Origin of the sequence: Streptomyces sp. NPDC088810, from assembly GCF_044750305.1 — a bacterium.
Taxonomy (GTDB): Bacteria; Actinomycetota; Actinomycetes; order Streptomycetales; family Streptomycetaceae; genus Streptomyces.
Map to the genome: position 1 here is coordinate 125,438 of NZ_JBIVJQ010000004.1, position 114,392 is coordinate 239,829.

Annotated in this window: 101 protein-coding genes (2 of these 101 running past the window's edge); 42 read left to right on the plus strand and 59 right to left on the minus strand. The window is 71.5% G+C overall.

Annotated elements, in window-relative coordinates:
• The 6 genes from ACIP4Y_RS15155 to ACIP4Y_RS15180 all read right to left on the minus strand — a co-directional run.
• A protein-coding gene (locus ACIP4Y_RS15155) for an AI-2E family transporter (protein ID WP_401392818.1) crosses the window boundary here: on the minus strand, positions 1-479 show its 5' end (the start). The gene continues 859 nt to the left of window position 1, outside the view; 479 of the gene's 1,338 nt are visible here — the first part of the coding sequence; its start codon is at positions 477-479; its stop codon lies beyond the left edge, outside the window.
• 151 nt (positions 480-630) lie between these two features.
• On the minus strand, positions 631-1,350 hold the full coding sequence (locus tag ACIP4Y_RS15160) for a transglycosylase SLT domain-containing protein (protein ID WP_358639266.1): 720 nt from the start codon (positions 1,348-1,350) through the stop codon (positions 631-633).
• A gap of 380 nt (positions 1,351-1,730) precedes the next feature.
• Positions 1,731-3,056: a PhoH family protein gene (locus ACIP4Y_RS15165; RefSeq protein ID WP_401392821.1), complete on the minus strand. Its 1,326-nt coding sequence runs from the start codon at positions 3,054-3,056 to the stop codon at positions 1,731-1,733.
• A gap of 348 nt (positions 3,057-3,404) precedes the next feature.
• Positions 3,405-4,178: an isoprenyl transferase gene (locus tag ACIP4Y_RS15170; RefSeq protein WP_030346048.1), complete on the minus strand. Its 774-nt coding sequence runs from the start codon at positions 4,176-4,178 to the stop codon at positions 3,405-3,407.
• Between the two features lie 742 nt (positions 4,179-4,920).
• A complete protein-coding gene (locus tag ACIP4Y_RS15175) occupies positions 4,921-5,742 on the minus strand; it encodes a class I SAM-dependent methyltransferase (protein ID WP_401392824.1) in 822 nt (273 codons plus the stop codon).
• A gap of 613 nt (positions 5,743-6,355) precedes the next feature.
• Positions 6,356-7,261 (minus strand): LLM class flavin-dependent oxidoreductase, encoded by a 906-nt coding sequence (locus tag ACIP4Y_RS15180; protein ID WP_401392827.1) that lies wholly within the window; start codon positions 7,259-7,261, stop codon positions 6,356-6,358.
• A gap of 56 nt (positions 7,262-7,317) precedes the next feature.
• Here ACIP4Y_RS15180 and ACIP4Y_RS15185 point away from each other — a divergent pair, with 56 nt between their 5' ends.
• A complete protein-coding gene (locus tag ACIP4Y_RS15185) occupies positions 7,318-7,692 on the plus strand; it encodes a DUF192 domain-containing protein (RefSeq protein WP_401392830.1) in 375 nt (124 codons plus the stop codon).
• Positions 7,693-7,714: 22 nt separating this feature from the next.
• Here the strand turns inward: ACIP4Y_RS15185 and ACIP4Y_RS15190 are convergent, their stop codons facing one another.
• From ACIP4Y_RS15190 to ACIP4Y_RS15270, 17 genes are all read right to left on the minus strand, one after another.
• Complete coding sequence (locus tag ACIP4Y_RS15190; RefSeq protein ID WP_401392833.1) at positions 7,715-8,236, minus strand: hypothetical protein; 522 nt, start codon at positions 8,234-8,236, stop codon at positions 7,715-7,717.
• Between the two features lie 59 nt (positions 8,237-8,295).
• Positions 8,296-10,539, minus strand: a complete 2,244-nt coding sequence (locus ACIP4Y_RS15195; protein ID WP_401392835.1) for a hypothetical protein — start codon at positions 10,537-10,539, stop codon at positions 8,296-8,298.
• Positions 10,540-10,552: 13 nt separating this feature from the next.
• Positions 10,553-11,047 (minus strand): hypothetical protein, encoded by a 495-nt coding sequence (locus ACIP4Y_RS15200; protein ID WP_401392838.1) that lies wholly within the window; start codon positions 11,045-11,047, stop codon positions 10,553-10,555.
• Positions 11,048-11,260: 213 nt separating this feature from the next.
• Positions 11,261-11,884 (minus strand): OmpA family protein, encoded by a 624-nt coding sequence (locus tag ACIP4Y_RS15205; protein ID WP_401392840.1) that lies wholly within the window; start codon positions 11,882-11,884, stop codon positions 11,261-11,263.
• A 7-nt stretch (positions 11,885-11,891) separates the two neighbouring features.
• Entirely contained in the window at positions 11,892-12,473 is a 582-nt protein-coding gene (locus ACIP4Y_RS15210) for a hypothetical protein (RefSeq protein WP_401393903.1), read from the minus strand.
• Positions 12,474-12,507: 34 nt separating this feature from the next.
• Positions 12,508-13,101, minus strand: coding sequence for a pilus assembly protein TadG-related protein (locus ACIP4Y_RS15215; protein WP_401393906.1), 594 nt, complete (start codon positions 13,099-13,101; stop codon positions 12,508-12,510).
• A complete protein-coding gene (locus ACIP4Y_RS15220) occupies positions 13,101-13,331 on the minus strand; it encodes a hypothetical protein (protein ID WP_030346030.1) in 231 nt (76 codons plus the stop codon). Before ACIP4Y_RS15220 ends, ACIP4Y_RS15215 begins: the two co-directional genes overlap by 1 nt.
• Positions 13,332-13,456: 125 nt before the next feature.
• Positions 13,457-14,260 (minus strand): response regulator, encoded by an 804-nt coding sequence (locus tag ACIP4Y_RS15225; protein WP_401392843.1) that lies wholly within the window; start codon positions 14,258-14,260, stop codon positions 13,457-13,459.
• 17 nt (positions 14,261-14,277) lie between these two features.
• Positions 14,278-15,681: a sensor histidine kinase gene (locus ACIP4Y_RS15230; RefSeq protein WP_401393910.1), complete on the minus strand. Its 1,404-nt coding sequence runs from the start codon at positions 15,679-15,681 to the stop codon at positions 14,278-14,280.
• Positions 15,682-15,696: 15 nt separating this feature from the next.
• Positions 15,697-16,584, minus strand: a complete 888-nt coding sequence (locus tag ACIP4Y_RS15235) for a DUF5936 domain-containing protein (protein WP_401392845.1) — start codon at positions 16,582-16,584, stop codon at positions 15,697-15,699.
• 13 nt (positions 16,585-16,597) lie between these two features.
• On the minus strand, positions 16,598-17,542 hold the full coding sequence (locus tag ACIP4Y_RS15240; protein WP_401392848.1) for a type II secretion system F family protein: 945 nt from the start codon (positions 17,540-17,542) through the stop codon (positions 16,598-16,600).
• 11 nt (positions 17,543-17,553) lie between these two features.
• Positions 17,554-18,891, minus strand: a complete 1,338-nt coding sequence (locus ACIP4Y_RS15245; protein WP_358639290.1) for a CpaF family protein — start codon at positions 18,889-18,891, stop codon at positions 17,554-17,556.
• The gene (locus ACIP4Y_RS15250; RefSeq protein ID WP_358639293.1) at positions 18,888-19,250 is read right to left on the minus strand and encodes a TadE/TadG family type IV pilus assembly protein; all 363 of its coding nucleotides are present in this window, start codon (positions 19,248-19,250) and stop codon (positions 18,888-18,890) included. Before ACIP4Y_RS15250 ends, ACIP4Y_RS15245 begins: the two co-directional genes overlap by 4 nt.
• A 1-nt stretch (position 19,251) precedes the next feature.
• Positions 19,252-19,632 (minus strand): pilus assembly protein, encoded by a 381-nt coding sequence (locus tag ACIP4Y_RS15255; RefSeq protein ID WP_358639297.1) that lies wholly within the window; start codon positions 19,630-19,632, stop codon positions 19,252-19,254.
• An 8-nt stretch (positions 19,633-19,640) separates the two neighbouring features.
• On the minus strand, positions 19,641-20,879 hold the full coding sequence (locus ACIP4Y_RS15260; protein ID WP_401392853.1) for a CpaE family protein: 1,239 nt from the start codon (positions 20,877-20,879) through the stop codon (positions 19,641-19,643).
• Between the two features lie 9 nt (positions 20,880-20,888).
• Entirely contained in the window at positions 20,889-21,593 is a 705-nt protein-coding gene (gene cpaB / locus ACIP4Y_RS15265) for a Flp pilus assembly protein CpaB (RefSeq protein ID WP_361481395.1), read from the minus strand.
• 58 nt (positions 21,594-21,651) lie between these two features.
• Complete coding sequence (locus ACIP4Y_RS15270; protein WP_401392857.1) at positions 21,652-22,473, minus strand: hypothetical protein; 822 nt, start codon at positions 22,471-22,473, stop codon at positions 21,652-21,654.
• Positions 22,474-22,800: 327 nt separating this feature from the next.
• On the opposite strand from ACIP4Y_RS15270, the gene ACIP4Y_RS15275 reads away from it, so the two are divergent.
• The 6 genes from ACIP4Y_RS15275 (at position 22,801) to ACIP4Y_RS15300 (ending at position 34,033) form a co-directional block, all read left to right on the plus strand.
• A complete protein-coding gene (locus tag ACIP4Y_RS15275; RefSeq protein WP_401392860.1) occupies positions 22,801-24,516 on the plus strand; it encodes a chitinase in 1,716 nt (571 codons plus the stop codon).
• A gap of 134 nt (positions 24,517-24,650) precedes the next feature.
• Positions 24,651-25,133, plus strand: a complete 483-nt coding sequence (locus tag ACIP4Y_RS15280) for a hypothetical protein (RefSeq protein ID WP_401392863.1) — start codon at positions 24,651-24,653, stop codon at positions 25,131-25,133.
• Positions 25,130-25,720 carry a hypothetical protein gene (locus tag ACIP4Y_RS15285; RefSeq protein ID WP_401392866.1) on the plus strand — a complete coding sequence of 197 codons (591 nt, stop codon included), beginning with the start codon at positions 25,130-25,132 and terminating at the stop codon, positions 25,718-25,720. Before ACIP4Y_RS15280 ends, ACIP4Y_RS15285 begins: the two co-directional genes overlap by 4 nt.
• Entirely contained in the window at positions 25,720-30,462 is a 4,743-nt protein-coding gene (locus tag ACIP4Y_RS15290; protein WP_401392869.1) for a putative T7SS-secreted protein, read from the plus strand. Before ACIP4Y_RS15285 ends, ACIP4Y_RS15290 begins: the two co-directional genes overlap by 1 nt.
• Positions 30,463-31,795: 1,333 nt before the next feature.
• Complete coding sequence (locus ACIP4Y_RS15295) at positions 31,796-32,350, plus strand: lamin tail domain-containing protein (RefSeq protein ID WP_401392872.1); 555 nt, start codon at positions 31,796-31,798, stop codon at positions 32,348-32,350.
• 336 nt (positions 32,351-32,686) lie between these two features.
• Positions 32,687-34,033, plus strand: a complete 1,347-nt coding sequence (locus ACIP4Y_RS15300; RefSeq protein WP_401392875.1) for a M14 family metallopeptidase — start codon at positions 32,687-32,689, stop codon at positions 34,031-34,033.
• 3 nt (positions 34,034-34,036) lie between these two features.
• On the opposite strand, the gene ACIP4Y_RS15305 is transcribed toward ACIP4Y_RS15300, so the two are convergent.
• The 5 genes from ACIP4Y_RS15305 to ACIP4Y_RS15325 all read right to left on the minus strand — a co-directional run bounded on the left by ACIP4Y_RS15305 (position 34,037) and on the right by ACIP4Y_RS15325 (position 38,588).
• A complete protein-coding gene (locus ACIP4Y_RS15305) occupies positions 34,037-34,633 on the minus strand; it encodes a hypothetical protein (protein WP_401392878.1) in 597 nt (198 codons plus the stop codon).
• A gap of 37 nt (positions 34,634-34,670) precedes the next feature.
• Complete coding sequence (locus ACIP4Y_RS15310; protein ID WP_401392881.1) at positions 34,671-36,149, minus strand: GntP family permease; 1,479 nt, start codon at positions 36,147-36,149, stop codon at positions 34,671-34,673.
• 116 nt (positions 36,150-36,265) lie between these two features.
• Positions 36,266-36,676: a RidA family protein gene (locus ACIP4Y_RS15315; RefSeq protein ID WP_358643207.1), complete on the minus strand. Its 411-nt coding sequence runs from the start codon at positions 36,674-36,676 to the stop codon at positions 36,266-36,268.
• On the minus strand, positions 36,673-37,437 hold the full coding sequence (locus ACIP4Y_RS15320; protein ID WP_358643209.1) for an IclR family transcriptional regulator: 765 nt from the start codon (positions 37,435-37,437) through the stop codon (positions 36,673-36,675). The genes ACIP4Y_RS15315 and ACIP4Y_RS15320 overlap by 4 nt, the downstream gene beginning before the upstream one ends.
• Positions 37,434-38,588: a sugar kinase gene (locus tag ACIP4Y_RS15325; protein ID WP_401393913.1), complete on the minus strand. Its 1,155-nt coding sequence runs from the start codon at positions 38,586-38,588 to the stop codon at positions 37,434-37,436. The genes ACIP4Y_RS15320 and ACIP4Y_RS15325 overlap by 4 nt, the downstream gene beginning before the upstream one ends.
• Positions 38,589-38,787: 199 nt before the next feature.
• On the opposite strand from ACIP4Y_RS15325, the gene ACIP4Y_RS15330 reads away from it, so the two are divergent.
• On the plus strand, positions 38,788-40,092 hold the full coding sequence (locus ACIP4Y_RS15330; protein ID WP_401392886.1) for an alanine racemase: 1,305 nt from the start codon (positions 38,788-38,790) through the stop codon (positions 40,090-40,092).
• Between the two features lie 9 nt (positions 40,093-40,101).
• Positions 40,102-41,712, plus strand: a complete 1,611-nt coding sequence (locus ACIP4Y_RS15335; protein WP_401392889.1) for an amidohydrolase family protein — start codon at positions 40,102-40,104, stop codon at positions 41,710-41,712.
• 7 nt (positions 41,713-41,719) lie between these two features.
• Here ACIP4Y_RS15335 and ACIP4Y_RS15340 read toward each other — a convergent pair whose 3' ends face one another.
• The 3 genes from ACIP4Y_RS15340 to ACIP4Y_RS15350 form a co-directional block, all read right to left on the minus strand.
• Entirely contained in the window at positions 41,720-42,571 is an 852-nt protein-coding gene (locus tag ACIP4Y_RS15340) for a serine protease (protein ID WP_401392891.1), read from the minus strand.
• Between the two features lie 140 nt (positions 42,572-42,711).
• Positions 42,712-43,329, minus strand: a complete 618-nt coding sequence (locus ACIP4Y_RS15345) for a DUF1707 domain-containing protein (protein ID WP_401392894.1) — start codon at positions 43,327-43,329, stop codon at positions 42,712-42,714.
• A 449-nt stretch (positions 43,330-43,778) separates the two neighbouring features.
• Entirely contained in the window at positions 43,779-44,471 is a 693-nt protein-coding gene (locus ACIP4Y_RS15350) for a hypothetical protein (RefSeq protein ID WP_401392897.1), read from the minus strand.
• Positions 44,472-44,597: 126 nt separating this feature from the next.
• On the opposite strand from ACIP4Y_RS15350, the gene ACIP4Y_RS15355 reads away from it, so the two are divergent.
• Together ACIP4Y_RS15355 and ACIP4Y_RS15360 are read left to right on the plus strand one after the other, a co-directional pair.
• A complete protein-coding gene (locus ACIP4Y_RS15355; RefSeq protein ID WP_358643221.1) occupies positions 44,598-45,809 on the plus strand; it encodes a pyridoxal phosphate-dependent aminotransferase in 1,212 nt (403 codons plus the stop codon).
• 87 nt (positions 45,810-45,896) lie between these two features.
• The gene (locus tag ACIP4Y_RS15360) at positions 45,897-46,307 is read left to right on the plus strand and encodes a hypothetical protein (protein ID WP_401392900.1); all 411 of its coding nucleotides are present in this window, start codon (positions 45,897-45,899) and stop codon (positions 46,305-46,307) included.
• Positions 46,308-46,400: 93 nt separating this feature from the next.
• Here ACIP4Y_RS15360 and ACIP4Y_RS15365 read toward each other — a convergent pair whose 3' ends face one another.
• The gene (locus ACIP4Y_RS15365) at positions 46,401-46,577 is read right to left on the minus strand and encodes a hypothetical protein (protein WP_401392903.1); all 177 of its coding nucleotides are present in this window, start codon (positions 46,575-46,577) and stop codon (positions 46,401-46,403) included.
• Positions 46,578-46,790: 213 nt separating this feature from the next.
• A complete protein-coding gene (locus tag ACIP4Y_RS15370; RefSeq protein WP_401392906.1) occupies positions 46,791-48,614 on the minus strand; it encodes a phosphoenolpyruvate carboxykinase (GTP) in 1,824 nt (607 codons plus the stop codon).
• Between the two features lie 290 nt (positions 48,615-48,904).
• Here ACIP4Y_RS15370 and ACIP4Y_RS15375 point away from each other — a divergent pair, with 290 nt between their 5' ends.
• From ACIP4Y_RS15375 to ACIP4Y_RS15390, 4 genes are all read left to right on the plus strand, one after another.
• Positions 48,905-49,618 carry a hemolysin III family protein gene (locus ACIP4Y_RS15375; protein WP_358643229.1) on the plus strand — a complete coding sequence of 238 codons (714 nt, stop codon included), beginning with the start codon at positions 48,905-48,907 and terminating at the stop codon, positions 49,616-49,618.
• A gap of 97 nt (positions 49,619-49,715) precedes the next feature.
• Complete coding sequence (locus ACIP4Y_RS15380; protein WP_401392909.1) at positions 49,716-50,357, plus strand: TetR/AcrR family transcriptional regulator; 642 nt, start codon at positions 49,716-49,718, stop codon at positions 50,355-50,357.
• A 33-nt stretch (positions 50,358-50,390) separates the two neighbouring features.
• Positions 50,391-51,113, plus strand: a complete 723-nt coding sequence (locus tag ACIP4Y_RS15385; protein WP_401392912.1) for a Mut7-C RNAse domain-containing protein — start codon at positions 50,391-50,393, stop codon at positions 51,111-51,113.
• A gap of 48 nt (positions 51,114-51,161) precedes the next feature.
• Positions 51,162-51,491, plus strand: coding sequence for a hypothetical protein (locus ACIP4Y_RS15390; RefSeq protein ID WP_401392915.1), 330 nt, complete (start codon positions 51,162-51,164; stop codon positions 51,489-51,491).
• On the opposite strand, the gene ACIP4Y_RS15395 is transcribed toward ACIP4Y_RS15390, so the two are convergent.
• Both ACIP4Y_RS15395 and ACIP4Y_RS15400 read right to left on the minus strand, forming a co-directional pair.
• Positions 51,478-53,904 carry a galactose oxidase-like domain-containing protein gene (locus ACIP4Y_RS15395; protein ID WP_401393916.1) on the minus strand — a complete coding sequence of 809 codons (2,427 nt, stop codon included), beginning with the start codon at positions 53,902-53,904 and terminating at the stop codon, positions 51,478-51,480. The genes ACIP4Y_RS15390 and ACIP4Y_RS15395 overlap by 14 nt on opposite strands.
• Before the next feature lie 51 nt (positions 53,905-53,955).
• The gene (locus ACIP4Y_RS15400) at positions 53,956-55,386 is read right to left on the minus strand and encodes an ArnT family glycosyltransferase (protein ID WP_401392918.1); all 1,431 of its coding nucleotides are present in this window, start codon (positions 55,384-55,386) and stop codon (positions 53,956-53,958) included.
• A gap of 514 nt (positions 55,387-55,900) precedes the next feature.
• On the opposite strand from ACIP4Y_RS15400, the gene ACIP4Y_RS15405 reads away from it, so the two are divergent.
• Positions 55,901-57,127, plus strand: a complete 1,227-nt coding sequence (locus ACIP4Y_RS15405; RefSeq protein ID WP_401393919.1) for a glycosyltransferase — start codon at positions 55,901-55,903, stop codon at positions 57,125-57,127.
• A gap of 433 nt (positions 57,128-57,560) precedes the next feature.
• Here ACIP4Y_RS15405 and ACIP4Y_RS15410 read toward each other — a convergent pair whose 3' ends face one another.
• A complete protein-coding gene (locus ACIP4Y_RS15410) occupies positions 57,561-59,594 on the minus strand; it encodes a thioredoxin domain-containing protein (RefSeq protein WP_401392921.1) in 2,034 nt (677 codons plus the stop codon).
• A 520-nt stretch (positions 59,595-60,114) separates the two neighbouring features.
• Here ACIP4Y_RS15410 and ACIP4Y_RS15415 point away from each other — a divergent pair.
• Positions 60,115-63,321 (plus strand): tetratricopeptide repeat protein, encoded by a 3,207-nt coding sequence (locus tag ACIP4Y_RS15415; protein ID WP_401392924.1) that lies wholly within the window; start codon positions 60,115-60,117, stop codon positions 63,319-63,321.
• A gap of 9 nt (positions 63,322-63,330) precedes the next feature.
• On the opposite strand, the gene ACIP4Y_RS15420 is transcribed toward ACIP4Y_RS15415, so the two are convergent.
• On the minus strand, positions 63,331-63,579 hold the full coding sequence (locus tag ACIP4Y_RS15420; RefSeq protein WP_401392927.1) for a hypothetical protein: 249 nt from the start codon (positions 63,577-63,579) through the stop codon (positions 63,331-63,333).
• Complete coding sequence (gene mca / locus ACIP4Y_RS15425) at positions 63,572-64,453, minus strand: mycothiol conjugate amidase Mca (protein ID WP_189301806.1); 882 nt, start codon at positions 64,451-64,453, stop codon at positions 63,572-63,574. The genes ACIP4Y_RS15420 and mca overlap by 8 nt, the downstream gene beginning before the upstream one ends.
• A gap of 159 nt (positions 64,454-64,612) precedes the next feature.
• Between mca and ACIP4Y_RS15430 the strand changes: the two genes are divergently transcribed.
• On the plus strand, positions 64,613-65,011 hold the full coding sequence (locus ACIP4Y_RS15430) for a DUF4307 domain-containing protein (protein WP_401392930.1): 399 nt from the start codon (positions 64,613-64,615) through the stop codon (positions 65,009-65,011).
• A 189-nt stretch (positions 65,012-65,200) separates the two neighbouring features.
• Positions 65,201-65,698, plus strand: a complete 498-nt coding sequence (gene greA, locus ACIP4Y_RS15435) for a transcription elongation factor GreA (RefSeq protein WP_401392933.1) — start codon at positions 65,201-65,203, stop codon at positions 65,696-65,698.
• Positions 65,699-65,796: 98 nt separating this feature from the next.
• Here greA and ACIP4Y_RS15440 read toward each other — a convergent pair whose 3' ends face one another.
• The 3 genes from ACIP4Y_RS15440 to ilvA form a co-directional block, all read right to left on the minus strand.
• Complete coding sequence (locus tag ACIP4Y_RS15440; RefSeq protein WP_401392936.1) at positions 65,797-66,654, minus strand: ABC transporter permease; 858 nt, start codon at positions 66,652-66,654, stop codon at positions 65,797-65,799.
• On the minus strand, positions 66,651-67,658 hold the full coding sequence (locus ACIP4Y_RS15445; protein ID WP_401392939.1) for an ATP-binding cassette domain-containing protein: 1,008 nt from the start codon (positions 67,656-67,658) through the stop codon (positions 66,651-66,653). The genes ACIP4Y_RS15440 and ACIP4Y_RS15445 overlap by 4 nt, the downstream gene beginning before the upstream one ends.
• Before the next feature lie 120 nt (positions 67,659-67,778).
• Positions 67,779-69,008: a threonine ammonia-lyase gene (gene ilvA / locus ACIP4Y_RS15450; protein WP_401392942.1), complete on the minus strand. Its 1,230-nt coding sequence runs from the start codon at positions 69,006-69,008 to the stop codon at positions 67,779-67,781.
• A gap of 163 nt (positions 69,009-69,171) precedes the next feature.
• Between ilvA and ACIP4Y_RS15455 the strand changes: the two genes are divergently transcribed.
• The 3 genes from ACIP4Y_RS15455 (at position 69,172) to ACIP4Y_RS15465 (ending at position 70,639) form a co-directional block, all read left to right on the plus strand.
• Positions 69,172-69,678 carry a MarR family transcriptional regulator gene (locus ACIP4Y_RS15455; protein ID WP_358643336.1) on the plus strand — a complete coding sequence of 169 codons (507 nt, stop codon included), beginning with the start codon at positions 69,172-69,174 and terminating at the stop codon, positions 69,676-69,678.
• A gap of 102 nt (positions 69,679-69,780) precedes the next feature.
• The gene (locus tag ACIP4Y_RS15460; protein ID WP_401392945.1) at positions 69,781-70,284 is read left to right on the plus strand and encodes a sigma factor-like helix-turn-helix DNA-binding protein; all 504 of its coding nucleotides are present in this window, start codon (positions 69,781-69,783) and stop codon (positions 70,282-70,284) included.
• A gap of 106 nt (positions 70,285-70,390) precedes the next feature.
• A complete protein-coding gene (locus ACIP4Y_RS15465; RefSeq protein ID WP_401392948.1) occupies positions 70,391-70,639 on the plus strand; it encodes a hypothetical protein in 249 nt (82 codons plus the stop codon).
• Positions 70,640-70,648: 9 nt separating this feature from the next.
• On the opposite strand, the gene ACIP4Y_RS15470 is transcribed toward ACIP4Y_RS15465, so the two are convergent.
• Positions 70,649-71,803, minus strand: coding sequence for a cystathionine gamma-synthase (locus ACIP4Y_RS15470; RefSeq protein WP_358643268.1), 1,155 nt, complete (start codon positions 71,801-71,803; stop codon positions 70,649-70,651).
• A gap of 222 nt (positions 71,804-72,025) precedes the next feature.
• On the opposite strand from ACIP4Y_RS15470, the gene ACIP4Y_RS15475 reads away from it, so the two are divergent.
• The 3 genes from ACIP4Y_RS15475 to ACIP4Y_RS15485 all read left to right on the plus strand — a co-directional run bounded on the left by ACIP4Y_RS15475 (position 72,026) and on the right by ACIP4Y_RS15485 (position 76,199).
• Positions 72,026-73,144, plus strand: coding sequence for a hypothetical protein (locus ACIP4Y_RS15475; RefSeq protein ID WP_401392952.1), 1,119 nt, complete (start codon positions 72,026-72,028; stop codon positions 73,142-73,144).
• A 209-nt stretch (positions 73,145-73,353) separates the two neighbouring features.
• The gene (locus ACIP4Y_RS15480) at positions 73,354-74,985 is read left to right on the plus strand and encodes a M48 family metalloprotease (RefSeq protein WP_401392959.1); all 1,632 of its coding nucleotides are present in this window, start codon (positions 73,354-73,356) and stop codon (positions 74,983-74,985) included.
• Between the two features lie 95 nt (positions 74,986-75,080).
• Positions 75,081-76,199, plus strand: coding sequence for a hypothetical protein (locus ACIP4Y_RS15485; RefSeq protein WP_401392962.1), 1,119 nt, complete (start codon positions 75,081-75,083; stop codon positions 76,197-76,199).
• A 146-nt stretch (positions 76,200-76,345) separates the two neighbouring features.
• Here the strand turns inward: ACIP4Y_RS15485 and ACIP4Y_RS15490 are convergent, their stop codons facing one another.
• Positions 76,346-76,699, minus strand: coding sequence for a MerR family transcriptional regulator (locus ACIP4Y_RS15490; RefSeq protein WP_401392965.1), 354 nt, complete (start codon positions 76,697-76,699; stop codon positions 76,346-76,348).
• A 104-nt stretch (positions 76,700-76,803) separates the two neighbouring features.
• On the opposite strand from ACIP4Y_RS15490, the gene ACIP4Y_RS15495 reads away from it, so the two are divergent.
• The gene (locus ACIP4Y_RS15495) at positions 76,804-77,595 is read left to right on the plus strand and encodes an amidohydrolase family protein (protein WP_401392968.1); all 792 of its coding nucleotides are present in this window, start codon (positions 76,804-76,806) and stop codon (positions 77,593-77,595) included.
• Positions 77,596-77,676: 81 nt separating this feature from the next.
• A complete protein-coding gene (locus tag ACIP4Y_RS15500) occupies positions 77,677-78,402 on the plus strand; it encodes a Type 1 glutamine amidotransferase-like domain-containing protein (protein ID WP_401392971.1) in 726 nt (241 codons plus the stop codon).
• Positions 78,403-78,545: 143 nt separating this feature from the next.
• Here ACIP4Y_RS15500 and ACIP4Y_RS15505 read toward each other — a convergent pair whose 3' ends face one another.
• Positions 78,546-79,586, minus strand: coding sequence for an NAD(P)-dependent alcohol dehydrogenase (locus ACIP4Y_RS15505; protein ID WP_401392974.1), 1,041 nt, complete (start codon positions 79,584-79,586; stop codon positions 78,546-78,548).
• 172 nt (positions 79,587-79,758) lie between these two features.
• Between ACIP4Y_RS15505 and ACIP4Y_RS15510 the strand changes: the two genes are divergently transcribed.
• Complete coding sequence (locus ACIP4Y_RS15510; protein WP_401392977.1) at positions 79,759-80,667, plus strand: helix-turn-helix domain-containing protein; 909 nt, start codon at positions 79,759-79,761, stop codon at positions 80,665-80,667.
• Between the two features lie 54 nt (positions 80,668-80,721).
• Here ACIP4Y_RS15510 and ACIP4Y_RS15515 read toward each other — a convergent pair whose 3' ends face one another.
• From ACIP4Y_RS15515 to ACIP4Y_RS15535, 5 genes are all read right to left on the minus strand, one after another.
• Positions 80,722-84,027 (minus strand): S8 family peptidase, encoded by a 3,306-nt coding sequence (locus tag ACIP4Y_RS15515; RefSeq protein ID WP_401392980.1) that lies wholly within the window; start codon positions 84,025-84,027, stop codon positions 80,722-80,724.
• 242 nt (positions 84,028-84,269) lie between these two features.
• A complete protein-coding gene (locus ACIP4Y_RS15520; protein WP_401392983.1) occupies positions 84,270-84,953 on the minus strand; it encodes an ABC transporter ATP-binding protein in 684 nt (227 codons plus the stop codon).
• Between the two features lie 58 nt (positions 84,954-85,011).
• Entirely contained in the window at positions 85,012-86,448 is a 1,437-nt protein-coding gene (locus tag ACIP4Y_RS15525) for an ABC transporter permease (protein WP_401392986.1), read from the minus strand.
• A gap of 157 nt (positions 86,449-86,605) precedes the next feature.
• Positions 86,606-87,856, minus strand: coding sequence for an Ig-like domain-containing protein (locus tag ACIP4Y_RS15530; protein WP_401392989.1), 1,251 nt, complete (start codon positions 87,854-87,856; stop codon positions 86,606-86,608).
• Positions 87,857-88,083: 227 nt separating this feature from the next.
• On the minus strand, positions 88,084-88,428 hold the full coding sequence (locus tag ACIP4Y_RS15535; protein WP_401392991.1) for a hypothetical protein: 345 nt from the start codon (positions 88,426-88,428) through the stop codon (positions 88,084-88,086).
• A gap of 109 nt (positions 88,429-88,537) precedes the next feature.
• Between ACIP4Y_RS15535 and ACIP4Y_RS15540 the strand changes: the two genes are divergently transcribed.
• Together ACIP4Y_RS15540 and ACIP4Y_RS15545 are read left to right on the plus strand one after the other, a co-directional pair.
• On the plus strand, positions 88,538-88,867 hold the full coding sequence (locus ACIP4Y_RS15540) for an LAETG motif-containing sortase-dependent surface protein (RefSeq protein ID WP_401392994.1): 330 nt from the start codon (positions 88,538-88,540) through the stop codon (positions 88,865-88,867).
• Positions 88,868-88,909: 42 nt separating this feature from the next.
• Complete coding sequence (locus ACIP4Y_RS15545; RefSeq protein ID WP_401392997.1) at positions 88,910-89,704, plus strand: hypothetical protein; 795 nt, start codon at positions 88,910-88,912, stop codon at positions 89,702-89,704.
• 53 nt (positions 89,705-89,757) lie between these two features.
• On the opposite strand, the gene hutH is transcribed toward ACIP4Y_RS15545, so the two are convergent.
• The 3 genes from hutH to ACIP4Y_RS15560 all read right to left on the minus strand — a co-directional run bounded on the left by hutH (position 89,758) and on the right by ACIP4Y_RS15560 (position 93,485).
• Positions 89,758-91,296 carry a histidine ammonia-lyase gene (hutH, locus tag ACIP4Y_RS15550; protein ID WP_401393923.1) on the minus strand — a complete coding sequence of 513 codons (1,539 nt, stop codon included), beginning with the start codon at positions 91,294-91,296 and terminating at the stop codon, positions 89,758-89,760.
• Between the two features lie 88 nt (positions 91,297-91,384).
• A complete protein-coding gene (locus ACIP4Y_RS15555; RefSeq protein ID WP_401393000.1) occupies positions 91,385-92,527 on the minus strand; it encodes a diguanylate cyclase domain-containing protein in 1,143 nt (380 codons plus the stop codon).
• Positions 92,528-92,690: 163 nt separating this feature from the next.
• Positions 92,691-93,485 (minus strand): enoyl-CoA hydratase-related protein, encoded by a 795-nt coding sequence (locus tag ACIP4Y_RS15560; RefSeq protein WP_358643302.1) that lies wholly within the window; start codon positions 93,483-93,485, stop codon positions 92,691-92,693.
• Positions 93,486-93,679: 194 nt separating this feature from the next.
• Between ACIP4Y_RS15560 and ACIP4Y_RS15565 the strand changes: the two genes are divergently transcribed.
• Positions 93,680-94,300: a hypothetical protein gene (locus ACIP4Y_RS15565; protein ID WP_401393004.1), complete on the plus strand. Its 621-nt coding sequence runs from the start codon at positions 93,680-93,682 to the stop codon at positions 94,298-94,300.
• A gap of 10 nt (positions 94,301-94,310) precedes the next feature.
• Here the strand turns inward: ACIP4Y_RS15565 and ACIP4Y_RS15570 are convergent, their stop codons facing one another.
• Together ACIP4Y_RS15570 and ACIP4Y_RS15575 are read right to left on the minus strand one after the other, a co-directional pair.
• On the minus strand, positions 94,311-95,423 hold the full coding sequence (locus ACIP4Y_RS15570; protein WP_358643306.1) for an adenylate/guanylate cyclase domain-containing protein: 1,113 nt from the start codon (positions 95,421-95,423) through the stop codon (positions 94,311-94,313).
• 596 nt (positions 95,424-96,019) lie between these two features.
• Positions 96,020-96,880: a biotin--[acetyl-CoA-carboxylase] ligase gene (locus tag ACIP4Y_RS15575; RefSeq protein ID WP_358643308.1), complete on the minus strand. Its 861-nt coding sequence runs from the start codon at positions 96,878-96,880 to the stop codon at positions 96,020-96,022.
• Between the two features lie 110 nt (positions 96,881-96,990).
• Here ACIP4Y_RS15575 and ACIP4Y_RS15580 point away from each other — a divergent pair, with 110 nt between their 5' ends.
• The 4 genes from ACIP4Y_RS15580 (at position 96,991) to ACIP4Y_RS15595 (ending at position 99,690) form a co-directional block, all read left to right on the plus strand.
• A complete protein-coding gene (locus tag ACIP4Y_RS15580; RefSeq protein ID WP_401393008.1) occupies positions 96,991-98,586 on the plus strand; it encodes an acyl-CoA carboxylase subunit beta in 1,596 nt (531 codons plus the stop codon).
• 36 nt (positions 98,587-98,622) lie between these two features.
• Positions 98,623-98,832: an acyl-CoA carboxylase epsilon subunit gene (locus ACIP4Y_RS15585; RefSeq protein ID WP_401393011.1), complete on the plus strand. Its 210-nt coding sequence runs from the start codon at positions 98,623-98,625 to the stop codon at positions 98,830-98,832.
• 79 nt (positions 98,833-98,911) lie between these two features.
• Complete coding sequence (mmpB, locus tag ACIP4Y_RS15590; RefSeq protein WP_401393014.1) at positions 98,912-99,040, plus strand: morphogenic membrane protein MmpB; 129 nt, start codon at positions 98,912-98,914, stop codon at positions 99,038-99,040.
• A gap of 32 nt (positions 99,041-99,072) precedes the next feature.
• Positions 99,073-99,690 carry a Maf family protein gene (locus ACIP4Y_RS15595; RefSeq protein WP_401393017.1) on the plus strand — a complete coding sequence of 206 codons (618 nt, stop codon included), beginning with the start codon at positions 99,073-99,075 and terminating at the stop codon, positions 99,688-99,690.
• Here the strand turns inward: ACIP4Y_RS15595 and ACIP4Y_RS15600 are convergent.
• Positions 99,662-100,234 carry a hypothetical protein gene (locus ACIP4Y_RS15600; protein ID WP_401393020.1) on the minus strand — a complete coding sequence of 191 codons (573 nt, stop codon included), beginning with the start codon at positions 100,232-100,234 and terminating at the stop codon, positions 99,662-99,664. The genes ACIP4Y_RS15595 and ACIP4Y_RS15600 overlap by 29 nt on opposite strands.
• 379 nt (positions 100,235-100,613) lie before the next feature.
• Here ACIP4Y_RS15600 and ACIP4Y_RS15605 point away from each other — a divergent pair, with 379 nt between their 5' ends.
• Positions 100,614-102,386: an acetyl/propionyl/methylcrotonyl-CoA carboxylase subunit alpha gene (locus tag ACIP4Y_RS15605; protein ID WP_401393023.1), complete on the plus strand. Its 1,773-nt coding sequence runs from the start codon at positions 100,614-100,616 to the stop codon at positions 102,384-102,386.
• Between the two features lie 325 nt (positions 102,387-102,711).
• Here ACIP4Y_RS15605 and ACIP4Y_RS15610 read toward each other — a convergent pair whose 3' ends face one another.
• Positions 102,712-103,656, minus strand: coding sequence for a DeoR/GlpR family DNA-binding transcription regulator (locus ACIP4Y_RS15610; protein ID WP_401393026.1), 945 nt, complete (start codon positions 103,654-103,656; stop codon positions 102,712-102,714).
• A gap of 166 nt (positions 103,657-103,822) precedes the next feature.
• Positions 103,823-105,271 (minus strand): NAD(P)H-quinone dehydrogenase, encoded by a 1,449-nt coding sequence (locus ACIP4Y_RS15615; RefSeq protein WP_401393029.1) that lies wholly within the window; start codon positions 105,269-105,271, stop codon positions 103,823-103,825.
• Positions 105,272-105,367: 96 nt separating this feature from the next.
• Between ACIP4Y_RS15615 and ACIP4Y_RS15620 the strand changes: the two genes are divergently transcribed.
• The 3 genes from ACIP4Y_RS15620 (at position 105,368) to ACIP4Y_RS15630 (ending at position 109,111) form a co-directional block, all read left to right on the plus strand.
• A complete protein-coding gene (locus ACIP4Y_RS15620) occupies positions 105,368-105,805 on the plus strand; it encodes a gamma-glutamylcyclotransferase (RefSeq protein WP_030345780.1) in 438 nt (145 codons plus the stop codon).
• Positions 105,806-105,940: 135 nt separating this feature from the next.
• On the plus strand, positions 105,941-106,765 hold the full coding sequence (locus ACIP4Y_RS15625) for a purine-nucleoside phosphorylase (RefSeq protein ID WP_401393032.1): 825 nt from the start codon (positions 105,941-105,943) through the stop codon (positions 106,763-106,765).
• 714 nt (positions 106,766-107,479) lie between these two features.
• Entirely contained in the window at positions 107,480-109,111 is a 1,632-nt protein-coding gene (locus ACIP4Y_RS15630; protein WP_401393035.1) for a phospho-sugar mutase, read from the plus strand.
• A 49-nt stretch (positions 109,112-109,160) separates the two neighbouring features.
• On the opposite strand, the gene ACIP4Y_RS15635 is transcribed toward ACIP4Y_RS15630, so the two are convergent.
• Both ACIP4Y_RS15635 and ACIP4Y_RS15640 read right to left on the minus strand, forming a co-directional pair.
• Positions 109,161-110,810, minus strand: coding sequence for a hypothetical protein (locus tag ACIP4Y_RS15635; protein ID WP_401393038.1), 1,650 nt, complete (start codon positions 110,808-110,810; stop codon positions 109,161-109,163).
• 124 nt (positions 110,811-110,934) lie between these two features.
• Complete coding sequence (locus tag ACIP4Y_RS15640) at positions 110,935-111,636, minus strand: PH domain-containing protein (protein WP_401393041.1); 702 nt, start codon at positions 111,634-111,636, stop codon at positions 110,935-110,937.
• Positions 111,637-111,771: 135 nt separating this feature from the next.
• On the opposite strand from ACIP4Y_RS15640, the gene deoC reads away from it, so the two are divergent.
• The 3 genes in view from deoC to ACIP4Y_RS15655 are tightly spaced (at most 6 nt apart) and all read left to right on the plus strand, a layout consistent with a single transcriptional unit that may run on beyond the window.
• Positions 111,772-112,731 carry a deoxyribose-phosphate aldolase gene (deoC, locus tag ACIP4Y_RS15645; protein WP_401393926.1) on the plus strand — a complete coding sequence of 320 codons (960 nt, stop codon included), beginning with the start codon at positions 111,772-111,774 and terminating at the stop codon, positions 112,729-112,731.
• Between the two features lie 6 nt (positions 112,732-112,737).
• On the plus strand, positions 112,738-114,168 hold the full coding sequence (locus tag ACIP4Y_RS15650) for an aldehyde dehydrogenase family protein (RefSeq protein WP_401393044.1): 1,431 nt from the start codon (positions 112,738-112,740) through the stop codon (positions 114,166-114,168).
• On the plus strand, positions 114,161-114,392 hold the start of the coding sequence (locus ACIP4Y_RS15655; RefSeq protein ID WP_358642158.1) for an aldehyde dehydrogenase family protein. The gene runs 653 nt beyond the window's last position; 232 of the gene's 885 nt are visible here — the first part of the coding sequence; its start codon is at positions 114,161-114,163; its stop codon lies beyond the right edge, outside the window. The genes ACIP4Y_RS15650 and ACIP4Y_RS15655 overlap by 8 nt, the downstream gene beginning before the upstream one ends.

Genomic DNA, 114,392 nt, shown 5'->3' on the forward strand with positions numbered 1-114,392 from the left:
AACCAGCCCATCAGGCCGATGACGACGAAGCCGGAGATGGCGGTGAGCGCGGTGGCCGGGCCGCGCGGCACCCCCCGCCGGGTGAGCCGGGCGACCGTCGGCTGGAGCAGCGCGGTGACCAGCAGCGCGATGACGAAGGCGAACACCACCAGCTGCACGGCGCTGATGACCCGCATCAGCACCCAGACGGTGCCGGCCAGCACCAGCAACCGCCAGCCGGCCTCGGCGGCGACCCGGACACCCCAGGGCACGGCCTCGGCCGGGTCGGGGCGACGGCCGGAGGGCGGCGCGGGCCGGCGGACGGGCGGGGCCGCGTCGACGGGGGTGTCGGCGGGTGCCGGTTCACCGTGCTCGGCGTGCTCGGGATGGTCGGGGTCGGTGTGGTCCTTCTCCACCTCGGCGCGGCGCTCGTCGAGGCGCTCGCTCATCTCGGTGAGACCGGCTCCCAGCCGGCCGAGCCACCCTGGCACTCGCGACATGATCCGTCCTCTTCCCCCGCGTCCCCGGGTGCTCGCCACCACTCCCCCCGGGAGCCGTTCGGATACGACCGTACAGGGCGAAAGCCCCTCCCCTGAGGACGGGGAGGGGCTGCGCGAGGTTGAGAGGGGCCGACCGGATCCGGCGGGACTCCTAGTACCAGTGGTTGGCCTGCCAGAAGGACCAGGCCTCGCACGGGCTGCCGTAGCGGCTGTTCATGTAGTTGAGGCCCCACTTGATCTGCGTGGCCGGGTTGGTCTGCCAGTCGGCGCCGGCGGAGGCCATCTTGGAGCCGGGCAGGGCCTGGAAGAGACCGTAGGCACCGGAGGAGGCGTTCACCGCGTGGTAGTTCCAGCTGGACTCGTGGTCCACGATGTTGCTGAAGCACTGGAACTGGCCGCCGCCCACCATCTGACGCGCCATCGCCTGGATCTGCGCCACGGTGTAGTTGCCCTGGACCGGGAAGCTGGAGGAATCGCGGACGTCGGTGCCACGGCTGGCCGCGGCCTTCGCCTCGGCGCGCTCCTTGGCCTCCTTGGCGGCCTCCTTCTCGGCGGCCTCCTTCTTGGCGATCGCGGTCTCGGCGGCCGCCTTGCGGGCGGCTTCCTCGGCGTCCTTCTTGGCGCTCACGTCCGCGGCGATGGCCTGGGCATCGGCCTGCTGCGTCAGGGAGTCGGCCTGCACCTGCACCTGCTGACCCGCGGGTATGTCCGCAAGGAGCGTGGTGTCGGCTGCCGTAGCCTCGGCGTCGTTGGTCTGCGCGGTGCTGCCCGAGGCAACGCCGACGACGCTTCCGACAGCGGTGACCGCGGTGGCCGAGGCCACTGCGAATCCCCGGACCGAAATCCGGCTCACACGGTTTCCTTCCAGCATCGCCCGCTTCGGTGACCCTGGCGGACGCAATCGTGCCCCTGACACTGGCCTCCCAACTGCGGGGTCACGGGAGGCGCGGGCCCGGTGGGCAACTCCCCCGAAGGGAGCGCCGCGTGGTGCGCGGGCGGCATACGACGAACTCTATGGAGTTGGTGATGCTTGGGTGGTGCTGTACCGCTGGGGGTACAGGTGTGTCGTATGCGGGGCCTGACAGGAGTGAGACTCTGCCGTAACCCGACGGCGCGTGGCAATTCCGTGTTGCGTGTGAAAGCTCACATCCCGTTTGTCCCCGGGGATTTCAGGAAAGCCCCACGCACGAAGGCGCCGCCCGGCTAGGCTCTTGCCTTTGCCGGACGGCGCCCTTCGCCGTCAGCTCTCTGTCAGATGTGGCCGTCCTCCAGCATTTCGGTCACAAGGGCGGCAATCTGGGACCTCTCGGACCGCGTCAGCGTGACGTGCGCGAAGAGGGGGTGTCCCTTCAGCTTCTCCACGACGGCGACCACCCCGTCGTAGCGGCCCACGCGCAGATTGTCCCGCTGTGCCACGTCATGGGTCAGAACGACCCGCGAGTTGGCGCCGATCCGCGACAGAACGGTCAGCAGCACGTTCTTCTCGAGGGACTGCGCCTCGTCCACGATCACGAACGCGTCGTGCAGCGAGCGCCCGCGGATGTGGGTGAGCGGGAGCACCTCCAGCATCCCGCGCGCGGTGACCTCCTCGATGACCTCGCGGCTGGTGACCGCGGAGAGGGTGTCGAAGACGGCCTGCGCCCACGGGCTCATCTTCTCCGCCTCGGTGCCCGGCAGATAGCCCAGTTCCTGCCCGCCGACCGCGTACAGCGGCCGGAAGACCATCACCTTCTGGTGCTGGCGGCGCTCCAGGACCGCCTCCAGGCCCGCGCACAGTGCCAGCGCCGACTTGCCGGTGCCGGCCCGGCCGCCCATCGAGACGATGCCGATGTCCGGGTCGAGCAGCAGGTCGAGCGCGATGCGCTGCTCGGCGCTGCGGCCCTTGATGCCGAACGCCTCCCGGTCGCCGCGCACCAGCCGGACGTTGCCCTCGGCGGTGACCCGGCCGAGCGCCTTGCCGCGCTCGGACTGGAGGGTCAGCCCGGTGTGCACGGGGAGACCGGCCGCCTCCGGGACGTACACGTGTCCTTCCTCGAAGAGGATGTCCACCTGCTCGCCCGGCAGGGTGAGTTCGGTCATCCCGGTCCAGCCGGAGTTCTCCGTGATGGCGAGTTCGGCCCGGTACTCCTCGGCGAGGAGGCCGACCGAGGACGCCTTGATCCTGAGCGGCAGGTCCTTCGACACGACGGTGACGTCGAACCCCTCGGCCTGCAGGTTGCGGGCCACCGCGAGGATGCGGGAGTCGTTGTCCCCCAGGCGGTAGCCGGTGGGCAGCACGCTGGGGTCCGAGTGGTTGAGCTCGACACGGATCGTGCCGCCGAGGTCCCCGATCGGGATGGGGGCGTCGAGACGGCCGTACCGGACCCGGTAGTCGTCGAGCAGGCGCAGGGCCTGCCGGGCGAAGTAGCCGAGTTCGGGATGGTGCCGCTTGGCCTCCAGTTCCGTGACCACCACGATGGGGAGCACGACCTCGTGCTCGTCGAAGCGGGTCAGGGCGTTCGGGTCGGCCAGCAGGACGCTGGTGTCGAGAACATACGTGCGCCGGTCTGGCAGATGGCGCTTTGTGCTGGTCACCACGGAAGGACGTACCCCCTCGGATGAGGTCGGGGAGCGACGAAGTGATCCTGGACCGGTGTCTGGCCCCCGCGCACGACGGGCCGCGAACCGGCCCCTCGCGGCTGCTTCCGTGCTGTGACCGCACAGTCGGGCTGGTGCAAAGGGCCTCCCGGGCGGACGGCCCCGTGCCGCCCGCTGAGATCCGACGCCCGTGGATCGGGTGTCGACCTGCTTGGCTTATGCCCTCGAACATGCGCCGCCATGCAAATGCGGCCAACAGCGCGCCGGTGAACTCCTCGTTACATCCCCGCCGAGCGGGGTAAACGCAACGCCCCGTCACCGGGCGGCGACGGGGCGGGGCGGGGCGGGTCAGCCGCCGTAGCGGCGGTGACGTGCGGCGTAGTCGCGCAGCGCCCGCAGGAAGTCGACCTTCCGGAACGCCGGCCAGAACACCTCGCAGAAGTAGTACTCCGAGTGGGCGGTCTGCCAGAGCATGAATCCGGACAACCGCTGTTCGCCGCTGGTGCGGATCACCAGGTCCGGGTCGGGCTGTGCCCCGGTGTAGAGGTGACGGCCGATCATGTCGATGTCGACGGACTCGGCGAGGTCCTCCATCGGCACGCCCTTGTCGTGCGCGTCGAGCAGCATGGAGCGCACGGCGTCGGCGATCTCCTGCCGGCCGCCGTATCCGATGGCCACGTTGACGGTTATCCCGTCGATGTGGGCGGTGGCCTCCTGGGCCTCCTTCAGTGCCGTCTGCATCTGCGCGGGCAGCAGGTCGAGCGTGCCGACGTGGTGCACCCGCCAGCGGCCGTCCGCGGCGAGGGTGCGTACGACGTCCTCGATGATGCCGAGCAGGGGGACGAGCTCCTCCTGCGGCCGGTCGAAGTTGTCGGTGGACAGCAGCCACAGGGTGACGACCTCGACGTCGGTCTCGCTGCACCAGCCGAGGAACTCCTCGATCTTCTCGGCACCGGCCCGGTGCCCGTGGACGGTGCTGGAGCCGGACGCCTTCGCCCAGCGGCGGTTGCCGTCCATGATGACGCCGATGTGCTTGGGCACCTGAGCGTGGTCCAGGTGGCCTTCCACCCGGCGTGCGTAGAGCCTGACGAGCAGGCCGCGCAGCTTGTCGCGCAGGTTCACGTGACCCTCCGGGGGTTGGGCGCGGGGTAGGGGTGCCGGAGCCGTTGAGCCTACCGCTGTTCGGGACTTGGTTCCGGCACGGGGTTTTCGCGGGGCGCAGGCGGCGCCCGGGTCGCGGCGGGCCGGGCCGGGTCGTCCGGGCTGGTCGGGACCGGTGCCGGCGGGTGCCTGCCGTCGCATCCACACGGCCGGGCGGCGGGCCGGCCGTTCCCCTCGCGCCACAAAAAACGGGCCGGTCCGTGGGGGGGAGACGGACCGGCCCGAGGGGGGGTTTCCACCATAACCCTTCGTAAGGGATGGTGGGTGCATCGGCGTGCCACAACTACTCTCCGGAATCATCCGGCAACGCCCCGGTGGTCGCGGAACGGTATATTCAGGGGTGTTTGGCGGCCCCTTCACAGCGGAATCCCAGGAAATTTGCTCGGATAGCAATGGATTCGCAAGGATTAGGCCGTCTTGGGGGTACATCGGCGAGTTGCCCCGGGTCCCTCCGACGGGCGACGCCGTCAGCGAACGGTGGACTTGACGGTTCCGCTACGCCACCCGGGGAAGATCATCGGTTTCACGGCACCGCGCAGCCCCCTCCACTGCGCGGTACCGACCGCGCAGCTTTGCTCACGCGAATTACCTTGGTCTGAACTTACGTGACCGGTGGGGCTCATGTGAAACCGCGGTGGATAACAATGTGGAAACCAAGCGAGAACTCGCGGCGAACTTCCGTCGAACTCGGGTCACCGACCGGTCAACCGCCGGGCCGGCGTCCCGGCTTGCCTTCCGGCTTGCGTTCCGGCTTGCGTACGTCGAAGAGGTGCCGGGCGCTGTGCGCGACGAACGGCCCCTCCCTCCCGATCCGCTCGTGCAGCGCCCGCAGGTGCGGCTCGTACGCCTCGACCGTGAAACCCGGGACCATCCAGACCACCTTGCGCAGGAAGTGGACGACAGCGGCGATGTCGTGGAACTCCATCCGCAGCCGCTCCGCCCGCAGCCCGGCCACCTCCAGGCCAGCCGCCTCGGCGTCGGCCCGCTCCCGCTCCGGATCGCGGGCGCCGCGCACCTCCTGCGGTTGCGGCCCGAGGAAGTACTCGACCAGCTCGAAGACGCTTGCCGGCCCCACGTGCTGGGCGAAGTAGGTGCCGCCGGGCCGCAGCACCCGGGCGATCTCGGCCCAGTGCGGGCGCACCGGGTGCCGGCTGAGCACCAGGTCGAACGCCTCGTCCGCGAACGGCAGCGGCGCGTCGTCCGGGGCGGCGACCACCACGACCCCGCGGGGCCGCAGCAGCGCCGTGGCCTTCGCCACGTTCGCCGGCCATCCCTCGGTCGCCGCCACGAGCACCGGCCGGGCCGGTTCCGCCCGGCCCAGCGCGAAGTCCAGCACCTCCCCGCCGCCGGTCTGGATGTCGAGCACGGCCTCGGCGCCGGTCAGCCGCCGGGCCGCGGACCGGGCGTACCCCCATGACGGGCGCGCCTCGGTGGCCCGCCCCTCGAACCACGAGAAGTCCCACCCCTCGGTCGGCACGGCGGCGCCCTCGGCCACGAGGTCCTCGAAGGTACGGTGCGCGGTCATACGGCCATGCTCCCAGCCGAGCCGCGGCGGGTCCTGCTGTTTTTCCGCGGGGGACGGCCGACGGGGGCCATCGGCCGGGGCGGTCGGCGCGGGGAGCTGAACAGGGCGTAGGCCGTCCGGACGGTCGGGGCGTGAGGAGGCGGGCGTCCAGGCGGCCGGCGTCAGGCGGCGCCGGGCCTTCCGGCCGGCGGACCCGTGCGGCGCCCGGGCCGGTGTGTGCAGCACCGCCCACGGGCCCAGCAGGAGTCCGCTGAAGCGGACGAGCGGCCGGAGCGGGCGGTCAGCGGGCCCTCGCGGTGGGCCCAGCGGACGGCTGTCGCACCGCCGGCCCCCGGGACCCGCTCCACTCCGCGCCACCGGTCGTCGGACAGGGGCCTGCATCCGGGCACCGCTGCACAGCAGGCACGGTCCGAGGGTGGTGTACAGCCGGTGCCCGGGGTGGCGGCGGGCCGGGACCTGGCCCGGGGCGTTGAACCTCGGCGTGCGCGAGGCCCGTGCCGGCAGCTGTCCCGCCGGGACGGTGGTCTCCCGGCTCCGGTTGCGGCCCGGCGACGACACCGCCCCCCTCCCGCAGACGCACGAGGCCCGACCAGCCGGTGGACACCGTCCCCGCTCAGGGCACCAGGGGCCGGACCTCCTGCGCGGCGAAGCGTACGAAGCCCTCCGGGTCGGGCTCGTCCGCCGTCGGCTGCAGCACGACGGTGTCGGCGCCGGCCTCGGTCAGCTGCCGTACCGCCTCGGCCACCGCGCCCGCGTCCCCGGCGACACCCACGTCCGCCGACTCCAGCCCCTCGGTCGCGAGTTCGGCGCGCAGCCGGGCCTCGGCACCGGCCCCCGTGGCGGCCAGGAGATAGACGACGACCCGGTGCGGGCCGCCGCGGCCGGCCGCCCGGCGTCCCTCCTCCACGAGCTTGCGGGCCCGCCGTACGCCGTCCACCGAGGTGGCGGCGGTGAGAAGGGTGCCGTCGGCCTTCTCTCCGGAGAGCCGGAGCGTACGCGGTCCGGTGCCGCCCGCGAGGATGTCGACCGGGTGCTCCGGGGGCCAGTCGAGGGCGACGTCGTCCAACTGGACGTACCGCCCACGCACGGTGAGGCGCTCCCCGCGCAGCAGCGCGCGCAGGGCGTCGAGGTGCTCGCCGAGCAGGCCGAGCGGGGAGGCGGCCCGGGCGCCGACCTGTCCCATCCAGTCCTGCACCCCGTGGCCCAGGGTCAGGATGGCCCGGCCGGGGAACATGCGCTCCAGCGACGCGGCCTCCATGGCGGTGACGGCGACGTTCCTGAGCGGCACGGGCAGCAGGCCGATACCGACCCGCACCCGCTCGGTCCAGGCGAGCGCGGCGGCGGCCGTGGACACCCCGCCCTCCAGGAAGCAGTCCTCCCACAGCCACAGCTCTTCGAGCCCCGCGGCGTCCGCTTCCCGGGCGACGGCCCGCAGCCGCTCGGGAGGAAGCTGGGGACGGAATACGACACCGAGTCCTGTCATGACGCCCTTCCTAGTGGGGAGGACGGCAAAGGACAACGCATTTACTCGTCCGGCGAGTTGACGGCCACGGACACGGAAGCGGAGGGCAGGGCATGGGGCGCTGGCGGGACGGACGGGGACGGTTGATCGTGCACACGGACTCCGGGGCGGCGCTCGGCGCCCCCGTCCCCCTGGAGATCTCGGCCTCCTACCGGGCGCGTACCAAGGGCCTCCTCGGCCGGGACTCGATCGACGGCGCGATGCTGCTGTCACCGGCGAGCGGGGTGCACACGTTCGGCATGCGGATCCCGATCGACGTCGCGTACCTGGACCGCCGCCTGACCGTCCTCGCCGTCCACACCATGCCCCCGGGCCGCCTTGGCCTGCCGCGCCTACGGGCACGGCACGTACTGGAGGCGGAGGCGGGGGCGATGGCGGGGTGGGGGCTGCGGGCGGGGGTTCGAGTCACTGTGGAGGTCGGTGGTTGAGAAGCCGGACCCGACAAAGCCGTCAGTTTTCGGTGAAAGATTTACCGTTCTTACAGATGCCCGTATTCTCGACGGCTCTTGTGTACGCGGCGATGAGTTGCCTCATGGCGTCAGCGTCCTGATGGCCAGAGGACTGCATCTGGATTGCAGTGAAAATATTGCTGCCTGGGAGCTTTTTATGCCTACACTGCCGCGCCTTTCCGAACGCCTCCCAGCCGGAGTAGAGGAACCTTCCGCCCTCCGCTTCGCGATCGAGCCGGGAGTCTGCCTGCCCTCCCACAAAATATGCCGTACTGCTGCTCGTCAACCACATCTGCTTGAACTCCACTGCCGAACGGGAGTCGACGCGGACCTGGCAGACCAACGACAGAGAGTCCGGTACATCCTTCTTGATGGCCAACCTCCGGCCAGAGGGCATGAAGGGTGCCAACTCATTGCGGTCGACCGGAATCCCACAAAAGGAGTTCGGGACTGCGTACTCACGCTTTTCCTTGTGGCCGCTACATCCGGAAAGAGCGAACACAAGCGCGGCAGACGCGGCCACGGCGGCAGCACAATGCATTGCCGACCGAAATCGGAAGGCGTTCAATGGCTCCCCCTCGTTCATCCCGGAATGTCCGCGGTGCTGCCCGGCGTCTGGCCGTGAACAATAGCCCACGCATTCTGGTAGCCTTGGTGTGCTGAATTCCCTGCGTACGTCACAAGGTCCGGATTCAAGCCATAGCGCTTCACTGCCTGCTCTGCCGCGTGTTGTGCGTATGCGGCGTTGCGGTGCAAGCCATGATCCCAGACCTTTCCTGCGTCGTCCTGAGCGTCGTCCGCCGCGGAACCCTCGACGTCCTGGAACAGCCACTGCAGGGCCGCGCCCGTCGCGGTGCCGGCCGCTCCGCCGGCGACCGCGCCGGCCGCGGGAGAACCGATGAATGACGTGCCTACGCCGACGACCGTACCGACACCACCGGAGACCAGGTTCTGGTACTGGGCGACAGCGTGGTCGAAGGAATCGTCCTTCCCCTTCGCCACGCTTCCGATGGCCTCCATGCGGGCTTGGCTCAGAACACCGGAGACCTCACCGCTCCTCTCCGCGACGGTCTGGACGAGAAGCCTCTGATCGCTGGTGAAACGGTGGTCGGCGGGCAGGTCGGGGTTCAAGTGGTACTGCAACAGATTCGACATGTAGGCCTTCTGGCCAACTTCGACGGCAGCGTATCCCTCCGGATTCTGCCCCACAGCAAACAGGAACTTGTTCACCTCCCGGCCATCGAGATGGGCGGCAGAGCCGTCGATGGGGTAGAGCAGATCCTTGTGCGGCAAGTCGCTGTTGGCCCGGTTGATGTCCGGCAGATATTCGGAAGCGATCTGACCCATGCTGTCCGACATGTAGCCACGGTCGGTGAGAAGTTCCTGTTTGTCCGCCGTGGCGGACACGATCTCCTCGAACAACTTGGTCTGGGCGCCGGTGTGGGCCGGGGTATCGGCCGTGGGCAGCTCACCCGCCGGGTGCCCCGTGGTCGCAGCCTCCAGGGCCTGGGCCAGGTAGTTCTGGCCGGCGATGCTCTGGACATCGTTGGTGTCATGGATGTCCATCGGCCAGTTCCGCTGCTTGAAGAGGTAGTCGAAGTTGGAGACGGCCTTCTTGTGGTCGCCGTCCTGCGGGATGAAGTCGTCGTTGAAGAAGTCCGTCGCGGCCGTTGGGTTGTTCGCCAGGCCTTTCAGATATCCGTTGAGCGGGTCCCAGCCACCGTCGGTGCCCTGGTAGTTGAGCCGGGGGCAGATGTTCGCCTGCCAGGCAACGTTTTCTCCGTCATGCGTGTAGAACCGCTCGGTCTTCATCAGCGCGCGGCCGTAATCGGTCATGAACCGATCGTCGAAGTCGCCGTTGCGCATCAGGTTGCTCATCACCTGGAAGCCCAGCACGTCGCCGTGGGTACCGACGGCCTTGTTGCCCGAGGTGATGACCTGCTGCTTCCACGCCTCCATGCCCGCGCTGTCCGACTGGCTCGCGGTGGCCAGGGTCAGGCTCAGGTTCTTCTGCAGCTCGGCGTACTTGTATCCGCGGTCGTAGGCCATGTGCGCACCCTCGCGGTCGTCGTTCAGACCGAGCCAGAACATCTCCGTCCCCTGGGCGCCCAGCCGCTCGGCGAACTCCTCGGCGAACAAAGGGTCATCGTGGTACTGCTTCAGGCCGGCGTTGATCGCGTCGAAGTCCTTGGCAGTCAGCTTCCGCGGATCCTTCTGCGCCAGCTTCGCCAGCCTGTCTGCCTCCTCCACAGCTTTCACCGCCTGGTCACGGTTTTCGTAGACGGCGCCGGAGAAGCCGTACCTGCTCTCGTCGACGAGTGCCATGAGGACGTCGGTCGCGGTGCTGTCGCTCTTCGCGGCGTTGTCGAGAATCGTCTGCACCTCGTCGCGCAGGTCGGTCTCGTCCGTGACGCTGTGATCGGAGATCTTGGTCCCGTGTCCTGCGCGGTCGGGATGAACGGCCATCGTGACGGTGAACCCGCCGTCGCCGGACGGCATCACGGTGAGGTTCTTCTTGCGGCCGTTGTCGATGGCTCGGTGCAGTTGCTCCTGGTAGTGCTTCAGCTCGTTCCGCGTGTCCTGAAGGATCTTGTGGATGGAGGAAGCCTCCTTGGTGGCGTCCTCGAACTCGCCGGCGGTCTTGCCGATGAACTCCTTGGAGACGCCGGCGTTGACGCCGTGCCAGTCCGCCTTGACCGCCTTGGCGTGCAGTCCGTCCTTCGCCTGCTTCTGCAGCTCCGTCAGGTTGCGAACGAGCAGGCCCCAGTCGTCGACCGCGTCGTCGAGCTGCGTGAAGTTGGCTTGGTAGAGGTCTTCGAACTTCACTCGGCGGCCCCGCTCAGTCCTTCTTCTTGGGGTGGTAGACCGGGTTCTTCCTGCCCTGCTCTCCCGCGCGGTCGTCGAACCCGGCGTCCAGGGTGTCGATGCTGCTCATCTGTCGTCCGATGTAGCCGTCGTCGCCGGAGTGGATCTTCTTGGTGACGTGCATGTGGTTGGAGATCTGAGCGCACGCGTCCAGCAACGACCTGAGCTGGTCGTCCCAGCGCTGTGCGACGTGCTTCAGCCCCTTGCCCAGGGTGAACCCCTGCTTCGCGAGGTCACCGGCGGCGGACTCGCTCGTCGGCTGTGCCACCCGGGCCTTGTTCCACAGCTGGTCGTAGAGGGAGTGAGCCTCTTTGCCGATCGCCGCGAGATCGCCGTTGCTGACCTTGAGGTCTCCGTAGGTGCTCGTGCCGCCTCCACCGACCGGGTCGGCCAGGTGGTTGAGCTGCATACGTGTGGCCCCGTCCGCCTTCGCGTCGGCTTTGAGCTGTTCCCACTCGTCCCACGCCATGTCAGGGCATCTCCCCCGTAGTCGCTGTCTCCTTGCGGCCGACTCCCGTGAACCGGCCCATGCGACACAGCCGCCTGCCGACCAGCGGGTCGGCGCGAGGCCGATCAGCACGATAGCCGCGGACTCGACGTGTCACGGCGACCTCACGCCGTTGCGGAGCACGGTTGGCCGGAAGGCGCCCCTGATCTGTCGAACGATACGGAGGTGGTGCGGTCACTGCTGGGTGCGCGGGAACGTCACCTCCACGCGGCGGTTCTTTCGCCGGCCCTGCTCGGTGGAGTTGTCGGCGATCGGGTACTGCTCGCCGTAACCGCGGACGTCGAAGGTGATGGCCGGGCTGTTCAGGTCCTGGTCGAGTACGGCCTGTACGGCGTTGGCGCGTGCCTTGGAGAGGGTGTCGCCGTGGGCGGAGGAGCCGAGGTTGTCGGTGAAGCCGAAGACGCGGACCTGGGTCGCGTTCTGCTTCCTGATCTCCTCGGCGATGGTGGCGATGCGGGACTTGGCCTCCGCACTGATCTTCGCACTGTCCTTGCCGAACAGCACCTCGGCCTGCAATGCGAAGGTGACGTCGGCGTTGGTGTCCTCGCGGCGCTCGTCCCCGCTCTGGTCCTCCACGACCGACTTGATGTCCAGCACCTTGGCCGCGGCCAGCGTGGCCCCCTCCGGAAGCTTCAGATCCGGATCCGTGGGGTCGACCTTCACCGGGGCGGTGGCGGAGGGTTCGGTACCGGGGGGTTCACTGGGCCCGGTGTCGTCGGCGACAGCGGTGGCGGCGGGCAGCTGAACGGTGATCAGCAGCACGGCACAGGTCAGCACGAGCCGGGGTGTGGTGGTCACTTGGGCCTCACCCGGAGATCTCGATGGGGGCGCTGGCGAAGGTGGGCAACTGGAAGCTGACTTCCGCCGTGCCGGCCGGCGGTGCAGGGAACTGCATGAAGACGGGAACCGAGTCCCCCGCCTTGACGGACTGGACGCCGATCGTGGTCAAAGGACGCCCGTCGGTGTCCCGCAGTACGTAGTAGCGTTTCCTCGCTTTCGAGTCCACAAGCGTCGCGCCACCGAAGGACTGCCCGTTCTTCATGATCTCTGTCTCGTTGCCGGTCAACTGCGACGACAGAACGGCGTCCTTGCTGCCGTCGTTCTTGAGCTGTGCGTTGATGGTGACGAACCCGCCTGAATCGCGTCGGGCAGACATGACCTTCAGCGTCAGCCCGTCAGGGCCGCGCAGCTCGGCCAGCGGTTGCGCGGACTGTCCCTCCTGGGGGCTCGCTTGAGAACCACCGCTCTTGGAGGCGGATGCAGAAGCGTCCGATTTCTTGTCATCGGTACCGCCACCACCACAGCCGGCGACACCGACGGCCAGCCCGACAGCAAGGGTCATGGCGACCATCCCCCTGCGGGCCTTCGCAGTGAACCGCATGCTCATCGCGCTGCTTCCCTTTTCCATCGTCGTCCGCTTGTCAGCCGGCTGCCAGGTGAACATCGAAGAGGTCCTCGGGCGCGGGCAGAGTTGCTTCGTCATCCGGATCCAGCTTCCAGGGCTTGCCGTCACAGGTGAGTTCGGGCAATTCATCGTCCCCACTGGGCTCACCAGGGACCTCGAACGTGCAGCGCGGTTCGATCACGGCCGTGGCAGAAGCCGTCGAGTGGACGTCCTCCGTCCCCGGGACTACGGAGTCTCCCACTGACTTGTTCGCTTTGACATCGACCGTGTACCGCAGCAGCTGCCAATTGCAGCCATTCAGCGTGGCCTCGTTCTGCGTCGCAAGTTGCTCCGCACGCCCGCATGGGTTGTCGACAGGCACGTTGCCATCGAAGATGTCCTGCCACTTGGCCGGGTCCAGCAGATGGGCGGCCCATACGGCCGCAAGCTGCTTACGCCCCTCCTGAGCCGCAGCCAGCGCCGCTGCGTCAGCAGCTGTCTGCGCACCGCCTCGGTTCACTGCAGCCTGGCCTACCGCGAGATAGGCGAACGCAAGAAAAAGCAGGCCCGCCACCACCGTGATGTAGATGGGGAAGGCCTGCCCGGAGTCGCCGTGTGCGCGACGGAAGATCAGGTGATTTCGGTGATCTTGGACTTGATCTTGTCGAGGATCGTCTTCCCGATGTCCGTGCCCGTGATCGCCAGAACGATCGCGACCACCACCGCGATGATGCCCAGGTACTCGACCGCAGTCTGCCCACGGTCGCCGCCACGACGCCGCATCGCCTCGACCGTCGTGTTCTTCCAGCCGTTCAGGCGAACCTTGGTCGCCACAGCCGTCTTCAGCAAAAGATCGCTCACGGTGCTCCCCTCCGGACCTGCTTCCGACCGACGAACCGTAGAGCTCTCCCACGGACGGAGCAGAGGGCCCAAGGGCCCAACCCAGGGCCCATTTGTTCGGCGTGGTGTTCCGTCGGCGGCGCATGTCAGGCCACCCCCAGCCACTTCGCCGTTGCCTGGGACCTTGTCGCGGTGTGGAGTTTGGCGAAGATGCGGTTGATGTGGTTCTTGACCGTCTTCTCGCTGATGAAGCAGGCGGCGGCGATCTGCTGGTTGGTCATGCCGGACGCGATGAGGTCCATGATCTCCGCCTCCCTCGTACTCAGCCGGAACCGTGACCGGAACGACTCTCCCATACGTGGTTGCAAGTGCGAAAGAGGGAGAGGGGTGGAATCCCCCGAAATCATGGGTGATTGGGCAGCCGCGTGTGCAGGTGCACCTCCCCGCAAGTCGGCCAGCAACGCCCTCGCCGCCCCCGGCGTCACATGCGGACGCCCCTCGCGGACATCCCGCACCGCCCGCACCAACTGCTCCGTCGTGAACTCTCCGTGCACCAGATATCCCCCCGCCCCCAGCCGCAGCGCCTCCCGCACGGTCTCCGTCTCGTGGCTGTAGGTCAGCATCATGACGGGGGCCAGCCCCACCAGGTGGGGCAACGCGGAGATTCCGTCGACGCCGGGCATGCGGACGTCGAGGAGGATGACATCGGGCCGGAACCGGACCGCCGCCTCGTACGCCTCGCGACCGTCCCGCGCCTCCGCCACCACCGTGGTGTCCGAGCGGCCGGAGAGGAGGGCCGTCAGGCCGGCGCGGACCACGGGGTTGTCGTCGGCGACCAGCAGCCGCAACGGCGGGGGAGCCGCAGCCGGTGGTGGGAACTCGGCACGGGGGGCGGTGCTGTGTGATGCCGCTGGTGGATCCGGTGAACGGGCCGGCCGTGGTGGGTGCATGGTCCTCCTCTCGGGTTTCAGTGGTCAGGGGGCGGGAGCGGGATGTCCAGGCGTACCTCCGTGCCCCGTTCGTGGGTGCCTTTCCCGATGCGGATCCGGGCCCCGGCCTGCGCGGCCCGTTCCACCATGCCGAGCAGGCCGAAGTGGCCGGAGTCGCGGAGCTCTTCGAGACGCGTGCCGGGCGGGAGGCCGGTGCCGTCGTCGTGGATCGTCAGGCGCAGCAGGCGGCCGTCGACCGCCGCGCGTACGTCCACACGGGTCGCGGACGCGTGCCGGTGGGCGTTCTCCAGCGCCTCGGTGGCGATGGCGAGGACTGGGCGGGCCAAGGCGGGCGGCAGAGGGGGGAGGGAGGGGAGGGGGAAGGCCGTGTTCACCTGCAAGCCCGTGCGCTTCGTGAAGTCCGCCGCCCGGTACGCGAGTTCCTGCCAGAACGGGGTCTGTTCCGGCGCGTCCGGCTGGTCCCGTCGTAGGTCGGTCAGCAGTTCCCGGGACTCCGCAGCCGCCCTGCGTGCCGAGCGGGAGACCAGTTCTGCCTGTTCCCTGATGCGGGCCGGGTCGGGGGCCGTGGCCGAGGCCGTGGCGGCCAGGCCGTCCGCCGCCAGGGCCACGCCGTAGAGGGTCTTGGCCACGGAGTCGTGCATCTCGCGGGCCAGCCGGGCACGTTCCGCGCTCACCGCCTCCGCCGCCGCGAGGCGGGCCTGGACCGTCGTCAGGGCCTGGGTCGCGGCGCCGAAGCGGAGCATCAGGTTGCGCAGGGTCGAGCCCATGGCGCCGGCGATGACGCACAGGCCGGGCAGGAGCAGGGACTCGGCCACCGGGGCGTGCTGGTCGGCCTTCAGGGTGGCGTGGACCAGGAGGAGGATCAGGGACTGGAGGGAGGCGAAGCAGGCGGCACCGCGCCAGCTGTAGACCAGGCCGGCCAGGAGCGGGGTGCACACGCTGACGTAGGCGAGGGTGGTGTCCGGGCCCGCCGAGATCAGCAGGAAGGAGCCGAAGAGGGTGTCGGCGGCCAGCAGGCTGGGGTGGCGCAGGAGGAGGGGGCCGAAGCGTTCCCAGTCGCGGAAGAGGACGTAGGACACCATGAAGGTGACGACGACGGCCGCGCCGACCAGGCGGGCGCCCAGGCCGGGGGCCGCGTTGAGCAGTGCTGCGGGGGCGGACAGCACGATCATCGCCAGGCGGAAGCCGAAGACCTGGCGGCACATCGCCTGCAGGGCCCGGATCTGGAGCTTCTCGGAGGGCTCGGCCGGAGGGGCGGTCACGTCCAGCGCGTCCGGCGGGGTCTCCTCGATGCGGCCCGCCGCACCACCGGCCCCCTCACCCCCTTCCCTGTCGGCCCGCCACACCGCCCGCAGCGACTCCCCGAGGCGCACGCGGGTCCGCCTCCGTCCCCCCTCCCCCGTCAACCCGGTCACCGTCACCGTCACCGCCCGTCCTCACTCCCCCGTCAGCGAGCCGAAGTCCACCCCGGAGCCCAGCAGCAGGCCCGCGCCCAGCAGGAGCATCGTCGCCGGGACCATGAACGTGGTGATCATCAGCGTGGCCTTGGGCACTGCGCGCGCGGCCTTGCGGCGGGCGTTCTGGGCGTCGGTGCGGCGCATGTCCTTGGCCAGGGAGACCAGGGTGTCCACGATCGGCGCGCCCAGTTCCTCGCCCTGCTGGAGGGCCGTCACGAACATCGCCACCTGTTCCGAGTCGTTCCTCCTCCTCAGCTCCGCGAAGGCCTGGCGGCGGCTCATGCCGAGGTCCATCTGGCGCAGGGTGATGCGCAGTTCGTCGGCCCACGGGCCCTCGTAGCGGGAGGCGACCCGGTCCAGGGCCTGGCGGAAGCCGAGGCCGGCGCTGACCACCACGGCCAGGACGTCGAGGAAGTCGGGCAGGGTGCGTTCGATGACGTCCTTGCGGACCCGGATCGCCGACCAGATGCCGACCTCGGTCCAGAACGCGCCGAACAGGAGCAGCAGCAGGGCCACGAACCACTGGCCGCGGAGCAGGAAGACCAGGAAGCCGACGGCGCCCAGGGCGCCGTAGACCGCGCGGCGGGCCGCGTAGCGGTCGATGGTGAGGCCGCCGGGGTTGCCCGCGAGGTCGATCCTGCGGCGGTACCTGGCCACCAGGCGCGGGCCCATCAGGCGCAGTACGGCCGGGGCGTAGCGCATGCCGATGCGGTCGATGACGGAGCCGACCGCGCCGGTGCGGGTGGCGCCGACCTCCAGGGCGACGGCGAGGTCGCCGGGGAGCCGGGCGTCGGCGCGGTACATGCGGATGCCGTGGAAGGCGCCCCAGACGCCGAGGCCCATCAGCAGGGCGAGCAGGAATGCCATCGGGTCACCTCCCTCACACGTCGATCCGGCTCATGCGGCGGATGAGGACGAAGCCGACGGTGTACATGGCGAACGCGATGATCACGCAGGCCTGGCCGACCGGTGAGCCGGTCATGCGGTCGAGCGCGCCGTCCTTGACGCCGTTCATCAGGAACAACGCGCCGACGCCGAGGACGGGCACGGCGTACGAGGTCATGGTCACCTGGGAGAGCTGGGTGCGGATCTCGCGCCGGGTCTCCTTGCGCTCCTCCAGGGTCTCGGTCAGGTTGCGCAGGGCCGACACGACCTGGCCGCCCGCGCGGTTCGACAGCACCAAGGTGGTGACGAGGACGACCAGTTCGCGGGAGGGGAGGCGGTCGGCGAGTTCGCCGAGCGCGTCGTCCAGCGAGTGGCCGACGGCCAGCTGGTCGGCGACCTTGGCGAGTTCCTCGCCGGCCGGGGCCTCCAGTTCCTCCGCCGCCATTCCGATCGCGGTGCGCAGGGCGAGGCCGGCCTGGGTGGCGTTGGCCAGGATGCGGGCCAGTTCGGGAAGTTGGTTGATGAAGCGTTCGATGCGCTTCTGGCGCTGCCAGTTGAGGAACTGCACCGCCGCCCCGATGCCGAGGAGCCCGGCGAGGGGGCCGAAGAAGGGAGCCAGGGTGGCCTGGCCGATCAGCCAGAGCGCGGCGACCGTGGCGAGCATGGCGGCGAAGAACTCCCCGGGCGTGACGTCCAGGCCGGTCGCCGCGAGGCGCCGCTCCAGCCAGCGGCCGAGGCGGGTACGGCGCAGCCGCCGGTCCAGGTCGCGGAAACGGCGCCGGCGGCCGGTCGCGGGCGGCGGGCCGGTGTGCGCGAGCCGGTCGACGAGGGCGGCGCGCCGGGCCCGCCCGGAGGCGTAGGCGTGCACGCCGGCCACCGCCAGGACGCAGGTCAGCAGCGTCACGCCGGTGGTGAGCTGGACGAGGGTGTGGAGTTCCATGGTCCGGGGTCCTACCTGGCTTCTCGGGTGGCTAGCTGGTCGGCCGAGCGGGCGACGCCGAAGGCCTGCGGGACGGGCTGGCTCGCCATGTAGAGGCGGTCGGCGGTACGGCGGGGCAGCGGGAAGTAGCGGAAGGTGCCGTACACACGGCCGTCGGGGGTCATGGGCTGCGCCTCGAACCGGGCGGCGGTCGCCAGCCGGTACGGCTCCCCGCCGTGGCTGTCGAGCAGGGCGATCTCGGTGATGCGGCGGGCGCCGTCGGCGAACCGGGTGAGCTGGACGATGACGTCGACCGCGCTGTTGATCTGGTCGTGCAGGGCGACGAAGGGGACCTCGACGTCGGACATGGAGGCGAGGGTCTGGAGGCGGGTCAGCGCGTCCTCGGCGCTGTTCGCGTGCACGGTCGCCAGGGAGCCGTCGTGACCGGTGGACATCGCCTGGAGCATGTCGAGGGACTCGCCGCCGCGGACCTCGCCGACCACGATCCGGTCGGGCCGCATCCGCAGGGAGTTGCGCACCAGGTCGCGGATGGTGACCTGGCCCTTGCCCTCCACGTTCGGCGGGCGGGACTCCAGGCGGACCACGTGGGTCTGCTGGAGCTGGAGTTCGGCGGAGTCCTCGATGGTGATGATGCGCTCGTGCGCGGGGATCAGGCCGGACAGCGCGTTGAGCAGGGTCGTCTTCCCGGTGCCGGTCGCGCCGGAGACGATGATGTTGAACTTCGCCTGCACCAGGCCGGCCAGCAGATACACCATGTGCTCGTCCAGCGAGCCGAAACCGATCAGCTCCTGGAGGGTGAAGGAGCGCGGGAAGCGGCGGATGGTGAGGATCGGGCCGGTCAGGGACAGCGGCGGGATGATGACGTTGACGCGTTCGCCGGAGGGCAGACGGGCGTCCACCATGGGGTTCGACTCGTCCACGCGGCGGTTGACGGTCGACACGATCCGTTCGATGGTCTGCATGAGCTGGTCGGCGGAGACGAACCGCAGCGGCAGCTGCTCGACCCGTCCGCCGCGTTCGACGAAGATCGCGTCGGGCCCGTTGACCATGATCTCGGTGATGGACGCGTCCTCCAGCAGGGGCTCCAGGATGCCCAGGCCGAGCGCCTCGTCCACGACCCGGCGGATCAGTTGCGACCGCTCGACCGTCGACAGGACCGGGCCCTCGCGGCTGATGATGTGCCCGAGCACCCGCTCCAGCCGGGCCCGGCGCTCGGCGGCGGCCAGCGAACTCATCTCCGCGAGGTCGATCTCCTCCAGCAGCTTGGCCCGGTAGGAGGCGACCAGGTGCCCGTCCTCGCCCCGGCTGCCGTGCTCCTCCGGAGTGCTGATGCGTGCCCGCAGGCTCATGGTCGGCGACTCCTCGGTCCGTGGTCGAGCGGCATGGTGGCGGACTTGGTGGCGGTGCCCAGGTCCCAGACGATCGCGGGGATGCGCACGGTCGCGGTGACGGTCACCGAGTCACCTCCGGGGGCGGAGGAGCAGGACACGCTCAGTCCGCCGCTCACCGCGTCGGCGCAGGCCTGGGCGTACGACTGCTCCAGCGACGCGGCCCGCGCGCCCGCCCGGGCGGCCGTACCGGCCTGCTCGGCGGCGTAGGCGACGGCCCCGAGCTGGATGCCGGCCAGGCCGACGATCAGCAGGACGGGGATGAACCCCAGGTATTCGATGGCCACTTGGCCCCGGTCGCGTCGGCGGCGGTACGACATCTCAGCGCTTCGCCTCCTCGACGGCGCCGGCGTGGCCGTGCACGGTGACGGGAAAGTCGATGAGGCCGGGGAAGAGGACGGGGACCTTGACGGCCACGTCGGCCGTCACATAGCCGGTCCCGCCGCACTGCTCCACGCTGGCACCCCCTCGCCACGCCCCCGACAGATGCCGCAGCGCCGCCTGCTCGCACACCCCGAACCGCTCCCCCGGCGGCGCCGCCGTGCCCGCCCGCACGCCCTCGTCGGCAGCATTCCCCGCGAGCGTGAAGGCGTACCCCACGAGCACGGCCTGCCACATCAGCACCAGCGTCAGGACGATCAGCGGCGTCATCCCGAGCAGCTCGACGCTCACCTGTCCCCGGTCCCCGCCCGGCCTTCTCATCGCAAGGCTCACTCCTTCCGCCGCCTGAAGCCCACCGGCCCCCGGCCGCCGCCCCGGTGGGAGGCTCCCTCGTCCGGCGCCCGCACCAGCCCCAGCTCCCCCGCGAGGGCCCACAGCGCCTGCTTCACCGTGCTCTTGCCGTCCAGTTCGTGGAGCCGCCCGGCGTCCACGGCCCCTTGCAGCTCCTTGAAGTTGGCGGGTACGGCCGTACGCGCCAGCGCGGTGCCGGTGATGCGCTGCACCAGCGCGGGCTGGATCTCGGCACCGCGCGCGTGCCGGTTGACGACCACCGTGGTCTCCTCGGCCTTGCGGATCTGCAGCCGGTCCCACATCCGTACGGTCCGTTTGGCGCCGCGTACGGCGATGACGTCCGGGGTGGTCACCAGCAGCGCGGTGTCGGCCATCTCCACCACGGCGGCCCCGGCGCCGCTCAGCTGGGCCCCGCAGTCCACCACGACCACCTCGTAGCGGGAGCGCAGCGCGCCGACGATCTGGCGGGCGGCGCGGTCGGTGACCTCCTCGCCGCGTTCGCCCTCGCCGGGCGCGAGCAGCAGGGCGAGGCCGGTGTCGTGGCGGAAGACGGCGTCGGCGAGGACGCGGGGGGAGATGTCGGTGATGGCGGCCAGGTCGGCCACCGACCGGCGGAACTGGATGTCCAGGTAGGAGGCGATGTCGCCGGTCTGGAGGTCGAGGTCGACCAGGGCGGTGGCGCGGCCGGAGGCCTGGGCGGCGAGGGCCAGCTGGATGGCGGCCAGGGTGGCGCCCACGCCTCCCTTGGCGCCGCTGACCGTGACGACGGTGCCGCCGGCCCCGGCGAGCACCTCGGCGCCGTGCCCGAGGTGCCGTCGTACCCCGGTGGACCACTGGGCGACGGCCTGGACGCGGCTGGCGAGTTCCTCGTACGACAGCGGGAGCGCGACAAGGCCGCGGGCGCCGGAGTCCATGGCGGCCGCGAACAGGCCGGGGCCGGCGTCGGTGGTGACGAGGATGACGCCGACGGCCGGGAAGCGCAGGGCGACCTCGCGGATCAGCTCCAGGGCGGGTACCGGGCCGATGCGTTCGTGGACGACGACGACTTCCGGGAGTTCCTCGACCGACTCGGCGGCGAGCCGGGCGAGGGTGTCGACCAGCTGGGTGGAGTCGGTGACCGGGGGTTGCGGCTCGGCGTCGGGGAGCTGGCTGAGCAGGGTGGTGAGGGAGCGGACGGCGTCCGGGTCCGAGCCGGCCGGGAGGATCCTGGTGGGCATGGCCGCCTCTCACTTGTCCGTCACGAGTTCGTAGGTGCGGTCCTTGTCGGGGACGCTGGTCTCACTGCCGGGCGCCACGAGCGCGAGCCGGACGCGCTGGGCGAAGGACTCGGCGTAGGTGATGCGCTGGGCGTCGAGGGTGGACAGGGCGAAGGTGATGGGGACGGCGTCGGTGGCCTGCTGGTTCTTGTCGCGGTCGGGCTCGAGGGCGGTGATCTGGCCGACGTCGATGACCCGGGCGTTGGTGACGATGATCTTCGACTGGTCGGGGTCGCCCTCCTTCCTTCCCTCGAAGGTGGCATAGACGTTGACCCGCGCGCCCGGGGTGATCTTCCCCGCCACGCCGGTCGCCGCGTCGATCATGATGGCGACCTCCTGCTGGCCGGGCTGGAGGGCGGGCCGGTCCACGATCATGTCGGTCTGCAGCAGCGAGCCGGGGTGCAGGGTGGTCACGGCGATCTTGCCGCGGATCTGCCGGAGGTCGGTGACGGCGTTGCCGGACAGCCACCGCTTGGGCATCGAGACCTTCTCGAACTGGTCCGTGGCCAGCGCGGTGTACGGCTTCACCTCGGACCTGACCCGGTAGGCGGCGACCTCGGGCCCGACCTTGGAGTTCACGTCGTGGATGACGGAGAGCACGCCGGCGAACGCGCCCAGCGCGCACAGGACCGACAGGATCAGCAGTATCACGCCGCGGCGCTGACGGGAGTTCATGAACCGTGCAACCTCATTGGGGGAATCGGTCGAGCGGGACGGGTCAGGTGCGCGCAGGTCAGGCGGGTGTTCGCTGTTCCAGGGCGCGGGGTGCCTCGGGCGCGGGCGGGCCGGCGGAGCAGAAGACGCAGCGGTCGCCGATGACGTCGATGCCGCACCAGTGACAGCTGGTCTGCCGTACGGAGGTGACCAGTTGGTACAGGACGGACAGGTCGGCGAGGTAGCCGCAGAACTCGATCAGGCGGCCGGTCCCCCACCACACCGGGGACTCCGCGGGCAGCGGGGTCTCGCGCAGCCCGTGCACGCCCCACCGGGTGCCGAGCCCGGCGGCCCAGTCGCTCTGCAACTGCCCCTTGGCGACCAGCATCCAGGTGCTGAAATCGGGCCCCTTCAGCGTGGCTTCGGGGGCCACCTTCACCAGCTGGGGCTCGGGGTGGGCGAGCACGGCGAACTGGCTGCCGGGCACCCAGGACCTGGCGTGCGCCTTCAGTCCGACCGGGACCCGGTCCAGCTTGGCGACGGAGCCGAGGACGGCGCCGGCGTGGATGTAGTGGGTGAGCAGCCGCCCGGCGGAGGCGAGCACGCCCGGGCCCAGGTCGCAGGAGGCGAGCTGGCGCAGCTGCCGGGCCAGGACGGCGATGCCGAGCGGCGGCAGCGCGGGCCGGAACAGGGCGATGCGGTCGCTCTCCAGCAGCGAGCGCAGGGTGTACAGCCGCCGTACCACCGGCTCCGGGGTGGCCTCGGAGCACACGACGACCACATGGCCGTACTGCTCGAGGAGGGTGTGGAGTTCGGTGAGGGCCTGGTCCAGCGGTTTGCGGTCGAGGCCGGTCAGCACGACGGCGGGCATGGTCCGCTCGTCCTGCGCAAGCAGTGCCATGTCGGCACTGGTCACGGCAATGGCAGTTGGCACGCGCAGCTCCCCGCTCTTCCCACCCGCCGGCCCACCGGTGTAACTCCAATGCGCCAGGACGACTTCATTGCGTGACTACCTGAGCACTGTATCCACGGGCCTGTGGCCGGAGAACAGCGTTTGTGCAGCCGGTGTGGAACTCGCCCGGCGCAAGTCCCGCCAAAACCGGACAGGTTGAGCACCCAGCCAGCGACCATTCCGGTCTGGACCTCTTGACAGGCCGATTGGTCTGGACCAACTTTGAGGCTCGCAAGCGAAGGTCACCCCTCCCCCCTCTCCCCACCGGAGGCTCCCGTGCACCGCGCACCAGGCATACCCGGACCCCGCAGACGACGGCTCGCGGCATGGTCCACCGCCACCGCCCTGGCCCTCTCGGTCGCGGGCCTCGCCACGGCCGCCCCCGCGTCCGCCGCGGACGTCAACAACGTGAAGAACGCGGGCTTCGAGTCCGGCTTGACCAACTGGACGTGCACGGCCGGCAGCGGTACGACGGTCGCGTCCCCCGTGCACGGCGGTACCACCGCCCTGAAGGCCACCCCGGCCGGCCAGGACAACGCCCGGTGCACCCAGTCGGTGGCGGTCAAGCCCAACTCGACGTACACGCTCAGCGCATGGGTGCAGGGCGGCTACTCGTACCTGGGCGTGACCGGCACGGGCACCACGGACGTCTCCACCTGGACCCCCGACTCGGCGTCCTGGAAGCAGCTGTCGACGACCTTCACCACCGGTGCCTCGACCACCTCGGTCACGGTCTACACCCACGGCTGGTACGGCCAGGCGGCCTACTACGCCGACGACATCTCGGTCTACGGCCCCGACGGCGGCGGAGGCGGCGATCCGGCCCCCACCATCCCGGCGGCCCCGACCGGCCTCTCCGTGACCGCTACGACCTCCTCCTCGGTCTCCCTGTCCTGGTCCCCGGTCTCGGGCGCGACGGGCTACAACGTCTACCGCAACGGCACGAAGGTCACGGCGGTGACGGGCACGTCGGCAACGGTGACCGGCCTGTCGGCCGCCACGTCGTACTCCTTCCAGGTCACGGCGGCCAACGCGGCGGGCGAGTCGGCGAAGTCGGCGACGGTGACCGGGACGACGTCCTCCGGCACGGGCGGCGGAGGCGGCACGCTCCCCAAGCACGTAGTGACCGGCTACTGGCAGAACTTCAACAACGGCGCGACGGTCCAGAAACTGTCCGACGTCCCCTCCGCCTACGACATCATCGCGGTGGCCTTCGCCGACGCGACGTCGACACCGGGCGCGGTGAGCTTCAGCCTCGACTCCTCCGGCCTCGGCGGCTACACGGTCGACCAGTTCAAGGCCGACATCAAGGCCAAGCAGGCGGCCGGCAAGAAGGTCATCATCTCCATCGGCGGCGAGAAGGGCACCGTGTCGGTCAACGACGCGGCATCGGCCGCGAACTTCACCGACTCGGTCTACTCGCTGATGCAGACGTACGGCTTCGACGGCGTCGACATCGACCTGGAGAACGGCCTCAACGCGACCTACATGACACAGGCCCTGCGCGCCCTGTCGTCGAAGGCCGGCTCGTCCCTGATCATCACCATGGCCCCGCAGACGATCGACATGCAGTCCACGTCGAACGCCTACTTCCAGACCGCGCTGAACGTGAAGGACATCCTCACGGTCGTCAACATGCAGTACTACAACAGCGGTTCCATGCTGGGCTGCGACGGCAAGGTCTACAGCCAGGGCACGGTCGACTTCCTGACCGCCCTCGCCTGCATCCAGCTGGAGGGCGGCCTCTCCCCGTCCCAGGTCGGCCTGGGCCTCCCGGCCTCCACCCGCGCAGCGGGCAGCGGCTACGTCTCCCCCACGGTGGTCGACAACGCCCTGGACTGCCTCACGTCCGGCACGAACTGCGGCACCTTCAAGCCCTCCAAGACCTACCCGGCCCTGCGCGGCGCGATGACCTGGTCCACGAACTGGGACGCGACGTCCGGGAACGCGTGGTCGAACCCGGTGGGAGCCCACGTGCACGCTCTGCCGTGACCTGTCCTGCACTACTGCCGTCCAGCGCCCGGGCCTTGCGGTCCGGGCGCTGCCGTGTGCACGGCGGCCGGACTTGAGCGGTACGCCGTCATCTCTTTTGCCCCCGGCAACAGGTCGGTGTGATGATCAGGGGCATGGCTGAACATGGGGGCGACGCCAACTCGACGGGGAATGCTCGCAGGTCACGGCTGTACGACTACGTGGACACCGCGATATCCGAACAACCCGAAACCACAGGCGATCCCGAGTACAGACGCCGTGAGTTCGCCGTCCTGCTGGGCGAGTTCCGGCGTACGGCGGTACTGGTGCCGGTGGACGGGGACGACGTGCCCCTGTCGGGTGATTTCGGCGGTGCCCGCTGGATCTACGCGTTCTCGAACGAACAGGCGTTGGCGCGTTTCGCCCTGGCGCGGGGCGAGGGTGCGCGGGAGTGGGCGTATCAGCGGTGGCTGGGGGCGCGCCTGCTGGACGCGGTGGTGCCGGCTGTCGGGGTGCCGTGCGGGGTGGCGCTGGACTGTGCGGACGGAGAGGACGGCATGGTCTTCCCTCCGGTGCGCGGGATCGTGCCGGATGCGGTGGCGGTGGATGTGGAGAGCGGGACGGGGGATGAGCGGTGACCGGTAAGGATCTGGCGACGCAGGGGCTGGCTCTGATCGCCAAGGGGTTGACCGATGCGCTGGGTGAGTTGAAGGAGTTGGGCGGTTTCGGCACGTCCGGGGCCGGCCGTGGCTCCGCCGAGATCGCGCTGTCGGGCCTGGAGCTGGGTCATGAGGGCCTGACGGGTGAGTTCACGTCGTTCTGCGAGCGCTGGGAGTGGGGGGTTCGGTCGCTGATCGCCGAGGGCAACGGGTTCGCTGAGAAGACGGGGCTGGCGGCGGGGACGTACTACGAGACCGACAAGTACGTCGAGGGCACCGTCAAGGTCGTCGAGAACGCGGCGATCGGCAACCCGTACGCCTCCGAGGAGGACGTGGAGAAGATGGGCTACGGCGACATCGCCACGTCCGGTGCGTACGGCGGCGACGTCGACTACAGCAAGGAGTCCTTCGACCAGGCGTGGGCCAACAGCAAGCAGGGCTGGAAGACGGCTGCGGACGACGTGATGACCTCGCACACCATCGGGCCGGTGCCGGGTATGGGCGTGGGTGATCTGCGCGAGGCGCTCGGGGATGAGGACGGCCGGCAACAGGGGGGTGAGCGCTGATGGGCATGGGGGATGTGACCAATGCGCTTTTGGGCGGTGCCGAGGACCTCTACGACAAGGGCAAGAAGAAGGTCGGCGAGGGTGTCGACTGGGCCACGGACAAGGTCGGCGAGAAACTGGACCAGGTCGGCGCGCACAAGTGGGCCGACGTGGTGGAGGACTGGGGTGACGGGGTCGCCTCCGACCTGGGCGCGACCCCGGGCGAGCAGCAGCTCGGCCAGACAGAGGACGCCGACGAGCTCGTCCACGGCAGCCCGGCGAAGATCCGTGAGAGCGCGGGGCATTTGCGGGACTTCCACGGCGCGTTCGACAAGGTCAGCCAGGGTCTGAAGAAGGTCGACTCCTCCGGCTGGAAGGGCGAGGGCGGCGACGCCTTCCGCGAGAAGTTCGGCGTGCACCCCGCCAAGTGGGCGCAGGCGGCCGAGGCCTGCAAGAGCGCGGCGGAGGCGTTGGAGTCGTACGCCGACACGGTCAAGTGGGCGCAGGGCCAGGCGAAGGAGGCCGTAGAGCTCTACAAGAAGGGTGTGAAGGCGTCCAAGACTGCGTTCGACGCCTACAAGGACAAGGTCGAGACGTACAGCGCGAAGGCGAAGGCGGGCGAGGACCCCGGTCCGGATCCGGGGAAGTTCCAGGATCCGGGCGAGGCCGACGTCAAGGCCGCCCAGCACAAGCTGGCCGAGGCTCGCAAGCAGCGCAACACCGCCGCCACCGAGGCGCAGGGCAAGGTGAAGGCGGCGCTCGCCCACGCCCCCGCCGAGCCCCCGCCCCTGGACCGCCTCAAGGGCGACCTGAAGGACGGCGCGCTGTCCACCGGCATCGAACTCACCCACTTCGCGGGTGGCGTGGCCAAGGGCACGGCCGGCCTGGTCAACTTCGTCCGCGGCCTGGACCCGATGGACCCCTACAACCTCACCCACCCGGCCGCCTACATGCAGAACGTCAGCATGACGCTGTCCGGCCTGGCCTCCACGGCCGCCCACCCCGAGCGGACCGCGAAGACCATGTGGGACGAGTTCCGCAAGGACCCGTCCGAGTTCGGCGGACGCATGGCCCCCCAGTTCCTCCTCGGCGACGGCGCCGGACTGGAAGCGGGCCTGGCCCGGGATGCGGCGGAGGCGGGTCTGACCCGGCAGGCAGCGGAGGCCGCGGCAAGGAGAGAGGCGCGGGCGGGGGCTGAGGGCGCGGCCGGAAAGACGGCTCGGGACCGGGTGAACGAGGACCCCCAGCAGCCTTCCCGTACCGGCGACGCGGTGGAAAGCAAGGGCACCGACCCCGTCGACCTCGCCACCGGCAAGATGTACCTGCCGCAGACGGACGTCACCCTCCCCGGCGCGCTGCCGCTGCTGCTGACCCGACGGGTGGAGTCGGGCTACCAGCTGGGCCGCTGGTTCGGCCCGTCCTGGTCCTCCACCCTGGACCAGCGCCTGGAGATCGACGCGGAGGGAGTCGTCCACGTCACGGAGGACGGCCTCCTCCTGTCGTACCCCCACCCTGCGCCCGGCGTGCCCACCCTGCCCAGCCACGGCCCCCGCCTCCCCCTGGACCGGGTCGACGGCGGCTACACGATCACGGACCCCGGAACCCACCGCACCTGGCACTTCGCCGACCAGGGACCCGACCTAGCGGTCCTGGAACAGATCGACGACCGCAACGGCAACTGGGTCACCTTCGAGTACGACACCGAGGGCACCCCTCTCGGCGTCTGCACGAGCGCCGGCCAAGGTATCCGCATCACGACGGAATCGGGCCGCGTCACGGCGTACCACCTGACCGCGACGGGCGAGGAACTGAGACGCTTCGGCTACACGGACGGCAACCTCACGGAGGTCGTCAACTCCTCGGGCCTGCCGCTCCGCTTCACGTACGACGAGCGGGGCCGCGTCACCTCCTGGACGGACACGAACGACCGCAGTTACACGTACGAGTACGACGACCAGGACCGCTGCATCGCGGAGGGCGGCTCGGCGGGCCACATGGCGCTGCGCCTGACGTACAGCGACCCGGACCCGACGACGGGCCTGCGTACGACGACCGCAACGACGCCCGAGGGCCACACGCGCCGCTACTTGGTGAACGACGCCTGGCAGGTGGTGGCGGAGACCGACCCGTTGGGCGCGACCACGCGTCACGTCCGCGACCGTTACAACCGCCTGCTGTCCACGACGGATCCCCTGGGCCACACCACCACGTTCGAGTACGACGAGGCAGGCAACCTCACATGGGTGATCCGCCCGGACGGCCGCGAGGCGCGGGCGGAGTACAACGACCTGGGCTTGCCGGTGAAGGTGGTGAACCCGGACGGCACTGTGATCCGCCAGACCTACGACGACCGGGGCAACCGCACGTCGGTGACGGACCCGGCTGGCCAGACCACTCACTTCACGTACGACGAAGCCGGCCACCTGACGTCGGTGACGGACCCGCTGGGCCACACGACGAGGCTGATCTGTGACCGCGCGGGCCTACCGCTGGAGGTCACGGACCCGCTCGGAGCGGTGACCCGCTACGAACGAGACGCCCTCGGCCGCCCCACCAGCATCACGGACCCCACCGGCGCGACAACTCGCCTGGAGTGGTCGATCGAGGGCCACCTGACCCGCCGCACGGCTCCCGACGGGACGACGGAGACGTGGACGTACGACGGCGAGGGCAACTGCACCAGCCACACCGACCCGCTCGGGGGCGTCTCCCGCTTCGAGTACACCCACTTCGACCTGCTGACAGCCCGCACGGGCCCGGACGGCGTGCGCTACGAGTTCAGCCACGACACGGAACTGCGCCTGACGAAGGTAACCAACCCGCAGGGCCTGACGTGGGAGTACGAGTACGACCCGGCCGGCCGTCTGGTACAGGAGACAGACTTTGACGACCGCACCCTGACATACGAGTACGACGCGGCGGGCCACCTGGTCTCGCGGCGCAACGCGCTCGGCGAGGTGACGTCCTTCGAACGCAACGAACTCGGCCAGGTCCTTCGCAAGAACACGAACGGCCGGCTCACGACCTACGCCTACGACCTGACCGACCAACTGGCCCAGGCGGTGGGCCCCGACGGCACGACACTCACCCTGCTGCGAGACCGCCACGGCCGCCTGCACTCGGAAACGGTCGACGGCCGCACGGTGACGTACACCTACGACACCCTGGGCCGTCGCACGGGCCGCACCACCCCGACCGGGGCCAGGACGACATGGTCGTACGACGCGGCGGGCCGTCGCACAGGCATGGTCGCCTCCGGCCGGACGATCGACTTCACGTACGACGAGGCAGGCCGCGAACTGACCCGCCACATCGCCGGAACGGTCAGGCTGGAGCACACCTTCGACGTGTTGGGCCGCCTGACGACTCAGTCGGTGACCGGCGCGCAGGGTCACCGGGTCCAGCACCGGACGTACACCTACCGCGCCGACGGCAACCTGACCGGCATCGACGACAACCTGTCCGGCACCCGCCGCTTCGACCTCGACGCGACCGGCCGGGTGACGGCGGTCCACGCGGCCGGCTGGACGGAGCGGTACGCCTACGACGAGGCAGGCAACCAGACCGAGGCCTCCTGGCCGACGGACCACCCGGGCGCAGAGGCAAGGGGCCCGCGCGCGTACGCGGGCACCCGCATCACCCGAGCCGGCAACGTCCGCTACGAACACGACGCCCTGGGCCGCATCACGCTCCGCCAGAAGACCCGCCTGTCCCGCAAGCCGGACACCTGGCACTACGAATGGGACGCCGAAGACCGCCTCACCTCGGTGACGACTCCTGACGGCACCCGCTGGAACTACACCTACGACCCCCTGGGCCGCCGCACGGCCAAAGTCCGCCTGGCAGAGGACGGCGAGACGGTCTTGGAACGAGTGACCTTCACCTGGGACGGCACCACCCTCTGCGAACAGACGACAACGTCCGCCGACCTCCCCCACCCGGTCACCCTCACCTGGGACCACCAAGGCCTGCGCCCCCTGGCCCAGACGGAACGCATCACCCCGGCCGACACCCCCCAGCACGACATCGACTCCCGCTTCTTCGCCATCGTCACCGACCTGATCGGCACCCCGAGCGAACTGATCGACGAACAGGGCGAACTAGCCTGGCACACCCGCAGCACCCTGTGGGGAACAACAGCGTGGTCGACAAACAGCACCACCTACACCCCCCTACGCTTCCCAGGCCAGTACTACGACCCGGAAACCGGCCTCCACTACAACTACTTCCGCCACTACGACCCCGAGACCGCCCGCTATCTGACCCCGGACCCCCTCGGCCTTACCCCGGCCCCCAACCCGTCCACGTACGTCTTCAACCCTCAGAGTCACTCCGATTCACTCGGACTCGCACCGGACTATCCTGGCGGGGAAGAGTCACGAGGACCTTTTGACTTCCGGCAACCGAATCCGGCTCACCTTCCCAGCGAAGCCGCAACGACCGCTATGAGATCCGCACCGATCGGCGGGAACGTAGACTGCTCAGAAATCGCCGAATACATCCTCCGCGAAACGGGTGGACAGGGTAAGGTCATCAACTTCACAGCACAGGGAAGCAAAGAAATCGTGATCCCCGAAAAAATGGGGCAAGAATTGACAACCTACCGCTATCACGATGTCTACACCGACGGACGCTACGTATACGATCCTGCGATGAGTAAGGATCCGATCCCATACGGAGACTACGAGCGGTCCATTCGGCTGACCAATCCGGGGAAGAAGCTAGTAGTCACAAACGGCGGCTATTCCGGCCCCCTCTGGTGAGGAGGATCAGATCCCATGCCGAGCCGAAATGTAGAGGCCATGCAAACCCTCAGCAGGTTTGGAGAACTCGCCTGGTTCAAATTACCTACGGAGTACAATGACGTGTACGGCTATCATCAGGTTCCTTACCTGGGTTGGCGCTACGCGTCCCCTCGGGAGGGTATCGCCCGATACATCGAAGATGCCGTGAGGGAAGTTCCCACTCAAGTAGAGTGGGAACTCGACAGGACAAGAAGGAACTGGGTCCTATTGCCAAGCCGACTCTTGCGTGAAGCTCAGAGCCTCGAAGATCCCACTTTCTCGGACGTTGTTCACTCCATCAACACACAGGACCAGGAATTCTGCCTCAAGGCGCTCTCTGATCTCGAGCTGATCATGCGACACCTCCAGCAGATCCCGCCCCTGGAAAGCGGGACGAGGCCCACCGCACCCTGATCTCCGAGCCCGGGAAACCTTGGTTCGACACCTTGTTCCGGTGACGACCATGATTGGCAGATCTGTGTCACGCAGCGAGGTCTTCCGGCGGCCCCATCTTCGGCCTCGCCTACGGCTCCTGGAACAAATCTGCCAATCACCGCCGCCGCCGATCCCCACCGGCCGTTCGTCACTGAGCCGGCCCGGCGTGCTGGCGAGAGGCAGCCGCACCCCTAGGCCCGACGCCGGGCTGGGCCACCGCTGTTCCGAGCAGCTCGCTCGCTTCTGACCCGGGCTGGAGCGGGCCGGCTCAAGGGTGGCCCGGAGGGCCATCGCCGAAGGCGACGCGCAGCGCCCTTGACGCGGGTCGCGGAAGCACGACACTCGGCGAGAAGCGAGCGGCCCAACGGTCGCTTGTTCCCCCGGTCCCCGAACCGGGCCGAGGGCTGCCCACCCCAGTACTCTGCGCAGGCCGTCACCAGGCCCAGCCCCCGCCCCTCCTCCCGCTCCAACCGCACCGGAGGCTCCGGCGGTGCCGGGTTCGTGTCCCACGCCCCGATCCACAACGCCCCCTCCCGCGACCGCCCCACCCGCAACGCCGCCGGCCCCTTGGTGGGCCGCACGGCGTTCGGTAACGACTCCGCGCCGAGGGAGCGAGGGCTCGGCAACCGCAGCCGTAGCTGCAGCCGCAGCCTCAGCCGCGCGTTACTCACTTTCGGGTGAGGGATGCCGTAGTGGGTCGCCGAATGGTGCACTTCTCGCCGCTTTCGCCGCATAGATGGACATTGCAGTCGAAAGTCATGAAAGTGTGCGCGAATCGTAACAGCCGCCGTGTGTCCTCGATCCGGTTCGCGTGCGGTCGCAAGGTAGGGGCGTGCGGCCGTCCGGTCGCCGCAGAAGCCTTGCGAAAGGGGACTTCGTGTCCGTTTCCGTTTCCGTACGCCGCGTCGCCGCCACCGTCGTCACAGCGGTCGCCGTCGCCGGCGCGGCAACCCTGCCGGCCTCGGCCGCCGACCACGACCACAGCCGTGGTCACGGCCGCTCCTACCACTCGCAGGTGGTCATCAGCGACGTGCAGTACCGGTCGTCGGACCGCCGTGACGTCCGCGAACCCGCTGGCCGCCCCCTCAACAGGGAGTGGGTGGAACTCACCAACGAGGGCCGCGCGAGCGTGAACCTCGACGACTGGACGCTGTCGGACGAGGACGGCCACACCTACCGGTTCCGGCACTACCGGCTCGGGGGCCACCAGAGCGTCCGGGTGCACACCGGGTTCGGCCGGGACCGCGGGGGCGACCTCTACCAGGACCGCCGGCAGAGCGTGTGGGATCGCGACCACGACACCGCGACCCTGCGCGACGACGACGGCCGCCTCGTGGACTACACATCCTGGGGCCACGACCACCACGACCACCACGGCGACCGCGGCGACCGCGGTCACCGCGACGGCGGGTGGCACGGGCATCGCCGCTGACCCGCGTTCGGCCGCGCCCCGCCGACCGCGCTGAGCACCGGCCTCGTCACATCGCAGCCCTCGTCCGCACGGCAGCGCGCCATTCCAACCGGGATGGCGCGCTGCCGTGCGGACGGCGCGAGGAGCCCGGCACCGGCCCGGTGCCGGCCCCGCTCCGGCCCGGTCTCGAACGGTTCGCGCCATTGGAGCCGGGAGGATTGACCTGATCATGCCAACGCCTCACCATGAGCGCCAACCCGCACAGCGGTTCCACAGGAAGCCCCACCGAAGGCCCCGGCGGGACCGCACTGGCACGTCGCACGCGAACACCCCACCTCCACCCCACAAGGAGAGTTCATGCGACTTCGCATCCGCGGCTCCGGCGCGCGCGGCAGCAGACGTACCGCCGCTCTCGGCGCGCTGCTGGCGCTCGCCCTCGCCGCCCCCGTCTCGGCCACCGCCGGCCAGGCCGCCAGTGCCGACGGCGTCCGGAAGGTCGCACCCACCGATGACGACATCCGGCAGTACGAGATCCAGCAGAGCACGACCCCCGTGACGCGTACGGCCATCCAGGCGGCCGGCGTCACCGTCGACGAGGCCGACGAGGAGAGCGTCGTCGTGTCCGGGCGGGCGGAGCAGATCGGCAGGCTGCGCCGCATGGGGTACGACGTCCAGCCGTTGGGCGCCGCCCCGCAGCGGTCCGGGGCGCGGCTCTACGACTTCCCCAGCGCCGACTCGAAGTACCACAACTACGCCGAGATGAACGCCGAGATCGACCAGCGGCTGGCCGCCTACCCGGGCATCATGAGCAAGCGGGTGATCGGGAAGTCGTACCAGGGCCGGGACATCGTCGCCATCAAGATCAGCGACAACGTCGGCACCGACGAGAACGAGCCCGAGGTGCTGTTCACCGCCCATCAGCATGCGCGGGAGCACCTGACCGTGGAGATGGCGCTCTATCTGCTGCGTGAACTGGGCGCGGGGTACGGGTCCGACCCGCGGATCACCAACATCGTCGACAGCCGGGAGATCTGGATCGTCCCGGATCTGAACCCGGACGGCGGCGAGTACGACATCGCCAGCGGGTCGTACCGGTCGTGGCGGAAGAACCGGCAGCCCAACTCCGGTTCCTCGTACGTCGGTACGGACCTCAACCGGAACTGGAACTACAAGTGGGGCTGCTGCGGCGGTTCGTCGGGGTCGACGTCCTCCGAGACCTACCGCGGGTCCGCCGCCGAGTCCGCACCCGAGGTGAAGGTCGTCTCCGACTTCGTGCGCAGCCGGGTCGTCGGGGGCAAGCAGCAGATCAAGGCCGGCATCGACTTCCACACCTACAGCGAGCTGGTGCTGTGGCCGTTCGGGTGGACGTACAACGACACCGCCACCGGGATGACCGCGGACGACGCCGCCGCCTTCAAGGCCGTGGGGCAGAAGATGGCCGCCAGCAACGGGTACACGCCCGAGCAGTCCAGTGACCTGTACATCACCGACGGGTCCATCGACGACTACCTCTGGGGCGTGCACAAGATCTTCGACTACACCTTCGAGATGTATCCGACGTCCAGTTGGAACGGAGGGTTCTACCCGCCCGACGAAGTCATCGAGCGGGAGACCTCCCGGAACAAGGACGCTGTGTTGCAGCTGCTGGAGAACGCCGACTGCATGTACCGGTCGATCGGCAAGGCCGCCCAGTACTGCAGTTAGCGGCTAGGCCTCCTCGAAGTAGGCGTCCAGCACCGCGTCGAGCTGCTCGTCCCACTCCTTGAAGCGCGCCCTGGCCGTCGCCTCGATCTCGATCGGGTACCAGCGGCGGTCAGGCGTGTGCACGGTGATCGTGTAGCGCTTGCCGAAGCGGGGCGACTCCGTCTCCACCGCGGCGATCTCGTCCCAGCGGAACTCGCAGGCCTCCTCGTCCAGGCTGAGGCGGACGCCCCTGCGGTCGGCCACTATCTTCGCCCGGCGGTCGGACGCCTCGAAGACCGGGCCGTCGCCCTTGTCCTCGGCGTCTTCTGCGTCCGCCTCTTCGGTGTCCACCCGTTCGGAGGACACCGGTTCGGGGGACGCCCGTTCGGAAGAGGGTGGCTGTGCCGAGTCCTCGGCCGGCGCGGCGGCCTCGGACACCGGCTCCGGCGACTTCGTCACCCCGCCCGCCGGCGTCGGACCCGTGATCCCCGGGACGAAGGCCGGGTCGAAACCGGCCCCCAACACAGGCTCCACCTTCAACGGCTCGCCCTTCAACGGCTCGCCCTTCAACGGCTCTGCGGCCTCGGTCGGCTTGCTGCTCGATCCTATGCGCTGCTCCACGGCGGCAGTATGGACGACTTCCCTGTGCCGGAACCAGTCAGCTCACGAACACGCTGACCACCGCCGCCACCGCGAACCCCGCCAGTGACAGCACCGACTCGAGGACCGTCCAGGTCCGCAGGGTGTCCCGCTCGCTGATGCCGAAGTACTTGGCCACCATCCAGAAACCTCCGTCGTTGACGTGCGAGGCGAAGATGGAGCCCGCCGAGATGGCCATGATGACGAGGGCGGTGAAGGCCTGGGAGTGGTGGCCCTCGGACAGCAGGGGCGCCACGATGCCCGCCGTCGTCACGATCGCCACCGTCGCCGAACCCTGGGCGACCCGCAGGACCACCGAGATCAGGTAGGACAGGACGATCACGGGCAGGCCCACGTCGTGGAAGGTGTCCGAGAGTGCCTGCGCCACCCCGCTCGCCTTCAGTACGGCACCGAAGACGCCACCCGCGCCGACGACCAGCAGGATGTTGCCGATCGGCTTCAGGGACGCCGTGGACACCGTCTCCAGGGACTTGCGGGACCAGCCGCGGCGGATGCCGAGGAGGTAGTAGGCGAGGAAGAGAGCGATCGTCAGGGCGACGAAGGGGTGGCCGAAGAACTCGACGGCCGAACGGCCGGTGGACGGGTCGAGGGCGATCGAGGAGAAGGTGGCGGCGAGGATCAGGATCAGTGGGGTACCGATGATGGCGAGGACCGTGCCCAGCGGCACCGGCTCCTCGCGCGGCTCGACGCCCGATCCGCGCTGCTCCTGGATGACGGCCTGCTTGGCCTCCGCCGCCGCCTCCACCATGTCCTGCGGTACGGCGACGAAGATCCGGCGGCCGATCCAGGCGGCGTACACCCAGGCGGCCAGCACGGCGGGGATGCCGCACACGACGCCCATGAGGATGACCCAGCCGAGGTCGACGTGGAGCAGTCCGGCGGCGGCCACCGGGCCCGGGTGCGGGGGCAGGAAAGCGTGGGTCATCGACAGGCCGGCCAGCAGGGGCAGGCAGTACAGGAGGACCGACCTGCCGCTGCGCTTGGCGGCGGCGTAGACGATCGGCGCGAGGACGAAGATGCCGACGTCGAAGAAGACGGGGATGCCGAAGATCAGGCCGGTCAGGCCCATCGCGAGGGGGGCCCGGCGCTCGCCGAACAGGGCGAGCAGGCGCGAAGCCAGTACCTCGGCGCCGCCGCTGACCTCCAGGATCGCGCCGAGCATGGTGCCGAGGCCGATGATGATCGCGACATGGCCGAGGATGCCGCCCATGCCGGACTCGATGGTGGAGACGGCGTCGGAGCGCTGCACGGTGCCGAAGAGTTCGGTGACCGACAGGCCGGCCAGCAGGCCGACGGCTATGGAGACGGCGAGCAGGGCGACGAACGGCTGGAGCCTGACCTTGATGATCAGGAAGAGGAGCAGGGCGATGCCCACGGCGGCGACCGTGAGCAGTCCGGCCGTGCCGTCGACGAGGAGGAGCAGGCCTCCGGTGTGGGGTGGTGCGGCGGGAGCGGGGGCGGCGAGCGGATAGGACATACGGGGGTCCTCTACGTAAATGCATACTGCTTTCGGGCAGGGGGGAGCGCGGCACGGCGCCCCGGAGGGTGCCGCGCCGGAAGGGGCGTACGGGGAGTGCGGGTGGCGAGGGGACGTCAGCTCAGTACGGCGAGCGCGTCGATCTCGATGAGGAGGCCGGCCGGCAGACCGACGTAGACCGTCGTGCGGGCGGCGGGGGGCTGGGTGAGGCCCTGCTCCTCGAAGTAGGCGTTGTAGATCTCGTTCATCTCGGCGAAGTGGTCCACGTCGGTGAGGTAGACGCGGATCATCATCACGTCGTCCCAGCCGGCCCCGCCCTCCTCCAGGATCGCCTTGACGTTGGCGAGGGTCTGGAGGGTCTGCTCGCGCAGGGAGGGGCCGGCGGGCGTCGGGGGCTTGCCCTGCTCGGCGGGCAGGAAGCCGACCTGGCCGGCGACCTGGAGGATGTTGCCCTTCTTCACGCCGTGCGAGAACTTCGCGGGCGGGGCGGTGTGGGTCTTCGGGGTGAGGGCGATCTTGTCGGTCATACGGTGGGGTCCTTCACTGGGGTTCTTCCGGAGTACTCGCCGCTGATCGCGTCCGCCGTGCGGCGCACCAGCGGGAGCAGGGTGAGGAGTTCCTCGGCGGTGACGACCACGTTCGGCGCGGACACCGACATGGCGGCGACCACGCGGCCGTCGGCGCCGCGGATGGGGGCGGCGACGCAGTTGATGGACTCCTCGTGGCCACCGAGGTCGGCGGCCCAGCCCTGTTCGCGCACCGTGGCCAGTTCCTTCAGGAAGGCGTCGGCGTTCGGGGTCGAACGGGGCGTGTAGAGGGGGTAGTCGAGTCGCTCGGCGAGGGCGCGGCGCTCGGGTTCGGGGAGGTCGGCGAGGAGCAGTTTGGCCACGGCGGCGACGGTGATCGCGACGGGTTTGCCGATCCGGGAGTACATGCGGACCGGGTAGCGGCTGTCGACCTTGTCGATGTAGAGGACCTCGTTCTCCTCGTGGACGGCGAGGTGGACGGTGTGTCCGCAGTGTTCGTTGAGCCGTACGAGGTGGGGGTGGGCGATCTCGCGGATGTCGAGGTTCTCCATCGCCTCCTGGGCGAGGGCGATGAGGCGGGCGCCGAGGCGGTAGCGCTGGTCGGACTGGCGGTAGACCAGGCCGTGTTCGTTCAGGGTGCGCAGGAGGCGGAGGGCCGTGGATTTGTGCACGCCGAGGCGGTCGGCGACCTGGCCGAGGTCGGCGGGGCCCTCGGCGAGCAGCGGCAGGATGCTCAGGGCGCGGTCGACGGTCTGACTCATGGGATGTTCGCCTCCTCGTGGGCCTGCTCGGCCTGCGTCCAGCCGGGGCCGAGTCGAAGTCTCCCCCATGCGTCGTCGTCGAGGGCGGCGAGGCGGTCGGCGTGGTCGCGGGCGGGGGGCGGGGCGAAGTCTGCCGGGGTGGCGAGGGCGGCGGCGGCGAAGAGGTGACCGTGGCGCAAGCGCGTCTGGAGAGGGAGGTCACGCAAGGTCGCCGACAGGAACCCCGCGGCGAAGGCGTCTCCGGCGCCGGTGGTCGCTACGACGGCTGTGTCCAGCGCCGGTTCGAAGGTGGACGCGGACGCGGTGGGCCGGGGGCCGGTCGCGCGACCCGGTGCTTTTGGGGTGCCTCCCCCGGAGGGGGCCTTGCCTGCACCCACCCGTGCCGCCCCAGCGGCGCGACTGCCCGCGGGGAACGCCGCCGGCGAAGCGCCCTCGCCGGCCCTGCCTCCGCCTCCCCGGCCCCCCGGCTCCCGGCGCTCGAACGCGGTCGCTCCCTTCGCTCCCTGCTTCACCGCCAGGACGTTCGGCTCCGGCAGCAGCTCCCGGATCGCTGCCGGGCCGCCCGTGACGCCCCATGCCTGTTCCGCCTCGTCGGCGCCCACGAACACGATGTCCGCGCGGCGGGCGAGGTCCAGCAGCAGGCGGGGGCCCTCGTCGTCCGGCCACAGGCCCGGCCGGTAGTTGACGTCGAAGGACACCAGCGGGCGTCCCGGGGCGGGGGCCGTCAGGGTGTGGAGGAGGGTGCGGCACTCGGCCGACAGGGCCGCCGTGATGCCGGTCAGGTGGAGGACGCGGGCCGCGCGGGCCGCCGTGAGGTCCACGTCGGTGACGGACATCGCCGACGCCGCCGAGCCCGCCCGGTAGTACGCCACCTCGTGCGCGCCCGTCCCCCGGTCCCCGGCGGTGCGGAAGTACACGCCCGTGGGCCGGGCGGGGTCCCGGCGTACGGCGGTGACGTCGACGCCGTACCCGGCGATCCGCTCCACCAGGTGGTCGCCGAAGCCGTCCGCGCCGACCCGGCTGACCCAGCGGGCGGTGTGTCCGAAGGCGGCCAGGGCGCAGGCCACGTTGGACTCGGCGCCGCCGATGGCCCGGTCGAAGGAGGGGACGTCGGCGAGGCGGCCGGGCCGGCCGGGGAGGAAGGTGACCATGGACTCGCCGAGCGTCACCACGTCCACGACGTCCCACGGGTGCGCAACGGCCGAGGCGTAAGCAGCGTCGTTGATGATGGCTCCTGTCGGTACCCGGGTGACCGCTTCGTTGACCCGGTGTTCGGCGAGATGCTAGACACCAGTTAGCAATGCATGCAATGGCCGTTGCAGAGAGTGCAACAGTCGAGAGAGGGGCTCCATGAGCACCGAACCGCTCGCCCGCCCGGCCGCGGAACGCCTCGCCCGCCTCGCCGAGGAACGCGTCGACCACCGCTTCAAGGGCCTCCCGCCGGACGCCGACGGCCTCACCGTCGCCGAGCTGGCCGCCCAGCGGCGCAACCTCTTCGGGGACGGCTTCACCACCCCCGTTCTCGCGCTGTCCGCCGAACGCCTGGAGCACAACCTCGCGCTGATGGAGACGTACACCTCCCGGCACGGCCTGGCCTTCGCCCCGCACGGCAAGACCTCCATGGCTCCGCAGCTCTTCCACCGCCAGCTGGAGCACGGCGCCTGGGGGATCACGCTGGCGGTGCCCCACCAGGTCCGGGTCGCCCGGGCGTTCGGCATCCGGCGGGTGTTCCTCGCCAACGAGCTGGTGGACGCCCCCGCGCTGCGCTGGATCGCCGGCGAGCTGGCCGCCGACCCGGAGTTCCGGTTCGTCTGTTACGTCGACTCCGTGCGCGGGGTGGAGCTGATGGACGCGGCGCTCAGCAGTGCCGCGCTCGCGGGCACCGCCCGACCGGTGGACGTGGTGATCGAGCTGGGCGCGGGCGAGGGCGCCCGGACCGGGGTGCGGACGGAGGCGGAGGCGCTGGCCGTCGCGGACGCGGTGGCCGCCGCCGGGGCGCTGCGGCTGGTCGGTGTGGCGGGGTACGAGGCGCAGGTGCCGGACGCCTCCCCGGAGCGGGTGCGGGAGTGGCTGGAGCGGCTGGTGGGACTCGCCGTGGAGTGCGACCGGGCCGGGCGCTTCGCGGGGGCGGGCGAGATCGTGGTGAGCGCCGGCGGCAGCGAGTGGTTCGACGCCGTCGCCGACGTCTTCGCCGGGGTGCCCGAGCTGTCCCTGCCGGTCCTGAAGTTGCTGCGCTCGGGTGCCTACGTCTCGCACGACGACGTGCACTACAGCAGGCTGACCCCGTTCAACCGGGTGCCCGAGGAGGGCGCGCTGGAGCCGGCGTTCCGGCTGTGGGCGCAGGTGGTGTCCCGGCCGTCCCCGGCGGAGGCGTTCGTCAACGCGGGCAAGCGGGACGCCGCCTACGACCTCGACCGGCCGGTGGCGCATGTGGTGCGCCGGGACGGCGGCGAGCGTCCGGCGACCGGGATCGAGGTGACCGCCCTGTCCGACCAGCACCTGTGGCTGCGCACCGAGCCGGGCGCCGACGTCGAGGTCGGCGACTGGATCGGCTTCGGCCTCTCCCACCCGTGCACGTCCTTCGACAAGTGGCAGCTGATCCCGGTGGCCGAGGCGGACGGCACGGTCGTCGACTACATCCGTACGTTCTTCTAGGAGGCCCGCGTGGAGGACCTGGTCATCCGGGACGCCGACGTCGTCGACGGCAGCGGCGAACCGTCGTACCGCGCCGATGTGGTGGTCGACGGCGGGCGGATCGTCACCGTCGTCAAGGAGGCCGCCGCGGCCGGCTGCCAACGGCCGCGTGCGGTACGGGAGATCGACGCCGAGGGCCTGGTCCTCTCCCCCGGTTTCATCGACATGCACGCCCACTCCGACCTGGCCCTGCTGCGCGATCCCGACCACAGCGCGAAGGCCGCGCAGGGGGTCACGCTGGAGGTCCTCGGGCAGGACGGGCTGTCGTACGCGCCGGTGGACGACCGCACGCTGGAGGAGGTGCGCCGGGCGATCACCGGCTGGAACGGGTACGGCGACGACGTCGACTTCGACTGGCGGACCGTCGGCGAGTACCTCGACCGGCTCGACCGCGGGATCGCGGTGAACGCCGCCTACCTGATCCCGCAGGGTACGGTCCGGGCGCTCGTGGTCGGCTGGGAGGACCGCGAGGCCACCCCCGAGGAGCTGCGCCGCATGCGGCGGTTGGTGGCCGAGGGGCTGGAGCAGGGTGCGGTCGGGCTGTCGTCCGGGCTGACGTACACGCCCGGCATGTACGCCGGGGACGCCGAGCTGACCGAGCTGTGCCGGGTGGTGGCGTCCTACGGCGGCTACTACTGCCCGCACCACCGCTCCTACGGTGCCGGCGCCCTGGAGGCCTACGCCGAGATGGTCGCCCTGACCCGGGAGGCGGGCTGCGCGCTCCATCTGGCGCACGCGACGATGAACTTCGGCGTGAACGAGGGGCGGGCGCCGGAGCTGCTCGCGCTGCTCGACCGGGCCCTGGACGCGGGCGCGGACATCACCCTGGACACCTATCCCTACACCCCCGGCTGCACCACCCTCGCCGCGCTGCTGCCGAGCTGGGCGAGCGAGGGCGGCCCGGAGGAGATCCTGGCCCGGCTCGCCGACCCGGCGACGGCCGAGCGGATCCGGTACGACCTGGAGGTCACCGGCTCGGACGGCTGCCACGGCGTGCCGGTGGAGTGGGAGACGGTCGAGATCTCCGGCGTCACCGACCCGGCCCTGGCCGGCCTGGTGGGCCGTACCGTCCGGGAGGCGGCCGGCGCGTACGGCGAGACGCCCTGGGCCACGGCCCGCCGGCTGCTGCTCGCGGACCGGCTCGGTACGACGGTCCTCCAGCACGTCGGCCACGAGGAGAACGTCCGCGCGATCATGCGGCACCGCGCGCACACCGGCGGTTCCGACGGCATCCTTCAGGGCAGCAAGCCGCACCCGCGGGCCTACGGCACCTTCCCGCGCTATCTCGGTCACTACGTACGGGAGTTGGGGGTGCTGACGCTGGAGGAGTGCGTCGCCCACCTCACCTCGCGGCCCGCGGCGCGGCTGCGGCTGCCGGACCGCGGGCTGGTGCGCGAGGGCTACCGGGCCGACCTGGTCCTGTTCGACCCGCAGACGGTCGCGCCCGGCGCCGGTTTCGCCGAGCCGCGCCGGCTGCCGACCGGTATCCCGTACGTGCTGGTCGACGGCCGGTTCGTCATCGAGGACGGCCGGCGGACGGACGCCCTCCCGGGCCGGTCCGTCCGCCGTACGCCGTTGTGAACCGCGTTTACGGCTTGGGCAGGGTGCAGCCGGCGGCGCTCAGGTTGAGCTTGTTGCCGGTGGTGAAGCAGGCCGGGATGTTGTAGATCTCCTGGGCGTAGTTGATGCCCTGACGGACGGTGACGTTGCCGTTCGCGTCGACCTCGCACGGGTTGTTCACCGTGCACCGCTCGCCGTCCTCGTTGCCTGTGTTGTTGACGGCGACGACCTTGCCCGTGGCGGTGTCGATGACCGGGGAGCCGGAGGTGCCGCCGATGGTGTTGCAGGCGGAGGTGTAGCGGACCGAGTCCTTGAAGGTCCAGTCGCCCTCCTTCAGCCGGTACACGAAGCCGTCGATGTTGCAGCTGTAGATGCGCTTCCAGTAGCCGGAGACCACCTTGATGGCGGTGCCAGCGACCGGGTGCGTGTCCTGCACGGTGAGCGGGCTGATGCCGTACGAGTTCTTGATCGCCGCGTACGTGGTGGTGGTGCGGTAGATCGTGACGTCCGTGTCCGTCATGGTCGAGTAGACGACCTGGTTGGCGCGGAGGGTGCCGATCCTGCTGCCGGCGGAGTTCAGCAGGCCGAAGCTACGGCTGGAGGACTGGCCGGTGATGACCTCGCCGGGTCCCGGCATGCCGGTCTCCAGGCAGTGGCCGTTGGTCAGCACGAGCGCCGGGTCGGTGGCGGCCGAGTTGGGGAAGCGGATGACGGAGCCGGAGCAGTTGCTGAGCGAGACGGTGCCGGCGAAGTCGACGGTCGCCTTGACGGCCTTGGCGGCCGCGTGCGGGGCGGTGGTGTGCGGGGCGGCTATCGCCGGGGTCGCGCCCAGCCCGGCCAGGGCCAGGGAGGAGAGCGCGGCGACGAGAGGCTTCTTCATGTGGGGGTCCCCTCTTACGACTTGGGCGACCGGAGTGCCTCCGGTCGCCCGTTGGGTTGTCATGCGCATTGTCGACAGCGCGGAGGGGTGGGGACAAGGAGTCGCGTCAGGTCATAGGGGTTTCCCTGTGCCGAGCGGAGTTACGGCATCTTCTGCTTCGACTTGACGACGACGGCGCCGAACAGCGCGATCCCCTGCACGACGACGCGCGGCGTACCCGGCCGCCCGGTCCGGCGTGCCCCGCGCCTGCCGAACACGCCGAACAGGCCTAACCCCCTGACCTCGACGTCGATGTCGTCCGGCACGACGATCCCGGTGCCGCCCCACAGCGCCACGGCCCGGATCACCGTCTCCTGGGCGGCGAAACGGGCCTCGGTCAGGTCGAGCCGGCCGCCGCCCCACATCGACCAGGCGGTGAACCGGGGCGGCACCACCCACGCGCCGTCCCGCCGGAACCCCCCGAACAGGCCCAGCGCCAGACGGGAGGTGGGCGCATGGTCCACCACCAGCCGGTCCCTGGGGCCGGGTTCGGGCAGACCCTGCGCCGAGGCCCACAACTCGCCGAGTGTCTTGGCGTCGTAGACCCGGGTGAGCCGGCCGTCCAGCTCGTCCAGCGGCAGGCGGCCGTCGGCCACGGCGGCCCACACGCGCTCGACGACCCGCTCCCGGTCCTCCTCGGAGGCGAGCACGTCCTGGCCGGGGCCGGCGGCAGGGGTCGCCTGCCGGCCGGGACGAGGGGTTCGGGTCTGTTCGGTCATGGCGGCAACCCTCGCACGCCAGACCCCCTCAACTACAGCGGCACGCACGGCGGTTGACCGAGCTGTCCGACGCCACCGCGGGCACGGGCGAGCAGCAACTCTCGCACACCAGCCCGTCAACTACAGCGGCACACGCGGCAGCCGACCGGGCCACCCGACGCCACCGCGAGCACGGGCGAGGCCGCGGACCCGGCGGAAACCGAAGCCCTGACCCCGGACCACCCGGCCGGCATTCGGCCAGGGCAGCGACGCTCGCACGCCAGCCCTCGACTACAGCGGCACGCGGCAGCCGACCGGGCCACCCGACGCCACCGCGAGCACGGGCGAGGCCGCGGACCCGGCGGAAACCGAAGCCGTAACCCCCCAGGCCGCCCCGGCCGGCGTTCGGTCAGGGCAGGAGCTTCCGCACGGCGGATGCCGCACGCGCGCCCGTTGGCCGGGCCGGCCGGTCAGCGCGGCCCCTTCGTGGTGCCGTGGCCGTGCCCCCGGCCGCGCGGGCTGCCGGACGCGGACGCGGTCGGGCTGAACGCCGACGCCGTGGGCGTGGGCGAGGTCGTGGGCTCGGCGGGGGCCGAGGTCGTGGCCGCCGGGCTGCCGCTCGGCTCACGCGGGCCGGCGCCGGCGGTCGTACCGCTGGACGGCGGGGCGGACGCGAGGGACGGCGAGGCCGGGGCGGAGCCGACGGCCGCGGTGGCCGACGCGGTCGTGGTCGCGGTGCCGGTCCCCGGGTCACCGCTGCCGGTGCTGGGGCCGCCGGCGACCCGGCCGCCGTCCGCCGGGCGCGACCCGTCCGGGGAGCCCGAGCCGGCCAGGGCGGCGATCACCGCGACGGTCCCGGCCACGCCGAGGGCACCGGCGACGACCGCCACCCGGCGCCGGCCGCCCGAGCGCCGGGCGGCACGCCGGCGATCGGCCCGCCCCGCGCCGGGCTCGCCCGGTGCGGGGCCGGCGGGCACCGGGGTCAGTTCGCGCGTGGCGTCGTAGGCGTTCTCCCAGCCGTGCGCGGCGGCGGGGTCGGCGTACCCGTCGTACGCGGGGGCCGGAGCCGGCTGCGGGTGGTACACGTTCGGCCGCACCCCGGGCGCGCCGCCCCCTTCGTGCATGCCGTACGCCCCCGCCTCGTACTCCCGTTCCGTGGACATGCCAGCGGATTGTAGGGACGCAAGACACTCCTGAGACAGTCGACGGCGATATCCGGGCAAATCTCCGTGTCTCACGTGGCGGAAAACACGACCCATGAGGCGTTACCGAGCCGTAAGCTCACGGACATGCAGGTGATCCAGTCGACCAAGCTCGCCAACGTCTGTTACGAGATCCGGGGCCCGGTTCTCGAGGAGGCCATGCGGCTGGAGGCGGCGGGACACCGCATCCTCAAGCTCAACACCGGCAACCCGGCCGCCTTCGGCTTCGAGTGCCCCCCGGAGATCCTGGAGGACGTCCTCCGCAACGTCTCCACCGCGCACGGCTACGGCGACGCCAAGGGCCTGCTGGCCGCCCGCCGCGCGGTCGTGATGCACAACCAGACCATCGGCATCGAGACGGACGTCGAGCACGTCTTCATCGGCAACGGCGTCTCCGAGCTGATCGTGATGGCGATGCAGGGCCTGCTGGACGACGGCGACGAGGTCCTCGTACCGGCTCCGGACTATCCGCTGTGGACGGCGGCCGTCTCCCTCTCCGGCGGTACGGCGGTGCACTACCGCTGCGACGAGCAGTCCGACTGGATGCCCGACCTCGCCGACATCGAGCGCAAGGTGACCGACCGCACCAAGGCGATCGTCATCATCAACCCGAACAACCCCACGGGCGCGGTCTACGACGAGGCGATGCTGAAGGGGCTGACCGACATCGCCCGCCGGCACAACCTGCTCGTCTGCTCGGACGAGATCTACGACAAGATCCTCTACGACGGCGCCACGCACACCCCGACGGCCGCGATCGCCCCGGACCTGCTGACGCTGACGTTCAACGGCATGTCGAAGGCCTACCGGGTGGCCGGCTACCGCGTCGGCTGGATGTCGATCTCCGGCCCGCGCGCGCACGCCGACTCCTACATCGAGGGCCTGACGATCCTGGCGAACATGCGGCTGTGCGCCAACATGCCGGGGCAGCACGGGGTGGTCGCCGCACTCAGCGGGCGCCAGTCCATCAAGGACCTGGTGCTGCCGGGCGGGCGGCTGAAGGAGCAGCTGGACACGGCGTACGAGCTGCTCACGCAGATCCCCGGGGTGAGCTGCGTACGGCCCAAGGGCGCGCTGTACCTCTTCCCGCGGCTGGACCCCGAGGTCTTCAAGATCAAGGACGACCGGCAGCTGGTCCTGGACCTGCTGCGGCAGGAGAAGATCATGGTCGTCCAGGGCACGGGCTTCAACTGGCCGGAGCCGGACCACTTCCGGGTGGTGACGCTGCCGACGGTCGGGGATCTCCGGGACGCGGTGACGCGCATCGGGAACTTCCTGGACGGATACAGCCAGCGGTAGTCGGCGGATCTCACTCCGTGACCCGACTCAACTTTAGACGAAATCCAAGCTAGGATGGCTTCCTGTCAGCGCACAGGAGGCCATCCCATGTACGAACCGATCCGCACCAAGTCGGTCCACAGCACGATGGCCGGCACCCCCTCGGACTTCCCGCACCGGTCGCGCGAGGAGGAGCTGGACATCCAGCTCGCCGGGCACCTCGCCGCCCTGCTCGCGGTCACCGACGAGCTGCGCGCCCTGACCCCCTCCGCCGACCTCGACGCGGCGGCGGAACGCCTCGCGGCGCAGGTGGCCCGGCTGCGCGGCGGACGTACGCCGCTGCGCGCGGCACCGGCCGCGGCCGGCGACCCCGCCACCCTGCACCGTCGCGCGCACGCCCTCGCCGGCCGCGCGCTCGTGGTCGCCGCCTCGCGCGCCGACACCTCCGCGGCGATCCTCGCGGCCGAACGCATGGACGCGCACACGAGCGCCCTCGAGCCCCTCACCGCCACCCACTGACCCCTCCGGGGTCCCCCGATCGGCCCCGGTCCGCGCGCACCCGCAGCGACGCGCGGACCGGGCGCCACACACCCCAGCGGTCCTCAGCGGTCCTCAGATGAACATGAAGAAGAGGATCAGGATCACGATCGCCAGCACCACCCACCACACCCACACATGCCGGTGACCGGTGCGCGGGCGGTCCTCGGGTCCGCCGCCACGGGGCCTGTCCTCCTCCAGTTCCGGTTTCTCCGGCCGATCGCTGGAGTAGAAGTCACCACCGTTCGCCATGACTCATCCCTCCTCTCTCCTCTTCCGGGCGCGCCCCGGGTACCCAACGGGCACTGCCGGCACACGGCCCTCCCCCGCCGAGATCCCCGAGTGGGCATGCGAAGGGCCCCGCACGCCGTTGTGCGGGGCCCTTCGGGGTTGTTCCACGGCCGGTCGTGACGATCGCTGGTCAGGGCACATCCTGGCCGGCCGTGGGGTCTTCGGCGGGGCCGGTCAGCCCAGGCGCTCCACCAGCGCCCGGTACTGGTCCCACAGCTCCTTCGGGGTGTGGTCACCGAAGGTGTCGAGGTGCTCGGGGATGAGGGCGGCCTCCTCGCGCCACACCTCCTTGTCGACCGTGAGCAGGAAGTCGAGGTCGGACGCGGACAGTTCGAGACCCTTGGTGTCGAGGGCGTCCTTGGCCGGCAGGATGCCGATCGGCGTCTCGACGCCCTCGGCCTTGCCCTCCAGCCGCTCCACGATCCACTTCAGGACGCGGGAGTTCTCGCCGAAGCCCGGCCAGACGAACTTGCCCTCGTCGTTCTTGCGGAACCAGTTGACGTAGTAGATCTTCGGCAGCTTGGACTGGTCCTTGTCCTTGGCGACGTCGACCCAGTGGGCCATGTAGTCGCCCATGTTGTAGCCACAGAACGGCAGCATCGCGAACGGGTCGCGGCGCAGCTCGCCGACCTTGCCCTCGGCCGCCGCGGTCTTCTCGGAGGCGACGTTGGCGCCGAGGAAGACGCCGTGGTTCCAGTCGAAGGACTCGGTGACCAGCGGAACCGCGGTGGCGCGCCGGCCGCCGAAGAGGATCGCCGAGATCGGCACGCCCTTCGGGTCCTCCCACTCGGGCGCGATGATCGGGCACTGCGAGGCCGGCACGGTGAACCGGGCGTTGGGGTGGGCGGCCGGGGTCTCGGACGCCGGCGTCCAGTCGTTGCCCTTCCAGTCCGTCAGGTGGGCCGGGGGCTCCTCGGTCATGCCCTCCCACCACACGTCGCCGTCGTCGGTGAGCGCGACGTTGGTGAAGACCGCGTTGCCCCACAGGGTCTTCATCGCGTTGGCGTTGGTGTGCTCACCGGTGCCGGGCGCGACGCCGAAGAAGCCGGCCTCGGGGTTGATCGCGTAGAGGCGGCCGTCCTCGCCGAAGCGCATCCAGGCGATGTCGTCGCCGATGGTCTCCACGGTCCAGCCGGAGATCGTGGGCTCCAGCATGGCGAGGTTGGTCTTGCCGCAGGCGGAGGGGAAGGCGGCGGCGACGTACTTGGACTCGCCCTGCGGCGGGGTGAGCTTCAGGATGAGCATGTGCTCGGCCAGCCAGCCCTCGTCACGGGCCATGACGGAGGCGATGCGCAGGGCGTAGCACTTCTTGCCGAGCAGGGCGTTGCCGCCGTAGCCGGAGCCGTAGGACCAGATCTCGCGGTCCTCGGGGAAGTGCGAGATGTACTTGGTGGAGTTGCACGGCCACGGAACGTCCTCCTGGCCCTCCTCCAGGGGGGCGCCGAGGGTGTGGACGGCCTTGACGAAGAAGCCCTCGTCGCCCAGCTCGTCCAGGACGGCCTGGCCCATGCGCGTCATCGTGCGCATCGAGACGGCGACGTACGCGGAGTCCGTGATCTCCACGCCCAGCGCGGACAGCGGGGAGCCGAGCGGGCCCATGCAGAACGGGACCACGTACATCGTGCGGCCCCGCATCGAGCCGCGGAACAGGCCCTTGTCACCGGTGAAGATCTCCCGCATCTCGGCCGGGGCCTTCCAGTGGTTGGTCGGGCCCGCGTCCTCCTCCTTCTCGGAGCAGATGAAGGTCCGGTCCTCGACGCGCGCGACGTCGGTCGGGTCGGAGGCGGCGTAGTAGGAGTGCGGGCGCTTGACCGGGTCGAGTTTCCTGAACGTTCCCTTGGCGACCAGTTCCTCACACAGTCGCTCGTACTCGGCCTCGGAGCCGTCACACCAGACCACGCTGTCCGGCTGCGTCAGTTCAGCGATCTCGTTGACCCACGAGATCAGTTCCCGGTGGTTGGTGGGGACGGCGGTGGGAGCCGCGATGTCGCGCGCCACGATTGCTCCTAAGTGAGGGATTTTGTGTTTGTCCGCCCCGTGGGGGCCGCGACCCGGATGCTTCGTAGCCCGCTCATCCGGTGCCGACCGCACTCATTTGATCATCCGAGTCTAGTGCGCATCTGTCCAGAGGGCATCACAGGTGAGCGGCGTGAGGAATCCCACGATTTCCACGACTTTTTGCGTGCACGTTGGGCTCAGCTGAAGGACTTTTTGCCGGACGGCGCGGAAAGGCGCGGATGACCATGCGCTGATGACCGGCTCACGGCGGTCTCGGTACCATGCCCCCCATGACTGCGTCCGCCCCCGACGCGCCCACGGACACGCCGGCCGCCGGCCGCGGTCCCGTCGCGCTCTCCCTGCCGCACCCGGTCAAACCGCGCCTGCGCGGCTGGCTGCACCTCGGCATGTTTCCGGCCGTACTCGTCGCGGGCCTCGTGCTCACCGCCCTCGCCCACTCGACCAGAGGCCGCATCGCCTGCAGCATCTACGCGCTGACGGCCTGTCTCCTGTTCGGCGTGAGCGCGCTGTACCACCGCGGCAACTGGAGCCCGCGGATGGACGGCGTGCTGCGCCGCCTCGACCACGCCAACATCTTCCTGATCATCGCGGGCACCTACACGCCGCTGACGATGCTGCTCCTGCCCGGCGCCAAGGGCCGGTGGCTGCTGTGGGGCATCTGGGCCGCCGCGGCGGCGGGCATCGTCTTCCGCGTCTTCTGGGTCGGCGCCCCGCGCTGGCTGTACACGCCGTGTTACCTCGCGATGGGCTGGGCGGCCGTCTTCTTCCTGCCCGACTTCCTGCGCGCGGGCGGCATCGCCGTCCTGGTCCTGGTGGTCGTCGGCGGCCTGCTCTACAGCGCCGGCGGCGTGATCTACGGCATCAAGCGCCCGAACCCCTCCCCGCGCTGGTTCGGCTTCCACGAGGTCTTCCACTCCTTCACGCTCGCCGCGTTCGTGGTCCACTACGTCGGCATCTCACTGGTGGCGTACCAGCACGCGTAACCCCGTACGACCCGTCTGAGGTGACCGGGCTTCCAGCGCACCCGGGGGCCCGGGAGGAGGCCTCGGCCGTGGCCACTGCCTCGGCGGATGCCGGACAATGACCGGCATGACGGCCGCACGTTCCTCCCTCTCCCCCGCCGACCGCCCCCGGCTGGGCCTGCGGGAGCGCAAGAAGATCAAGACCCGTGAGGCGATCCGCGCCGCGACCTACGCGCTGGTCGAGGAGCAGGGCTACGACGCCACGACGATCGAGCAGATCGCCGACCGGGCCGAGGTGTCGCCGTCTACCGTCTTCCGCTACTTCCCGACCAAGGAGGACATCGTCCTCACGGACGAGTACGACCCGCTGCTGTTGGAGGAGTTGCGCGCCCGGCCCGCGGGAGAGTCGTGGATGGACTCGGTGCGGTACGTGATGCACAAGGCCATCGACGCGATGATGGCGGAGGACCCCGAGGTGGCCCGGGTGCGGGCGCACCTCGCGGTCCAGGTCCCCGCCGTGCGATCCCGGATGGTCGAGAGCATGTGGGAGACCGGGCGCCTGCTCCGCGTGGCCCTCGCCGAGCGCTCCGGCCTGGCCCCGGACAGCCTCGACGTGCGCGTCTACGCGACGGCCCTCGTCGGCGGCCTGATGGAGGTCACCATGACCTGGGCGGAGAACGGCTTCAAGGACGACCTACGCGCCATGGTGGACCGCGCCCTGGACGTCCTGGAGCACGGCCTCCCCACCGGAAAACCCTGAGGCCGCGGCCCGCTCCCATGACATCCTGACCGGGTGAACGGTCCCGAGATCCATGTCGAGTTCGCCCCGGAGCTGGCCCTGTTCGTCCCGCGTGCGCCGCGCCGGACGCTCGTCACCGACGGCGTCTCGTCCCTCGGCCACGTCGTCGAGTCCCTCGGGGTTCCGCTCACCGAGGTCGGCGCGCTGGTCGTGGACGGCCGCACGGTCCCGCCCTCGCACGTCCCGGAGGCGGCCGAGCGGGTCGTCGTCCGGCCGGTGGAGCGGCCCCAGCGGGTGCCCGGCGCGCCCCTCCGCTTCCTCCTCGACGTCCACCTCGGCACGCTGGCCCGCCGGCTGCGGCTGCTCGGCGTGGACACGGCGTACGAGGCGACGGACATCGGCGACCCGGCGCTCGCCGCCCGCTCGGCCGCCGAGAAGCGGGTCATGCTCAGCCGGGACCGGGGCCTGCTGCGCCGCCGGGAACTGTGGGCCGGGGCGTTCGTCTACAGCACCCGCCCCGACGACCAGCTCCACGACGTCCTCGACCGCTTCGCCCCCGAGCTGCGCCCCTGGACCCGCTGCACCGCCTGCAACGGCGTGCTGAAGGAGGCCACCAAGGAGGAGGTCGCCGACCAGCTCAAGGGCGGCACCCAGCGGTCGTACGACGTCTTCGCCCAGTGCACGGCCTGCGGCCGGGCGTACTGGAAGGGCGCGCACCACGATCAGCTGGAAGCGGTCGTCGAGCGGGCGCTGAGCATGCGTACCCAGAGCGGTTGAGTACGCCGGCCGATCCGCGGGGACCGGCCCAGGGCGTTGGCTGGGGGTATGAACACGGCACAGACGACCGACGACCGGGTGCGGGACGGCGCCCGCGTGGCAGCGGGGTGGGGGCTCGGGCTGCTCCTGCCGATGGTGTTCTTCTGCACGCTCGTGACCTTCACCAGCGAGCGGGCCGGCGGGTGCCTCACCTACGGCGAGGACTGCTCCGCGGTGCCCGGCTGGCTGCTGTACGGCAGTTTCTGGGTCTCGCTCGCGGCCGGCGGGGCCGCGCTGGTGTGGCCCCGAGCCCGGTGGACGGGTGCCGGGTTCGGGGCCGTGCTGGTCCAGTGGGGCGCCCAGCTGCTGCTGGCCGCGCTGATCCTCAGCTACGCCTGACGTCTGCCTTCCCGCACGCGATGCCGTCCTTGTCGCGGTCCAGGTGGTGCCGGTCGCGGCCGTGCACCTGGAGGCGGCCGTAACCCTTGCCGAGCAGCCAGGTGCACCGCTGGGCCCGCGGCATCTTCGGGAACGTCCACGGCACGCACTGGTTGATGCGGCCGTAGGCGTGGTCGCAGCCGTCGAAGCCCTGGGCCATTTTCACGCCGTGGTGGTGCTCGTGCGTGCTCTCCTGGGGGGCGCTCGGCTGGAGTTCGTCGGCGAAGGACTGCACGCGGGCCGCGGCGACCTGCCCCTCGGAGCCGATGCGGACCCACTTCGACACCGACGGCACGCCGTTGGCGTCGACCACCGACAGCATGTACCAGCCGGGCGGTGCCAGGTTGGGGTTGCTGGTCAGGCTGAGGTCGATGGTGTTGCCGTCGACGGTCATCGGCAGGTCGACGTAGCGCTGGTTGGGGTCGGTGGAGTGGGTGACGGCGGCCGGGCGGATCAGGGAGGCCTTCACCACCGGCTTGTCGACGGTGATGCGCTGCGCGGTGCCGTACGTCCAGCGGGTGCTCGCGAGCGAGGTGATCTGCGGCCGGTCGCCCTTGAACAGGTACGGCGGCTGGTAGACCGACACGCGCTGGTCGAAGGAGCCATCACCGGGGTTGTCGCCGATGCTGAGCACCCGGCCGTCCGGCAGCAGCGTGGACGAGGAGTGGTAGGTCCGCGGCACCGGGTCGGTGGCCAGGCCCGCCTGGAAGGTGTTGGTCGCCGGGTCGTACAGGGAGGCCTCGAAGACGGGGTCCTCGCGGTACGTGTGCAGGGCGCCGCCGGTCTCCAGGACCTTGCCGTCGGGCAGGATCACCGCGGAGACGTAGACCTTGCCCTGGGCGCCGGTCTGCGGGCTGCCGTTCGCGTAGTGGCCCTGCGGCAGGTCGGGGCCGGGCACGTACTGGGGTGAGGCGGCCTTCATGTCGATCAGGTCGGTCAGCCGGAGGGCGTCCGGAGCGACGGTGTGGTTGCCGCCGCCCATGGTGAGCACCTTCTGGTCCTGGGCGGGGGGCAGCAGCACCGACATGGACTCGTCGCGCTCGTCCTTCCTGCGCAGTCCGGGCACCTCGTTGATGGTCCCGGCGTTGTAGTCGTAGACGGAGGCACCGGTGCCGGGCAGGCCGGGGCCGAAGACATGGCTGCCGGTGTAGAAGAGGCGGCCGTCCTGGAGCAGGATCATCGACGGGTACAGCCCCCAGAAGGACCAGGCCTGCCTGGCCTCGCCCATCGGCAGCCACTTGTTCTGGGCGTAGGAGAAGTGCTCGTTGACGACGGTGCCGGCGGAGTCCTCGCCGAGGCCGCCGAGCGCGAGGACGTCACCGTTGCCCATCTCGGTGGCGGACGGGTACCAGTGCCCGGCCAGCATGTCGTTGACCTTGATGTACTTGTTCTGGGCGGGGTCGAAGACGTAACTGGTCCGCAGGCCCTTGTAGCCGACGCTGCCGTCCGGGGAGGCGTAGGCCTTGTTGCCGCCGACCACCAGCACCCGGCCGTCCGGGAGCTGGACGTGCCCGGCGCAGAAGAAGTCCGTCGGCGTCGGGATGTCGGTGTAGCCGCCGGTCGCCGGGTCGAACAGGGTGGTCTTGAAGGTGCCCGCGGCGAACGCGTCCCGGTCGTTGCCGGAGCCGGCGATCAGCAGCACCTTGCCGGTGTGCAGCAGCACCGAGTGGACGGCGCGCACCGGGGAGTCGACGGTCTGCACGGTCCACGTGCCCCGGCACTCGGGCCCGGTGCCGCCCGTCGTACAGGGGTCCGGGTCGGCGGGGACGGTGGCGTCGGTCATCGCGTAGTCGTCGGTGGTGAGGGTGCCGACGCCGTACAGGGCACCGCCCCAGGTGATCTGGTCGGTGTTCGGCGGGATGACCGGGGTGCGCACCTCGGTGCGGGTCCAGCCGGCGGACTGGGGCAGGGTCTTGAGGTCGGTCCAGTAGACCCAGCCCTGCGCGGTGTCGTGCCGGAACAGGGTGAACGCCACGTTCGGCGTGCTGGACTCGTACCAGAACGACAGGTCGTACTGGTGGTCCGGAGTGACCTGCGGGGCGCAGGAGTTCTCCAGCATCATCGTCTTGCGGTCGCCGTCCGCGCGCCGGGTCAGCTGGATGCGGACGGCGCGGCTGCCGCTGTGGGCGTCGTCGGTGACGGCGAAGGAGAAGTCGTTGTCACCCCAGCCCGACTTCTCGAAGCACTGCGGGAACCGGGACGGCCCGTCGAGGACCTCCAGGCCCGGGTTCTTCACCAGGTTGCTCGCTGCGGTGGCGCGCTGGGCGCCGAGCGGGCCGAGGCCGACCGCCGTGGCGAACAGCAGCAGGGCGGTCAGCAGCAGGCGGGTGCGGGTAGGCCGGGTTCCGGCCGGTCTGGGCGGGCGGTACGGCATGACGGTGTACGGCAAAGAGGTCCCCCCTCTCTCGGTGGCGGGTCCTCCGGGTCAGCCGGCGCGGCCGATGCGGAGGATGTCGATCCGGCCGCCGCCCTCCCCGAAGGTGGCGACCGGGGTGCCGTGCGCGAACAGGGCGCGGAGCGTGGGCAGGTGGTCGCGCTCGCCGCGCAGGGCCGGTGTGGACACGACGTAGTCGATGTCCTTCCAGCCGTGCGGCAGGGTCTTGGTGACCGCCGGGTCCTGGTCCAGCTTGTAGTGCCAGATCACGCCGGTGCCGGGCCGGTATCCGGCGTCGACGGCGTCCAGCCAGAGCACGCCGTCGGTGACCAGGCGGACCTTGTCGCGGTCGCCGGTGTTCGTCTCGCGCAGCCAGCGGGCGGCGTCCCGGTAGACGCGGTTGTCGTCGGCGGTGGTGGCCAGCCGGTCCTGGTGGTACCAGGCGGGTCCGGCGGCCGCCACGGCGGCGAGGACCGCGGCGAGGGCGGCGGTGGAGCGCAGCCGGGGACGGCCGGGCAGCCGCTCGATCAGGACCTGGACGAGCCCGGCGAGGGTCAGCGCGAGGAACGGCAGCACCTGCACGACGTACATCTGCGGCAGGTAGCCGCCGGGCCGGAGTGCGACCAGCGCGAGCACCACGACGCCGAGGGCGACGGGCCGCAGCCGGCGTACCGGCAGCGCGCACAGCGCGGCGACGCCGCCGCCGATCAGCAGGTACGGGTCACGGGTGAGCCAGTCCGCGAACAGCTGGTGGGCGTCGGTGCCGGCCTGGAAGGCGGAGCCGCTGCCCGCGCGCCCGCCGAGCTGGAACTTCAGCGTGCCGAGCAGCGAGACGTGGCCGGCGCCGGGCAGCAGCTCGCCCTTGAGCAGGGCGTACAGCGGATAGAACAGGCCGGTCAGCACGAAGCCGGAGAAGAAGCCGGCCAGGGAGAACTTGCGGGTGCTGGAGTGGCTGCCCTGCCACATCGCCACCAGCAGCACCGGCAGCAGCACACCGATGGTCTCCTTGGAGAGCACCGCGAGCGCGAAGGACATGCCGGCCGCGACGTGGTGCCACAGGTGGCGGCGCGGCGAGAGGGCGAAGGCGAACGCGGCCAGCGCCCACAGGACGGCGAAGTTGTCCAGGTAGATCTGCCGGTGCAGGACGACGGCGAGCGGCGACAGCGCGTAGAGCAGGACGGCGCCCGCCGCGGTGGGCCGGGCGAGGCCCAGCCGGCGGCCGACGGCGTAGACCAGGACGCAGGTCACGGCGGCCACCGGGAGCATGGCTATCCGGCCCTGGACGAACGTGGGCAGGTCGGGCAGGAGCAGGTTGGACACCCACGAGACGCTGGAGAGTTGTATCCAGCCGAGCGGCGGATGGTCGTACCAGTAGGTGTAGTGCGCGAGCTCCCCGTGCCGGACGGCCCAGGCCTGTGCGAGATAGGTGCCCTCGTCGTCGTTGGGAAACGGGTATTTCCCGATTCCCCGCGCCCGTACCACGAGCGCGATGATGATTACCGGAGCAACCCAGAAATAATCCGTCCGAAACAATGTGCGGCGTGCTGCGGGCCGGTCCTCTTGTGAATTCTGTGTCGCCGGCCGGAGAACAACGGCAGTCCCCATGCGGAATCCCCCACCCCCACTTATGGCCCGATATACCCCAGGGACCTCCCCCTCGAACCCCCTGGAAATCGGGCAGGCCGCAGCATCATGGCACAGGTCGACCCCACTGATGTGCGGAACATAAGGTTCCGGTCGTGTGCGGAGGCCGCATTGCGGGAGAAATGGCGAACCTGCTAGCTTCGCTGGAAAGCTCGCTGCGATCGTTCTCCGGTTTCACGCGGGAAAACACCCCCGGAAGGCCGGGGGAATTACTGTTCGAAGGGGCCCGGGGCACCGGGGGGTGAGAGGGGCCCGAACGATCGCGTTCCGCTACGCGAGCACGAGGAAGACCAGGGAACCAAGGGGGGAATTCGTGGTCTCCGCTGTCCTGTTCATCGATTCCGTCGTCCTGATGGTGGCCGCCGGCGTCACGCTGTGGTGGATGCTCCATGCCTGGCGCACCCCGGAGACACTCGAGTCCACGGCGTTCGCCGAGCCCGACGGCAAGCCCGGCCTGTCCTTCTCGCTGCTGGTCCCGGCCCGGCACGAGGAGGCCGTCCTGCGGCACACCGTCGAGCAGATGCTCCGCATCGACCACCCGTCCTACGAGATCCTGGTGATCGTCGGCCACGACGACCCGGGCACCGCCGCCATAGCCGGGCAACTCGCCGAAGAGCACCCGGAGAAGGTCCGTACGGTCGTCGACACCCACAAGGTGAAGAACAAGCCGCGCGCTCTGAACACCGCCCTGCCGCACGCCCGCGGGCAGGTCATCGGGGTCTTCGACGCCGAGGACGTCGTCCACCCCGAGCTGCTCGGACACGTCGACTTCGCCTTCCGGCGCGAGAACGCCGACGTCGTCCAGGGCGGCGTCCAGCTGATCAACTACCAGAGCAGCTGGTACAGCCTGCGCAACTGCCTGGAGTACTTCTTCTGGTTCCGCAGCCGGCTGCACCTGCACGCCCGCAAGGGCTTCATCCCGCTCGGCGGCAACACCGTCTTCGTCCGCTCCGAGCTGCTGCGGCAGACCGGCGGCTGGGACGGCGACTGCCTCGCCGAGGACTGCGACCTGGGCGTACGGCTGTCCAGCGGCGGCGCCAAGGTCGTCGTCGCCTACCACTCCGCGCTCGTCACCAGAGAGGAGACGCCCGACTCCCTCAAGGGCCTCTACAAGCAGCGCACCCGCTGGAACCAGGGCTTCCTGCAGGTGCTGCGCAAGGGAGAGTGGCGCCGGCTGCCCGGCGTCGGCCAGCGGCTGCTCGCCCGCTACACCCTGAGCACGCCGTTCGTGCAGGCCGCGACCGGCGTGATGATCCCGCTCGGCATCCTGGCCGCGCTGATCGGCGGTGTACCGCTGCCGTTCTCGCTGTTCGCCTGGCTGCCCATGATCCCGATGGCCGCGATGGTGGTCTTCGAGGCCGTGGCGCTGCACGACTTCGGCAAGGAGTACGGCTTCCGCATCGGCGTCCGGCACTACGTCAAGCTCATCGCCGGCGGTCCCGTGTACGCGGCCGTCCTGGCCGCCGCCGCGCTGCGCGCCGTGTGGCGCGAGTACACCGGGCGGCACGACTGGGAGCTGACCTCCCACGTCGGCGCCCATCTGCCCGTGCAGACCCCGCAGCCGCGGGAGGCCCGGTGACGGCGCTGCCCGCCCATGACTCGGTCGTCGTCCCGACGTTCAACGAGGCCGACAACGTCCACCCGCTGCCCACCCGTATCGCCGCCGCCGTCCCGGCCGGCGTCCGCGCCGAGGTGGTCTTCGCCGACGACTCGAGAGCTTCGGCCGCGCCACGGCCCCCTGGATCGTCGTCATCGAGGGTCGCTCTTCACGGCCCGCTTCCTCGCCGTGGACCGCCGGCTCCACCGACGCCTACGCGTCCGCACGCCGGCTCCTGCGGCGGTACCCGCGGTGACGGAGGCGGTGAAACCGGTACCGGATCCGCTGGGCTGAGCAGCGGACTGCCCTGCCCGCCGGTGCGGGATCCGGTGCCGGGCCCGCAGGACTGAGGCCGGGATTGGTTGCCGGGCGGGCCGGGCTCCGTGAGGGCGGGGCCCGGCATGCGGTCCGCTGCTCAGCGGGCCGTCAGCTTCTCCCGCAGGGCCGACGGGTCCGTCACCGGCAGGTCGCAGACGAAGCCGCGGCAGACGTACGCGGTCGGTGCGCCGTCGACGAGGGTGCGGTCGGCGAGCAGCGGGAACTCGTCGCTGCCGGGAGTGCCGCAGGCGACGACGGCACCCGGGGCGGCACCCAGCAGCGCCGTACGGTGCAGGGCGGCCGTCCGCTCGTCGTCCAGGTCCGGTCCGACGACCGCCACCTCGCGCGGCCCGTCGAGCAGCGCCTCGGCGGCGGCCAGCCCCCATCCGATGAACCGGGGCACCCGCGGCCCGAGCGTCTTCGCGATCCCCAACGCCCGCTCGGCGGCGGTCCGGTGCGCCTCGGAGCCGGTGTGGGCGGCGTAGCTCAGCAGCGCGCCGGCCGCGGCCGTCCACCCGGAGGGCGCCGCGTTGTCGGTGGGGTCCTGGGGCCGGCGGATGAGCTGCTCGGCGTCGGAGGCGGTGTCGTACAGGGCACCGGTCTCCGGGTCGGCGAAGCGGGCGAGGACCTGGTCGAGGAGGAGCCCGGCGAAGTCGAGCCAGACACCCTCGCCGGTCACGGAGGCGAGCGCGAGGAAGCCCTCGGCGACGTCGGCGTAGTCCTCCAGCACGCCGGCGTTGGGGCCGACCCGGCCGTCCTTGCTGGTGCGGGCGAGCCGGGCGTGTTCGTCGAGGTGGACACGGACGAGCAGGTCGGCGGCGCCGACGGCGGCCTCGGTCAGGTCGGGCCGGCCGAAGTAGGCACCGGTCTCGGCGAGCGCGGCGACGGCGAGCCCGTTCCAGGCGGCGACGACCTTGTCGTCCCGGCCGGGCGCGGCCCGTCGTGCGCGTGCGTCGAGCAGCCGGCGCTTGACGGACTCGACCTTCTCCGCGTCGAAGACGCCTTCCGTCTGCGGGAGCTGGAGGACGGACTGCCCGTGCTCGAAGGTGCCCTCATCGGTCACGCCGAAGTACTGCGCGGCGAGTTCGGCATCCTCACCGAGGGCCTCACGGAGCTGTCCGGGCGTCCACACGTAGTACGCCCCTTCCACGTGCCGCCCGGTGCCGTCGTCGCTGTCGGCGTCGAGGGCAGAGGCGAACCCGCCCTCCTCAGTGCGCAGTTCGCGGACGAGGAAGTCGGCGGTCTCCAGCGCTACCCGCCGGGCGAGATCCGATCCGGTGGCCCGCCACAGATGCGCGTACACCCGGCACAGGAGGGCGTTGTCGTACAGCATCTTCTCGAAATGCGGCACGATCCAGTCGCGGTCGACGGAGTACCGGGCGAACCCGCCGCCGAGCTGGTCGTAGATGCCGCCCCGGGCCATCCGCTCGCACGTGTCCTGGGCCATCTGCAGCGCGCCCTCGGCGCCGGTGCGGGCGTGATGCCGCAGCAGGAACTCCAGCACCATGGACGGCGGGAACTTGGGCGCGCCGCCGAATCCGCCGCGCTGCGGGTCGTACTCGCGGGTGAGCCCGAGGAGGGCCTGGGCGAGTTCCTGCTCGCCGGGCGCCTCGGCGGCCTGCCGGACGATCTCCCGCTGGGCGAGGTCGCGGACGATCTTCCCGGCGACCTCGCTGACCTCGTCGTGCCGGGTGGTCCAGGCCTGCTGGACGCCCTCCAGCACCTGCCGGAAGGACGGCATGCCGTGCCGCGGGGCGGGCGGGAAGTAGGTGCCGAAGTAGAAGGGCTCGGCGTCGGGCGTGAGGAAGACGGTCATGGGCCACCCGCCCTGCCCGGTGGCGGCCTGTACGGCCTCCATGTAGACGGCGTCCACGTCCGGCCGCTCCTCGCGGTCGACCTTGACGCTGACGAAATGCTCGTTGAGGTAGTCGGCGGTGGCCCGGTCCTCGAAGGACTCGTGCGCCATGACATGGCACCAGTGGCAGCTGCTGTATCCGACGCTCAGCAGCACGGGTTTGCCGGTCCGGCGGGCCTCGTCGAAGGCCTCGACGGACCACGGCCACCAGTCGACGGGGTTGTCGGCGTGCTGGAGCAGGTAGGGGGACGTCTCATGGGCCAGTCGATTCGCCATACCTCCATCCTGCCGCAGCACCCCGCCCACCGGACGTCAGGCCCGGACCGCGTCGGACGGCAGTCCTCGGATCGCGGCGGACGTCAGGCCCAGACGGTGACCTCGAGTTTCGCCGGGCCGGCAAACGGGGCTGTGATGACCTTGAGGGAGTCCGGTACGAACAGGTCCGGGGCACCACCGGTGGACGCGCTGAGGCCCGAACGCGGCCTTCGCCGCCTCTGCGCTCTTGCCGGGCTGTGCTGCCGACCGGCCACCGGACTGCTCCGTGCCGACCGACTGCTCCGTGCCGGCCGGAGCGGCGGACGACTGTGCAGGCACCGACGCCACGCCCTTGTCGGCCGTGTCGGCCTTGCTGTCCGAGGACCCCGGCCGGCTCACCAGCACCGTGACGAGAATTCCCACCACCGCGTCCACCCTCCTCAAGCCCCCGCCACGTCCGCTGATCGTGACCCCCTCGCCATCCTGCCTCCCCCGAAGGACACTCGTGGGGAACGGAGTTGCCGCCGGAGGGGGACGGGACATGCGGGACGGTCATCGGGCGGAAGCCGAGCGGTTGCTGGTGCGGGCCGTGGAGGAGGAGGTGCGGCGGTCGGGTGGACGGCTCGACGGCCAGGTGCTGCTGGCCCGGGCGCGCGGCGCGCTGGACGCGATGGCGGGGGCGGCCGGCGAGGAGTACGACGCCTACACGCGCGCACTGGACGAGGCGGAGGCCGGTCAGCTCACCTTCGGGCAGCGGTACGCGGCCACGGGCGCCGGAACCGCCTTGCTGGTGGCGGCCGTTGCCGCCGTCGCCGCCGCTGTCGCCGACCTGTCCCTCGGCACGGGCACCGGCACGGCCCTCGGCGCGGGTGCCACGGCGGCCGTGGTGGGCGCCGCGGCGACCGTGGTGAAGGTGGCCGGCGCGCATCTGCCGGCCGCCCACCACCGCGCGGGCGCGGCCGGCCAGCCCGGCGGCCCGGAGCAGCTGCGGTTGCAGTGGCTGACGGCGCTGGAGGTGCGGGGCATCCGCCCGTTCCTCGACCAGCAGCGGGTACTGAGCGCCTCCACGGGCGCGAAGAAGACCGGCGGTGGCCCGGCGCTGCGCGGCACGGACAAGAGCGCGGCTGCCCGCAGGCGGTCGGTGCTGGAGCAGTCCTTCGGGCAGCTCCCGGAGGCCGACGGCACGTTCGCGGGCCGCCGGGCGGAGCTGGGGCGGATCAGGCAGTGGGCGCAGGCGGCCCGCGCGGCCACCGAGACCCGGCCGACGGTGGTCGTGCTGCACGGCGAGCCCGGCTCCGGCCGGACCACGCTCGCGGTGCGCGCGGCGCACGAGCTGCGCGACCACTTCCGGGGCGCGGTCGTGGTGGACCTGCGCGGCGGCAGCCGCGAGGAGGCGCCGCTGTCCACCCGGGACGCGCTGTTGCACCTGCTGAACCGGCTGGGCGCACCCCGTGAGCAGCTGCTGTTCCGGGAGCGGTCCTCCCCCGACCAGCAGGTCAAGCGGCTCGGCGAGCTGTACCACCGGCATCTGACCGGTCTGCCGGTGACGATCGTGCTGGACGACGCCTCGGACCCCGAGCAGGTGCGCGCCCTGGTGCCGGAGCGCTCCGACAGCCTGGTCCTGGTCACCGCCCGCACCCCCCTCGACCTGCCCGCCGACCTGCCGGCCTGGGTGCACGAGCTGCCGGTCCCGGCACTGGACGCGGCGGGCGCCGAGGAGCTGCTGAGCGCGGCGGCGGAGGACGCCTCGGGGCCGTACGACGCCGAGTCCGCCGACCGGATCCGCGAGCTGTGCGGGGGGCTGCCGCTGGCGCTGCGGACCGCGGGCTCCGCACTGGGCCCGCGCTCACCCCGGCAGCTGGCCGCGGACCTGGGCGCGTACGGCCCGGTGGATCCGGTGGAGCGGGCGCTGTGGCTGCGCTACACCGACCAGCCGGAGCCCACCCGCCGGCTGCTGAGGAGGCTGGCGCTGGCGGGCCGGGCCTCGCTGGGCGCGGCGGCGGCGGCCTCCCTGCTCGCCACCGACGAGGCCGAGGCCACCCGGCATCTGGTGGCGCTCGCCCGGGCGGGCCTGATCGACCATGTGCGCGGCAGCCGCTACCGGCTGCACGACCTGGTGCGGGCCTTCGCCCAGGCACGGCTGCTGGACGAGGAGGACCCGGCCGAGCGGGCGGCGGCGCAGGAACGGCTGATCGTGAACTACGCGGAGCTGGCCGACGCGGTGCTGCGCCTGGTGGACGGGAACATGTCGACGCGGTCGAACCAGTTCGGCTCGCACGGCTTCCCCTCGCTCGACGAGGCGCTGCGCTGGCTGGACGACGAGTCCAGCTTCATCACGGCGGCCCTGCGGCACGCGGAGGGCGTGGACCAGGCGGCCGTGCTGAACCTGCTCGGCGCACTGTGCGACTACTGCCTGCTGCGCGGCGACCTGTACCGGCTCGGTGAGATCAACGAGCTGGCGCAGTCGGTGGACCAGGGCCTGCTGGTGCGCTCGGTGCAGTGGCGTACCGGTATCGCGGCCCGGCAGCTGGGCGAGCTGGACAAGGCGCGCACCACACTGGCCTCGGTGGTCGACCTGTACCGGGAGGCCCACCACGACGCCGGCGCGGCCCGCGCCCTGACCTCACTGGGGATCACACTGCACCACCAGGGCAACCTCACCGAGGCCGCCGCCAAGCTCCAGGAGGCCCTGGACCTGCAGGCCGCGCCGGAGCTGGCGACGGACCGGGCCTGGACGATGCACGCGCTGGCGGCCGTCCAGCGGGACCGGGCCCGGCTGGCGGAGGCGCTGGACCTGCTCACCCGCTCCCTGGTCCTGCACCACGAGGGCGGCTCGGTGCACGGCGAGGCCTGGGCGCACTTCCAGCTGGGCCAGCTGGCGCTGCGGCTGGGGGACGTACCGCGCGCGGAGACGGAGCTGCGGGCGGCCCTGGAGCGGTACGGCAGGACGCACGACGCCCGCGGGGAGGCGTGGGCGCTGACCCAGCTGGCCCGGGCCAGGCTGGTGGACGGCGACGCCTCCGCCGCCGTGGAGAGCCTGCGCCGGGCGGCGGTGCGGCACCGGGACAACGAGGACGCGCGCGGCGAGGCGTGGACGCTGTACTACCTGGGGCAGGCCCTGGAGGAGACCGGCGAGCTGGACCGGGCGGTGCGCGAGCTGGAGCGGTCCCGGACGATGTTCTCCCGGATACGGGACGTCTACGGCCTGGCCTGCGCCCGGCACCACTCGGCGCGGGCGACCCGGGACCAGCGGGCCGCGCAGACCGGCTCGCTGCGCAATTCCGGTTTCGCCCGGCAGCTGCTGGTGGACGCGCGCGCCGACTTCCAGCGGATCGGCGTGGCCCACGGCGAGGCCTGGACCTGTCTGGAGCTGGCGGTGGTGGACGCGGGCAACGCGCGCACGCAGCAGGCGCTGGCGCTGTGCGACGAGGCGCTCACCCTGTTCTCGTCGTACGGCGACCGGCGCGGCGAGGACTGGGCCCGCTTCCTGCGCTGCACCCTGCTGCCGTACGCGGCGCCGGGCGGGGTGGAGGTGGGCACGGCGGTCGCCCAGGAGGAGCTGTCCCAGTTGGCCCGCGCGACGCATCCGCTGCGGGACGAGAAGCTGGACGACTACGTCTCGGCGTACTCCCTGCTGCTGGAGCGGGGCGTGCAGCTGGAGGCCGGCTGGCAGGCCTGGCGTCTGCGCATGACTCCGGACCGCCACGCCCGGGAGGTGATGGGGGTGGCGGTACCGGCGGGGCGCTGACCTGCGCGGTCAGCCCTGCTGGGCCGGGGATTCGGCCTTCTGCCTGGCCTGCTCCGCGTCGGCGTCCGGGGACTCCTTGAAGTCGACCTTCTGCATGTGCTTGCTCATCGACTTCATCAGTCCCCACACGGCCAGGGCCATCACCGCGAAGACGATGAAGCCGAGGACACCGGGGGTGACCTTGTTCTCGTCCACCTCCTTGGCGAGGGGGACGAGGTGCGTCACTGCCAGGCTCACGCTTGCGCTCATGTCAGGCATTGTCCCGGATGCCCGCGAAGAGGTCGTCCTCGGGGATGGAGGTATCGACGAGGGACTTCGCCAGCTCGTACTCCTCCGTCGGCCAGACCTCCCTCTGGAGCTCCAGCGGCACCTTGAACCAGCCGCCGTCCGGGTCGATCTGCGTGGCGTGGGCGATCAGCGCCTTGTCACGGATCTCGAAGAAGTCCGCACACGGGATGTGCGTGGTCAGGGTGCGCTCGGTGCGCTCCATCTCGTTCCACCGCTTGAGCCACTCCCCGTACGGCGACTCCAGGCCTCGGTCGAGCATGGCCTGGTGGAGGGCCTCGGTGCGGGGGCGGTTGAAGCCCTGGTTGTAGTAGAGCTTCAGCGGCTGGTACGCGGGCCCGAACTCGGCCTCGGGGTACTTCTCGGTGTCCGCCGCGCCCTCGAACGCCACCATGGAAATCTTGTGGGTCATGATGTGGTCGGGGTGCGGGTAGCCGCCGTTCTCGTCGTAGGTGGTGATCACCTGCGGGCGGAAGGAGCGGATCTGCTTCACCAGCTCGCCGGCCGCCTTGTCGACGTCCTCCAGGGCGAAGCAGCCCTCGGGCAGCGGCGGCAGCGGGTCGCCCTCCGGCAGGCCGGAGTCGACGAAGCCGAGCCATTCCTGCTTGACGCCGAGGATCTCCCGGGCCTCGTCCATCTCCTTGCGGCGGACCTCGTGGATGTGCTCCTCGATATAGGTGTCGCCCTGCAGCTTGGGATTGAGGATGGACCCACGCTCTCCGCCGGTGCAGGTCACCACCAGCACGTCCACCCCCTCGGACACGTACTTCGCCATGGTCGCCGCGCCCTTGCTCGACTCGTCGTCAGGGTGCGCGTGAACGGCCATCAGTCGCAGTTGGTCAGTCAAGACTCAATCCTTGGTCAGTCGGCGCCCCGGGCTCGTGGGGTGCAGTCAAACAGGTGCCGCCCCGAAGGGGCGTCCTTGAGGGGCGGTGGTCGGGCGGCGGGCGGGCGGCTTCTATAGTGACCGAATCGGGGGGCGAATAATTCCGCGGAGAGGACGATCATGAGTACCGCGAGCACGCGGCTGCCCGAGGGCCGCTACGGCCGTCCCTCGGATCAGCGCGCCGACCGCAAGCTCAAGATCGCCGGTTCGGTGCTGGGCGCGGCGCTGCTCGCACTGATCGGCTATTTCGCCTACCACTACGTCGCGCAGAACGAGATCAGCGCCGAGGTCATCACCTTCAAGGCCTCCGACGACGCGGTCAAGGTGCATCTGGAGGTCCGCAAGGAGGCCGGCGCCTCCGGCTACTGCACCCTGCGCTCCCAGTCGGCCGACGGCGCCGAGGTGGGCCGCGCCGACTTCCGCTTCTCCGGTCCGGCCACCCGGATCGACAAGGTCGTCACGCTCCGTACGACGGCGCAGGGGACGACGGCCGAGCTGCTGGGCTGCCACGCCGGCTGACAGCCCGGGACGCCTCCCGGGCTCACCCGGAATGCGTAGGCCCTGACCTGCGCTGATGTGATTCTGATGGCTTATGTCCTCCCCCTTTCGCCATTGAATTGTTAGGCTCGTGGTTTCGCCCATCCAAGAGGGAACATGCTTCTGGGTAGGGCGATGCTTTGTATTCCCAGTACCGACGAGGAGCACCCTGTGACCCAGACCAGCGAGAACGTCACCTGGCTGACCCAGGAGGCGTACAACAAGCTCAAGGACGAGCTTGAGTACCTTACTGGTCCTGCGCGCACGGAGATCGCCGCCAAGATCGCGGCCGCGCGCGAGGAGGGCGACCTGCGCGAGAACGGCGGGTACCACGCGGCCAAGGAGGAGCAGGGCAAGCAGGAGCTCCGTGTGCGCCAGCTGACCCAGCTCCTCGAGAACGCCAAGGTCGGCGAGCCGCCGGCCGCGGACGGTGCCGTCGCGCCGGGCATGGTCGTCACGATCGCCTTCGACGGTGACGAGGACGACACGCTGACGTTCCTGCTCGCCTCGCGCGAGTACGCGAGCGCCGAGATCGAGACGTACTCCCCGCAGTCCCCGCTCGGCTCGGGCGTCATCGGCCACAAGGTCGGCGAGGACGCTGAGTACGAGCTGCCGAACGGCAAGAAGGCCTCGGTGCGGATCCTGAAGGCCGAGCCGTACACGGGCTGACCGAAGCCCCTGGATCGCTTCCGGCCCCCGGCGGCCCTCAGGGCCGCCGGGGGCTTTGTCATGCCCCGGGCCGTGTCACGGGCCGGTGCCCGCCGGCGTCAGGCGGTCGCGGAGCGGTACTTGCGCACCGCGAGGGTGCGGAAGACCACGATGATCAGGACCGACCAGATCAACGAGGCCCAGACCGGGTGCTCCATCGGCCAGGCGCCCGAGGCGGACTGCCCGGGGTTGGCGAACAGCACGCGGGTCGCCTGCACGGTGGCGCTGAACGGGTTCCACTCCGCGACGTGCCGCAGCCACGGCGTCATGTTGCCGGTGTCCACGAACGCGTTGGATATGAAGGTCACCGGGAACAGCCAGACCAGTCCGCCGGAGGTGGCCGCCTCCGGGGTGCGGACGGTGAGGCCGATCAGCGCGCCGATCCAGGTGAACGCGTACCCGAGCAGGAGCAGCAGGGCGAAGGCGGCGAGGACCTTGCCGGCGTTGGTGGGGCCGTCGGAACCGGCCCGCCAGCCGACGAGCAGCGCGACCACGGCGAGGACCAGCAGGGTGAGCGCCGTCTGCACCAGGTCGGCGAGGGTGCGGCCGGTCAGCACCGCACCGCGCGCCATGGGCAGCGAGCGGAAGCGGTCGATGAGGCCCTTGTGCATGTCGTCGGCTATGCCGGCGCCGGAGCTGGCGGTGGCGAAGGTGACGGTCTGCGCGAAGATGCCGGCCATCAGGAAGTTCTTGTAGTCGAGCGCGCTGGTGCTGGCGCCGATCTTCATCGAGCCGCCGAACACGTAGGTGAACAGCACCACGAACATGATGGGCTGGATCAGCCCGAAGATCAGCATTTCGGGGATGCGGGACATCCGGATCAGATTGCGTTTGGCAACGATCAGTGAGTCGCGGACGGACCGGCCCACGGGGTTGCCGGGCGCCGTGGCGGGCACGGCCTCGGTGACGGCGCTCATTTCACGGCCTCCTTGCCGGTCTGCTTGCCGTTCTGCTTGCCGGTCTGCTCGTCCTGGCCGGTGGTCTCGGCCGCGTGCCCGGTCAGGGAGAGGAAGACGTCGTCGAGGGTGGGGCGGCGCAGGCCGATGTCGTCTATCTCGATCCCCCGCGTGTCCAGCTCGCGGATGACCTCGGCGAGCAGCTTGGCGCCGCCGGTGACGGGCACCGTGAGCTTGCGGGTGTGCTCCTCCACCGTGGTCTCGCCCTTGCCGAAGCCGCGCAGCACCTCCACGGCGGTCGCGATGCGCTCGCGCTCGTGCACCACGACCTCGACACGCTCGCCGCCGGTGCGGGCCTTGAGCTGGTCGGAGGTGCCCTGGGCGATGACCCGGCCGTGGTCGACGACCGCGATGTCGTGGGCCAGGTGGTCGGCCTCTTCCAGGTACTGCGTGGTGAGCAGGAGCGTCGTACCGCCGGAGACGAGCTGTTTGATGACCTCCCACAGCTGCTGGCGGTTGCGCGGGTCGAGGCCCGTCGTGGGTTCGTCCATGAACATCACCGGCGGGGAGACCACGAGGGCCGCGGCGAGGTCCAGCCGCCGGCGCATGCCTCCGGAGTAGGTCTTGGCGGGGCGGTCGGCGGCGTCGGCCAGGTTGAACTGGTCCAGCAGCTCCGCCGCGCGGGTCCGGGCCGCCCTCGCCTTCATCTGATAGAGCTGTCCGACCATCTGCAGGTTCTCCCGGCCGGTCAGGTACTCGTCGACCGCCGCGAACTGGCCGGACAGGCCTATGCAGCGGCGGACCGCGTCGGGGTGCCGCAGCACGTCGACGCCCGCGACGACCGCCTTGCCGCTGTCGGGGCGCAGCAGGGTCGTCAGGCAGCGGACGGTCGTCGTCTTGCCGGCGCCGTTCGGCCCGAGCAGGCCGAGGACCGTGCCCTCGGGCACATCGAGGTCGACGCCGTCCAGTGCCCTTACGTCACCGAAGGTCTTCACCAGGCCTTCGGCATAGATGGCGCCTGGCATGTCTGTCTCCACGTCGTCGGGGATTCGGGGTGGCGAGGAAACCATAACGCGATGTATCGCGTCTCTCAAGACACTTCACTCGAACGGGTGGTGGATTGCCGAGGGCCCCCGGCGCGGGTGTCAGGCGATGACCGTGTAGCCGGCGTCGCGCAGGGACTGGCCGACCTCGGCGCAGTGCGCGGGGCCCTTCGTCTCCAGGTGCAGCTCCACCTCGGCCTCGGTGAACCCGAGCCGGGGGTCGGTACGGACGTGGCTCACGTCGAGGACGTTGGCGTCGACCGCCGACAGCACCCCGAGGAGCGTGGCGAGCGCACCCGGCCGGTCCGTCAGGCGCAGCCGTACGGCCAGGTAGCGGCCCTGCGCGGCCATGCCGTGCCGCAGCACCCGCTGCATCAGCACCGGGTCGACGTTGCCCCCGGAGAGCACCGCGACCACCGGGCCCTCGAAGGCGTCCGGCGCGCCCAGCAGCGCGGCGACCGGGCTGGCCCCGGCCGGTTCCACCACCAGCTTGGCCCGCTCCAGGCAGAGCAGCAGCGCCGCCGACAGCTGGTCCTCGCTGACCGTGCGCACCTCGTCGACCAGCTCGCCGACGATCCCGAACGGCACCACGCCCGGCCGCCCCACCTTGATGCCGTCGGCCATCGTGGCCGGGTTCTCCAGCGACACCGGGCGACCGGCGGCCAGCGACGGCGGATAGCAGGCGGCCCCCTCGGCCTGCACGCCGACGATCCGGACGTCCGGCCGCAGCGCCTTCACCGCCACCGCGATACCGGCCGCGAGCCCACCGCCGCCCATGCCGACGACGATCGTCCGCACCTCAGGGCACTGCTCGAGGATCTCCAGGCCGACCGTGCCCTGACCCGCGATGACGTCGGAGTGGTCGAAGGGGTGGATGAACACCGCGCCCGTCTCGGCGGCGTACTCCTGGGCGGCGTGCAGCGTCTCGTCGACCACCTGGCCGTGCAGGCGCACCTCGGCGCCGTACTCCCGGGTCGCGCTGATCTTCGGCAGCGGTGCGCCCTTCGGCATGAACACGGTGGAGTGCACGCCCAGCAGGGAGGAGGCCAGCGCCACGCCCTGCGCGTGGTTGCCGGCGCTCGCGGCCACCACGCCGGCCGCCCGCTCCTCCGGCAGCAGCCCGGAGATCCGCACATAGGCGCCGCGCAGCTTGAAGGAGCCGGTCCGCTGCAGGTTCTCGCACTTGAGGTGCACCGGCGCGCCGACCAGCTGGGACAGGTGCCGGCTGCCTTCCATCGCGGTCACGCGGGCGACGCCCGAGAGCATCTTCCGGGCGCCGCGCACGTCGTCGAGGGTGACGGAGCGCAAGGAGTCGGCCGTGCGGTAGCTCATGACTCCAGCATCGCAGTTCACGTTTGCGCACGACGGGTGTGACCAAGCTGCGAGACCGGGTTTGCGCAGCGCCGGTACGGCTTGGCGCCGGGCCGCGTACCCTGTCCCCCAACCCAGCAGCCCTTCATGAAGCGAGCCTCCGGCCATGCCCACAACACCTGAAATGTCGATGGACATGACGACCGTCGGTGACACCGGTCTCCTCGACACCCTCCAGCACGAGGTGGCGGTGTTCGCCCGCCGTGCCGAACAGACCCGGCTCGGCGGCGTCGGCCAGGTGCGCAACTCCATGGACCGCGCCGCGTACCTGCTGCTCAACCGGCTCGACAGGGAAGGCCCGATGGGCGTCAAGGCGCTCGCCGCGAGCATGGGGATCGACTCCTCCACGGTCACCCGGCAGGTGGCGCCCCTGGTCGACACCGGGCTCGTCAAGCGCACCTCGCACCCGGAGGACGGGCGTGCCGTGGTGCTCCAGCTCTCCCCGCGCGGCGCCTCCCGGCTCGAGGAGGTGCGCTCGTCCCGGCGTCAGCTCATGGCCGAGCTGACACACGACTGGGCGCCGGAGGAGCGCGAGCAGTTCTGCACGCTCCTCACCCGCTTCAATGTCGCGCTCTCCGCGCGGATGTCGGTGCAGGGCGTGCCGGCGGCGGAGCAGCCGCCGGCCTCCTGAGCCGCGCACCGCACGGCAGGGTCCGCACCTCTTGACCCCGGGGCCGCCGCTGGCCTCATATGAGACCGGGTCCGGACAGGGCCCGTGTCGGGGGGAGGCGTGGTGCGTGATCGGCAAGCGGCCCGTGACACCCGCCGGGCCCGGGAGTTCGAGGCGTTCGCCGCGGGCGCGGCCGGGCGCCTGCTGCACGCCGCCATGCTGCTCACCGCGGAGGCGCCGGACGCCAACCCGCGCGCGCGGCGCCTGCTGACGCTCGCGCTGGCCCACACCTACGCCCGCTGGGACCGGCTGCGCGGCGAGGACCCGTACGACTGCGCCCGCCAGTACCTGGCCACGCGTTTCGCGCGCACCACCTGGCACCAGTACGGCGCCTTCGGCCGTGCCCGGCCGGATCCGCGCAGTCCGCTCGCCGCGCTCACACCGCGGGAACGGCTGATCCTGGTACTGCGGCTCTACGAGGGTGTGGCCGAGGAGCAGACGGCGGCCCTGCTCGGCCTGCCCGCGGAACGCGTCCACACCATCTGCGACCGCGCCACGGCCACCCTGCTCCACCCTGGCCGCCCTACGGCCGCACGCCCGGCGAACCCGAAGACGGCACTGTCATGAGACCCGCCGACGGTGCCGCCCTGCCGAACGGCCGTCCCGCGCGCGCGGGGCGTACGGACGGCGCGGCCGGAGGGCACGTCGCGTGCGGTGAGGAGGGGAGGCCGCGGTGAACCGAGGGGAGCGGGAGGCCGCCGTGCGGCGGATCATGGAGCAGGGCGTCGGGCCGGTGCCGCCGGATCTGCCGGGGGACGCGGTACGCCGCGGGGACCGCCTGCTGCGGCAGCGGCAGCTGGTCCGCCGGGTGCTGTGGCTGCTGGCGTGCGCCGCGGCCGTCGCGTTCGCGGTGTGGGCGGCCGACGCCCACCCGTGGGCGGAGCCGCCGTCGCAGACGACGCCACCGCTCACGGGTTGGTGACCCCGGCCGTCAGCCGAGGGCCTGCCGCAGGTCCTCCAGCAGGTCGTCGACGTTCTCGATGCCGACGGACAGGCGGACCAGGTCGGCCGGGACCTCCAGCGCGGAGCCGGCCGCGGAGGCGTGGGTCATCCGGCCGGGGTGCTCGATGAGGGACTCGACGCCGCCGAGCGACTCGCCGAGGGTGAAGATCCTGGCGCGGTTGCACACCTCGATCGCCGCCGGCTCGCCGCCCTCGACGCGGAACGACACCATGCCGCCGAACGCCTTCATCTGCTTGACGGCGACGTCGTGGCCGGGGTGCTCGGGCAGCCCCGGGTAGCAGACGCTGCTCACCCGCGGGTGCCGGGTCAGCATGTCGGCGATCTTCGTGGCGTTCTCGCTGTGCCGGTCCATGCGCACCGCGAGGGTCTTGGTGCCGCGCAGCACCAGCCAGGAGTCGAAGGGGCCGGCGACGGCGCCCATCGCGTTCTGGTGGTAGGCCAGCTCCTCGCCGAGGCCCGGGTCGGAGACGATCAGCGCACCGCCGACCACGTCCGAGTGGCCGCCCATGTACTTGGTCAGGGAGTGCACGACGACGTCGGCGCCGAGCGTGAGCGGCTGCTGGAGGTAGGGAGTGGCGAAGGTGTTGTCGACGACCAGCTTCGCGCCCGCGTCGTGGGCGACCTGGGCGACGGCGGCGATGTCGGTGATGCCGAGCAGCGGGTTGGAGGGGGTCTCGACCCAGACCGCCTTGGTCTTCGGGGTGATCGCGGCGCGGACGGCGGCCGGGTCGCTGGTGTCGGCGACCGACCACTCCACACCCCAGCGGGTGGCGACCTTGGCGAAGAGCCGGAAGGTGCCGCCGTAGGCGTCGTTGGGAATCACCACGTGGTCGCCGGGGGTGAGCAGCGTACGCAGCAGGGTGTCCTCGGCCGCAAGGCCGGACGCGAAGGCGAGGCCGCGGCGACCACCCTCCAGCGCGGCGAGGTTCTCCTCCAGGGCGGTGCGGGTGGGGTTGGCGCTGCGGCTGTACTCGTAGCCGCCGCGCAGGCCGCCGACGCCGTCCTGCTTGTAGGTCGAAACCTGGTAGATCGGCGGGACGACCGCGCCGGTGAGGGGATCCGCGGTGTTACCCGCGTGGATCGCGAGGGTCTCGAAGTGCTGACTGATGTGGCTGTCACTCATGTGTACCGAGCGTAGTGCGCCCGGCCCGTTCCCGATGCCTGGCAAGAGGGATTCGTCCGGTCCTGCAATGCTGCCGTCATGCTCCGGGCGGCCGGGTCGGCAGGCTCCGGCGACGGCCGGCCCCGCTCCGGGCATGCCCCCTGTCGTGCCCTGGTCGGGAGTTTTCCACAGGCGGGCGGCGGGGTTCGCCAATTGTCGGGGGCGTCTGGAACGCTGGGAGGCATGGCAATTCTCTGGCTGCTGATGGCGCTGCTCATGCTGAGCTTCGTGCTGCTCCCGTTCATGCGGCGCAGGCGCGGGGTGATCGAGCAGGTTCCCCCGGGACACCCGGACGCCGCCGACCCGGCGGACTACGGCTTCGTGCGCCAGGAGGAGCTGGACGTGCGCCTGCCCGGCCCGGACCAGGACCTGATGGCGGTCCTGGAGCTGGTCCAGCGCACCCAGGAGTACCGGGCCGCGGCCCAGCTGCTGGCCGGCACCGAGTCCGAGGGCGAGCTGCGCTGGCAGCGGGTGCAGGCCCTCGCGGGCGCCGCCGCGCTGGAGCTCCAGCAGCGGCCCGGCGGGGTGCACGAGACGCCGGGCGGCCAGTGGCTGCGGGTGTGGCGGGCCGAGCAGCCCAAGGACGCGGGCGGCGCCGCGGTCCACGCCGAGTTCCTGGTGCAGCAGGCCTGGCGGACGGCGACGCCGGGCACGGAGGAGTTCCGGATCATCATGGAGGAGGCGCAGGCTGCCTGTGCGCAGGCGGCCCTGCTGGCCCCCGGCGACCCGGTGCCGCACGTGATAGAGCTGTCCATCGCGCGCGGACTGGCCTATCCGCCGGCCGCGTTCGACCAGCTGTGGCTGAAGATCCTCGACCGCGCCCCGCACCACATGGGCGCGCACCTGGCCGCGCTGCACTACTGGTGCGAGAAGTGGCACGGCTCGCGCGAGCAGGCGTACTCCTTCGCCGAGGCCGCCGCGGCCCGCGCCCCGGAGGGCTCGCTGCTCGCCGCGCTGCCGCTGTTCGCGGTGTTCGAGCACCTCCCGGAGGTGAACCTGGTCCGGAGCTTCTACCGGAGCGAGGTCGTCACCAAGGCGATCCACGGCGCGCTGCACGCGGTCCACGCGGCCCGCCCCGACGACCCGACGCTCCCGCACGTCCGGCATCTGCTGCTGTTCTTCCTGGTCCCCGCCGAGCGCTGGGCGGAGGCCATGCAGCAGCTGATACACATCGACGGTCATGTCGGGGCGCTGCCGTGGACCCTGGCCGACGACCCGGCCGCCGCGTTCGCCCTGCACCGCGCACTGGCGGTGGCCGGCTACGAGGCCAACGGCGGCAGCCCGGCGGGCCTCCCCGGCTGACCGACCACCTGACCCGCGGCCCCCAACCGCCGTTCACCCCCTTCACATTGCCCTGCTGACCTGCGGTAGGGCATACTCCGCATCCCCCCACACGCATCACCAGCACCACGCACCACCACAAGCACACCGCACCATCCGCACCGACCGGCCCCTGCCTGTCCGGCGCTCTGTCATGTCCTTTTCTGAGGTCCTGTGGGGGGATCTGCCCGATGGGCGCAACTCTGCGCGCGCTGCGCGCCCTCGTCCTGCTGCTCGGCTTCTATCTGCTGAGCCTCGTCCTGCTCGCCGCGCTGATCGGCGTGGACGTTCTCGTGTTCAGCTGGGGACACGGCCCGCTCACGGCGAAGGTCGGCTTCGTCACGGTGCTGCTGGCCATCCCCGTCGTCCGCGGCATGCTCATGCTGCGCGCCCCCAAGGGCGACGACGGCCCCGGCATCCCGGTCACCGAGGCCGACGAGCCCCGGCTGTGGGCGCTGGTCCGGGAGCTGGCCGCGGCGGCCGGCACCCGCGCCCCCGACCGGATCCTGCTCACCGGCGAGGTCAACGCGGCCGTCAGCGAGGATCCGCGGCTGCTCGGCCTGTTCGCCGGCCCGCGCCGCCTCTACCTCGGCGTCCCGCTGCTGACCGGCCTGACCGAGGCCCAGCTGAGGTCCGTACTCGCCCACGAGTTCGGACACTTCACCGGCGGGGACACCCGGCTGTCCGCGCTCGTCGTGCGCGGGCGCGTGCAGATCGGCCGGGTCATCGGCCAGTTCCATGCCAAGGCGGACGACAAGGTGGCCGCCGACCGGGCCCGGCAGGAAAGGGCGTCCGCCAAGCGGGTCGCCAAGGGCAAGAAGGCCAAGCAGGTCGACACGACCGGTGTCGGGGCGACGTACCGGACGATGGCGCGGATCTACACCGCGTACGGCAAGTTCTATCTGCGCGCCTCGCTGTCCACCGCGCGCGGCCAGGAGTTCGCCGCCGACCTGACCGCCGCCCGGATCGCCGGACGGGACGCGACCGCGTCGGCGCTGCGCGAGATCCCGGTGCTGTCCGCCTCCCACGACTTCTACCTGGAGTGCTACGCCACCCTGGGTCTGCAGGCCCGGCTGCTGCCTCCGCGCGGCGAGTTCTTCGGCGGCTTCGGCCGGTTGCTGACGGCCCGTGAGCTGGAGCTGGTGGACCTCCGCACGGAGCTGCCGGAGGAGCCGGCGGGGCCGTACGACTCCCACCCGCCGATCGCCGAGCGGGTACGCAGGATCGAGGCGTTGCCCGCCGACGGCCGCGCCGACGAGGGCAAGGGAGCGGCGCTGGCCCTGCTGGCCGACCCGGCGCGCACGCTGGCCGCCCTGGAGGACGCGGTCCTCGCCGACGAGCTGCTGCGCTACCCGCGCGCGGCCGGCTGGGAGGAGCTGCTGGACGCCTCGATGGCCGCGAGCCTGTCGGCGGCGCAGACCCCGCTGCACCGGGCGCTGACCGGGTACACCGGGCAGCCGGCGACGCTGTCGGCACTGCTGGACGTCATCGACGACGGCCGGCTGTGGCGGCTGGCGGAACAGCTGCCGCTGTCGGAGGAGGCGGCGGCCGCGAAGGGGCGGGCGTTCCGCGAGTTCGTACGGCCCGTGCTGCGCCGCTCGCTGCGCACCATGGTGCTGGCCGAGTTCAGCTCCCGCTCGCTGCTGCACTGGGAGTTCTCCTGGACGCGCCCGGCATCCGTCCGGCTACCCGGCTGGGGTTCGGAGACGGAGGAGGACGGTCCCGAGGCGGCGCTGGAGGAGGCCGTGGAGGCGGCGCTCGCCGACCACCCCGACACCACCCGGCTGCGGGCACTGCTGCCGCCGGCGACCCAGAACGCCTGACCGGCCCCCGCCCGCTCACCGGGGAGCCCCGCCTGCTCCTCCCCCGACCCCCGTGCCCCGCCACCGTCCCCCGAGAAGGAAACGAACCCACCCCGATGACCGTCCTGTTCTGGATACTGGGCGTCCTGGCCGTCCCCACACTGATCTTCGTGTTGTGGCTGGCCTGGGTGTTCCTGAAGGAGCTCTTCCACCCGACCCCCGACGACGAAGCGGAGGCGGCGGAGGCCGCCGAGGCCGCGCAGGCCGCGGAGAAGCTCGGCCTGCTGCCCGCCGAGCGGCAGAACACCGACCTCGCCGCGCCCCTGCCGGCGGAGTGGACCACCGTGCTCGCCGCGGTGCGCGGCGGCGACTGGAAGCCGGCCGCCGACCTGCTCGCGGCGATCGGCCGGGACTGGGAACGCCGGTCGGCGGTCGCCTATCTGCTGGCCGAGTGCGCCGCCGAGGAGGACGCCTGGCTGCTGGCGTGGGAGGCCGTACGGCGCGACGACCCGGACGCGGCCGTGGTCCGGGCCCGCAGCACGGTGATCCTGGCCTGGAAGCTGCGGGGCGGCAAGCGGGCCGAGTACACGACCAGGGAGCAGTTCGAGGCCTTCCACCGCACCCTGGCCGGTGCCCGTGAGGAGATCGCCCGGGCGGCGGCGCTGAACCCGGACGACCCGACGCCGTACATCGCGGAGATCTGGGTGGCGCTGGGCCTCGGCTACCCGAACGCCCAGATGGACAAGTTGTGGGCGGAGATCACCGCGCGTGCCCCGCACCACTACGAGGCCCACTTCTCGGCGTTGCAGTACTGGTGCGCGAAGTGGCGCGGCTCGGAGCGGCTGGCCGCCGAGTTCGCCGAGCGGGCGGCGGCCGGCGCGCCGCTGGGCAGCCTGCTGACGGCGCTGCCGCTCATCGCGCACTTCGAGCACGACGAGTCGGAGGACACCGAGGCCGACAACACGCCGCAGATGCTGGCCCGGGTCGACGCGGCACTCGCGGACGCGGCGGCGGCCGATCCGTCCCACCCGCGGCTGCCGGAACTGCGTCACCTGCTGGCGTTCTACCTGCACCTGCAGGACCGCAACGAGGCCGCGCTGGAGCAGTTCAAGCTGGTCGACGGGCATGTGAACGCACTGCCGTGGCGCTACCGGGGTGACATGGCCGGGTACTACTGCCAGGTCCGCGACACCGTGGTGCGGACGGTGACGCAGGCCGCGACGGCGGGCGCCTGACCGGAATGCGCGGGGCTCCCGGACGTTCTCCGGGGAACCCGGCGGGCTGCTGCGGGCTGGGCGGGTCGGGGTCTCCTGCCCGGTCGGCGTGGCCCGGGCTCCCGCTGAGCCCTTCCCGCACGCGGCGCGGCCACCCGGTGCGGGCGTCAGGTCAGGGCGGTGAGCAGGCGGCGCAGTTCCGTGCGTTCCGCCTCCAGGCGTCGGGCCTTCTCGTCCAGTTCGGTCAGGCGGCGGCGCAGGGTTTCCGGAACTCCGGGGCAGGGGGCCAGGGCGGGGCCGGTGTCCGTGTCCGTCGTGCACGGGAGCAGGGAGGCGACCACGCGGGTCGGCAGGCCCGCGGCGAGGAGGGTGCGGATGCGGTGCACCCGGGGGACGTCCGCCTCCGGGTAGTCGCGGTAGCCGTTGGCGCGGCGGTGCGGGGTGAGGAGGCCGGTGGCCTCGTAGTGGCGCAGGAGGCGGGGGCTGGTGCCGGTGCGGGCCGCCAGTTCGCCGATCAGCACGCTGTTCTCCCCTCCCGGGCCTGGCCGGCCGCTTGACCTTGTCACTGTGTCAGGCTGCAACTCTCCCCCGGAGACCGGCATTCCGCGACTCCGAGGGAGACACAGTGATCATCGACGCGCACGGGCATGTGCACGACCCCGTCGGCCCGCACCTGGACGCCCTGGACGCCGCCGGCGTCGACCGGGCCGTCCTGTTCCCGACCCGGCCGCATCCCGAGCGGGCCGGCGATCTCGCCTCGCTGCGGCGGGAGTTCGCGGTGCTGGACGGTGCGCTCGGGGGGCGGGGCGGGTCGAGGGAGGGCTTCGCCGGTGCGCTGGACGAGGTGAGTGCGGCGGTCGCCGCGCACCCGGACCGGTTCATCGGGTTCGGGTCCGTGCCGCTGGAGCTGCCGGCGGCGGAGGTCGAGCGGGCCGTCGCCGAGGACGTCGTCGGGCGGGGGCTGCGCGGGATCGGGGAGTTGACGCCGGCGCCGGGGCGGGCCGGGCGGCTGGAGCCGGTGCTGCGGGCCGCCGCCGACCATGGCGGGCTGCCCGTGGTCGTGCACGGCTTCGCGCCCACCACCGCGGACGATCTGCGCACGCTCGCCGCGCTCTCCCGCCGCCACCCCGGCGTGCCGCTGATCGTCAGCCAGCTCGGCGGCCTGCACTGGATGGAGGCCGTGGAACTGGTCCGGGACACCCCCGGCATGTACCTGGAGCTGTCCACCGCGTTCCTCGTCATCGCCGTACGGCTCGCCGTCCGCGAACTGCCCGGGCGCACCCTCTTCGGCTCCGACGCGCCCTACGGCGACCCGGTCGTGGCCCGCGTGATGGTCGAGCGGGCCACGGACTCCGGCGAGGTCCGCGACCGGGTGCTCGGCGGCACCGCGGCCGAGTTGTTCCGCGTGCCCCGCTGACCCCGCAATTCGGGCGACGGCGCCGACGGCCGCCCCGTAGATTCGCCCTTCGGCCAGAAAGCAGAAGGTGGAGGGCAGGGCATGGGCAGTCCGGTGTTTCTGATCGGTGGCGGCTGGGACCGCGCCGAGGTGTACGAGCCGTTCCTGCGGGAGGTGCGCGGGGAGCGGCGGGTCGGGTGTCTGGTCCTGGACGAGGGGGACGGCGCCGCGCAGTTCGAGCGGTACGCGGTGGCGCTGCGCACGGCGGATCCCGGGTGCGTGCCGGTGCCGTTGCTCGTGCCGCTCGGCGGCCGGTTCGAGCCGGAGGCCGTGCTGGACGGGATCGACGGGCTGCTGGTGTGCGGCGGGCTCACGCCCGCGTACCAGGACGCGCTCACGGAATGCCTGGAGCGGCTGCCGGGGCTGCTGGCGGCGCGCGGTGTGCCGTACGCCGGCTTCTCCGCCGGTGCGGCGGTGGCCGCGCGGCGGGCCGTGGTCGGCGGGTGGCTGGTGGACGGGGTGCCGGTGTGCCCGGAGGAGACCGGCGAGGATCTGGCGGAGGTCGAGGTACGGGCGGGGCTCGGGCTGGTGCCGTTCGCGGTGGACGTGCACGCGGTCCAGTGGGGCACGCTGCCGCGGCTGGTGGCGGCGGTCGCGCGGGGCGAGGTGCCGTACGGGGTCGCCGTGGACGAGAACACGCTGCTCGCGGTGGAGAACGACAAGGCCCGGGTGGCCGGCGCCGGGCGGGCCCATGTCGTGCGGCCCGCGGGCGACGGGGCCGTGCTGGTGCGGGCGTACGGCGCCGGGGAGGGTTTCGGTCTGGGGTAGCGGGCGCCGGGGAGCGCCCTGAAGGGGCGCGGGGAACTGCGCGAACGGCCACGACGGGCCGCACCCGGCAGACGCCCCGCAGCAGGCGGACGATCCGCCGCGGGCCGTAGCCCGGCAGGACTACGGCCCAGCAGGACGGCAGGTCAGATCGTGGCGGTGTCGATGACGAAGCGGTAGCGGACGTCGCTCGCCAGCACCCGCTCGTACGCCTCGTTGACCTCGGCCGCGCTGATCAGCTCGATCTCGGCGCCGATGCCGTGCTCGGCGCAGAAGTCCAGCATCTCCTGGGTCTCGCGGATGCCGCCGATCATGGAGCCGGCGAGCGTCTTGCGGCCGCCGATCACCGAGAACAGGTTCAGCGCGATGGGCTCCTCGGGCGCGCCCACGTTCACCAGGGCGCCGTCGACCTTGAGCAGCGACAGCAGCGCGCCGAAGTCCATCGGCGCCGACACGGTCGAAACGATCAGGTCGAAGGTGCCGGCCAGCTCCTCGAAGGTCTTCGGGTCGCTGGTGGCGTGGTAGTGGTCGGCGCCCAGCTTCAGGCCGTCGTCCTTCTTGCGCAGGGACTGGGACAGGACCGTCACCTCGGCGCCCATGGCGTGCGCGATCTTGACGGCCATGTGGCCGAGGCCGCCCAGGCCGACGACGGCGACCTTCTTGCCGGGGCCCGCGTTCCAGTGGTGCAGCGGGGAGTACGTGGTGATGCCCGCGCACAGCAGCGGCGCGGCCACGTCCAGGGAGAGGCCGTCGGGGATGCGGACGACGTAGTTCTCGTCGACGACGATCTTCTCGGAGTAGCCGCCGTAGGTGGGCTCGCCGTCCTTGCCGACGGCGTTGTAGGTGCCGACCATGCCGTTGAGGCAGTACTGCTCCTCGCCTCGCAGGCAGTTCTCGCACTCGCGGCAGGAGTCGACCATGCAGCCGACGCCCACCCGGTCGCCGACCTGGAACTTCGTCACGCCGGAGCCGACCTCTGAAACGACGCCCGCGATCTCGTGGCCGGGGACCATCGGGAAGATCGCCTCGCCCCAGCCCTCGCGGGCCTGGTGGATGTCGGAGTGACAGATACCGGCGAACTTGATGTCGATCAGGACGTCGAACTCGCCGACCGCGCGTCGCTCGATGGTCGTCCGCTCCAGCGGGGCCTTCGCGGCGGGCGCGGCGTACGCAGCAACAGTGGTCATGCCGGTGAATCTCCTAGCGGGGGTCTCGCGCCCGGGCTGCCTTCCTGCCGGGCACGGCATCCAGCCTGCCCCGCGAAGGGCCGCCCACCCAGACCACGCCTTTGCGTACGACTGCCGTGCCTACCACTGGCGGGGTCAGGCTGGTCCGCGTACGACCAGGAATACTGGGCGTATGGACAGCAGGGACGAGCAGCCGGACGCAACCGTGGCCGCCGGCCGGCCCCTGGACCGGCGGGCGGAGCTGAGCGAGTTCCTGCGCAGCCGGCGGGCCCGGCTGAAGCCCGAGGACGTGGGCCTGGCCCCGTTCGGGCGGCACCGCCGGGTGCCGGGGCTGCGCCGCGAGGAGCTGGCGCAGCTGGCCGGGGTGTCGGTGGCGTACTACACGCGGCTGGAGCAGGGCAACGGCCGGAACGTCTCGGCGGAGGTGCTGGACTCGATCGCCCGGGCGCTGCGGCTGACGGACGCCGAGCACGCGCACCTCATGCATCTGGCGAAGCCGAAGGCGCACAAGAAGAAGCCGGCGGCGCGGCAGCAGCAGGTGCGGGGGGCGCTGCGGCAGCTGCTGGACTCGATGGACGGCGTGCCGGCGTACGTGGTGGGCCGGCGGACGGAGATCCTCGCCTGGAACCGGATGGCGGCGGCCGTCTTCGGTGACTGGGCGGAGCTGCCGCCGGCCGAGCGGAACTGGTCCCGGCTGGTCTTCCTGCGCCCGGACTACCGGGACCTGTTCGTCGACTGGGAGCAGAAGGCGATCGACATCGTCTGCGCGCTGCGCATGGACGCGGGCTGTTACCCGGACGATCCGCGGCTGTCGGCGCTGGTGGGCGAGCTCTCCGTGAAGAGCGGGGAGTTCCGCCGGCTGTGGGCCACGCACGACGTCAAGGAGAAGAGCCACGGCGTCAAGGAGCTGCACCACCCCCTGGTGGGCGACCTGGCCCTGCACTTCGAGAGCTTCCGCATGACGGACGGCTCGGACCAGTCCCTGGTCACCTACCACGCCGAACCGGGCTCGCCCTCCGCGGAGTCCCTCCGGCTGCTGGCCAGCTGGGGCACGGACGTGAACCGCGCGGCCGTGCGATGAGGGGCACACCGGAGGCCGTCCTCCGGTGTGCCCCTCGTCAGGGAGCGCTACGGCTTACTTGCCGAAGTACGCGTTGTAGATCGTGATCTCCGACGTGTTGCCCTTCTTGTCGGTGATCTTGGCGCGGAACGAGATCGCCTTGTTCTTCGCCGGGTTCTTCACGGTGATCTTGCCGTTCTTGACGGTGACCTTCTTGAAGTTCTTGCCGTCGTAGGAGACGTAGACGGCGAGGGACTTCAGGTTGCCGCCGGCGGCGGAGCCCTCGACGGTGACCGGGAAGGTGACCGTCTTGCCGGCCGCGACCCGGCTGTCCAGGCCGGTGGTGGCACCGAAGTGCAGGGACGAGGCGGGCAGCTGGACGAAGTCCGCGGGCTTCTTGGAGCGGAAGGTCCAGGCCGCGTCGATGCGCGTCGAGGCCTCCGCCACCTTCGAGGACCGCTTGACCGAGGTGGTCAGCTTGTACGCCGCGTCACCGGCCGGCACCTTGAAGGGCTTGTCGCCGAACAGCGGGTCGGTGCTGGAGCCGACCTTGGTGCCGTTGCGGTACAGCGTGGTGTTCACCGAGGTGAACTGCGAGTACCCGCTGTGCTTGGCGGAGTCGGCGACCAGCGGCAGCGCACCGAAGATCTCGTTGCCGTCGCGGAAGATGCCGAGGCCCTTGGCGACGTGCGGGCCGAAGACCGCGGTGTTGACCGTCTTGGTGTAGGTCTGGCCGGCCTTGAAGGCGAACTGGCCGAGGGCGTAGCCGGCGTCGTAGACCGGGAAGCCGTCCTGGTCGACCCCGCCGGTCTGCTGGAACTGCAGCTGCCACTGCACGCCGCCGGCGGCGGACAGGTGCAGGGTGCGGGTGCCGGGCAGCTTCTGCGGGATGCTGATGGAAGAGGCGCCGGAGCTGCCGGGCAGCCAGCCCACCGCGTCGACCGAGCCCTTCTTGCCGCTCGCCGCCGCGCCCATGCGGACCTTCACCGTGGCCAGGTCGCTCGCCTTGTAGTGCTTGGTGTAGCCGGTGGCGAGCTGCTTGACCGGGCCGCCGGAGGTGACGTCGTACTCCTCGGTCGCGCCCTTGCTCCAGTGGCCGTCCCACTGCTGGCGCAGCGAACCGGCCGGCAGCTGCGGGCCCAGGTGGGCGGTGCGGAAGCCCTTGTAGGTGTCGAGGAACCAGCCGTAGCCGTACTGGTTGTCGCCGATCGTGACGTCGAACTCCGGCGAGGCGAACTGGGACTTCGTGCCCGAGGCCGGGATGGTGACGTCCACGGGCTTGGTCCTGCGCGCGTCGATGGTGATCGTCTGCTTCTTGCCGACGGTCAGCTTCGGCTGCGCGATCCAGTCGATGCCCTTGGTGGCGTCCTGCGGGTCGGCGTAGAGGGAGGTGTTCAGGATGTACGTGCCCTTGGGCGCGCGCACCTTCACCGTGCCGGACTTGTCGTACGGGTTCAGCCACAGGCCGTTGGCCAGGCCCCCGACGCCGCTCAGGTCGGCGCCGTAGTTCGGGGTCGGCTTGCCGTCCCGGCCGATGAACTTCAGGGTGAGGTCGTACGACTCCACCTCGCGCTGCACCGCGGCGGCCGTGCGGACCGTCTGGCCGCCGCCCGTCGCCGTCACGTACGCGGAGTAGGCGCCGTCCAGGGTGCCGCCCAGCTTGGTGTTGACGGTGAGGTCGGCCGAGGCCGTGCCGTGCGCCGGCACGGTCACCGTCGTCGCGCCGAGCTTGAAGAAGCCCGCCGGTGCCGCCGCGCCCTTGGGGCCGGTGGCGGTGCTGGACAGGGTGAGCGTGACGTCCTTGTCACCCAGGTTGCGGTACGTCACCTTCTTCGTGACCGGCTTGTCGTCGGTGTGCGGCCACTGCTGCACGCCGAAGCTCACCGACACCGGGTCGGCGACGATCGACTGCTTGATCGCCTTGTCGACCTGGATCCGGCCCGAACCCTGCTGGAACGGGGTGTACTTGCCGCCCTTGGCGGAGCCGGTCAGGGCCCCCTTCAGCTGGGCGGAGCCCCAGTCGGGGTGCTCCTGCTTCAGGATGGCGGCGGCGCCCGCGACGTGCGGGGTGGCCATCGAGGTGCCGGAGATGGTCAGGTAGCCCTCGGGCTTCTCACCGACCTCCTGGTCGATGACGCTGCCCTTGGCCGCGGCGGCGGTGATGTCCACGCCGGGCGCGGTGACGTCCGGCTTGATGGCGGCGTCGCCGGCGCGCGGGCCGGTGGAGGAGAAGTCGGCGAGCTTGTCCTGCTTGTCGACGGCGCCGACGGTGAGCGCGGCGTCCGCGCTGCCCGGCGAGCCGATCGACTGGGGGCCGTCGTTGCCCGCGGCGATCGCGAACAGGACGCCCTTCTCGGCGGAGAGCTTGTTGACCTCGGCCTCGAGCGGGTCGACCTCGGGGGTGTCGTAGCCGCCGAGGCTCAGGTTGATGACGGAGGCGCCCTGGGCGGCCGCCCACTCCATGCCGGCGAGGATGCCGGAGTCGTCACCGGAGCCGGTGTCGTCCAGCACCTTGCCGTTGAGGAGCTTGGCGTCGGGGGCCACACCCTTGTACTTGCCGCCCGACTTAGCGCCGGTGCCCGCCACGATGGAGGCGACGTGCGTGCCGTGCCCGAAGTGGTCGGTGGCGTCGGCGGCGGAGGTGAAGTTCCTGGACTCGACCACCTGGTCCTTCAGGTCCGGGTGGCTGGTGTCCACACCGGTGTCCAGGACGGCGACCTTCACGCCCTTGCCGGTGTAGCCGGCCTTCCACGCGGTGGGCGCGCCGATCTGCGGCACGGACTTGTCGAGCGAGGCCTTGCGGACCCCGTCGAGCCAGACGTGCGCGATGCCGGAGGCGGTCCGGTCGCCGTTGGTGACGGCGTCCCACAGCTCGGCGGTGGCCTTGACCGGGGTCTGCACGGCGTCCGCGTTGAGCGCCTTCAGGCTGCGGCGCAGGGTGCCCGCGTCCCGGACGTCGGCCTTGGCGGCGGTGGCGGTGCCGCGGTAGCCGACGATGACCTTCAGGCCGTTCTTCTGGGCCTTGCGGGTGGCGGCCTTGTTCAGCTCGGTGACGTCGAACAGGCGCTGGTCCAGCGTGCCGGAGGCGACCAGGCGGGCCGCGTCGGCCGGGACGACCAGCGTGTGTCCGGCGGCCTTGCGGACCTGGAAGGCTATGTGCTCGCGTCCCTTGGCCCGCTCCAGGCCGACGACCCGGCCCTTGGCGTCGAGGGCGACGCGGTCACCGGTGATCAGGGTGACGTGGTGCTTGGCGGTGACGTTGGCGGCGGCGGTGGCCGCCGTCGAGGTGCGTGCGGTCTTCGCCGACGCCGGGCTGGTCATACCCGCTGCGAGGGCGACCGCTGCGGCCGTTGCCACGGTGGCCGCAGCTGCTCTTTTCACTTGTCTGCGCAAGTTCTCCCCCTGGAGATGAGGTGCCGGGCGAATTCCCCGTTCACCCGGTCGGGGGCGGACTCGCACGCATGCACGTCAACCCCCCGGATCCCGCAGTATGCCGGGGGGTGATCAGACGGCTCAATAGATGAGAGGAGGGTGAGAAAGCGCATCCAGGAACTGTTACGCGCCGGCCGGGACACCGTTACAGAATCGCGAAGTCCTCCGCGTTCCCGCGGTGTTATACGCCGTCAGGTTCCGGCGTTCTCCTTCACCGTGATCTTCCCCTTGCGCAGCGTGGCCAGCCGCGGGGCCTTTTTCGCGAGCGTGGAGTCGTGGGTGACCATGATGAAGGTCAGTCCGTGCTCCATCCACAGGCGTTCCAGCACGTCCATGATCTCGTCCCGCATGCCCTCGTCCAGGTTGCCGGTCGGCTCGTCGGCCAGCAGCACCTTGGGCTTCTTCACCAGGGCCCGGGCGATGGCGACGCGCTGCTGCTGACCTCCGGACATCTCCGAGGGCAGATGGGCGAGGCGTTCGCCGAGGCCCACGGACCCCAGTGCCTCGGCGGCGAGTTCGCGGCGCTCCTTCACCTTGATGCCGAGCGGTACGAGGGCCGTCTCGACGTTCTCCTGGGCGGTGAGGGTCGGGATGAGGTTGAAGGACTGGAAGACGAAGCCGATGTTCTCGCTGCGCAGTTTTGTCAGCCGGGATTCGGTCAGCTTGGCCAGATCGGTGCCGTCGAGGACGACTTCTCCGGTGGTGGGGCGGTCGAGGGCGCCGAGCATTTGCAGGAGAGTGGATTTCCCGCCGCCCGTCGGACCCTGGATGACGAGTCGGTCTCCGTCGGCGATGGTGAGGTCGATTCCGTCGAGGGCGTGGACGGTGTCCCTGCCTCTGGTGTAGCGCTTGGTGACGTTTTTCAGTTCGTACACGGGGTGGCTCCTGGGATCGTTCGTCTGCGGGTGAGTGCGGCTGGTCGCGCGGTTCGCGTCACTCCACCCGCCTGAGCGCGTCCGCCGGGCGGAGGCGGGACGCCCGCCAGCCGCCGAACGCGCCCGCGATCAGGCCGCCCGCCACCGCGAGGCCGACCGCCAGGACGATCGTCGTCACGCTGACCGGTGCGGTGAGCGCGATCTCCAGGGTCTTGGCCGTCCTGCGGCCCGGGCCGCCGAAGCCGCCGCCACCGCCGGTCCCGCCGCCGAGCTGGGCTTGCAGGCTGGGGCTGACGGCGGTGACGGCGTACGCGCCGGCCAGGCCGAGGGCGATGCCGAGGGCGCCGCCGACCAGGCCGTTGACCACGGCCTCGCCGACCACCTGACGGGTCACCCGGCCCGACTTCCAGCCCAGCGCCTTCAGCGTGCCGAACTCGCGGACCCGGCGGGAGACCGCAGAGGAGGTGAGCAGGCCGGCGACCAGGAACGCGGCCACCAGCACCGCGAGGGACAGCCACGTGCCGACGTTGGTGGCGAGGGAGGAGGCGGTGGACAGCGAGCCGGAGACGGTGTCCGCGAGGTCGGCGGAGGTGGTGACCGTCGTACCGGAGACGTTCTTCTGGATCGCCGACTTGACGCTGGCGATCTTCTGGGAGTCGGTCGCCTTGACGTAGATCGTGGTGACCTTGTTCTTCGCGTCGCCCAGGGTCTGGGCCTGCTTCAGCGGGACGTACAGGTCGGCGGCCGAGTCGCCGCTGTCGGCGGTGGCGATGCCGATCACCTTGAACGTGACGCCCTTGACGGTGACGGTGGAGCCGACCTTGTACTTCTTCTCCTTGGCGTAGGCGGAGTCGACCACGGCGACCCTGGCGTCCGTCTCGGAGGTCCGGAACGTACGGCCGCTGGTGATCTTCGAGGAGGTCAGCGGGCCGAGGCCGGGCTTGGTGACGTCGGTGCCGTAGACGGAGTAGTTGTTGACGTCGAAGTCGGCGCCGCCGCCCTGCACTTCGCCCTGCGTACGGCCGCTCTCGCCGCCCTGCTGGAACCCGCCGGTGCCCCCGTTGCCGTTCTGCTGGAACTGACCGCGCGTGAACTGGCCGCTGACCTTGAGGACCTGCAGGCTCAGCCCGCCGACCGCGTCCGAGACGCCGGACTGGGCGCCGACCTCGGTCACCGTGGCGGTGGACAGCGTCTGGAAGCCCTGCACCATGACGCGGTCGCTGCTCTGCTCCGAGTCGTCGTCGTTGCCCCGCGCGTCGAACCGGAAGCGGGGCCGCTGGGTGTCACCGGTGGAGGCCGACGCCGCCTTGGTGACCGTCATGTCCGTCCCCAGCCCGTACAGCGACTGCAGGACCTTGTCCTGGGCCTTCCCCATGCCGTTGGACACGGAGTTGACCACGATGACCAGCGCGATGCCCAGGGCGAGGCCGGAGGCGACGACGAGGGCCGCCTTTCTACGGCGGCGCAGTTCGCGCCTCAGGTAGGTGAAGAACATGCGCCGCAAGCTAGGTACGGCGCGTGATGACTCGATAAGCCCGGCATAAAAGAAGCATGAGAAGGCTCTGATCCGCCCCGGGAAGGCCCGGGAAGGTCCCGGAAACACCGGTGCCGCCCCTGGGGGCGGCACCGGAAGAGAGCTGTGCGGAGGGCTGTCAGACGGCCGAACCGACCTTCCACTGCGCCCAGTCCATGTTCCAGCCGTTGAGGCCGTTGTCCGGCGAGACGGTCTTGTCGCCGGTGTGCTGGACGACCACGACGTCACCGATCAGCGAGTGGTCGAAGAACCACGCGGCCGGCGTGCTCGGGTCGTTCGCGCCCTTCTTGTCCTGCAGGCCGACGCAGCCGTGGCTGGTGTTGACACTGCCGAAGACGGACGGCGCACCCCAGTAGTTGCCGTGGATGAAGGTGCCGGACGTGGTCAGGCGCATGGCGTGCGGCACGTCCTTGATGTCGTACTCGCCCTTGCCGTCGGAGTCCTTGAAGCCGACCGTGGCGCCGTTCATGCGGGTCTGCTTGAACTTCTCCGAGATCACCATCTGGCCCTCGTACGTCTTGTTGTCGGGGGCGCCTGCGGAGATCGGGATGGTCTTGACGACCTTGCCGTCCTGCGTGATCTTCATCTGGTGGGTCTGCGCGTCGACGTAGGAGACCTGGTTGCGGCCTATGTGGAAGGTGACCGTCTTCTGCTGGACGCCGTGGACGCCCGCCGCGCCCTCGACACCGTCGAGGGCCAGCTTCAGGGTGACGGTGGAGCCTTCCTTCCAGTACTCCTCCGGGCGGCAGTCCATGCGGTTGGCGTTGAACCAGTGGCAGGCGACCTCCTGGCCGCTGCTGGTGCTGACCGTGATGCCCTTCTGCACGGCCGCCTTGTTGGTGATCGCCTTGTCGAAGTTGATCGACACCGGCATGCCGACGCCGACCGTCGAACCGTTGTCCGGGGTGAAGGAGCCGATGAAGCTGTTGGCCGGGGAGACCGTCGTGAAGGTGGCGTTCTCGTGGGCTATGCGGCCCTCGGAGTCCTTGGCCTCGGCGGCGAGCTTGTAGGTGGTGGAGCGCTCCAGCTGGACGCTGGGCTTCCAGCTCTTCTTGTCGGCGGACAGCTGACCGGCGACGGCCTTGCCGTCCTGGGTGGTCATCGTGACGCCCGTGAGCGTGCCCTTGCGCACCGCGACGACGGCGGAGTTGTTGATGGAGGCGTTGTTGGAGCCGTCCTTCGGCGTGATCGTGATCTGCGCCTCCGACGACTTCTTGGCCGCCGCCTCGTCCACCTTGGCCTGCGAGGTGTCGCCGCTGCCACTGCCGGAGCCGTCGGCGCCGCCGCCGGAACAGGCCGTCAGCACCAGCACACCGCCGAGCAGAGCGGACGCGGCCGTCAGGCGCCGGCGCCGCTTACTGTCCGTCATCACAAGCTTCTCCATCGTTGCGAGTCGCGATAACCCCGAGAGTCCCCGTCGAGAACCTTCAACGCTACGGCCGGGTCGTCCCGTTCCACAGTCCGTGCATCTGTGGGGCATCCCACGTCCGCGGAAACGCGGTCGCGGGTGCCGCGGGATCCCGTCCGTGCGCCCCCCTGGGACGACGAAACCCCGGACGGCGGTTGCCGTCCGGGGTCCTGGGTGCCCCGGGACGCTCAGCCGATGCCGCCCTCTTCCTCGTCGTCCGCCCCATCATCCTCGTCCAGGTCCCAGTCGGGCGAATCGGGGTCGTAGTCGATGCGCTCGCTGGACCAGGACGCCTGCTGGAGCTCCACCCCGGGCACCTCGCTCACCAGGTCGAACGGATCCACGAGATAGGCCAGGGCCTCCGCGGTGTCGTCCGTCACAGCGCCCTCGGCGGGGGCCCGGTCCCCCGCGGGCAGCTCCGGGTCCTCGGCGATCCGGCGCAGCGCGGCCTTGGCCACCGCGTCGTCGTCGTGCACCTCCAGCACCAGGTCCACGCGAAGCCGTACAAACCGTGATGTCTCTTCTGTGCTCATGGCGGGAGCGTACGACTGAAACCTCCCGTGACTTTCCTGTGACCCGCGCCTTTCACTAACATCGCCCCACACGGCCAATTCGCCAGCTGCACAAGGGGATCGATATTCCGTGTCATCCGCTCGCCGTCCGCTGCTGACCGCCACCGCCGCGGGGACCCTCCTGTGCGCGCTGTGGTTCGTCCCGTCCGCGAACGCCTCGCAGGACGCCCCGGCGAGAGAGACGGCAGCCACCTCCGCCTCGCCGCAGGCCGAGCAGGTCACGCAGGCCAGAGCCGTGACGGCGGCGGCCGCCGAGTCCGCGGACCGGGCGGCGGAGACCGAACTCGCCGACACGGGAAGCTTCGACACCACCCCGTACGTCGTCGGCGGCAGTCTCTTCCTCGCCGTGGGCGCCGGATTCGTCGTGTATTCGGTGCGTCGGGAACGCCTGGGCTTTTAATTTTCCTTGACGAATCCTTGACAGCGACCACATAGTTCGCTCATGAAGAGATCATCGGGCGTGCGGCTGTGCGCCACCGCAGCTGTGAGCGCGTTGTCGCTCGCCCTCGTCACGGGTTGTGGCGGCGAAGAGTCGAAGGATTCCGGGAACGGGTCGGGCAAGGACGCGGGGAAGCCCGCCGCGCAGGCGCTGAGCGCCGCCGAGTTGAAGAAGCTGATCATCACCCAGGGTGACGTGCCCGGGCACAAGGTCGGTGCCGTCGAGGGCGGTGTCCCCGACAAGAGCAAGGTCACGGCCGACGACGCCAAGTGCGAGCCCGTGCTCCGGGCGTTCACCGGCATCGCGCCCGGCGACCCGGCGGCGCACACCAGCCGGATGGCCACGGAGCAGAAGAAGGACCCCACGGACGACGCCACGTCCCCGGAGGACCTGGCGAACGGCAAGTTCGAGGACGCGCTGGGCAAGTCCATGGACCTGGACGTCACCGTGGTCACGCTGGCCTCGTACGACGGGGACGGCGCGGAGCAGGGCCTGAAGGCGGTCTCCGACGCGGTCAAGGCGTGCGCGGCCGGCTTCTCCGGCGAGCAGGCCGGCGAGAAGGGCAAGTTCACCAAGGTCGCCGAGGAGAAGTCCTCCGGCACCGGTGACGCGTCGGTGGCCTTCACCGGGACCAACGACGCGGGCAAGGACGGCGTCCTGCCGCTGCACGCCGAGGTCGTGCGGCACGGGAACACCCTCGCCGTGTACACCACCATCAACATCGGCGCGATGATGAGCAAGAAGGCCTACACGGTCTCCGCTCCGGTCGTGAAGGCGCAGGCCGCCAAGCTGAAGTGACGTTTCGTCCGTAGCGTCGAGGGGCCCCGGCCGGTGCCGGGGCCCCTTCGCGTTCACCGGAGCGGGCCGGTGACCTTCTCCACGGCCGCCACCAGGTCACCGCTGCGCACGAACGCGTCGGCGGCGGCCAGGTCGGGTGCCAGGAAGCGGTCCGGACCCGGGCCCTGCACGCCCGCGGCCCGTACGGCCTCGATGACGGCCTGGGTGGCGGGTGCCGGGGTGAGGCCCTCGCGCAGTTCGACGGCGCGGGTGGCCGCGTACAGCTCGATGGCGATGATCCGGGTGAGGTTGTCGACGGCGGTGCGCAGCTTGCGCGCGGCCGACCAGCCCATGGAGACGTGGTCCTCCTGCATGGCGGAGGACGGGATGGAGTCCGCGGAGGCCGGTACGGCCAGCCGCTTCATCTCGCTGACCAGCGCGGCCTGCGTGTACTGGGCGATCATCAGACCGGAGTCGACACCGGCGTCGTCCGCGAGGAAGGGCGGAAGCCCGTGGCTGCGGTTCTTGTCCAGCAGCCGGTCGGTGCGGCGCTCGGCGATGGAGCCGAGGTCGGCGGCGGCGATGGCGAGGAAGTCCAGGACGTAGGCGACGGGCGCGCCGTGGAAGTTGCCGTTGGACTCCACGCGGCCGTCGGGCAGCACGACGGGGTTGTCGACGGCGGAGGCCAGCTCCCGCTCGGCGACCAGGCGGGCGTGCGCGAGGGTGTCGCGTCCGGCGCCGGCGACCTGCGGGGCGCAGCGCACCGAGTAGGCGTCCTGGACGCGGGGCGCGTCGTCCTGGTGGTGCCCGGTGAGGCCCGAACCCTCCAGTACGGCCAGCATGTTGGCGGCGGAGGCGCCCTGGCCCGGGTGCGGGCGGATGGCGTGCAGCTCGGGGGCGAGCACCTTGTCCGTGCCGAGCAGCGCCTCCAGGCTGAGGGCGGCGGTGACGTCGGCGGACTTGTAGAGGGTGTCGAGGTCGGCGAGGGCCATGACCAGCATGCCGAGCATGCCGTCGGTGCCGTTGAGGAGGGCGAGGCCCTCCTTCTCGCGCAGTTCGACGGGCTGGATCCCGTGCTCGGCGAGCAGCTCGCCGGCGGGCCGTACGACGCCGTCGGGGCCCTCGGCCTCCCCCTCGCCCATGAGCGCGAGGGCGCAGTGGGACAGCGGGGCCAGGTCGCCGGAGCAGCCGAGGGAGCCGTACTCGTGCACGACCGGGGTGATCCCGGCGTTCAGCACGTCGGCCATCGTCTGCGCGACCTCGGGCCGCACACCGGTGTGCCCGGAGCAGACGGTCTTGAGCCGGAGGAACATCAGGGCCCGTACGACTTCCCGCTCGACCCGCGGCCCCATGCCGGCGGCGTGCGAGCGGACGATGTTGCGCTGCAGCTGTGCGCGCAGTTCCTGGCTGATGTGCCGGGTCGCCAGGGCGCCGAAGCCGGTGGAGACGCCGTAGACCGGGTCCGGCTTGGCCGCCAGCGCGTCCACGATCTCCCGGGCCGCCGCGAGGGCCGCCACGGCTTCGGCCGACAGCTCGATGCGGGCACCGCCGCGCGCCACGGCGAGAACGTCGGACGCCGTGACACCGGACGTCCCCACCACCACAGTGTGCATATCCATATTCAGGAGCGTACGCATTGAATGCGGGGATGTCACTAGTGGGGACCGGGGGTGACCCTTACCGCGCGGTGTGGGCTTCGCCTCACGGCCGGCGCCCGCGGAACCGGCGCCGCTCGGCCCGCGAGGGCGGCGGCTCGTCGGCCAGCCGTACGACCGGATCGTCCGGCCCCTCCCGGCCGGCCACCACCGGCCGGTCCCTGCGGGTGGCCTTGGCCCGGTACTGGGCGGCGTCCGCGAGCCGGAACAGCCGGCGGGCGTCCCGCACCTGCCCGATCGGGTCCTCGGTCGAGGCGACCCCGCACGCCACACCCTCCCCCAGCTCCAACTCCCCGGCCCGGCGGCACAGTTCGTCCGCGGCCTTCACCACGTCGTCGGCGGGCGGCCCGATCGCGAGCAGGCAGAACTCGTCCCCGCCGAGCCGCGCGGCCAGCGCGCCCGGCACCATCGCGCCGCACAGCGACAGCACCGAGCCGAAACGTTCGAGCAGGCGGTCGCCGACGGCGTGCCCGAGGGTGTCGTTGACCCGCTTGAGCCCGTTGAGGTCGCAGACGACGAGGCTGACGACCACGCCGTCCGCGCGGTGCCGCTCCACGGCCTCCTCCAGCCGTACGTCCACGGCCCGGCGGTTGGCGAGGCCGGTCAGGGCGTCGGTGAACGCGAGCCGGCGGGCCTCCTCCAGCCGCTCGGTCTGCGCGATGCCGGCGGCGACCACGGCGGCGAGCACGGTGGCGAAGTCGGCGTCGGCCCGCCCGAAGAGGGCTTCGCCGGCCGCGCGCGCCACGTACAGCTCGCCCCAGGCGCGGCCGTGCAGGACGACGGGGGCGACGACACAGCAGCCGCGGCGCCGGCGGCGCAGGGCGGCGACGCGCTGGTGGAAGTAACCGGGGTCGCCGGCGGCCGTTCCCCCGGCCGTCTCCACCCAGGCGTTGGGGCCGCCGCCGCCGGCCCACCGCTCGTGCAGGAACTCGGTGATCTCCGGGAACTGGTGCACCGGGTAGGTCTCGGCCTCCGGGAACTCCTCCTCGTCGGGGGCGCGGTCCCCGACGTTCACGAGGACCCGGAGGCGGCCGAGTTCCCGTTCCCACACCGACAGCGCGGCGAAGCTGCCGTCCAGTGCGTGGCAGGCGCCGAGGGCGGCGGCCTGCCAGCACTCCCGCGGGGTGTGGGCCGCCGCCATGCCCTGCGCCAGCGCCACGACTGCGGCCAGCCGCTTGTCCTCAGCCATTACTCCAGATTAGGGAGGATTGATGGGGTTCGGGACATTGGTGCGGCGATCAGGTGGAATGTGCTGCTACGGGGCGGGGGCTGCGGGCCGTCGCCGGTGCGGGTGCGCCGTGGCCGGTCGCGCGGTTCCCCACGCCCCTGCGGGGCGCCCGGCAGCAGGCGCCTCACTCCCCCGGCCACTGCGGTGCACGCTTCTCGTTGAAGGCCGCCACGCCCTCCGCGCGGTCGCCGGAGAAGGCCACCGAGCGCCAGGCCGCGTCCTCGACCTCCAGGCCGGCCCGCAGGTCCAGCCCGTGCCCCAGCCGCAGCGCCCGCTTCGCCGCCCGCAGGCCCACCGGCGAGTTCCCGGCGATGCGCTGCCCGAGCGCCAGCGCCTCCTCGCGGTCCCGGCCGGCCTCCACCAGCCGGTCCACCAGCCCCAGCTCGGCCGCCTCCGCGGCCTCCACCCGCCGCGCCGAGAAGATCAGCTCGGCGGCGCGCGCTGCACCGACCCGCCGGGGCAGCAGCTGCGTGCCGCCTCCGCCCGGGATCACGCCCACGGACACCTCCGGCAGCCCCACCACGGCCGTGGCGTCGGCCACGATCAGGTCGCAGGACAGCGCCAGCTCGAAACCGCCGCCCAGCGCGAAGCCGTGCACCGCCGCGACGGTCGGCATCGGCAGCTCCAGCACCCCGGTGTACGCGGCCCGCGCCACCGGCCGCTGGCGCACCAGGTCGGCGTCGGTGAAGGAGTTCCGCTCCTTCAGGTCCGCGCCCACGCAGAACGCCCGTTCGTGCGACGAGGTCAGGACGACCACCCGGGCGTCCCGGTCGGCGGCGAGCGCGGCGCACGCGCCCGCGAGGGACCGGGCCATCTCCGTGGAGACGGCGTTCATCGCCTTGGGCCGGTCCAGCACCAGCTCCGCGACGTGCCCGTGCCGCCGCACCAGCACGAACTCCCCGAACCGCTCCTCGCTCATGACACCCCTCCGGTTAACGCGGGTTAACTGACCGTCGGCCCGATCATCGCAGCCGCACCCCCTTCCGGGAAGCCCGGGGCACTGCGCCCGTTCGCCCGTTCGAGTGACATCCCGGCCGTCTCCGCGCACTTCGCCCACACGAGCGCATAGCGTGCGCCACGGCGCGCCCCGGGCGCGCGGCGGGGAGGGGACCCATGACACCGATACCTGGACAGTTGGCTGCGGACCAGGAGCGCGCGCCGGGGAGTGCGCCGGGAGTACGGCGCGGGCGGCACCGCAAGCCCCGCCCCCGCAAGGTCCTGCTCGCCGCCGGCGGTCTCGCCCTGGCCGCGGGGGTGCTCAGCCTGGTCCGGATGGCTCCGGACGCGGGGGTCGGCGCCTCCGGTACGGCGGAGGCGGAGCCCCGGCTCGATCCGGGCGGCCGGGCCCCGGACGGCTCCGCGAACACCTCGGCCACCATCGCCGCCGCCCCCACCGCACTGCCCTCGGCGACCTCCGCGATGGGCGGCCGCAGCCTCGCGCCCACGCCCACCGGGTCCCCGGCCCGCACCGCCCCGGGCACGGCGCCGGGTACGGCCACGGCGCCGCCCGGCCCCACCGCCGTACCGACCGCCCACACGACCGGCATCCCGGGCGCACCCGGCGGCACGACAGGCCCCGCGCCGACGGCGTCCGCCCCGCGCCCGGCCCCGGCGACCCCCACGCCGACCCCTGCCCCCACCCCGAGCCGGGGCACGGCGGAGCCCCGTCCGGGCGGGGTGTGCGTGCCGGTGATCGGCCTGTGCGTGGACGTACTCGGCGGCCACGGGGGATAGCGGGCGGCGGCTACGGCCGGCTGTCGCGGCGGGTGAGCAGCCACGGCTCGACCACGCCGAGCCCGCGCACCGGGCGCTGCCACATCGGCTGGAGCGCGAAACGGTACGTCGGCGGTTCCTCGCCCTCCTTCTCGGCGGCCGCGGCGGCCTCCGCCGCCTCCGCCTCCGAGGCGGGCGCCTCGCCGCTGCGGATCAGCTCCTCGGCGAAGGCGCTGTCCACCAGGACGGCGTCGCGCGGCGCTATGGAGGTCAGCCGGGAGGCCAGGTTCACCGTCGTACCGAACACATCACCCATACGGGTGGTCACCGTGCCGAACGCCATGCCGACGCGCAGCTCGGGCATCGTCTCGTCGTTCGACAGCGTCTCCACCAGCCGCAGCGCGATGTCCGCGGCCGTGCCGGCGTCGTCCGCCGCGTACAGCACCTCGTCGCCGAGGGTCTTGATGAGCCGGCCGCCGCGCGCGGCGACCAGGTCGGCGGCGGTCGTCTCGAACGCCTCGACCAGCTCGCCCAGCTCCTCTTCCTCCATACGGCGGGTGAGGCGGGTGAAGCCGACCAGGTCGGCGAAGCCGACGGCCAGGCGCCGGTCGACCATCTCCTCGTCGTCACCCGTCTGCACGACCCGGCCGGCGGAGGCGGCGAGCTGGCGGCGCCAGACGTAGACGAGGAACTCCTCCAGCTCGGGCAGGAGCAGCTCGACGATCGGGTACGTCACCTCGGTGCGGGTCATCCCGGGCTCGGGGGGCTCGGTCAGCCCCTCCAGGAAGGAGTCGATCTGCCACTCGGCCAACCGGGCGGTGGTCTGTCCGGTGGACCGGGCCACCTGCACCGCCATCGCCTCGCTCAGCAGGCCCGCCTCCACCAGACCGGCGAGCCGGCGCAGGGCGAGGACGTCTGCCTCGGTGAGGGCCTTGGCCTGACCGATGTCCGCGAAGCCCATCGCCCGCCAGAAGCGGGACGCCAGCTCCATGGAGACGCCGGCGCTGCGGGCGGCCTGGAACGGGGTGTAGCGGCGCTCGGCGCCCAGGATGAGCTGTTCGAGCCGCAGGGCCAGCGGGTCCTCGCCGGTGTCGGCGGCGTGGGGGTCCCCGCCAGCGCCGGAGCCCGTGTCGTCGACGGTCACGCCTGCTGCCCTTCCGATCTGCCGCGGTCAGGTATCGACCGGCCTCAACTCTACGGCAGGTGTGCGCCAGCTCACTCCGTTGGGTTCGGCCGGGGGGTCACTTGCCGGTACCGGTCGCGTGGACCGACGCCGCTGCCGGCCACCCCAGGGGGCTGCGCCCCCGGACCCCGCATCGGCGCAGGTCCAGGGCCAGACTCGCGGTAATCCGCCCGCGGTGCCCCGTGGCCGTTCGCGCAGTTCCCCGCGCCCCTTGGGGTGCTGCCGTGCCCTCGGCCGCATGGCGCCGCAGCCGCCCACGGCGGGAAGGGGACGTGCCGGGAGGTGTCCGCCCGCAGCGATCGGCGCGTCGACGCCGGAACTGCTCGGCCGGCCGTTCCGCGCAGTTCCGCGGACGCCCCCCTGCGACGGCGCCCCAGCCCACTCGGCGCCCTACGCCGGCCGGAGATGGACGATGTCCCCCGCACCCACCGGCTCCCGTACCCCCACCCGCCGACGCCGGCCGCGGGACGCATGGCCGTTCGCGCAGTTCCCCGCGCCCCATCGGGGCGCTCGTAGCTGCGGGCAGCGCCGGCACCCGCGCCGGCACAGCCGTACCCCTACGCCGGCCGGAGATGGACGATGTCCCCCGCACCCACCGGCTCCTGCACCCCCTCCTCCGTGGCGATGATCAAGCGGCCGTCGCCGTCCAGTGCCACGGCCTCGCCCACCACCGCCCGCTCCCCCGGCAGCTCCGCCCGCACCATGCGGCCGAGCGTGGCGCAGCCGGCCGTGTACGTCTCCTGGAGGCCGCTCACCGAGGGGTCGCCGCCCGCGGCCCGCCACCGCCCGTACCAGTCCTCCAGCGACCGCAGCACCGCACGCAGCAGCGGATCCCGGTCCGTGCCCAGCGCCCCGGCCAGCGCGAGGGAGCCCGCCTGCGGGACGGGGAGTTCGTCCGCCCGCAGGGTGACGTTGATGCCCACGCCGACGACGACGCCGTCCGTACCGGCCCGCTCGGCGAGGATCCCCCCGGCCTTGCGCTCCTCCCCGCCGACGGTGACCAGCAGGTCGTTCGGCCACTTGAGTGCCGTGTCGACGCCCGCCGCCCGGGACAGCCCGGTCGCCACCGCCACGCCCGTCAGCAGCGGCAGCCACCCCCAGCGGGCCACCGGCACCTCGGCGGGCTTCAGCAGCACGGAGAAGAACAGACCCGAGCGCGGCGGCGCGGTCCAGCGGCGGTCCAGCCGGCCCCGGCCGGCCGTCTGCTCCTCCGCCACCAGCACCGCCCCCTCGCCGGCCTTCCCCTCGGCGGCCCGCGCGGCGAGGTCGGAGTTGGTGGAGCCGGTCCGCTGCACCACCTCGATCTCGCGGTACAGGCCCCCCTCCCGGACCAGCCCGCGCCGCAGTGCCGCGGCGTTCAGGGGCGGACGGTCCAGGTCGGACCAGCGGCTGTCGTCTGATGGATTCTGCGGCGTCATGCAAGCCACCCTAGGTGTGGTAAACGACGCACTGCTGATCCGTAGGGCCGCCACTACTCTACGGATGAGTAACCGTCCCCCCTTTTGAGCAGGCAGGGAGCCGCATCCCGATGTCCGAGCCGGAAGAGATCGACATTCACACGACCGCGGGCAAGCTGGCGGATCTCCAGCGCCGCATCCACGAGGCGACGCACGCCGGCTCGGAACGCGCCGTCGAGAAGCAGCACGCCAAGGGCAAACTGACGGCCCGTGAGCGGATCGAACTGCTGCTCGACGACGGTTCCTTCGTCGAGCTGGACGAGTTCGCCCGGCACCGCTCCACCAACTTCGGGCTGGAGCAGAACCGGCCGTACGGGGACGGGGTCGTCACCGGGTACGGAACCGTCGACGGCCGCCCGGTCGCCGTGTTCTCGCAGGACTTCACCGTCTTCGGCGGGGCGCTGGGCGAGGTCTACGGCCAGAAGATCGTCAAGGTCATGGACTTCGCGCTGAAGACCGGCTGCCCGGTCATCGGCATCAACGACTCCGGCGGCGCCCGCATCCAGGAGGGCGTCGCCTCCCTGGGCGCGTACGGCGAGATCTTCCGCCGCAACACCCACGCCAGCGGTGTCATCCCGCAGATCTCGCTGGTCGTCGGGCCCTGCGCGGGCGGCGCGGTCTACTCCCCGGCCATCACCGACTTCACGGTCATGGTCGACCAGACCTCGCACATGTTCATCACCGGTCCGGACGTCATCAAGACCGTCACCGGCGAGGACGTCGGCTTCGAGGAGCTGGGCGGCGCCCGCACCCACAACACCGCCTCCGGCGTGGCCCACCACATGGCCGGCGACGAGAAGGACGCCATCGAGTACGTCAAGCAGCTGCTGTCGTACCTGCCGTCCAACAACCTCTCCGAGCCCCCGGTCTTCCCGGAGGAGGCGGACCTCTCCGTCGGCGACGAGGACCGCGAGCTGGACACCGTGGTGCCGGACAGCGCCAACCAGCCGTACGACATGCACACGGTGATCGAGCACGTCCTGGACGACGCGGAGTTCTTCGAGACCCAGGCCCTGTTCGCGCCGAACATCCTCACCGGGTTCGGGCGGGTCGAGGGCCACCCGGTGGGCGTGGTCGCCAACCAGCCGATGCAGTTCGCCGGCTGCCTCGACATCACGGCGAGCGAGAAGGCCGCCCGCTTCGTGCGGACCTGCGACGCCTTCAACATCCCGGTGCTGACCTTCGTGGACGTGCCCGGCTTCCTGCCCGGCGTCGGCCAGGAGCACGACGGCATCATCCGGCGCGGCGCCAAGCTGATCTACGCCTACGCCGAGGCCACCGTCCCGCTCATCACCGTCATCACCCGCAAGGCCTTCGGCGGCGCGTACGACGTCATGGGCTCCAAGCACCTGGGTGCCGACCTCAACCTGGCCTGGCCCACCGCCCAGATCGCCGTCATGGGCGCCCAGGGCGCGGTCAACATCCTGCACCGCCGCACCATCGCCGAGGCCGAGGCGAGCGGTGAGGACGTCGAGGCGGTCCGGGCGCGGCTGATCCAGGAGTACGAGGACACTCTCCTCAACCCCTACGTCGCGGCCGAGCGAGGCTACATCGACGCCGTGATCATGCCGTCCGACACCCGGGCCCACATCGTGCGCGGCCTGCGTCAGCTGCGCACCAAGCGGGAATCCCTGCCCCCGAAGAAGCACGGCAACATCCCCCTCTAGGTCCCCCGCCAAGCCCTGCCGACCCTGGGAGCGGTCATGAACATCAAGGTCGTACGAGGCAATCCGACCCCGGAGGAGCTGGCCGCCGCCCTGGCGGTGGTCCGCGTCCGCGCCGCGGCGGCAGCGGCAACGCCGTCCGGCGCGGAGGGCCCGAGGGACGCGTGGTCCGACCCGTCGAGGATCGCGGCGGCCCGGGTCCCCAGCCCGGGCCCGGCATCCTGGACCCGCACGTACTGGCCGAGCTGAGCGAATCCGTCGTCACCGGGCGCCGACTTGAGTAGCAGTACTCAGGCGCCCGACCCCACCCCAGCCGCACGCTGGACGAGTGCTGTGGTCAGACCCTGAAGACGAGCCGCCGGAAGAACTGCGCGACATGCAGAACATGCTTCGGCGGCTCGGCTTCCTCATGGCTCTGGCCATGGTCCTGTTCATGATCGTGATCGGGCTGAGGTGAGCCGGGCGGCACAGCCTGACTAACCTGGCCGCATGACTGCCAAACGCCGCAGGCGACTCGTGCTCGCCTCCCAGTCCCCCGCCCGGCTGGCCCTGCTCCGGCAGGCCGGTCTCGCCCCCGAGGTGATCGTCAGCGGTGTCGACGAGGACGCCGTCACCGCGCCCACCCCGGCGGAGCTGGCGCTCGCCCTGGCCGAGGCGAAGGCGTCGGTCGTGGCGGCGAAGCCGGAGGTGCAGGGCGCCCTGGTGATCGGCTGCGACTCGGTGCTGGAGCTGGACGGGCAGGCGCTCGGCAAGCCGGCCGACGCCGAGGAGGCCACCGCCCGCTGGAAGTCCATGCGCGGGCGGGCCGGAGTGCTCCAGACGGGCCATTGTGTGTGGGACACGGAGGCCAAGCGGTACGTGTCGGCGACCGCCTCCACCGTCGTCCGGTTCGGCGAGCCCAGCGACGAGGAGATCGCCGCCTACGTGGCCTCCGGGGAGCCGCTGCACGTCGCCGGCGCGTTCACCCTGGACGGCCGTTCGGCGCCGTTCATCGAGGGCATCGACGGCGACCACGGCAACGTGATCGGCATCAGCCTGCCCCTGGTCCGCAGGCTCCTCGGGGAACTGGGCGTGGGCATCACGGAGTTGTGGTCGCCGGAAGGGTGATCTGGGCGGGGACGGAGTCCTGGGGCTCCTCGTCCCCGTCCTGCGGTTCGTCCGTACGGCTCACCGGCGCGCCCGCGCCGGCTGGACTCGCGCCCGGCTCCGGCCGCGCGGCCGGTCCCTCGCCCTGCCCCGGCACGCCGTCGCCGGCCGCCGGGCTCTCCGGGCCACCCGTACGGTCGTACGTCATCAGGAGCAGCACGATCAGCCCGAGTACGGCCACCATGAACAGGAACGCCGTCCAGCCGACCAGGCCCCAGGCGAACGCGCCGAGCAGGCCGTGCACGACGGCCGCGCTGATCAGCAGGACGCGGCCGACGCCGGCCGGGGCGCGGTCGCGTACCGCGACGAGCACGGCCACCAGCGCGCACAGGGCGAAGTAGAGGCCGAAGACCACCCCGCCGGCCTTCGAGGACGTCGACATGACGTCCGGGTCGAGGCCGGCCAGGGACATGTCCTGCCGGTCGACGACCACTCCGAGGAACCAGTTCAGCGCGGCGATGAGGACGGCCTCCGCCAGGAGGACGACCGCCACGACCCATGCCACCGGTCTGCGCACCACCGGGCCCCACCCACTCTCACACCGACAGCCTGTTACCTCGGGTTCGTTCGAGACAGCGCGAACGCTACTAACGGGTAAACCGGGGGACAAGGGTTCGGGCGGCAGCAAAGAATCATTGGGCCATTCGTAGGGACTCGACAAAGAATCAGAGTGGGCCGCAGCACGCCCTCACAGAGACCTTGGCCACATGACAGGGCTAGGGTTTTCCGAAGGAGTCCTGCGTACCGTGGTGCGACAAGGGCTTTCGCGGGTCGAGCGAGCCTCGCATCACGCTCCGTGTGGGCAAGCTCACCACTGGGGACGGGTCGAAGTGCCGTGTCGGCAGTCCCTAAACTCGGCTTGTTTCAAGGAGGGAGCCTCAATCGTGCGCAAGGTGCTCATCGCCAACCGTGGCGAAATCGCTGTCCGCGTGGCCCGGGCCTGCCGGGACGCCGGGATCGCGAGCGTGGCCGTCTACGCCGACCCGGACCGGGACGCTCTGCATGTCCGCGCCGCGGATGAGGCGTTCGCCCTGGGCGGTGACACTCCGGCCACCAGTTATCTGGTCATCGACAAGATCTTGAACGCGGCGCGCGAGTCCGGCGCGGACGCCGTCCATCCGGGGTACGGCTTCCTTTCGGAGAACGCCGACTTCGCGCAGGCGGTCCTGGACGCGGGCCTGATCTGGATCGGCCCGCCGCCGCAGGCCATCCGCGACCTGGGTGACAAGGTCGCCGCCCGGCACATCGCCCAGCGCGCCGGCGCGCCGCTGGTCGCCGGTACGCCCGACCCGGTGAGCGGCGCCGACGAGGTCGTGGCCTTCGCCCGGGAGCACGGCCTGCCGATCGCGATCAAGGCTGCCTTCGGCGGCGGCGGCCGCGGTCTGAAGGTCGCCCGGACCCTGGAAGAGGTCCCGGAGCTGTACGAGTCGGCGGTGCGCGAGGCGGTGGCCGCCTTCGGCCGCGGCGAGTGCTTCGTCGAGCGCTACCTGGACCGTCCGCGGCACGTGGAGACCCAGTGCCTGGCCGACAAGCACGGCAACGTGGTCGTCGTCTCCACCCGTGACTGCTCCCTGCAGCGCCGGCACCAGAAGCTGGTGGAGGAGGCCCCGGCGCCGTTCCTGTCCGAGGAGCAGGTCGCCGAGCTGTACCGCGCCTCCAAGGCCATCCTGAAGGAGGCCCGCTACGAGGGCGCGGGCACCTGTGAGTTCCTGGTCGGCCAGGACGGCACGATCTCCTTCCTGGAGGTCAACACCCGTCTCCAGGTCGAGCACCCGGTGACCGAGGAGGTCGCCGGCATCGACCTGGTCCGCGAGATGTTCCGCATCGCCGACGGCGAGGAGCTGGGGTACGACGACCCGGTGCTGCGCGGACACTCGTTCGAGTTCCGGATCAACGGCGAGGACCCGGGCCGCAACTTCCTCCCGGCCCCCGGCACGGTCACCCGGTTCGACCCGCCGTCCGGTCCCGGCGTCCGCCTGGACGCGGGCGTGGAGTCCGGCGCGGTCATCGGCCCGGCGTGGGACTCCCTGCTGGCCAAGCTGATCGTGACGGGCCGTACCCGCAAGGAGGCCCTGGAGCGGGCCGCCCGCGCGCTGGACGAGTTCCAGGTCGAGGGCATGGCGACGGCGATCCCCTTCCACCGCGTGGTGGTGCGGGACCCGGCGTTCGCTCCGGAACTGACCGGCTCCGCCGACCCCTTCACGGTCCACACCCGCTGGATCGAGACGGAGTTCGTCAACGAGATCAAGCCGTTCGCCGCTCCGGCCGACGCCGAGGCGGAGGAGGAGCTGGGCCGCGAGACGGTCGTCGTCGAGGTCGGCGGCAAGCGCCTGGAGGTCTCCCTCCCGTCCTCGCTCGGCATGTCCCTGGCCCGCACGGGCCTTGCGGCCGGTGCCAAGCCGAAGCGCCGCGCGGCGAAGAAGTCCGGTCCGGTCGCCTCCGGCGACACCCTCGCGTCGCCCATGCAGGGCACGATCGTCAAGATCGCCGTCGAGGAGGGCCAGGAGGTCAAGGAGGGCGACCTGGTCGTCGTCCTGGAGGCCATGAAGATGGAACAGCCTCTCAACGCCCACAAGGCGGGCACCATCAAGGGCCTGACCGCCGAGGTCGGCGCCTCCATCACCTCGGGCGCCGCGATCTGCGAGATCAAGGACTGACCCGCTCCACCATCCCCAGCCACGCCCGGCGGCCACTCCTCACGGCCCGCCGGGCGTGGCGTTTGCGGGCTCGTACGGGCTGGGCCGATCGGCGGAACGATTCACCGTCAGGTGGGTGATGTGGTCGAGCGGTTCAGGGGAGCCGCGGGGGTGCTTCGCCCTCCCGGCGCCCTCCCTGCTGCCAGGGCCGCCGGCCGGGCGGGCACCCGGGCGCGCCCCCCGACGGTCGCCTGCACGTCGTACCGCCCGCCGTGGTGCGCCGGTGAACCGGCGGCACCGGCGGCCCGCGGGACGGCGCGTCACCCGCCCCGCGCCCGTGCCGTCGTCATCGGCGGCGCAGGTCGGCTACGCGGCCGCGGTCGGGGGATGCCGGGTCGCCCAGGCCCGTGGCGGAGCGCAGGGGGGAGGAGCCGGGTACGTGGCCGCGTCGTGGTCCCGGCAGGGGGGCGCGGCGGCCCGCCGGGACCTGGTCACCCCCCGGGCTTCCGCTCGCCCCCGCGACGGCGATCTGCACCCCCTGGTCGGCGAGCGCCTGCAACTCCGTGGCGGCCCGGTCGTCGTGGACGGGTGGCTCGTCGGTGACCAGCCGGGTGATGAGGTCCGTCGGCACGGTCTGGAACATCGTGTCCGTGCCGAGCTTGGTGTGGTCGGCGAGGACCACGACCTCCGCGGCGGCCTGGACGAGGGCCCGGTCGACGGATGCCGAGAGCATGTTGGAGGTGGACAGGCCGCGTTCGGCCGTCAGGCCGCTCCCGGAGAGGAAGGCCTTCGACACCCGCAGGCCCTGCAGGGACTGCTCGGCGCCGGAGCCGACGAGGGCGTAGTTGGACCCGCGCAGGGTGCCCCCGGTCATCACGACCTCCACCCGGTTGGCATGGGCCAAGGCCTGGGCGACCAGGAGGGAGTTGGTGACGACCGTCAGGCCCGGCACGCGCGCCAGGCGGCGGGCCAGCTCCTGCGTGGTCGTACCGGCCCCGACCACGATCGCCTCGCCTTCTTCGACGAGGCCCGCCGCGAGGTCGGCGATGGCCGTCTTCTCGGCGGTCGCGAGATGCGATTTCTGCGGAAAGCCGGACTCCCGCGTGAAACCGCCCGGCAGTACCGCACCGCCGTGCCGGCGGTCGAGGAGTCCTTCTGCCTCCAGTGCGCGCACGTCCCGCCGTACGGTCACTTCGGAGGTCTGGACGACGCGGGCGAGTTCACGGAGCGACACGGCACCGTTCGCTCGCACCATTTCGAGGATCAATTGGCGACGTTCAGCAGCGAACACGAAACTGACAGTAACCCCAGCGACCGTCTGGTTTCAGCAGTTTGCGCCGAATAACAGAAGTTGTTCGCATGGCAGGGCGGGAAGTGGTATAGGACCTACCCGCCCCGACTATGCCGCCCGCATGCGCGGCAACTCCCCGTCACCAGCGGGAAGTCGACCGGCCCCGTCAGCCCTCCGCGCTCGCCTTGCGGGTGTGCAGCTGCCGGGCGACCTCCGCGATCGACCCCGAAAGGGAGGGGTACACCGTGAACGCGTTCGCGATCTGTTCGACCGTCAGATTGTTGTCGACGGCGATCGAGATGGGGTGGATCAGTTCCGAGGCGCGGGGGGCCACGACGACACCGCCGACGACGATGCCGGTGCCGGGCCGGCAGAAGATCTTCACGAAGCCGTCCCGGATGCCCTGCATCTTGGCGCGCGGGTTGCGCAGGAGGGGCAGCTTGACGACCCGCGCGTCGATCTTGCCCGCGTCCACGTCCGCCTGTGTGTAGCCGACCGTCGCGATCTCCGGGTCGGTGAAGACGTTCGAGGAGACCGTCTTCAGGTTCAGCGGGGCCACCGCGTCGCCCAGGAAGTGGTACATGGCGATACGTCCCTGCATGGCGGCGACGGAGGCCAGGGCGAACACGCCGGTCACGTCACCGGCCGCGTACACGCCGGGCGCAGTCGTGCGCGAGACCTTGTCGGTCCAGATGTGCCCGGACTCGCGCAGCTTGACCCCGGCCTCCTCCAGACCCAGTCCCGCGCTGTTCGGGACGGCGCCGACGGCCATCAGGCAGTGCGAGCCGCTGATGACCCGGCCGTCGGCCAGCGTCACCTCGACCCGGTCGCCGACGCGCTTGGCGGACTGCGCGCGGGAGCGGGCCATGACGTTCATGCCACGGCGGCGGAAGACGTCCTCCAGGACGGCGGCGGCGTCCGGGTCCTCGCCCGGCAGCACGCGGTCGCGGGAGGAGACGAGCGTGACCTTGGACCCGAGGGCCTGGTAGGCGCCGGCGAACTCGGCACCGGTGACGCCCGAGCCGACCACGATCAGCTCTTCCGGCAGCTCGGTGAGGTCGTAGACCTGGGTCCAGTTCAGGATGCGCTCGCCGTCGGGCTGGGCGTCGGGCAGCTCGCGCGGGTGACCGCCGGTGGCGATGAGGACGGCGTCGGCGGTGAGGGTCTCCTCGGCGCCGTCGGCGGCGGTGACGATCACCTTGCGGGAGCCGTCGAGGGCCTGCATGCCGTCCAGCCGGCCGCGGCCGCGCATGACCCGGGCGCCGGCGCGGGTGACGGAGGCGGTGATGTCGTGCGACTGGGCGAGCGCGAGCCGCTTCACCCGGCGGTTGACCTTGCCGAGGTCCACACCGACCACCCGGGCCGCCTGCTCCAGCGGCGGGGTGTCGTCGGCGACGATGATGCCGAGCTCTTCGTACGACGAGTCGAAGGTCGTCATGACCTCGGCCGTAGCGATAAGGGTCTTCGACGGCACGCAGTCGGTCAGCACCGACGCTCCGCCCAGACCGTCGCAGTCGACGACGGTCACCTCCGCGCCGAGCTGAGCGGCGACCAGCGCCGCTTCGTATCCGCCGGGTCCGCCACCGATGATCACGATCCGAGTCACGTACTCCATTGTCCCGCACGCTTCAAGGTGCTACTGCCCGGGGGCGCCGCCGGGTCGCTCCCGGGGCGTCCGAGGCGTGCGGTACGCCTGCCGTACCCTCTGTGCATGTCGCTCTATGCCGCGTACGCCGGCAACCTCGACGCGCGCCTGATGTCCCGCCGCGCCCCGCACTCCCCGCTGCGCGCCACCGGGTGGCTGAACGGCTGGCGGCTGACCTTCGGCGGCGAGCAGCTCGGCTGGGAGGGCGCGCTGGCGACGATCGTCGAGGACCCGCTGGCGCAGGTCTTCGTCGGCCTGTACGACATCGCCCCCATGGACGAGGAGTCGCTGGACCGGTGGGAGGGCGTGGGGCTGCAGATCTACCGCCGGGTACGCGTGCGCGTGCACACGCTGGACGGTGAGGAGCCGGCCTGGGCGTACGTCCTCAACGCCTACGAGGGCGGACTGCCGTCGGCGCGGTACCTGGGCGAGGTCGCCGACGCGGCGGAGTCGGCGGGGGCGCCGCACGACTATGTGATGGAACTCCGCAAGCGCCCCTGCTGACCCGGCACCGCGCCGTCTGCCTCCTCTTTTCCTCCCCTTTCGCCCCGCGTTTGTGGAAACCGACAAGACAACGGACCCAAACCCGTGGGCTCTGTCATCTACGCGCGTAGGCGAAGACCGGTTACCCTCATCGGCGTGAACGCATCTCTTCTTCCGGACGACATCCAGGGCGACCCCTACGCCGCCGCCGACGCCGCCGCCGCGCGCCTGCGCGCCCTCACCGGCGCCGAGACCCACGACGTCGCCCTCGTGATGGGCTCCGGCTGGGCTCCGGCCGTCGACGCCCTGGGCGCGCCCGACGCCGAGTTCCAGGTCACCGAGCTGCCCGGCTTCCCGCCGCCGGCCGTCGAGGGCCACGGCGGAAAGATCCGCTCGTACTCCTTCGGTGACAAGCGCGCCCTGGTCTTCCTGGGCCGCACCCACTACTACGAGGGCCGTGGCGTCGCCGCCGTCGCCCACGGTGTGCGCACCGCCGTGGCGGCCGGCTGCAAGACCATCGTGCTCACCAACGGCTGCGGCGGTCTGCGCGAGGGCATGCGCCCCGGCCAGCCGGTCCTGATCAGCGACCACATCAACCTGACGGCGACCTCCCCGATCGTCGGCGCCAACTTCGTCGACCTGACGGACCTGTACTCGCCGCGCCTGCGCGCCCTGTGCAAGGAGATCGACCCCACGCTGGAGGAGGGCGTCTACGCCCAGTTCCCCGGCCCGCACTACGAGACCCCGGCCGAGATCCGCATGGCCCGCGTCATCGGCGCGGACCTCGTGGGCATGTCCACGGTCCTCGAGGCGATCGCCGCCCGCGAGGCCGGCGCGGAGGTCCTCGGCATCTCCCTGGTCACCAACCTGGCCGCGGGCATGACCGGCGAACCCCTCAACCACGAGGAGGTCCTCCAGGCCGGCCGCGACTCGGCCGCCCGCATGGGCGAACTGCTGGCCCAGGTACTGGGCCGCATCTGAGCGGAGGCCGGACTGAGGCTCGACGGCCCGGCCGAGTACGACGCGGTGCTGCGGTCCGGCTGAGCCGGGCGCGGTTCGCCTGTCTGACAGAGTCCAGCGCGGTACGACGGCCAAGCTGAGCCGACGCGGTACAGCGGCCAGCCGAGCCGGACACGGATCGGCTGCCTGGCTGCGCGCGGCGTCGGTCGCGGTCGGACTGACCGCGCGCGGTTCGTGGTCCGACTGAGTGCGGCGCGGTACGACAGCCAAGCCGAGCCGGACACGGATCGGCTGTCTGGCTGGGCGCGGCGCGGCTGAGCCGGAGACGGTTCGGCGGTCTGGCAGAGCGCGGCGCCGCGCGGCGGCCGAGCTGAGCCGGGCGCGGCTCTGCGGCCTGGCTGAGTGCGGCGCGGTCTCGGGGCCGGGCTGAGCCGAGCCGGCGTGCCGCGGCGGTCGGGCGGGGTCCGCTGCGGTCCTGCGGAGCGCGTGCCGTGGCAGGGTGCGGTAGCGCGCGGGCCGAGCCGGGCACAGTGCTGGGACCGGGTCAGCGTGACGCGTGGCGGTGGGTACGCCGAGCGGGACGCGGTACGGCTGAGCGCTGAGCAGGACGCGGTACCGCAGGGATGCTGAGCGGGTGCGGTGCCGTGATGGTGGGGCGCCCGCTCGTTCGCCCTCCAGCCGAGGGAGTCGGGTGGCTGGGCACATCAGGCAAACACAGGAGAGGTTGATCCCAAGGTGCACGACGATCTCATCGCCCGGGCCAAGGCCTGGCTCGCCGAGGACCCGGACCAGGAGACCCGCGACGAACTGGCCAAGCTGATCGAGGCCGGTGACACGGCGGAGCTGTCCGCCCGCTTCAGCGGCACGCTCCAGTTCGGCACCGCCGGCCTGCGAGGCGAACTCGGCGCGGGCCCGATGCGCATGAACCGCAGCGTCGTCATCCGCGCCGCCGCCGGCCTCGCCGCGTACCTGAAGAAGCAGGGCCACACCGACGGAGTCGTCGTCATCGGCTACGACGCCCGCCACAAGTCCGCCGACTTCGCCCGCGACACCGCCGCCGTGATGACCGGCGCCGGCCTGCGCGCCGCCGTACTCCCCCGCCCGCTGCCCACCCCCGTCCTGGCCTTCGCGATAAGGCACCTCGGCGCGGTCGCGGGCGTGGAGGTCACCGCCAGCCACAACCCGCCCCGGGACAACGGCTACAAGGTCTACCTCGGCGACGGCTCCCAGATCGTCCCGCCGGCGGACGCGGAGATCGCCGCCGAGATCGACGCGATCGCCTCCCTGCACGACGTACCCCGTCCGGACGCCGGCTGGGAGACCCTGGACGACGCGGTCCTGGACGCCTATCTGGCCCGTACGGACGCCGTCCTGGCCGCCGGTTCCCCCCGCACCGCCCGCACGGTCTACACGGCCATGCACGGCGTCGGCAAGGACGTCCTGCTGGCGGCCTTCGCCCGCGCCGGCTTCCCCGAGCCGGTGCTGGTCGCCGAGCAGGCCGACCCGGACCCGGACTTCCCGACGGTCGCCTTCCCGAACCCGGAGGAGCCGGGCGCGATGGACCTGGCGTTCGCGCAGGCCCGCACCACCGACCCGGACCTCGTCATCGCCAACGACCCGGACGCCGACCGCTGCGCCGTGGCCGTCAAGGACGGCGGCGACTGGCGGATGCTGCGCGGCGACGAGGTCGGCGCGCTGCTCGCCGCCCACCTGGTGCGCCGCGGCGCCCGGGGCACCTTCGCGGAGTCGATCGTCTCCTCCTCCCTGCTCGGCCGGATCGCCGAGAAGGCGGGGCTGCCGTACGAGGAGACGCTGACCGGCTTCAAGTGGATCGCCCGCGTCGACGGCCTGCGCTACGGCTACGAGGAGGCCCTCGGCTACTGCGTGGACCCGGAGGGCGTGCGCGACAAGGACGGCATCACCGCCGCGCTGCTGATCACGGAGCTGGCGTCCGTGCTGAAGGAGGAGGGCCGTACCCTCCTCGACCTGCTCGACGACCTCGCCGTGGAGCACGGCCTGCACGCCACCGACCAGCTGTCGGTCCGCGTCCAGGACCTCTCGCTGATCGCGGACGCGATGCGCCGGCTGCGCGAGCAGCCGCCGACCGAGCTGGCCGGCCTGCCCATCGTCCGGGCCGAGGACCTGACCCGGGGCACGGAGAAGCTGCCGCCCACGGACGGCCTGCGCTACACCCTGGACGGCGCCCGGGTCATCGTCCGCCCCAGCGGCACCGAGCCCAAGCTGAAGTGCTACCTGGAGGTCGTCGTGCCGGTCTCCGCGCACGCCGGTCTGCCGGCCGCCCGCACCCGCGCGGCCGAGCTGCTGACGGCCGTCAAGCGCGACCTGTCGGCGGCCGCCGGCATCTGAGGTTCCGACGCCGCCGGGGCGCCCCCAGGGGTGCCCCGGCGGCGGACCGTCAGGGCAGGAACACCAGCGCCGCCGTCCAGACGAGCTCCAGCACCAGCGCCAGCGGCCACAGTGGCCGGCCCCGCTGCCCGTCCTCGGCGGGTACCGACGGCCGCAGCGCAGGGGTGCGCCACAGGGCGATGATCTCGCCGGCGGCCCGCTCGTGCGGGTGCAGGAGCCGGAACCTGCGCTCCAGCCAGGGCCAACGGGGCGCGTGCGCCGACCAGGCGGTGAACGAGGCCCGCCGGCTGTCCACCGTAAGCTCGGTGCCCTTGCACTCGACGGTCCTGATCTCGTCCCAGGGGAGGTGCCGGGGCCCGCGCAGCCCGTTGAACCACAGCCCCTCACGGTCCGCCGTGACCCGCCAGGCGAGCCAGTGGGGCAGCCACAGCGCACCGACGAAACCGGCGACGGCAACGAGCGCGTAGCGCCACCCGCCGGTCTCCCCCCAGAAGAGGCTGCCGGCCCAGAGCACCAGCAGCAGCGCGCAGAGCCGGTCCAGCACACCCGCCCGCCACTGCCGTACGCCCGCCGGGGCCCCGCCGGCCGCCTCCGCGCCCCGGGCGACGGTCTCCCCGGCCGACCGGCGCAGCTCCGCGTACGCCGTCCGCCGGGCCGTCCGGCGCGTCTCCCGGGCCAGTGCGCGCCGTACGGACGCGTCGGACAGGGGCCGTACGGGTCCCGACGACCGTTCGCACACCGGTGGCCGGTCCGCCTCCTCGGCGGCCGTGACCAGCAGGATCTCGGCGCCGTCGCAGGGCACGCCGTACAGCACGGCCTCCCGCAGCGGCCCCGGCCCCTCCCGGTCGAGCCGCGCCAGGAGCGCCTGCGCCTCTTCCTCGTCGTCCGCCGCCGGGTCGCCGTCCCGGGTCTCCGTGACTGCGACCCGGAACAGGGGGCGCAGCCCGGCCGTGTCGTCGGCGGCGAACACCTCGGTGTCCCCGTCGGCGCCCTCGCGGACGAGCACCCGGAGGACGGGCGCCGGCGCGGCACGCAGGGCGGTGGCCCGGCGGCGGCCCAGGAGCCCGGAGACCAGTGCGGTCAGGCCCTGGCCCGCCACCAGCCAGGCGAGCGCCGGCACCGCCCGCGCCGCCTGGGCCGAGGTGAGCACGACCGCGCCGGTCCCGAGGGCGAGCAGGACGGCCCCGGCCACGATCAGGAACCGGCCGCGCGGCAGGGGCAGGCCGGCGTCCGGCAACGGGGCGGTGACCCCGTCGGCCGCCTCCTCGGCCCGCTCCCGCTGCCGGCGCCGTGCCACCAGCCGCAGCACGGCCGCGGCCCAGACCAAGGCCAGGACGGCCACGACGGCCGCCGTCTCCGGCCGGCCCGTGTCCGGCCGCAGGACGACCAGCAGTACCGCGAGCACCGGCGCCGACACCGGCACGATCTCCGGGCGCACGCACAGCCACAGCGCGTGCAGCGCCGCCAGCGCGGCGGCCCACGGCTCCCATCCGGCGGGCAGCACCAGCAGTCCCGTGACCGCCACGGCGGTGCACAGCGCGGTCAGCAGGTGTCCGTTCCCGGACGGCAGGGGCACCCGGCGCGGCGGCAGCGCGCCGAGCCAGCGGCGGGCCTGCTCCCCGCTCCAGGCAGGGCCGCCGTCGGGCACGGGCAGGGCGGAAGCGGGCAGCGGCAGCAGCCGTCCGGGGGTCGTACTCATCGCTTTCCAGACACTAGGCAGGGGTGAACGGCTGGATCACCCCCGGCTGCGGCACGCTACGGCAGCCGCACCCGGCCGGAAAGGGCCGTCCTTCGCTCCCCAGCCACCGGAAAGGCCCCCGCCGTCACCCCACGGCCAGCAGGATCCCCAGCAGCACCGCGCCGGCGACCGCGGGTGCCGCCACCTCGTACGCCCACCGCACGGTGACCTCGCCCTGTGCCGACTCGGCCTCCCCCTGGCGCTCCAGCAGTTCCCTCAGGTCGTCCATGACCTGGTCGGTCTCCGCGCGGGTCGGCCCGGTGTCCGGTCCGCGCAGGCTGAACCCGCCGAGGCCGAGGCCGCTGGGGCCGAGCGCGCCGCCCCGGCTGCCCGGTGTCACACCGCGGGCCGCGTCGGCCGCCGCCCGCTGCTGCCGGCGGGCCGCCTTCTTGCGGGCGCGCAGCGAGACGGGGACGGCCCACAGCTGGTACTTGGTGCCGGACTTGGCGACGACCTCGTTGGAGTAGCCGGAGCGCAGGGTGGCGACCTCGCCCCAGGGCAGGGTGATGACCCGGAACGGGTTGCGGACGCGCAGCCGGTCCTCGCCCGCGAAGACCGCGGGGCGGAGCGTGAAGGCGACGACCAGCGGCACGATGAGGATCATCCCGGCCAGCGCCAGCCAGGGGGTCCGGCCGTGGCCCTTGACCAGGGCGTCGAAGCCCAGCCAGAGGACGACCAGGAGCAGCAGCACGCCGCCCGCCAGCCCCAGGGGCGAGCGGTAGATCCGGTCCTTGGCGGCGGGCGCCGGGGGCGGTGACGCGGGTGACGGGTGGTCCGGGGTGGTCATGGCCCGATTCTGCACGACACCGTCGGCGGTGCGGCCAGGCGCCCTGGAACCGGCGCTCATCCGTGATCTCGGCACCCAGGACGAGCAGCGGGGGTGTACAGCCGCTACGCGCGTAGATATGCTCGTCTGGTGACCATGCCCACTACCGCACCCACAGCTCACGCTCTCTCGGACGTCACCGCGTCCGACAGCACGCTGCGCCGTTTCCTCCACGGGCTGCCCGGCGTCGACGCGGTCGGCCTGGAGTCGCGCGCCGCGTCTCTCGGCACCCGTTCCATCAAGACCACCGCGAAGGCGTACGCCATCGACCTCGCCATCTCGATGGTCGACCTGACGACGCTGGAAGGCGCGGACACCCCGGGCAAGGTCCGGGCGCTCGGCGCCAAGGCGGTCCACCCCGACCCCACGGACCGTACGACCCCCACGACGGCCGCGGTCTGCGTCTACCCCGACATGGTGGCCGTCGCCAAGGAGGCCGTCGCCGGTTCCGGCGTCAAGGTCGCCTCCGTCGCCACCGCCTTCCCGGCCGGCCGTGCCGCGCTCGACGTGAAGCTGGCCGACGTGCGGGACGCCGTCGCCGCCGGCGCCGACGAGATCGACATGGTCATCGACCGGGGCGCGTTCCTCGCCGGCAAGTACCTGAAGGTGTACGACGAGATCGTCGCCGTGAAGGAGGCCTGCGGGGACAGCGCCCGCCTGAAGGTCATCTTCGAGACCGGCGAGCTGTCGACGTACGACAACATCCGCCGCGCCTCCTGGCTCGGCATGCTGGCCGGCGCCGACTTCATCAAGACCTCCACCGGCAAGGTCGCGGTGAACGCGACCCCGGCCAACACCCTGCTGATGCTGGAGGCGGTCCGCGACTTCCGGGCCCAGACCGGCGTCCAGGTCGGCGTCAAGCCGGCCGGCGGCATCCGCACCACCAAGGACGCGATCAAGTTCCTGGTGCTGGTCAACGAGACGGCGGGCGAGGACTGGCTGGACAACCACTGGTTCCGCTTCGGCGCCTCCTCGCTCCTGAACGACCTGCTGATGCAGCGCCAGAAGCTGGCCACCGGCCGCTACTCCGGTCCCGACTACGTGACGGTGGACTGATCCCCCATGGCTTTCGAGTACGCACCCGCCCCCGAGTCCCGCGCGATCGTCGACATCGCGCCCTCCTACGGCCTGTTCATCGACGGTGAGTTCGCCGAGGCCGCCGACGGCAAGGTCTTCAAGACCGTCTCGCCGTCCACGGAGGAGGTCCTCTCCGAGGTCGCCCAGGCGGGCGCCGAGGACGTCGACCGTGCGGTGAAGGCGGCCCGCAGGGCGTTCGAGAAGTGGTCGGCGCTGCCCGGCTCCGAGCGCGCCAAGTACCTGTTCCGCATCGCCCGGATCATCCAGGAGCGCAGCCGTGAGCTGGCCGTCCTGGAGACGCTGGACAACGGCAAGCCGATCAAGGAGACCCGCGACGCGGACCTCCCGCTGGTCGCCGCGCACTTCTTCTACTACGCGGGCTGGGCCGACAAGCTCGACCACGCCGGCTTCGGCGCAAACCCGCGGCCGCTCGGCGTGGCCGGCCAGGTCATCCCCTGGAACTTCCCCCTCCTCATGCTGGCGTGGAAGATCGCCCCGGCCCTCGCGACCGGCAACACGGTCGTGCTGAAGCCGGCGGAGACCACCCCGCTGTCCGCCCTGTTCTTCGCGGACATCTGCCGCCAGGCCGGGCTGCCCAAGGGTGTCGTCAACATCCTTCCGGGCTACGGCGACGCGGGCGCCGCGCTGGTCGCGCACCCGGACGTGAACAAGGTGGCGTTCACCGGCTCCACGGCAGTGGGCAAGGAGATCGCCCGCACGGTCGCGGGCACGCGCAAGAAGCTCACGCTCGAACTGGGCGGCAAGGGCGCGAACATCGTCTTCGACGACGCCCCCGTCGACCAGGCCGTCGAGGGCATCGTCACCGGCATCTTCTTCAACCAGGGCCAGGTCTGCTGCGCGGGCTCCCGGCTCCTGGTCCAGGAGTCGATCCAGGACGAGCTGCTGGACTCCCTCAAGCGCCGCCTGTCCACGCTGCGCCTCGGCGACCCGCTGGACAAGAACACCGACATCGGTGCGATCAACTCGGCCGAGCAGCTGGCCCGGATCACCGCGCTGGCCGAGCAGGGCGAGGCGGAGGGCGCCGAGCGCTGGTCGCCGGCCTGCGCCCTCCCCGAGAGCGGCTACTGGTTCGCCCCGACGCTGTTCACGAACGTCACCCAGGCCCACACCATCGCCCGCGACGAGATCTTCGGCCCGGTGCTGTCGGTCCTCACCTTCCGCACCCCGGACGAGGCGGTCGCCAAGGCGAACAACACCCAGTACGGCCTCTCGGCCGGCATCTGGACCGAGAAGGGCTCGCGCATCCTGGCCGTCGCGAACAAGCTGCGCGCCGGTGTCGTCTGGTCCAACACGTTCAACAAGTTCGACCCGGCCTCGCCCTTCGGCGGCTACAAGGAGTCGGGCTTCGGCCGCGAGGGCGGCCGCCACGGCCTGGAGGCGTACCTCGATGTCTGACCGACTGTCTGTCTTCAAGACCTACAAGCTGTACGTCGGCGGGAAGTTCCCGCGTTCCGAGAGCGGCCGGGTGTACGAGGTGCAGGACTCGAAGGGCAAGTGGCTGGCCAACGCTCCCCTGTCCTCCCGCAAGGACGCCCGTGACGCGGTCGTGGCCGCGCGCAAGGCGTTCGGCGGCTGGGCCGGCGCGACCGCCTACAACCGGGGCCAGGTCCTCTACCGCG

Coding starts and splice junctions, on each gene's coding strand:
- ACIP4Y_RS15160 (WP_358639266.1), bottom strand. CDS start 1,350: ATGCTGGAAGGAAACCGTGTGAGCCGGATTTCGGTCCGGGGATTCGCA.
- ACIP4Y_RS15175 (WP_401392824.1), bottom strand. CDS start 5,742: ATGACCGCGCACCGTACCTTCGAGGACCTCGTGGCCGAGGGCGCCGCC.
- ACIP4Y_RS15185 (WP_401392830.1), top strand. CDS start 7,318: ATGGGGCGCTGGCGGGACGGACGGGGACGGTTGATCGTGCACACGGAC.
- ACIP4Y_RS15200 (WP_401392838.1), bottom strand. CDS start 11,047: ATGGCGTGGGACGAGTGGGAACAGCTCAAAGCCGACGCGAAGGCGGAC.
- ACIP4Y_RS15210 (WP_401393903.1), bottom strand. CDS start 12,473: ATGAGCATGCGGTTCACTGCGAAGGCCCGCAGGGGGATGGTCGCCATG.
- ACIP4Y_RS15225 (WP_401392843.1), bottom strand. CDS start 14,260: ATGCACCCACCACGGCCGGCCCGTTCACCGGATCCACCAGCGGCATCA.
- ACIP4Y_RS15235 (WP_401392845.1), bottom strand. CDS start 16,584: ATGGCATTCCTGCTCGCCCTGCTGATGGGCCTCGGCGTCTGGGGCGCC.
- ACIP4Y_RS15240 (WP_401392848.1), bottom strand. CDS start 17,542: ATGGAACTCCACACCCTCGTCCAGCTCACCACCGGCGTGACGCTGCTG.
- ACIP4Y_RS15245 (WP_358639290.1), bottom strand. CDS start 18,891: ATGAGCCTGCGGGCACGCATCAGCACTCCGGAGGAGCACGGCAGCCGG.
- ACIP4Y_RS15250 (WP_358639293.1), bottom strand. CDS start 19,250: ATGTCGTACCGCCGCCGACGCGACCGGGGCCAAGTGGCCATCGAATAC.
- ACIP4Y_RS15255 (WP_358639297.1), bottom strand. CDS start 19,632: ATGAGAAGGCCGGGCGGGGACCGGGGACAGGTGAGCGTCGAGCTGCTC.
- ACIP4Y_RS15260 (WP_401392853.1), bottom strand. CDS start 20,879: ATGCCCACCAGGATCCTCCCGGCCGGCTCGGACCCGGACGCCGTCCGC.
- cpaB (WP_361481395.1), bottom strand. CDS start 21,593: ATGAACTCCCGTCAGCGCCGCGGCGTGATACTGCTGATCCTGTCGGTC.
- ACIP4Y_RS15270 (WP_401392857.1), bottom strand. CDS start 22,473: ATGGCACTGCTTGCGCAGGACGAGCGGACCATGCCCGCCGTCGTGCTG.
- ACIP4Y_RS15280 (WP_401392863.1), top strand. CDS start 24,651: ATGGCTGAACATGGGGGCGACGCCAACTCGACGGGGAATGCTCGCAGG.
- ACIP4Y_RS15290 (WP_401392869.1), top strand. CDS start 25,720: ATGGGCATGGGGGATGTGACCAATGCGCTTTTGGGCGGTGCCGAGGAC.
- ACIP4Y_RS15300 (WP_401392875.1), top strand. CDS start 32,687: ATGCGACTTCGCATCCGCGGCTCCGGCGCGCGCGGCAGCAGACGTACC.
- ACIP4Y_RS15310 (WP_401392881.1), bottom strand. CDS start 36,149: ATGTCCTATCCGCTCGCCGCCCCCGCTCCCGCCGCACCACCCCACACC.
- ACIP4Y_RS15315 (WP_358643207.1), bottom strand. CDS start 36,676: ATGACCGACAAGATCGCCCTCACCCCGAAGACCCACACCGCCCCGCCC.
- ACIP4Y_RS15320 (WP_358643209.1), bottom strand. CDS start 37,437: ATGAGTCAGACCGTCGACCGCGCCCTGAGCATCCTGCCGCTGCTCGCC.
- ACIP4Y_RS15325 (WP_401393913.1), bottom strand. CDS start 38,588: ATGGTCACCTTCCTCCCCGGCCGGCCCGGCCGCCTCGCCGACGTCCCC.
- ACIP4Y_RS15330 (WP_401392886.1), top strand. CDS start 38,788: ATGAGCACCGAACCGCTCGCCCGCCCGGCCGCGGAACGCCTCGCCCGC.
- ACIP4Y_RS15340 (WP_401392891.1), bottom strand. CDS start 42,571: ATGAAGAAGCCTCTCGTCGCCGCGCTCTCCTCCCTGGCCCTGGCCGGG.
- ACIP4Y_RS15345 (WP_401392894.1), bottom strand. CDS start 43,329: ATGACCGAACAGACCCGAACCCCTCGTCCCGGCCGGCAGGCGACCCCT.
- ACIP4Y_RS15350 (WP_401392897.1), bottom strand. CDS start 44,471: ATGTCCACGGAACGGGAGTACGAGGCGGGGGCGTACGGCATGCACGAA.
- ACIP4Y_RS15355 (WP_358643221.1), top strand. CDS start 44,598: ATGCAGGTGATCCAGTCGACCAAGCTCGCCAACGTCTGTTACGAGATC.
- ACIP4Y_RS15360 (WP_401392900.1), top strand. CDS start 45,897: ATGTACGAACCGATCCGCACCAAGTCGGTCCACAGCACGATGGCCGGC.
- ACIP4Y_RS15365 (WP_401392903.1), bottom strand. CDS start 46,577: ATGGCGAACGGTGGTGACTTCTACTCCAGCGATCGGCCGGAGAAACCG.
- ACIP4Y_RS15375 (WP_358643229.1), top strand. CDS start 48,905: ATGACTGCGTCCGCCCCCGACGCGCCCACGGACACGCCGGCCGCCGGC.
- ACIP4Y_RS15380 (WP_401392909.1), top strand. CDS start 49,716: ATGACCGGCATGACGGCCGCACGTTCCTCCCTCTCCCCCGCCGACCGC.
- ACIP4Y_RS15390 (WP_401392915.1), top strand. CDS start 51,162: ATGAACACGGCACAGACGACCGACGACCGGGTGCGGGACGGCGCCCGC.
- ACIP4Y_RS15395 (WP_401393916.1), bottom strand. CDS start 53,904: ATGCCGTACCGCCCGCCCAGACCGGCCGGAACCCGGCCTACCCGCACC.
- ACIP4Y_RS15405 (WP_401393919.1), top strand. CDS start 55,901: ATGGTGGCCGCCGGCGTCACGCTGTGGTGGATGCTCCATGCCTGGCGC.
- ACIP4Y_RS15410 (WP_401392921.1), bottom strand. CDS start 59,594: ATGGCGAATCGACTGGCCCATGAGACGTCCCCCTACCTGCTCCAGCAC.
- ACIP4Y_RS15415 (WP_401392924.1), top strand. CDS start 60,115: ATGCGGGACGGTCATCGGGCGGAAGCCGAGCGGTTGCTGGTGCGGGCC.
- ACIP4Y_RS15420 (WP_401392927.1), bottom strand. CDS start 63,579: ATGCCTGACATGAGCGCAAGCGTGAGCCTGGCAGTGACGCACCTCGTC.
- ACIP4Y_RS15430 (WP_401392930.1), top strand. CDS start 64,613: ATGAGTACCGCGAGCACGCGGCTGCCCGAGGGCCGCTACGGCCGTCCC.
- ACIP4Y_RS15440 (WP_401392936.1), bottom strand. CDS start 66,654: ATGAGCGCCGTCACCGAGGCCGTGCCCGCCACGGCGCCCGGCAACCCC.
- ACIP4Y_RS15445 (WP_401392939.1), bottom strand. CDS start 67,658: ATGCCAGGCGCCATCTATGCCGAAGGCCTGGTGAAGACCTTCGGTGAC.
- ilvA (WP_401392942.1), bottom strand. CDS start 69,008: ATGAGCTACCGCACGGCCGACTCCTTGCGCTCCGTCACCCTCGACGAC.
- ACIP4Y_RS15455 (WP_358643336.1), top strand. CDS start 69,172: ATGTCGATGGACATGACGACCGTCGGTGACACCGGTCTCCTCGACACC.
- ACIP4Y_RS15470 (WP_358643268.1), bottom strand. CDS start 71,803: ATGAGTGACAGCCACATCAGTCAGCACTTCGAGACCCTCGCGATCCAC.
- ACIP4Y_RS15475 (WP_401392952.1), top strand. CDS start 72,026: ATGGCAATTCTCTGGCTGCTGATGGCGCTGCTCATGCTGAGCTTCGTG.
- ACIP4Y_RS15480 (WP_401392959.1), top strand. CDS start 73,354: ATGGGCGCAACTCTGCGCGCGCTGCGCGCCCTCGTCCTGCTGCTCGGC.
- ACIP4Y_RS15485 (WP_401392962.1), top strand. CDS start 75,081: ATGACCGTCCTGTTCTGGATACTGGGCGTCCTGGCCGTCCCCACACTG.
- ACIP4Y_RS15500 (WP_401392971.1), top strand. CDS start 77,677: ATGGGCAGTCCGGTGTTTCTGATCGGTGGCGGCTGGGACCGCGCCGAG.
- ACIP4Y_RS15505 (WP_401392974.1), bottom strand. CDS start 79,586: ATGACCACTGTTGCTGCGTACGCCGCGCCCGCCGCGAAGGCCCCGCTG.
- ACIP4Y_RS15510 (WP_401392977.1), top strand. CDS start 79,759: ATGGACAGCAGGGACGAGCAGCCGGACGCAACCGTGGCCGCCGGCCGG.
- ACIP4Y_RS15525 (WP_401392986.1), bottom strand. CDS start 86,448: ATGTTCTTCACCTACCTGAGGCGCGAACTGCGCCGCCGTAGAAAGGCG.
- ACIP4Y_RS15530 (WP_401392989.1), bottom strand. CDS start 87,856: ATGACGGACAGTAAGCGGCGCCGGCGCCTGACGGCCGCGTCCGCTCTG.
- ACIP4Y_RS15535 (WP_401392991.1), bottom strand. CDS start 88,428: ATGAGCACAGAAGAGACATCACGGTTTGTACGGCTTCGCGTGGACCTG.
- ACIP4Y_RS15545 (WP_401392997.1), top strand. CDS start 88,910: ATGAAGAGATCATCGGGCGTGCGGCTGTGCGCCACCGCAGCTGTGAGC.
- hutH (WP_401393923.1), bottom strand. CDS start 91,296: ATGCACACTGTGGTGGTGGGGACGTCCGGTGTCACGGCGTCCGACGTT.
- ACIP4Y_RS15555 (WP_401393000.1), bottom strand. CDS start 92,527: ATGGCTGAGGACAAGCGGCTGGCCGCAGTCGTGGCGCTGGCGCAGGGC.
- ACIP4Y_RS15560 (WP_358643302.1), bottom strand. CDS start 93,485: ATGAGCGAGGAGCGGTTCGGGGAGTTCGTGCTGGTGCGGCGGCACGGG.
- ACIP4Y_RS15565 (WP_401393004.1), top strand. CDS start 93,680: ATGACACCGATACCTGGACAGTTGGCTGCGGACCAGGAGCGCGCGCCG.
- ACIP4Y_RS15575 (WP_358643308.1), bottom strand. CDS start 96,880: ATGACGCCGCAGAATCCATCAGACGACAGCCGCTGGTCCGACCTGGAC.
- ACIP4Y_RS15580 (WP_401393008.1), top strand. CDS start 96,991: ATGTCCGAGCCGGAAGAGATCGACATTCACACGACCGCGGGCAAGCTG.
- ACIP4Y_RS15585 (WP_401393011.1), top strand. CDS start 98,623: ATGAACATCAAGGTCGTACGAGGCAATCCGACCCCGGAGGAGCTGGCC.
- ACIP4Y_RS15595 (WP_401393017.1), top strand. CDS start 99,073: ATGACTGCCAAACGCCGCAGGCGACTCGTGCTCGCCTCCCAGTCCCCC.
- ACIP4Y_RS15615 (WP_401393029.1), bottom strand. CDS start 105,271: ATGGAGTACGTGACTCGGATCGTGATCATCGGTGGCGGACCCGGCGGA.
- ACIP4Y_RS15620 (WP_030345780.1), top strand. CDS start 105,368: ATGTCGCTCTATGCCGCGTACGCCGGCAACCTCGACGCGCGCCTGATG.
- ACIP4Y_RS15635 (WP_401393038.1), bottom strand. CDS start 110,810: ATGAGTACGACCCCCGGACGGCTGCTGCCGCTGCCCGCTTCCGCCCTG.
- ACIP4Y_RS15640 (WP_401393041.1), bottom strand. CDS start 111,636: ATGACCACCCCGGACCACCCGTCACCCGCGTCACCGCCCCCGGCGCCC.
- deoC (WP_401393926.1), top strand. CDS start 111,772: ATGCCCACTACCGCACCCACAGCTCACGCTCTCTCGGACGTCACCGCG.
- ACIP4Y_RS15650 (WP_401393044.1), top strand. CDS start 112,738: ATGGCTTTCGAGTACGCACCCGCCCCCGAGTCCCGCGCGATCGTCGAC.